The 115,343-nt window shown below is 33.2% G+C and carries 108 protein-coding genes, 3 tRNA genes, 1 other RNA gene, 1 pseudogene and 1 riboswitch (2 of these 114 running past the window's edge); of the genes and pseudogenes, 69 read left to right on the top strand and 44 right to left on the bottom strand.

What is annotated here, in order from left to right; genetic code table 11:
- Positions 1–375, top strand: partial view of a YiiX family permuted papain-like enzyme gene (locus DVK85_RS10125; protein WP_114678328.1) — the 3' portion only. 255 nt of this gene lie to the left of the window's left edge; the window shows 375 of its 630 coding nt (coding positions 256–630); its start codon lies beyond the left edge, outside the window; the stop codon is at positions 373–375.
- 17 nt (positions 376–392) lie between these two features.
- Here the strand turns inward: DVK85_RS10125 and DVK85_RS10120 are convergent, their stop codons facing one another.
- Positions 393–1,331 (bottom strand): NAD(P)H-dependent flavin oxidoreductase, encoded by a 939-nt coding sequence (locus tag DVK85_RS10120; protein ID WP_114678327.1) that lies wholly within the window; start codon positions 1,329–1,331, stop codon positions 393–395.
- A 22-nt stretch (positions 1,332–1,353) separates the two neighbouring features.
- Complete coding sequence (locus DVK85_RS10115) at positions 1,354–2,967, bottom strand: S8 family serine peptidase (protein WP_114678326.1); 1,614 nt, start codon at positions 2,965–2,967, stop codon at positions 1,354–1,356.
- Positions 2,968–3,226: 259 nt separating this feature from the next.
- On the opposite strand from DVK85_RS10115, the gene DVK85_RS10110 reads away from it, so the two are divergent.
- From DVK85_RS10110 to DVK85_RS10100, 3 genes are all read left to right on the top strand, one after another.
- Positions 3,227–4,081, top strand: a complete 855-nt coding sequence (locus DVK85_RS10110) for a DMT family transporter (protein WP_114678325.1) — start codon at positions 3,227–3,229, stop codon at positions 4,079–4,081.
- A 104-nt stretch (positions 4,082–4,185) separates the two neighbouring features.
- A riboswitch (SAM riboswitch) is annotated at positions 4,186–4,293 on the top strand.
- Positions 4,294–4,445: 152 nt separating this feature from the next.
- Entirely contained in the window at positions 4,446–5,618 is a 1,173-nt protein-coding gene (locus DVK85_RS10105; protein ID WP_114678324.1) for a trans-sulfuration enzyme family protein, read from the top strand.
- A 6-nt stretch (positions 5,619–5,624) separates the two neighbouring features.
- Positions 5,625–6,860 (top strand): homoserine dehydrogenase, encoded by a 1,236-nt coding sequence (locus DVK85_RS10100; protein WP_114678323.1) that lies wholly within the window; start codon positions 5,625–5,627, stop codon positions 6,858–6,860.
- A gap of 69 nt (positions 6,861–6,929) precedes the next feature.
- Here DVK85_RS10100 and DVK85_RS10095 read toward each other — a convergent pair.
- From DVK85_RS10095 to DVK85_RS10085, 3 genes and pseudogenes are all read right to left on the bottom strand, one after another.
- Positions 6,930–7,031: pseudogene (locus tag DVK85_RS10095) on the bottom strand (DUF1684 domain-containing protein); the annotation flags it as partial.
- A 189-nt stretch (positions 7,032–7,220) separates the two neighbouring features.
- On the bottom strand, positions 7,221–7,385 hold the full coding sequence (locus DVK85_RS13575; RefSeq protein WP_162845290.1) for a hypothetical protein: 165 nt from the start codon (positions 7,383–7,385) through the stop codon (positions 7,221–7,223).
- Positions 7,386–7,661: 276 nt separating this feature from the next.
- A complete protein-coding gene (locus DVK85_RS10085; protein WP_164834091.1) occupies positions 7,662–8,732 on the bottom strand; it encodes a helix-turn-helix domain-containing protein in 1,071 nt (356 codons plus the stop codon).
- Between the two features lie 437 nt (positions 8,733–9,169).
- On the opposite strand from DVK85_RS10085, the gene DVK85_RS10080 reads away from it, so the two are divergent.
- From DVK85_RS10080 to DVK85_RS10070, 3 genes are all read left to right on the top strand, one after another.
- Entirely contained in the window at positions 9,170–10,393 is a 1,224-nt protein-coding gene (locus tag DVK85_RS10080; RefSeq protein ID WP_114678320.1) for an MDR family MFS transporter, read from the top strand.
- Between the two features lie 112 nt (positions 10,394–10,505).
- Positions 10,506–10,865, top strand: a complete 360-nt coding sequence (locus DVK85_RS10075) for a BlaI/MecI/CopY family transcriptional regulator (protein WP_114678319.1) — start codon at positions 10,506–10,508, stop codon at positions 10,863–10,865.
- A gap of 1 nt (position 10,866) precedes the next feature.
- A complete protein-coding gene (locus DVK85_RS10070; RefSeq protein WP_114678318.1) occupies positions 10,867–12,894 on the top strand; it encodes a M56 family metallopeptidase in 2,028 nt (675 codons plus the stop codon).
- A gap of 94 nt (positions 12,895–12,988) precedes the next feature.
- Here DVK85_RS10070 and DVK85_RS10065 read toward each other — a convergent pair whose 3' ends face one another.
- A complete protein-coding gene (locus DVK85_RS10065) occupies positions 12,989–13,501 on the bottom strand; it encodes an adenine phosphoribosyltransferase (RefSeq protein ID WP_114678317.1) in 513 nt (170 codons plus the stop codon).
- 116 nt (positions 13,502–13,617) lie between these two features.
- Here DVK85_RS10065 and DVK85_RS10060 point away from each other — a divergent pair.
- The 3 genes from DVK85_RS10060 (at position 13,618) to DVK85_RS13725 (ending at position 14,420) form a co-directional block, all read left to right on the top strand.
- Positions 13,618–13,691 (top strand) — tRNA-Arg (locus tag DVK85_RS10060).
- 105 nt (positions 13,692–13,796) lie between these two features.
- On the top strand, positions 13,797–14,141 hold the full coding sequence (locus DVK85_RS10055) for an Arm DNA-binding domain-containing protein (protein ID WP_114678316.1): 345 nt from the start codon (positions 13,797–13,799) through the stop codon (positions 14,139–14,141).
- Between the two features lie 24 nt (positions 14,142–14,165).
- Entirely contained in the window at positions 14,166–14,420 is a 255-nt protein-coding gene (locus DVK85_RS13725; RefSeq protein ID WP_114678315.1) for a phage integrase SAM-like domain-containing protein, read from the top strand.
- Here the strand turns inward: DVK85_RS13725 and DVK85_RS10045 are convergent.
- Positions 14,379–14,873: a hypothetical protein gene (locus DVK85_RS10045; protein ID WP_127960582.1), complete on the bottom strand. Its 495-nt coding sequence runs from the start codon at positions 14,871–14,873 to the stop codon at positions 14,379–14,381. The two genes, DVK85_RS13725 and DVK85_RS10045, sit on opposite strands and share 42 nt — an antisense overlap.
- Positions 14,874–15,298: 425 nt before the next feature.
- Here DVK85_RS10045 and DVK85_RS13505 point away from each other — a divergent pair, with 425 nt between their 5' ends.
- Entirely contained in the window at positions 15,299–15,583 is a 285-nt protein-coding gene (locus DVK85_RS13505) for a hypothetical protein (protein WP_127960581.1), read from the top strand.
- A gap of 13 nt (positions 15,584–15,596) precedes the next feature.
- Here DVK85_RS13505 and DVK85_RS10030 read toward each other — a convergent pair whose 3' ends face one another.
- From DVK85_RS10030 to DVK85_RS10015, 4 genes are all read right to left on the bottom strand, one after another.
- On the bottom strand, positions 15,597–16,277 hold the full coding sequence (locus DVK85_RS10030) for a hypothetical protein (protein WP_127960580.1): 681 nt from the start codon (positions 16,275–16,277) through the stop codon (positions 15,597–15,599).
- A 195-nt stretch (positions 16,278–16,472) separates the two neighbouring features.
- Positions 16,473–16,547, bottom strand: a tRNA-Val gene (locus DVK85_RS10025).
- A gap of 95 nt (positions 16,548–16,642) precedes the next feature.
- A complete protein-coding gene (locus DVK85_RS10020; RefSeq protein WP_114678310.1) occupies positions 16,643–17,017 on the bottom strand; it encodes a DUF4258 domain-containing protein in 375 nt (124 codons plus the stop codon).
- 44 nt (positions 17,018–17,061) lie between these two features.
- On the bottom strand, positions 17,062–18,228 hold the full coding sequence (locus DVK85_RS10015) for a proline dehydrogenase family protein (protein WP_114678309.1): 1,167 nt from the start codon (positions 18,226–18,228) through the stop codon (positions 17,062–17,064).
- A 91-nt stretch (positions 18,229–18,319) separates the two neighbouring features.
- Between DVK85_RS10015 and aroB the strand changes: the two genes are divergently transcribed.
- From aroB to DVK85_RS09995, 4 genes are all read left to right on the top strand, one after another.
- The gene (aroB, locus tag DVK85_RS10010; RefSeq protein ID WP_114678308.1) at positions 18,320–19,387 is read left to right on the top strand and encodes a 3-dehydroquinate synthase; all 1,068 of its coding nucleotides are present in this window, start codon (positions 18,320–18,322) and stop codon (positions 19,385–19,387) included.
- 293 nt (positions 19,388–19,680) lie between these two features.
- Complete coding sequence (locus DVK85_RS10005) at positions 19,681–21,084, top strand: arginine decarboxylase (protein WP_114678307.1); 1,404 nt, start codon at positions 19,681–19,683, stop codon at positions 21,082–21,084.
- Positions 21,085–21,107: 23 nt separating this feature from the next.
- On the top strand, positions 21,108–22,079 hold the full coding sequence (locus tag DVK85_RS10000) for a deoxyhypusine synthase family protein (RefSeq protein WP_114679035.1): 972 nt from the start codon (positions 21,108–21,110) through the stop codon (positions 22,077–22,079).
- A 7-nt stretch (positions 22,080–22,086) separates the two neighbouring features.
- Complete coding sequence (locus DVK85_RS09995; protein WP_114678306.1) at positions 22,087–22,434, top strand: DNA primase; 348 nt, start codon at positions 22,087–22,089, stop codon at positions 22,432–22,434.
- Between the two features lie 58 nt (positions 22,435–22,492).
- On the opposite strand, the gene DVK85_RS09990 is transcribed toward DVK85_RS09995, so the two are convergent.
- The 4 genes from DVK85_RS09990 to DVK85_RS09975 form a co-directional block, all read right to left on the bottom strand.
- Entirely contained in the window at positions 22,493–23,038 is a 546-nt protein-coding gene (locus DVK85_RS09990; RefSeq protein WP_317048212.1) for a DinB family protein, read from the bottom strand.
- On the bottom strand, positions 23,016–25,598 hold the full coding sequence (locus DVK85_RS09985; protein ID WP_114678305.1) for a phosphoenolpyruvate carboxylase: 2,583 nt from the start codon (positions 25,596–25,598) through the stop codon (positions 23,016–23,018). Before DVK85_RS09985 ends, DVK85_RS09990 begins: the two co-directional genes overlap by 23 nt.
- 78 nt (positions 25,599–25,676) lie before the next feature.
- Positions 25,677–26,156: an Lrp/AsnC family transcriptional regulator gene (locus DVK85_RS09980; protein WP_114678304.1), complete on the bottom strand. Its 480-nt coding sequence runs from the start codon at positions 26,154–26,156 to the stop codon at positions 25,677–25,679.
- A gap of 70 nt (positions 26,157–26,226) precedes the next feature.
- Entirely contained in the window at positions 26,227–27,393 is a 1,167-nt protein-coding gene (locus tag DVK85_RS09975; RefSeq protein ID WP_317048211.1) for a M14 family metallopeptidase, read from the bottom strand.
- A gap of 268 nt (positions 27,394–27,661) precedes the next feature.
- Here DVK85_RS09975 and DVK85_RS09970 point away from each other — a divergent pair, with 268 nt between their 5' ends.
- Positions 27,662–28,114, top strand: a complete 453-nt coding sequence (locus tag DVK85_RS09970) for a helix-turn-helix domain-containing protein (protein ID WP_114678302.1) — start codon at positions 27,662–27,664, stop codon at positions 28,112–28,114.
- A gap of 73 nt (positions 28,115–28,187) precedes the next feature.
- On the opposite strand, the gene DVK85_RS09965 is transcribed toward DVK85_RS09970, so the two are convergent.
- Positions 28,188–28,736: a 1-acyl-sn-glycerol-3-phosphate acyltransferase gene (locus DVK85_RS09965; RefSeq protein ID WP_114678301.1), complete on the bottom strand. Its 549-nt coding sequence runs from the start codon at positions 28,734–28,736 to the stop codon at positions 28,188–28,190.
- 61 nt (positions 28,737–28,797) lie between these two features.
- Between DVK85_RS09965 and DVK85_RS09960 the strand changes: the two genes are divergently transcribed.
- Both DVK85_RS09960 and DVK85_RS09955 read left to right on the top strand, forming a co-directional pair.
- Positions 28,798–29,460 (top strand): spermidine synthase, encoded by a 663-nt coding sequence (locus DVK85_RS09960; RefSeq protein ID WP_114678300.1) that lies wholly within the window; start codon positions 28,798–28,800, stop codon positions 29,458–29,460.
- Positions 29,461–29,465: 5 nt separating this feature from the next.
- Positions 29,466–30,185: a phytanoyl-CoA dioxygenase family protein gene (locus DVK85_RS09955; protein WP_114678299.1), complete on the top strand. Its 720-nt coding sequence runs from the start codon at positions 29,466–29,468 to the stop codon at positions 30,183–30,185.
- Between the two features lie 2 nt (positions 30,186–30,187).
- Here the strand turns inward: DVK85_RS09955 and kdsB are convergent, their stop codons facing one another.
- Together kdsB and DVK85_RS09945 are read right to left on the bottom strand one after the other, a co-directional pair.
- Complete coding sequence (gene kdsB / locus DVK85_RS09950; protein WP_114678298.1) at positions 30,188–30,913, bottom strand: 3-deoxy-manno-octulosonate cytidylyltransferase; 726 nt, start codon at positions 30,911–30,913, stop codon at positions 30,188–30,190.
- 31 nt (positions 30,914–30,944) lie between these two features.
- A complete protein-coding gene (locus DVK85_RS09945; RefSeq protein WP_114678297.1) occupies positions 30,945–32,366 on the bottom strand; it encodes an ATP-dependent DNA helicase in 1,422 nt (473 codons plus the stop codon).
- A 111-nt stretch (positions 32,367–32,477) separates the two neighbouring features.
- On the opposite strand from DVK85_RS09945, the gene DVK85_RS09940 reads away from it, so the two are divergent.
- The 3 genes from DVK85_RS09940 to DVK85_RS09930 are packed head-to-tail and all read left to right on the top strand — an operon-like array spanning position 32,478 to position 35,029.
- Positions 32,478–33,281, top strand: coding sequence for a DUF3822 family protein (locus tag DVK85_RS09940; RefSeq protein WP_114678296.1), 804 nt, complete (start codon positions 32,478–32,480; stop codon positions 33,279–33,281).
- Complete coding sequence (gene rsmD / locus DVK85_RS09935) at positions 33,278–33,868, top strand: 16S rRNA (guanine(966)-N(2))-methyltransferase RsmD (RefSeq protein WP_114678295.1); 591 nt, start codon at positions 33,278–33,280, stop codon at positions 33,866–33,868. The genes DVK85_RS09940 and rsmD overlap by 4 nt, the downstream gene beginning before the upstream one ends.
- 27 nt (positions 33,869–33,895) lie before the next feature.
- The gene (locus DVK85_RS09930) at positions 33,896–35,029 is read left to right on the top strand and encodes a Shedu immune nuclease family protein (RefSeq protein WP_114678294.1); all 1,134 of its coding nucleotides are present in this window, start codon (positions 33,896–33,898) and stop codon (positions 35,027–35,029) included.
- Here the strand turns inward: DVK85_RS09930 and rnpB are convergent.
- Positions 35,030–35,341, bottom strand: an RNA gene (rnpB, locus tag DVK85_RS09925) — RNase P RNA component class A. It lies immediately after the preceding gene.
- A 212-nt stretch (positions 35,342–35,553) separates the two neighbouring features.
- Between rnpB and DVK85_RS09920 the strand changes: the two genes are divergently transcribed.
- The 4 genes from DVK85_RS09920 to DVK85_RS09905 all read left to right on the top strand — a co-directional run bounded on the left by DVK85_RS09920 (position 35,554) and on the right by DVK85_RS09905 (position 38,388).
- A complete protein-coding gene (locus tag DVK85_RS09920; RefSeq protein WP_114678293.1) occupies positions 35,554–35,856 on the top strand; it encodes a hypothetical protein in 303 nt (100 codons plus the stop codon).
- A gap of 141 nt (positions 35,857–35,997) precedes the next feature.
- Positions 35,998–37,083: a DNA polymerase III subunit gamma/tau gene (gene dnaX, locus DVK85_RS09915; protein WP_114678292.1), complete on the top strand. Its 1,086-nt coding sequence runs from the start codon at positions 35,998–36,000 to the stop codon at positions 37,081–37,083.
- A 299-nt stretch (positions 37,084–37,382) separates the two neighbouring features.
- Complete coding sequence (locus tag DVK85_RS09910; RefSeq protein ID WP_240339571.1) at positions 37,383–37,730, top strand: DNA polymerase III; 348 nt, start codon at positions 37,383–37,385, stop codon at positions 37,728–37,730.
- 49 nt (positions 37,731–37,779) lie between these two features.
- A complete protein-coding gene (locus DVK85_RS09905; RefSeq protein ID WP_114678290.1) occupies positions 37,780–38,388 on the top strand; it encodes a hypothetical protein in 609 nt (202 codons plus the stop codon).
- Between the two features lie 7 nt (positions 38,389–38,395).
- Here DVK85_RS09905 and DVK85_RS09900 read toward each other — a convergent pair whose 3' ends face one another.
- The 5 genes from DVK85_RS09900 to DVK85_RS09880 all read right to left on the bottom strand — a co-directional run bounded on the left by DVK85_RS09900 (position 38,396) and on the right by DVK85_RS09880 (position 42,774).
- Complete coding sequence (locus DVK85_RS09900) at positions 38,396–39,613, bottom strand: DUF2254 domain-containing protein (RefSeq protein ID WP_114678289.1); 1,218 nt, start codon at positions 39,611–39,613, stop codon at positions 38,396–38,398.
- A 95-nt stretch (positions 39,614–39,708) separates the two neighbouring features.
- A complete protein-coding gene (locus DVK85_RS09895) occupies positions 39,709–40,740 on the bottom strand; it encodes a TQO small subunit DoxD (RefSeq protein WP_114678288.1) in 1,032 nt (343 codons plus the stop codon).
- 77 nt (positions 40,741–40,817) lie between these two features.
- Complete coding sequence (locus DVK85_RS09890) at positions 40,818–41,201, bottom strand: hypothetical protein (RefSeq protein WP_114678287.1); 384 nt, start codon at positions 41,199–41,201, stop codon at positions 40,818–40,820.
- A 27-nt stretch (positions 41,202–41,228) separates the two neighbouring features.
- Entirely contained in the window at positions 41,229–42,284 is a 1,056-nt protein-coding gene (locus DVK85_RS09885) for a WD40/YVTN/BNR-like repeat-containing protein (RefSeq protein WP_114678286.1), read from the bottom strand.
- A 124-nt stretch (positions 42,285–42,408) separates the two neighbouring features.
- On the bottom strand, positions 42,409–42,774 hold the full coding sequence (locus DVK85_RS09880; RefSeq protein ID WP_114678285.1) for a DUF983 domain-containing protein: 366 nt from the start codon (positions 42,772–42,774) through the stop codon (positions 42,409–42,411).
- A gap of 95 nt (positions 42,775–42,869) precedes the next feature.
- Between DVK85_RS09880 and DVK85_RS09875 the strand changes: the two genes are divergently transcribed.
- The 4 genes from DVK85_RS09875 (at position 42,870) to DVK85_RS09860 (ending at position 47,778) form a co-directional block, all read left to right on the top strand.
- Complete coding sequence (locus DVK85_RS09875) at positions 42,870–43,751, top strand: AraC family transcriptional regulator (RefSeq protein ID WP_114678284.1); 882 nt, start codon at positions 42,870–42,872, stop codon at positions 43,749–43,751.
- 53 nt (positions 43,752–43,804) lie between these two features.
- A complete protein-coding gene (locus tag DVK85_RS09870; RefSeq protein WP_114678283.1) occupies positions 43,805–45,019 on the top strand; it encodes an RsmB/NOP family class I SAM-dependent RNA methyltransferase in 1,215 nt (404 codons plus the stop codon).
- A 75-nt stretch (positions 45,020–45,094) separates the two neighbouring features.
- Complete coding sequence (locus DVK85_RS09865) at positions 45,095–46,189, top strand: endonuclease (protein WP_114678282.1); 1,095 nt, start codon at positions 45,095–45,097, stop codon at positions 46,187–46,189.
- A 164-nt stretch (positions 46,190–46,353) separates the two neighbouring features.
- The gene (locus DVK85_RS09860; RefSeq protein ID WP_114678281.1) at positions 46,354–47,778 is read left to right on the top strand and encodes an L-serine ammonia-lyase; all 1,425 of its coding nucleotides are present in this window, start codon (positions 46,354–46,356) and stop codon (positions 47,776–47,778) included.
- Positions 47,779–47,783: 5 nt separating this feature from the next.
- Here DVK85_RS09860 and DVK85_RS09855 read toward each other — a convergent pair whose 3' ends face one another.
- Positions 47,784–48,224 carry a nuclear transport factor 2 family protein gene (locus DVK85_RS09855; protein ID WP_114678280.1) on the bottom strand — a complete coding sequence of 147 codons (441 nt, stop codon included), beginning with the start codon at positions 48,222–48,224 and terminating at the stop codon, positions 47,784–47,786.
- Between the two features lie 139 nt (positions 48,225–48,363).
- On the opposite strand from DVK85_RS09855, the gene panB reads away from it, so the two are divergent.
- The 3 genes from panB to DVK85_RS09840 all read left to right on the top strand — a co-directional run bounded on the left by panB (position 48,364) and on the right by DVK85_RS09840 (position 51,405).
- Positions 48,364–49,182, top strand: coding sequence for a 3-methyl-2-oxobutanoate hydroxymethyltransferase (panB, locus tag DVK85_RS09850; RefSeq protein ID WP_114678279.1), 819 nt, complete (start codon positions 48,364–48,366; stop codon positions 49,180–49,182).
- A 16-nt stretch (positions 49,183–49,198) separates the two neighbouring features.
- Complete coding sequence (locus DVK85_RS09845; RefSeq protein WP_114678278.1) at positions 49,199–49,888, top strand: RluA family pseudouridine synthase; 690 nt, start codon at positions 49,199–49,201, stop codon at positions 49,886–49,888.
- 173 nt (positions 49,889–50,061) lie between these two features.
- Complete coding sequence (locus DVK85_RS09840) at positions 50,062–51,405, top strand: hypothetical protein (protein WP_114678277.1); 1,344 nt, start codon at positions 50,062–50,064, stop codon at positions 51,403–51,405.
- 72 nt (positions 51,406–51,477) lie between these two features.
- Here DVK85_RS09840 and DVK85_RS09835 read toward each other — a convergent pair whose 3' ends face one another.
- Together DVK85_RS09835 and DVK85_RS09830 are read right to left on the bottom strand one after the other, a co-directional pair.
- On the bottom strand, positions 51,478–52,068 hold the full coding sequence (locus DVK85_RS09835; protein WP_114678276.1) for a hypothetical protein: 591 nt from the start codon (positions 52,066–52,068) through the stop codon (positions 51,478–51,480).
- Positions 52,069–52,128: 60 nt separating this feature from the next.
- Positions 52,129–52,359, bottom strand: coding sequence for a hypothetical protein (locus DVK85_RS09830; RefSeq protein ID WP_114678275.1), 231 nt, complete (start codon positions 52,357–52,359; stop codon positions 52,129–52,131).
- Positions 52,360–52,924: 565 nt separating this feature from the next.
- Here DVK85_RS09830 and DVK85_RS09825 point away from each other — a divergent pair.
- A complete protein-coding gene (locus tag DVK85_RS09825) occupies positions 52,925–57,829 on the top strand; it encodes a PKD domain-containing protein (RefSeq protein WP_114678274.1) in 4,905 nt (1,634 codons plus the stop codon).
- A 68-nt stretch (positions 57,830–57,897) separates the two neighbouring features.
- Entirely contained in the window at positions 57,898–59,874 is a 1,977-nt protein-coding gene (locus tag DVK85_RS09820) for a PKD domain-containing protein (protein ID WP_114678273.1), read from the top strand.
- Between the two features lie 106 nt (positions 59,875–59,980).
- Here DVK85_RS09820 and DVK85_RS09815 read toward each other — a convergent pair whose 3' ends face one another.
- The 6 genes from DVK85_RS09815 to DVK85_RS09790 form a co-directional block, all read right to left on the bottom strand.
- Positions 59,981–61,516: a YifB family Mg chelatase-like AAA ATPase gene (locus tag DVK85_RS09815; protein ID WP_114678272.1), complete on the bottom strand. Its 1,536-nt coding sequence runs from the start codon at positions 61,514–61,516 to the stop codon at positions 59,981–59,983.
- A gap of 77 nt (positions 61,517–61,593) precedes the next feature.
- Positions 61,594–63,564 (bottom strand): protein-disulfide reductase DsbD family protein, encoded by a 1,971-nt coding sequence (locus DVK85_RS09810; protein ID WP_114678271.1) that lies wholly within the window; start codon positions 63,562–63,564, stop codon positions 61,594–61,596.
- A gap of 2 nt (positions 63,565–63,566) precedes the next feature.
- Complete coding sequence (gene tilS / locus DVK85_RS09805; protein ID WP_114678270.1) at positions 63,567–64,877, bottom strand: tRNA lysidine(34) synthetase TilS; 1,311 nt, start codon at positions 64,875–64,877, stop codon at positions 63,567–63,569.
- Between the two features lie 43 nt (positions 64,878–64,920).
- A complete protein-coding gene (locus tag DVK85_RS09800; protein WP_114678269.1) occupies positions 64,921–66,210 on the bottom strand; it encodes an anthranilate synthase component I family protein in 1,290 nt (429 codons plus the stop codon).
- 97 nt (positions 66,211–66,307) lie between these two features.
- Positions 66,308–67,714 (bottom strand): dihydrolipoyl dehydrogenase, encoded by a 1,407-nt coding sequence (lpdA, locus tag DVK85_RS09795; RefSeq protein WP_114678268.1) that lies wholly within the window; start codon positions 67,712–67,714, stop codon positions 66,308–66,310.
- A gap of 102 nt (positions 67,715–67,816) precedes the next feature.
- A complete protein-coding gene (locus DVK85_RS09790) occupies positions 67,817–68,275 on the bottom strand; it encodes an Lrp/AsnC family transcriptional regulator (protein ID WP_114678267.1) in 459 nt (152 codons plus the stop codon).
- A gap of 177 nt (positions 68,276–68,452) precedes the next feature.
- Here DVK85_RS09790 and DVK85_RS09785 point away from each other — a divergent pair, with 177 nt between their 5' ends.
- The 6 genes from DVK85_RS09785 to DVK85_RS13570 all read left to right on the top strand — a co-directional run bounded on the left by DVK85_RS09785 (position 68,453) and on the right by DVK85_RS13570 (position 73,803).
- Positions 68,453–69,658, top strand: a complete 1,206-nt coding sequence (locus DVK85_RS09785) for an aminotransferase class I/II-fold pyridoxal phosphate-dependent enzyme (RefSeq protein ID WP_114678266.1) — start codon at positions 68,453–68,455, stop codon at positions 69,656–69,658.
- Between the two features lie 159 nt (positions 69,659–69,817).
- On the top strand, positions 69,818–71,995 hold the full coding sequence (locus DVK85_RS09780; protein WP_114678265.1) for a S9 family peptidase: 2,178 nt from the start codon (positions 69,818–69,820) through the stop codon (positions 71,993–71,995).
- Between the two features lie 41 nt (positions 71,996–72,036).
- A complete protein-coding gene (locus DVK85_RS09775; protein WP_114678264.1) occupies positions 72,037–72,561 on the top strand; it encodes a hypothetical protein in 525 nt (174 codons plus the stop codon).
- Positions 72,562–72,835: 274 nt separating this feature from the next.
- Positions 72,836–73,174 (top strand): PadR family transcriptional regulator, encoded by a 339-nt coding sequence (locus DVK85_RS09770; RefSeq protein ID WP_114679033.1) that lies wholly within the window; start codon positions 72,836–72,838, stop codon positions 73,172–73,174.
- Positions 73,171–73,602 (top strand): GldL-related protein, encoded by a 432-nt coding sequence (locus tag DVK85_RS09765; RefSeq protein WP_114678263.1) that lies wholly within the window; start codon positions 73,171–73,173, stop codon positions 73,600–73,602. Before DVK85_RS09770 ends, DVK85_RS09765 begins: the two co-directional genes overlap by 4 nt.
- A 24-nt stretch (positions 73,603–73,626) precedes the next feature.
- Positions 73,627–73,803 carry a hypothetical protein gene (locus DVK85_RS13570; RefSeq protein WP_162845293.1) on the top strand — a complete coding sequence of 59 codons (177 nt, stop codon included), beginning with the start codon at positions 73,627–73,629 and terminating at the stop codon, positions 73,801–73,803.
- 57 nt (positions 73,804–73,860) lie between these two features.
- Here DVK85_RS13570 and DVK85_RS09760 read toward each other — a convergent pair whose 3' ends face one another.
- Positions 73,861–74,094, bottom strand: coding sequence for a hypothetical protein (locus DVK85_RS09760; protein ID WP_114678262.1), 234 nt, complete (start codon positions 74,092–74,094; stop codon positions 73,861–73,863).
- Positions 74,095–74,136: 42 nt separating this feature from the next.
- The gene (locus tag DVK85_RS09755; protein WP_114678261.1) at positions 74,137–75,306 is read right to left on the bottom strand and encodes a THUMP domain-containing class I SAM-dependent RNA methyltransferase; all 1,170 of its coding nucleotides are present in this window, start codon (positions 75,304–75,306) and stop codon (positions 74,137–74,139) included.
- Between the two features lie 260 nt (positions 75,307–75,566).
- Here DVK85_RS09755 and DVK85_RS09750 point away from each other — a divergent pair, with 260 nt between their 5' ends.
- From DVK85_RS09750 to DVK85_RS09700, 11 genes are all read left to right on the top strand, one after another.
- A complete protein-coding gene (locus DVK85_RS09750) occupies positions 75,567–76,205 on the top strand; it encodes a peroxiredoxin (protein WP_114678260.1) in 639 nt (212 codons plus the stop codon).
- Between the two features lie 18 nt (positions 76,206–76,223).
- Positions 76,224–76,538 carry a thioredoxin family protein gene (locus DVK85_RS09745; protein ID WP_114678259.1) on the top strand — a complete coding sequence of 105 codons (315 nt, stop codon included), beginning with the start codon at positions 76,224–76,226 and terminating at the stop codon, positions 76,536–76,538.
- A complete protein-coding gene (locus tag DVK85_RS09740; RefSeq protein ID WP_114678258.1) occupies positions 76,519–76,779 on the top strand; it encodes a DUF6952 family protein in 261 nt (86 codons plus the stop codon). The genes DVK85_RS09745 and DVK85_RS09740 overlap by 20 nt, the downstream gene beginning before the upstream one ends.
- A 166-nt stretch (positions 76,780–76,945) precedes the next feature.
- On the top strand, positions 76,946–77,443 hold the full coding sequence (gene tpx / locus DVK85_RS09735; protein WP_114678257.1) for a thiol peroxidase: 498 nt from the start codon (positions 76,946–76,948) through the stop codon (positions 77,441–77,443).
- A gap of 3 nt (positions 77,444–77,446) precedes the next feature.
- Positions 77,447–77,830: a diacylglycerol kinase family protein gene (locus DVK85_RS09730; protein WP_114678256.1), complete on the top strand. Its 384-nt coding sequence runs from the start codon at positions 77,447–77,449 to the stop codon at positions 77,828–77,830.
- A 28-nt stretch (positions 77,831–77,858) separates the two neighbouring features.
- Positions 77,859–80,342, top strand: a complete 2,484-nt coding sequence (locus tag DVK85_RS09725) for a DNA translocase FtsK (RefSeq protein WP_114678255.1) — start codon at positions 77,859–77,861, stop codon at positions 80,340–80,342.
- Entirely contained in the window at positions 80,332–80,994 is a 663-nt protein-coding gene (locus DVK85_RS09720; protein WP_317048210.1) for a LolA family protein, read from the top strand. Before DVK85_RS09725 ends, DVK85_RS09720 begins: the two co-directional genes overlap by 11 nt.
- A 7-nt stretch (positions 80,995–81,001) precedes the next feature.
- Complete coding sequence (locus DVK85_RS09715) at positions 81,002–82,489, top strand: LptF/LptG family permease (RefSeq protein ID WP_114678253.1); 1,488 nt, start codon at positions 81,002–81,004, stop codon at positions 82,487–82,489.
- On the top strand, positions 82,489–83,628 hold the full coding sequence (gene ribB / locus DVK85_RS09710; RefSeq protein ID WP_114678252.1) for a 3,4-dihydroxy-2-butanone-4-phosphate synthase: 1,140 nt from the start codon (positions 82,489–82,491) through the stop codon (positions 83,626–83,628). Before DVK85_RS09715 ends, ribB begins: the two co-directional genes overlap by 1 nt.
- 148 nt (positions 83,629–83,776) lie before the next feature.
- Positions 83,777–83,861, top strand: a tRNA-Ser gene (locus DVK85_RS09705).
- A 183-nt stretch (positions 83,862–84,044) separates the two neighbouring features.
- Positions 84,045–84,602: an acetate uptake transporter gene (locus tag DVK85_RS09700; RefSeq protein WP_114678251.1), complete on the top strand. Its 558-nt coding sequence runs from the start codon at positions 84,045–84,047 to the stop codon at positions 84,600–84,602.
- Between the two features lie 23 nt (positions 84,603–84,625).
- Here DVK85_RS09700 and DVK85_RS09695 read toward each other — a convergent pair whose 3' ends face one another.
- Positions 84,626–85,630, bottom strand: a complete 1,005-nt coding sequence (locus DVK85_RS09695; RefSeq protein ID WP_114678250.1) for a hypothetical protein — start codon at positions 85,628–85,630, stop codon at positions 84,626–84,628.
- 124 nt (positions 85,631–85,754) lie between these two features.
- On the opposite strand from DVK85_RS09695, the gene uvrA reads away from it, so the two are divergent.
- The 4 genes from uvrA (at position 85,755) to DVK85_RS09675 (ending at position 94,909) form a co-directional block, all read left to right on the top strand.
- Positions 85,755–88,586, top strand: coding sequence for an excinuclease ABC subunit UvrA (gene uvrA / locus DVK85_RS09690; protein WP_114678249.1), 2,832 nt, complete (start codon positions 85,755–85,757; stop codon positions 88,584–88,586).
- Between the two features lie 28 nt (positions 88,587–88,614).
- The gene (locus DVK85_RS09685; RefSeq protein ID WP_114678248.1) at positions 88,615–89,340 is read left to right on the top strand and encodes an LOG family protein; all 726 of its coding nucleotides are present in this window, start codon (positions 88,615–88,617) and stop codon (positions 89,338–89,340) included.
- A gap of 223 nt (positions 89,341–89,563) precedes the next feature.
- Entirely contained in the window at positions 89,564–92,308 is a 2,745-nt protein-coding gene (locus DVK85_RS09680; RefSeq protein ID WP_317048209.1) for a gluzincin family metallopeptidase, read from the top strand.
- A gap of 195 nt (positions 92,309–92,503) precedes the next feature.
- Positions 92,504–94,909 (top strand): alpha-ketoacid dehydrogenase subunit alpha/beta, encoded by a 2,406-nt coding sequence (locus tag DVK85_RS09675; RefSeq protein ID WP_114678247.1) that lies wholly within the window; start codon positions 92,504–92,506, stop codon positions 94,907–94,909.
- 83 nt (positions 94,910–94,992) lie between these two features.
- Here DVK85_RS09675 and DVK85_RS09670 read toward each other — a convergent pair whose 3' ends face one another.
- Positions 94,993–96,345: an NAD-dependent succinate-semialdehyde dehydrogenase gene (locus DVK85_RS09670; protein WP_114678246.1), complete on the bottom strand. Its 1,353-nt coding sequence runs from the start codon at positions 96,343–96,345 to the stop codon at positions 94,993–94,995.
- Positions 96,346–96,453: 108 nt separating this feature from the next.
- Here DVK85_RS09670 and DVK85_RS09665 point away from each other — a divergent pair, with 108 nt between their 5' ends.
- Both DVK85_RS09665 and DVK85_RS09660 read left to right on the top strand, forming a co-directional pair.
- The gene (locus DVK85_RS09665; protein WP_240339574.1) at positions 96,454–97,740 is read left to right on the top strand and encodes an OmpA family protein; all 1,287 of its coding nucleotides are present in this window, start codon (positions 96,454–96,456) and stop codon (positions 97,738–97,740) included.
- Between the two features lie 76 nt (positions 97,741–97,816).
- Positions 97,817–98,215, top strand: coding sequence for a glyoxalase (locus DVK85_RS09660; protein WP_114678244.1), 399 nt, complete (start codon positions 97,817–97,819; stop codon positions 98,213–98,215).
- A 48-nt stretch (positions 98,216–98,263) separates the two neighbouring features.
- Here DVK85_RS09660 and DVK85_RS09655 read toward each other — a convergent pair whose 3' ends face one another.
- Genes DVK85_RS09655 through fabG form a run of 3 tightly spaced genes read right to left on the bottom strand, consistent with a single transcriptional unit; the run spans position 98,264 to position 101,504 of the window.
- On the bottom strand, positions 98,264–98,677 hold the full coding sequence (locus DVK85_RS09655; RefSeq protein ID WP_114678243.1) for an META domain-containing protein: 414 nt from the start codon (positions 98,675–98,677) through the stop codon (positions 98,264–98,266).
- Positions 98,678–98,689: 12 nt separating this feature from the next.
- On the bottom strand, positions 98,690–100,717 hold the full coding sequence (locus tag DVK85_RS09650; RefSeq protein ID WP_114678242.1) for a hypothetical protein: 2,028 nt from the start codon (positions 100,715–100,717) through the stop codon (positions 98,690–98,692).
- 40 nt (positions 100,718–100,757) lie between these two features.
- Positions 100,758–101,504 carry a 3-oxoacyl-[acyl-carrier-protein] reductase gene (fabG, locus tag DVK85_RS09645; protein ID WP_114678241.1) on the bottom strand — a complete coding sequence of 249 codons (747 nt, stop codon included), beginning with the start codon at positions 101,502–101,504 and terminating at the stop codon, positions 100,758–100,760.
- A 159-nt stretch (positions 101,505–101,663) separates the two neighbouring features.
- On the opposite strand from fabG, the gene DVK85_RS09640 reads away from it, so the two are divergent.
- The 3 genes from DVK85_RS09640 (at position 101,664) to DVK85_RS13565 (ending at position 102,891) form a co-directional block, all read left to right on the top strand.
- On the top strand, positions 101,664–102,206 hold the full coding sequence (locus tag DVK85_RS09640) for a GNAT family N-acetyltransferase (protein ID WP_114678240.1): 543 nt from the start codon (positions 101,664–101,666) through the stop codon (positions 102,204–102,206).
- Between the two features lie 5 nt (positions 102,207–102,211).
- The gene (gene crcB, locus DVK85_RS09635; protein ID WP_114678239.1) at positions 102,212–102,583 is read left to right on the top strand and encodes a fluoride efflux transporter CrcB; all 372 of its coding nucleotides are present in this window, start codon (positions 102,212–102,214) and stop codon (positions 102,581–102,583) included.
- Between the two features lie 161 nt (positions 102,584–102,744).
- Entirely contained in the window at positions 102,745–102,891 is a 147-nt protein-coding gene (locus DVK85_RS13565; RefSeq protein WP_162845294.1) for a hypothetical protein, read from the top strand.
- A 50-nt stretch (positions 102,892–102,941) separates the two neighbouring features.
- Here the strand turns inward: DVK85_RS13565 and DVK85_RS09630 are convergent, their stop codons facing one another.
- A complete protein-coding gene (locus DVK85_RS09630) occupies positions 102,942–103,835 on the bottom strand; it encodes an aldo/keto reductase (protein WP_114678238.1) in 894 nt (297 codons plus the stop codon).
- Positions 103,836–103,917: 82 nt separating this feature from the next.
- Here DVK85_RS09630 and trhA point away from each other — a divergent pair, with 82 nt between their 5' ends.
- The 3 genes from trhA to DVK85_RS09615 all read left to right on the top strand — a co-directional run bounded on the left by trhA (position 103,918) and on the right by DVK85_RS09615 (position 106,650).
- A complete protein-coding gene (gene trhA, locus DVK85_RS09625; protein WP_114678237.1) occupies positions 103,918–104,553 on the top strand; it encodes a PAQR family membrane homeostasis protein TrhA in 636 nt (211 codons plus the stop codon).
- Between the two features lie 99 nt (positions 104,554–104,652).
- A complete protein-coding gene (locus tag DVK85_RS09620) occupies positions 104,653–105,528 on the top strand; it encodes a carbon-nitrogen hydrolase (protein WP_114678236.1) in 876 nt (291 codons plus the stop codon).
- A 51-nt stretch (positions 105,529–105,579) separates the two neighbouring features.
- On the top strand, positions 105,580–106,650 hold the full coding sequence (locus DVK85_RS09615; protein ID WP_114678235.1) for an agmatine deiminase family protein: 1,071 nt from the start codon (positions 105,580–105,582) through the stop codon (positions 106,648–106,650).
- A gap of 54 nt (positions 106,651–106,704) precedes the next feature.
- Here the strand turns inward: DVK85_RS09615 and trxA are convergent, their stop codons facing one another.
- Together trxA and DVK85_RS09605 are read right to left on the bottom strand one after the other, a co-directional pair.
- On the bottom strand, positions 106,705–107,007 hold the full coding sequence (trxA, locus tag DVK85_RS09610; protein ID WP_114678234.1) for a thioredoxin: 303 nt from the start codon (positions 107,005–107,007) through the stop codon (positions 106,705–106,707).
- A gap of 87 nt (positions 107,008–107,094) precedes the next feature.
- On the bottom strand, positions 107,095–108,507 hold the full coding sequence (locus DVK85_RS09605) for an MBL fold metallo-hydrolase (RefSeq protein ID WP_114678233.1): 1,413 nt from the start codon (positions 108,505–108,507) through the stop codon (positions 107,095–107,097).
- Positions 108,508–108,766: 259 nt separating this feature from the next.
- Between DVK85_RS09605 and DVK85_RS09600 the strand changes: the two genes are divergently transcribed.
- From DVK85_RS09600 to DVK85_RS09580, 5 genes are all read left to right on the top strand, one after another.
- Positions 108,767–110,359, top strand: coding sequence for a L,D-transpeptidase family protein (locus DVK85_RS09600; RefSeq protein ID WP_240339575.1), 1,593 nt, complete (start codon positions 108,767–108,769; stop codon positions 110,357–110,359).
- Positions 110,360–110,506: 147 nt separating this feature from the next.
- Complete coding sequence (locus DVK85_RS09595; RefSeq protein ID WP_114678232.1) at positions 110,507–111,172, top strand: response regulator transcription factor; 666 nt, start codon at positions 110,507–110,509, stop codon at positions 111,170–111,172.
- Between the two features lie 69 nt (positions 111,173–111,241).
- Positions 111,242–112,618 (top strand): sensor histidine kinase, encoded by a 1,377-nt coding sequence (locus DVK85_RS09590; protein WP_114678231.1) that lies wholly within the window; start codon positions 111,242–111,244, stop codon positions 112,616–112,618.
- 80 nt (positions 112,619–112,698) lie between these two features.
- Positions 112,699–113,493: a HipA family kinase gene (locus tag DVK85_RS09585; RefSeq protein WP_114678230.1), complete on the top strand. Its 795-nt coding sequence runs from the start codon at positions 112,699–112,701 to the stop codon at positions 113,491–113,493.
- Positions 113,471–113,854 (top strand): DUF3037 domain-containing protein, encoded by a 384-nt coding sequence (locus tag DVK85_RS09580; protein ID WP_114678229.1) that lies wholly within the window; start codon positions 113,471–113,473, stop codon positions 113,852–113,854. Before DVK85_RS09585 ends, DVK85_RS09580 begins: the two co-directional genes overlap by 23 nt.
- Before the next feature lie 104 nt (positions 113,855–113,958).
- Here DVK85_RS09580 and DVK85_RS13560 read toward each other — a convergent pair whose 3' ends face one another.
- Complete coding sequence (locus DVK85_RS13560) at positions 113,959–114,117, bottom strand: hypothetical protein (RefSeq protein WP_162845295.1); 159 nt, start codon at positions 114,115–114,117, stop codon at positions 113,959–113,961.
- 212 nt (positions 114,118–114,329) lie between these two features.
- On the opposite strand from DVK85_RS13560, the gene fumC reads away from it, so the two are divergent.
- Positions 114,330–115,343, top strand: partial view of a class II fumarate hydratase gene (fumC, locus tag DVK85_RS09575; RefSeq protein ID WP_114678228.1) — the 5' portion only. The gene runs 384 nt beyond the window's last position; only the first 1,014 of its 1,398 coding nucleotides appear in the window; the start codon lies at positions 114,330–114,332; its stop codon lies off the right edge, out of view.

Raw genomic sequence — 115,343 nt, 5'->3', positions numbered from 1 at the left:
AAATGGATATCAAGAGGAGAAAATAACCATTATGTAGTAAAACGGTTAAAGGAAGCTAATGCAACCCTTACCCCTACTGCATTCCAAAAAATGAAAAAAGCAGGAAGTACATTTAATAATAAAAATTATGATTTGTATTTTGAATGGAGTAATGAACGTGTATATTGTTCTGAACTCGTTTGGAAGATTTACAAAGAAGGAACTGGTTTAGAAGTAGGTAAAACACAACAACTAAAAGAGTTTGATCTTTCACATCCTGCAGTGCAAGAAAAAATAAAAGAACGCTACGGGAATAACATACCTTTAAATGAAAAAGTAATATCTCCCGCAGCAATTTTTGAAAGCGATTTACTCTATACTGTTATTTCAGAATAAGTAATTATTTTTTGAACTTATAAACTAACTGCTTCTCGCTTTGCAGCCTCAAAATCAGTAATTATTTCTTTTACTATTTCAGCGGCAGGTTTAATATCGTGTATTAGTCCTGCTATTTGCCCTATTTCTAGCTCACCTTCTTCGAGATCGCCTTCAAACATTCCTTTTTTAGCACGTGCCCGTCCTAACAAGGTTTTTAAATCTTCTATTGTTGGTGATTCTTTATAAAGCTCCATTACATCATTAAAAAACTTGTTTTTTACAAGCCTTACGGGTGCAAGCTCTTTTAGTGTTAGTTGTGTGTCACCGTCTTTAGTTTCTATTACTGTTTTTTTGAAATTATCATGTGAAGATGATTCAACCGAAGCTACAAAGCGGCTTCCTACTTGTACACCATCAGCTCCTAATACCATAGCGGCTAGCATTCCGCGACCTGTAGCAATACCACCAGCTGCAATAAGTGGTATTTGTAGCTGTTCTTTTACCATTGGTATTAATGTAAAAGTAGTGGTCTCTTCCCTACCGTTATGACCACCAGCCTCAAAGCCTTCGGCAACTACAGCATCTACACCTGCCTCTTGTGCTTTTAGTGCAAACTTTACACTACTTACTACATGTACTACAGTGATGCCATGCTCTTTAAGAAATGGTGTCCAAGTTTTTGGGTTACCTGCCGATGTAAATACAATTTTCACCCCCTCCTCTACTATTATATCCATAATTTCTTCAATATTAGGATATAACATGGGTACATTTACCCCGAAAGGTTTATTAGTTGCTTTTTTGCATTTCTGTATATGTTCGCGAAGTACATCTGGGTACATAGAGCCTGCTCCTATAAGCCCAAGTCCTCCTGCATTACTCACGGCACTTGCTAGCTTGTAGCCACTAGCCCATATCATTCCTGCTTGTATTATAGGATATTCTATATTAAATAGTTGTGTAATTCTGTTCATTTAATTGTATAGTATGGATTTATTATTTTTTGATAAGTTTTCCTGACTGTATTTTATCTCCCGATTTTATTTGATAACTGTATAACCCAGAAGATAAATTACCTAAATAGATTGAAGAGTTGTTTACAGATAAATTATCCTGTAGTACTAATTGCCCAAGATTATTGAATATTGATAATTTAGCTGTTCTTCCATCTTCTATAGCGGTAACATTTATATTATTATCTGTAGGGTTTGGGTATACTGTAAACCTTATTGTATCAATATCATTAACTGATAAAGCAGTACTAAGAGCAAAAGCAAAATCGGGTATACCATAACCGTACTGTACATTAGGTTCGTTATAACGGTCAGATGATTCTTTGATAAGTTGTACTATTTCCGCATTAGTCATTTCGGGTAATGCTTGCCATAAACATGCAACCATACCTGTCATTACAGGACTAGAAAGCGAAGTGCCTGATATTCCAACAATGTTTCCTGAAGTGTCTGATGATATTGTGTTTACACCACGTGCCATAACATCGGGTTTTACACGCATATCATAGGTTGGTCCTATAGAGCTAAAACTCCCATATTCTTCATTTTCATCAACAGCACCTACAGTAAGTACATTAAAAGCATCGGCGGGCACACCTATATTTGGGTTAGCCGAATTTCCTGAATTTCCTCCAGAAGTAACACATATCATACCGCGAGAGAATGCAATATCTGAACCACGGGATATAAAGGATGTTTGTCCATCTATGTCTTCATAAGTATAACTGTAATTAGGATTATCATACAAAAAATAACCTAATGAGGTGTTTATAACATCTACACCAAGGCTGTCGGCGGCTTCGGCGGCTTCTACCCAATAAGATTCTTCTACAGGGTTTTCGCTAGTAGCATCTTCTGTTCTAAAAAGATAATAAAAAGCATCGGGTGCAGTACCTACAAGTTCACCTTCGGTATAACCTCCAATAGCCGAAAGTACTATTGTACCATGAGAATTGGCAGTATAAACATTCTCTGAATCGGTAACAAAATCGTAAGTACCTAATATAAGATTATTATCAAAAAGTCGCTGAAAAGGTTGCGCAGTATCAACTCCAGGAAACCCAGCATCAAGTACAGCTATAGTTATACCTGTACCTGTAAAATCTTGTTGGTGCAGTTGGTCGCCATTAAGCATTGTTATCTGATTAGATGATATCCCATATTCAAAATTTGCTAGAGTTTCTAATGTTTTATTTACAGTACTTGTTTGTGTAGGCTGTAATATTCTCCCTGATGTATTAAGCAATTTATTGGCAAAGTCTATATAATCTACAAATTCAAGATTGATAAGTACATTTATATCCTCTTCAGTACCACGAATGTGTAATGCATTCAGCCATTTAGATTTTGCCATTACAGTTATACCTTCTGCCTCTGTTATAGCAGTAATATATGGCTGATGAAGTGGTATGTCTATTTCATCGAGAACTATACCTTGATTAGTACGTCTGTCGAGTGCTTTTTGCGAAAGCATTTCAAGTGGGTTGGCAAGATAATATTCCGTGTCAGGTTTATCAGTAAAATATACCCAAGCATCTTCTTGAGCCAATATCATATTTGATGATATAAAAGCTAAGAATAGAAAAATATTTTTCATAATCAATCTAATTTTCACAGATTTTAGCAATCTAAAAGCTTTTTAACCTCAAAAATTAACTAAAAGTTATTATTTAATTAAAAATAAATTAAAATTATTATTTTAAATAAAAATTGCGACAAACCCAATTAATACTAGTGTTTTGAGCAATAATACTATTCTTTTTTGTCTTCGTTTTCAAAGATACAAAAAAGATACAACCCTATAATTCTTGTGTATATGCGAAAACATATTATTTTTGCGCGATAAATTTAAGTAAATGATATACCTGATTTTAAGCATTATATGTAGCGTAACTGTAGGAGTTCTTTTCAAAACTGTGAGAAGATACTCTGCATCAGTAATGCAGATTGTTATGTGGAATTATGTATTTGCATTATTACTTTGCTATTTTGTTTTTAACCCTGCACCTCTTTCTATAGATGATGATGCCCCCTGGACCATCTATATTACTTTATCTATACTACTACCTACTATATTTTTGTTTTTGGCAGCCTCTATAAGGCATATGGGCATTGTAAAAACCGATGCTGCTCAGCGACTTTCGCTCATTATACCCATATTAGCTGCATACTTTATATTTAGAGAAGGTTTTAATGTTTTAAAAATAATAGGACTCATTATAGCTTTTCCCGCTATTCTGCTAATATTAAATAAAAGTGACAAACAAGGTAATAAAAAGTGGATATTTCCTGCCGTTGTACTTATTGGTTTTGGTATAGTAGATATACTATTTAAACAAATAGCACTTTATACAAAAGTATCTTACACTACATCTTTATTCATCATTTTTTGCGGAGCACTTATAATATCTATATTATTGGTTATTAATGATGTAATGACATGCAAAACTAAAGTATTGACTAAAAATATATTATTTGGTGCTTTGATAGGGCTATTCAACTTTGGAAACATACTTTTTTACCTTAAAGCTCATCGTGTATTTGCTGAAAATCCATCAACTGTTTTTGCTAGTATGAACATTGGGGTAATTGTTTTAGGCAGTTTTGCCGGTGTATTTCTTTTTAAAGAAAAGATATCTATTTTAAATTATGCAGGTATATTTTTAGCTCTTGCAGCTATACTATTCATCACGCTATCACAAGTATATTAGATTTTAATGTGTTGAAAATCATTATTTTGTAATTTTATGTAAAATAATTTTGGAATTACAGATGTTTCTGCTTTACCTTTGCTGCAAGTTCTTTTAGAAAATTATTCTTATCCAGAAAGACCGAGGGAATTGACCCAATGAAGTCTTGGCAACCTGTTCAGAAATGAATAAGGTGCCACATTCAACCCAAGTATATTTGGGAAAGATAAGTTTAGAAATTAGTACATAATACTTCAAAAATATTATATGCCTTTCTGACTTATCGGGAAGGCATTTTTTATTATATGTACTTTCCGATAATGGATTTGGATAGTTTTTTATAAAACTAAACAATGTTTAATTAAATTTTCTAAATCAAAACAAAATGAAAGAACAAACTCAAATTTTGCACAGCATTCCCGTAGATGAATTAACCGGAAGTATCTCAGTGCCCATTTATCAAACATCAACATTTGTGCAAGAAGCACCAGGAGTGAATAAAGGCTACGATTATTCACGCAGTAACAACCCAACTCGTAAAGCTCTTGAAGACACTATAGCAAAACTTGAAAACGGTACTAGCGGTTATGCTTTTGCTAGTGGTCTTGCAGCTATTGATGCTGTAGTTAAACTACTAAAAACAGGTGACGAAATTATTGCAGTAGATGATATTTATGGTGGAGCATTCAGGCTATTTACCCATGTGTATGAAAAATTTGGTATCAGTATTAACTATGTCGATTCTACTAACTCTGATAATATTGCCAAGGTGGTTACATCAAAAACAAAATTGATATGGATAGAATCTCCCACTAACCCTACCCTTAAAATATCTGATATTATTGCCATTGCAGCTATTGCCAAAAAGAATGATATCCTGCTGTGTGTAGATAACACATTTGCATCACCTGTATCTCAAAAACCTATTGACCTAGGTGCTGATATTGTAATACATAGTGCTACAAAATATATTTCAGGGCATAGCGACCTTATAGCGGGGCTTGTAATTACTGCTACTCAAGAGCTAGGCGATAAAATAAAATTTATTCAAAATGCATCTGGTGCTATACTCGGTCCTTTTGATAGTTGGCTTGCCTTGCGAGGTATAGAAACACTTTCACTACGTATTAGACAACACGCTGAAAATGCTCAAAAAATCGCTGAATTTTTAATACAAGAAAAATTAATTAAGAATGTTTACTACCCAGGATTACCCTCTCACCACAACCACGATATCGCTAAAAAACAACAAAAATATTTTGGGGGTATTGTAACGTTCGATCTTGTTATAGACGATAAAGAATTGGCTACGGCAATAGTTACCAATACAAAGTTATTTAAACTAGCTGAGAGTTTAGGCGGTGTAAAAAGCTTGTGTTGCTTACCTTGCGAAATGACACATAAATCTATCCCTGCTGAAAAAAGATACAGATCAGGAGTTACCGATAGTCTTATCCGATTATCCGTAGGGCTTGAGGATGCTGATGATTTGATTGCTGATATCAAACAGGCTATTGAAATAGCCGTAAAACAAACCGCCGAAATAATTGCTAAATAAAAAGAAATGTCAGAAAAGAAATTAACAATAGGATTATTCGGTTTCGGATGCGTAGGGTTTGGTTTATATGAAGTATTACATAAAACAGCAGGTTTAAAAGCTAATATTAAGAAGATTTGTATAAAAAATAAAGACAAGAAAAGAGAAATAGAAGCACAACACTTTACATATGATAAAAACGACATTTTAAATGATGACGAAATAAATGTAGTAGTTGAATTGATTGACGATGCTGATGCGGCATTCGAAATTGTATCGGCTGCATTAAAAAAAGGTAAAGCAGTAGTATCGGCAAATAAAAAAATGATAGCCGAACACTTTACAGAGTTACTCGAACTACAAAAAGAATACGGTGCTCCGTTACTGTATGAGGCAGCAGCCTGTGCCAGTATGCCCATTATACGTAATTTGGAAGAGTATTATGATAACGACCTTTTGGAGTCGATAGAAGGTATTGTAAACGGCTCTACCAATTATATTCTTACCAAAACGCTGGAAGAAAACTTATCTTATGAAGAAGCTTTGAAACAGGCTCAAGAAAAAGGCTTTGCAGAAAGTAATCCGTTGCTTGATGTAGGCGGATTTGATGCCAAATACAAGCTACTCATTTTATTGGCTCATTCCTTTGGTTATATAGCACAACCAGATGATATTTTTAACATAGGTATTGACAATATTGGAGAACTAGAACTTAGATATGCCAAAGAAAAAGGACTGAAAATAAAGTTGGTTGCACACGCTTTTAAGGAAGAAGACGGAAGCTTATCGGCTTTTGTAATACCAAAGTTTGTAAGTACCGAAGACCGCTTGTATCATGTAGATGATGTATTTAATGGTATTATTACCAAAACTAGTTTTGCTGATACACATTTCTTTGTGGGGCGTGGTGCGGGAGCTTATCCTACAGCGTCGGCAGTACTTTCAGATATTTCGGCTTTGGGGTATGATTATAAATATGAGTACAAAAAAATATACCAAAAAGAGAATCTTGTTTTATTAGATGATGTATTACTAAAAGTATTGGTGCGTCATCAAAAAGAAGATACTCTGTTATTGAAAGAGCAATTTGTTTCTATAGAAGAAGCTTACACTAATAACGACTCAGGGTATATAACAGGAAATATATTTTTAAAAAATATAAAAGATTTATATATAGATTATAACAGTAGATTATCTTTTGTATTACTTGAAGTGTTATTTAATAAAGAAAAAGCTGTATTATACGATTTAGAAACAGCATAAAAGTTTAATAATTACCTGTTTTTGTTTGTGTGAAAGCCTGTTTAGTTTTAATAACTAAACAGGCTTTTTTTAATGTTTTGCAAACTCTTTTACCCCTGCTTTTATGGCAACTAGTAAATCATTTTGCAATGGCGGTATTGGACAAGAATAATCATGATTATAAGCACAATAACCCGTTGTGCATTATTATTTTTAAAAAACTACTACACCTCTGACTATCAGCAATATAATATTTTTATTTTAGACCAATTAAAACAAAGATAAAATCATGATGTTTAAATGTATAACTCAATTGGTCTAAAATCATAATGTACAACGGGTCACAATAGTTCTATTTATAATAAAAACCTCTATAAAGTATTAATCCTCTTCAACAGGACACCCAACAGCATCAACCTCCACTCCTTCCGGTGTATGCGCACATTCATCAATAACATTTATAACACCGTCTCCATCATCATCATTTCTTTCAACAATATTATTATCGTCGTCACCAAGACTACATGAACTCAATGCTAAAAGCATAGTAAAAACCGTAATAAATAAATAAAATTTCTTTGTTTTCATTTTTATATTTTTATTTGTTAGCGAATGAATTATTTCATTACGCATAATTTTATCACAAAGATGCACTGGTTTTTAATATCAAAAGGCTTAGTATTTAAGTAAAAAAATAAAAAGTACGTGCTTACATGTTCTTACTAAAGGACCATTGGTTTTCCTCTGTTTTATAGAGAGTTGCACTTATACTATAAGTAGTATGCTTTTACAAGGGGAACAAACTATTTATAAAAAAACAAGTTAAGAATTGAAAAATTCTGTTGGTGTTTTTCCTGTTTGCAGTTTAAAATTCTTATTAAATGTAGATTTTGTATTAAAACCACAATCATAAGCTAGAGAAATTACTGTGTATTTTTTATTATCTTTTATAGATGCCAACCTAATAAACTCTTTTATTCGAAGACCGTTAATGTAGTTGTGAAAATTTTTTCCTTCAACCTCGTTAATGACTTGCGATAAATAATTAGGGTGTACATTTAAAATTTTGGCTAATTCTACTAAAGTGAGTTCTGAATTTTTATAATATGACTTGTTATCCATCAACTCTTTGAGCGCAGTATAAATCTCTAAAACATTATTTTTAGTTAAACCAGACTTAGCATACTTTTTTTTTGAAATACTTTTTCTAAAAACTTCTTTCTTTTTTACTTTTTTATCTTCTATAAGTGGTTCTTTATCTAATGTTTCAACCACACTGGTATTAGAATAAAAAATATTTAATTGATTAATTCCAAAAAAACCGATAAACAGAACTAAGAACGCTATTGCTGTATAAGTGACATTTGTTTCAAAAAAAAGAGCTAATATGAATATAATACCATTACCTATGGATAAGATTTTTAACCACTGTAATTTCTTTTTTTCTGTATTCGAAAATATATTTTCTGTGTTTTTTTGATGTCTATTTATAATTATTAAAGACCAAATAGAATAAGTCAAACCAGATATAACAACTATTAATCCTTCTATTAATACAAACCATTCAAAACCTTCTCCATTATTTTGATAAACAAGTATTTTCTGTTCAGTCGTTAATTGAAAAAAAGGGGTTATTAATGCAACTAAAATGATAGAAGGAATAAAATGCAGAAATACAGTACTTTTTTTTCTAATGGTATTTCCAGTAATTTCAATAACATACATATATAACAAAACACTATGTAAAACTGGTAATACTAGCTCAACTCCAAGCCAATTCGGGTGTTTAAAAAAATAGCCAGACTCTAAAAAATATCGAAATGTTTGAAGTAAAGAAATTAAAATGAGCCAGACAAAAAGAATTTTATCTGCACGTGATTTTTTAGCTTTCATTAATAAAAGAAGTGAAAGGAAAATAGCTATAAAAATTCCAATAATAAAAAACATATGGTTGGTTATTTCAAAAAATCAAAGTAACAAAATAATTCTTAGACCTAATTCATTTATTGAGGTTAAGGCAAATCAGAAATTTCTGATTTTTACAGTCTAAATTAGCAATAACTGAAGCACAACAACACTATATCAATGAAGTCAACTTGACTTTTTAAATTTCTTAAGAGCGGTTGTATTTGATAGGGTTCGCAAAACAAATATCGACAACCTTTTTTATTTTTATACTTTTTTAAAAATCAAGATAACCTCAAGAAGTAAATAATGGTTTAACTATTTTTAGTGCTTTATTTTTTAAAAGAAAAAGAGTAATAATGCTTAGTATAAGTAGAAAGTTAGCCTTACTAAATTCTTATCTTTGCGGTTAAAATTTCTAACCAATGCTCAAAGCTGTTTTTACACGATATATTGACAATTTTAGAGGCTTTAGCCGAGAAATTTGGATACTTACCATTATTACTTTTATTAATCGTGCAGGCACTATGGTACTGCCATTCCTCTCTAAATACCTTAAAGAAGATTTAGGTTTTTCATATAATCAGGTAGGTACGGTAATGATGTGCTTTGGCTTTGGTTCTTTATTAGGATCATGGCTTGGCGGGAAATTATCTGATAAAATAGGATTTTATAAAATAATGGTTTTCAGCCTTTTTACAACTGGAATATTATTTTTTGTAATACAATATGTAACTACCTTTATGGGTATGTGTGCTGCAATGTTTGGTATTATGGTCATTGCCGATATGTTTCGACCTGCTATGTTTGTTTCACTTGGTGCATATGCAAAACCCGAAAACAGGACAAGAGCGCTTACATTAGTACGAATTGCAGTAAACTTAGGCTTTGCCGCTGGTCCTGCATTGGGAGGGCTTATTATAGTAGGCATTGGTTACAAGGGACTTTTTTGGGCAGATGCCATAACCTGTATTGTATCTATCTTGATATTTTGGGCTTTAATAAAAGAAAAGAAAAAAGAACCTATAGAAGAGCATAATGAAAATACCCAGAGTAATGTAAAAAAACATTCTGTTTTTTACGATGGTAGTTTCTGGCTTTTCCTTTTCAGTAGCTTTATTACCGCTGTTCTTTTTTTTCAATTATTTACTACTCTACCACTCTACCATAAGGAAGCATATAATCTTACTGAGTTTCATACAGGTTTACTCATGTCTTTTAACGGTTTAATGATATTTTTTATGGAGATGCCGTTTGTGGGCTATTTTGAACGAAAAGGCGTCCCTAAAATAAAAATTATTATTTGGGGGGCGTTACTTATGGCTATTAGTTTTTATATATTAATTATTCATATATGGCTTGGTATACTCTTAATTAGTTTGGTGTTTTTAACTTTTGGTGAAATGTTTTGCTTTCCTTTTTCTAACTCTTTTGCTATGGGACGTGCCCCAAAAGGACACGAAGGACGTTATATGGCATTCTACACTATGTCGTTTAGTGCAGCACATATAGTGAGTGCAAAAAGTGGTATGGAAATTATTTCGCGTTGGGGTTATACTACTAACTGGATAATAATGGGTACTGCCGGAATGCTAGCCGTAGGCTGTTTATTATTATTACAACGACTGTTACATAAAGAAAATACATAAAATTTTTGTTGCTTCTCACAATAATTAAACTGCTATTTTAGTTATTAAACTATAAAATTAGTTTTGTAACTAAAAAAATAGTTATATGTTTGTATCTATAATTTAAGAAGCTATGCAAAAATTAACCAACAAGGAAGAAGAAATAATGCACATATTATGGAAGCTAGAAAAAGCTTTTGTAAAAGATGTACTTACCGAAATAACAGAAGATAAACCGCATTATAACACCCTATCTACAATTATTCGTAATCTTGAAGAGAAAGGCTATGTGGGGCATACTGCATATGGTAACACCCATCAATACTACCCTATTGTCGAGAAAGAAGAATACCGAAAAGGGTTTATGAATAATGCTATTGAAAATTATTTTAATAACTCTTATAAGGGTATGATTTCTTTTTTTGCTAAAGAAGAAAAAATAAGTGCCGAGGAGCTTCGTGAAATTTTAGATATGATCGAAAAAAATAAATAATATGGAAAGCTTTATCATCTATCTTATTAAAGCATCGGGATTATTGGCTGTATTTTATATTACCTACTATACTTTACTAAGGAAAGAAACATTCTTTTACTCTAACCGTAAATTTTTAATTGCTGGGCTAATTACCTCGGTTATCTTTCCGCTACTAGTGCTTACCCGTACTGTATGGGTAGAAGCTGCTCCACAAGCAGCAATACAAGAGATGAGTATAACACAACTAATGGCAATCCAAGAACAAATGGAAGTCAATGCCAATGTTGCTAAAAGTATAGACTGGTACAGCATTGCTGGAGGTATTTATATTGCTGGAGTACTTTTTTTTCTGATTCGATTTTGTATAGATATTAAAGCCATAGTGAAAATGCTTCGTGGAAAAGCAATTGGCTATAAAAATGGCTTTAAATATATCGATTCAGAGGCAGTAAAATCGCCTTTCTCTTTCTTTAATTATATCGTTTATAACTCTAAAGTATTAAGTCCGCAAGAACTACAAAACATATTAAGTCATGAAAAAGTACACAGTGCACAAAAACACTCTTTCGATATGATTATCAGTCAGTTGTTTTGTATTGTCTTTTGGTTCAATCCTTTTGTATGGGCTTATAGAAAGGCTATATCGCAAAACCTTGAATTTATAGCCGATGCAGAAGCAACGAAAGAAATACAAGATATTAAAGCCTATCAAAAAACATTATTAAAAATAACAGTACAGCCCGAGTGTACTGCAATCATCAATCACTTTTATCAATCATTAATCAAAAAACGAATCGTTATGTTAAACAAAAAACAATCTAAAACCAGAAATTCTTGGAAGTATATTGTGGTAGTACCCGCGCTGGTTGCTTTTATGTTATGTTTTCAACTTGAAGTAAAAGCACAGGAAAAAGCTCTTAAAACGGAAACAGTAGAGCATACCTCTATAAAAGTAGCATTAGAAATAACTGAATACTCTAAAGATGAAGAACTGGAAGCAGAAAAAGACTTTTTCAAGCAAGAATTTGATACTGATATTACTTTCTCAGATATTACTCGAAATGAAAAAGGCAAAATAACAGGTATTAAAATAGTTGTAAAAGATGCTACTCAAAGTAGAGTATATAAATCTTCTGGAAAAGCACCTATTAAACCGTTTACTATAGAAATCGAAAAAGATAATAATGGTAATAAAGAAATATCATTCGGTATAGCTCCTACTATTAGAGCTACAGGAGATGTAAATCTTCATCGAAGTAATAATAATGTTAGCTACAAAAGTAATGGCAAAATAAGAGTCTCTGATACTTTGTTTTATAACCGAGAAGATGTAATAAAAAAACATAAAGTAACCTCTCCTCCAATACCATCACAAGAAGGCGGTTGGTCAGTAAATAATATTACCATTAATAATAAAGATATGCTGATTGTTATTAACGGTATAAAGCAAGAAAAAGGAGAAACTATAAAATTACCATTAGACACCAAAATAGATAAAATGAACGTTCTTGAAAAAAAGGAGGCCAAGAATAAATATGGTAAAGATGGCAAAAAAGGCGCTATAGAAATAACAACTAAAAAAGTTGTTTCTCGCTACTCTGTGCATACAATTGAGAGTAACGGGGCATGGAGAACATCAATAGGAGAAAGTAATATTGATTATTATGATGATATGCAAAAAGATATAACTGCTATGAGGAGATTTACCAATATTGATTTTGAAAATATTACATCAGATAATATAAGTCAATTCCCTATGTTACGCGGTACATCTGTCGAAGATTTAGCAGCATTAAAAGAGAGATTAGGCGATGCTCAAATTGAAATTCAAAAAATAAGAAACATAGATGATGATTCAGATGCGTTTAGATTTAACGAAGAACAATATGCTGAATCAAAACGCTACATAGAAGAAGTAAGACAGCAATTAGCTTCTACAAGAGAAGAACTAAAAGCCAAAAGAAAACAAATGAGCAAAGAAAGAGCTAAAGCAAGAGAGGTGAGAGAACTCGAAATACAAGAGTTTAATAAAATAAAAGAAGAATAAGGTGAGTTAGTTATACACCCAACTGTAATAAATTGATATTTATTATAAAAAAGACGGTATATACCGTCTTTTTGTGTTTTAGAATACTATTTTATTAATAAACCAGTGGTGAATATATATCATATTGATTTATTTTCTGGCGTCCGTTAAGAAAAGAAAGCTCCATAAGGAAATTACATTGTACAATTTCGCCACCTAGTTTTTCTACCAACTCACATACTGCTTTTGCTGTACCACCTGTTGCCAATACGTCATCATGTATTAATATGCGCTCCCCTTGCTGTATAGCATCTATATGCATTTCTAAGGTATCTGTACCATATTCTAAGGCGTAAGAAGAAGAAATCGTTTCATAAGGCAACTTATTAGGTTTACGTACAGGAATAAACCCTGCATTAAGACGATTTGCTAAAAGCATACCAAAAAAGAACCCTCTACTCTCTACCCCTACTACTTTATCTATTTTTTTGTTTTTAAGATTATCTATAAATAACTCCATGCATTTATTTACAGCTTCGGGATTAGATAGTAACGGAGTTATATCTTTAAAAATAATTCCTTGTTTCGGAAAATCCTGAATGTCACGTATATACTTATTTAATTCCATTTTTTTCTGTTTTTTATATCATTTACATTTGCAAGTTAAGCATTATTGTCTATATTTGCACCCGCAAACAAGTTATGTATACGGCTAATAAAAACGAGCTGTTTACTAACAAAAAAGGCCTCGTGGCGCAACTGAATAGCGCATCTGATTACGGCTCAGAAGGTTACTGGTTTGAATCCAGTCGAGGTCACAAATATTGAATTATAACCGCAACAAAGGCGAGTACTTTATACCTAAATTGGTATAAAGTACTCGCCTTTAGTCTTTTGTGGCTATTCCAAACAAAACTAGAAATATGCAGAATATAGTAATCTTGGACAATCACGTCCCTATCCACGCCCCTATGAAATTTACTGGGAAGTTAACAGCCAAAATAGTACTCAGAACCGACCATCAACGGGTCGATAATACATATGCACTTTACCTGCAATTATTCATTAATAAGCAGCGTAAATGCTTGCCTTGTAATATCTCTGTACACGAAAAAGACTTTGATAAGGATAAGCAACGCGTAAAACGAACGTGTAAAAATTATAAGGACTATAATTTGGTACTTGAGAAAATGCTCGCCGACATCAATAAGATAGAAGTTAGCTATCGTTTAAGCAATCAGGTACTCACTATGGATAAACTTATATAAGAGTATAAAAATCCAAATTCTAAAATAGATTTTATTACGTTTTGGGAAACTGAAATGCAACGTCAAAAAGAATTATTAAAGCCTGGTACTTATCGCCAACAAGTTACTATGCTAAATAAACTCAAAGCCTACCGTAAGACATGGTATTTTTATGAGATTACCGAAGATGCATTGCAAGACCTTACAGGCTATTTTAAAAACAAACTGAAGAATAAAGAGCAGAAATCCCAAATTAAATTAATTTTCATTTGTTATGAAACACCCCTCTGTTTCTATTGAGTATAGTTTCCCATTTACTCTCCACTCTACAATATCACAAATATCAGTTGTTCCAAACATATTTCTATATTCATTTATTCTAGTTTTAATATCTGATACTAAAATTTCAGAACTATCATTTAAAAAGAATTTCCAATCTGTAGCTGTTGATAAGGGTTTTTCTAACGAATACAAATTATAAGTTAGATGTTGATTTTTAGATTCATTGTAACCATCTAATAAAATAGTAGTTGAATCGACAATTTTTCCTGTTTTTCTTTCTAAAGCATAGACTTTTGCTCTGTTAACATCAGATGGGTTGTAACCATCTAGTTTCATGGATTGAATATATAATATGCCTGCCTCGCAATAGATTCGTTTTTCTTCTTTCCCAATTCTGTTATTTGAAACAAATAACCAAATAGAAATGAATGCAATCAAAATCAAAGCAATTATGATTTTTATTTTTTTCATTTTTTTACAAGTTTCAATTGAAACTACTTGTAGAAATTTTATGTAAGATATTTTACAAATACTACAAGTAGCTTAAATGTCTGGATAACATATATTTGCATATATATTTTGTTCTGTTTAATTATCTACCAAATAGTAAATAATTACATCCCCATCGTTAAAGCCCATAAAAAGCCTACCACTTTGATTAAAATGGCATTCAGAATTACAAACATAAGAACAAGTACAGCATTAATAAATTGCCGATTATATAGTAGTCTTATTAAAACAAACAGTAACCATAAAAAGTGTATTATAATTAATGCCACAATTACAGTGATAAACCTATGTGTCATCAAATCATAAGACTCAGATGGAATACCTGAAAAAAAGACCTTATAATAGTAATATAAAGATACTAATATAAATATAAAGATTAGTAAAATATGTACCCACCATTTAATTCGTGTTTTTTTCATTATCTAATAAATTACCAATTATTATTAAACCAATTTTCAATTTCTTTGAGATATTCTTCTGCCTTCTTTTTGGCTTTTTCTTTCGTTTCTTCTGCTTTTTGTGCTAAAACATATTTTTTAAACGGCTTACCAGCTGGAGTTGGAGTTGGACCGATTCCTGATGCAGAAAGAGGCTTTTCTGGAGAAGAACAAACTTTTAAAAAAGTATCTATAAAAATTTCTGTAATTTCTTTTGAATTACCAGTTAAATGACAAGATGCTATAATTACTTACAATCAAAATAATGATCATCAAAAACTCTATCAAAACGTATGGTGTCGATTTTAGAGTACTCGCCTAAAATAGTATCCATACAATATCCATTTAGGCTACGACCATAATTACTATAATCTAATACTTCTCGTGAGAACATTTTCCATTTATTATTATTGTAAATAAGGTTTATAGAAGTACAATTGAGATTATCATTCGAAGCTGCCATTATTTTAAGATATACTGGGGTTTCGTGTTGCATATCGCTTTTTGAAACAGTATCTAAATTTGTGAATTCCCCTTTTTTCAACACAGGATATTTTATCCAAGAAGGATTAAAAACTAGCTTAGAAAAATCATTAAAAGATTTACCATCATACATAGCTATTGTATAAATAAATAGTGGCTCACTATCAACTTTTTTACTGTAATTCCAAGATTTTTGCCAGTTTTCATAGGTATAAGCACCAAATAAAGAATCCTTAACTATGATTTTTTTTGTCATCAAAAAAAGTTCTTCATTATAATTACCTTTTACATCTATTTTATAATAAATAGAGTCGGATTCAAATTCAGAAAAAGAGGAATACCAATTATCATATATTGGATATTTTTGTTGTTTTGTTTCTTTATTGCCACAAGATGTCAATGCAAGAAATAGAATAATAACTAATTTACTTACAATTCTCATCATAAAAGATTATTTCAATTATATTATTATATTTTAAAGTTAGCTTAGTTATAACCCAAATATTTTTATAAAATTGTTTTGAAAAGGGAATAACTCCATTCTTCACTAAAAAGAAGTTGATTTACCTATTTTTATAGGATATAGTATATTCCTAAAATAAAAAAAGCTTCAGTTTTCACTGAAGCTTTAATTTTTTTGTGGGCAATGAGGGATTCGAACCCCCGACCCTCTCGGTGTAAACGAGATGCTCTGAACCAACTGAGCTAATTGCCCTTATAACGCTAAACATTCAAGAATGATCTTGTTTGTTATTGCGAGTGCAAATATACGCTAACCATTGATATTTGCAAGTAAAAAATGTGAAAAATTTATATTTTATTGATGTCTTTTAGCAATACTTTATTATCATAATTCACCACCTCTACTTCAATAAGCTCATTTTTAGTACTTTTACCTTCTATTATATATATAGTACCCCCTTTATATTTGTCTTTACTTTTCGAAAAAATAACGTCTCCATTTTCTGTACAAGCTTTAACATCATCTATAGTAACCCATCTTTCGTTCAATTTTTTTTGTGCTTCTGGAGAAATTGTCATCCCTTTACTCCTTATATTTTTTAACACACGACAGTTAGGCAAGTAACAAAATTCGGCTTTTTTATTATCTAAAAAAAATATAAGAAACATAACCCCTATTACAGCCCCAAAAAGATAGTATGCTAAACGATATTTAAACTTCATTGTTTTTTATTTACAACGGTACAAGCAGTACCTTATTAATATAATTATATTCTTCTTCTTTTTCTTTCTACGCTTATCAAGTTTAATTCCCTGCTGGTTTGTCCTGCAACAGAAGTGTTCTCCTCTGCCCTACGTATAAGGTATGGCATTACATCTCTTACAGGCCCAAAAGGAAGATACTTTGCTACATTATAGTTATTATCAGCAAGATTGAAACTAATATTGTCGCTCATACCATATAATTGACCAAACCAAATTCTTTCATCATTTTTATTGATACCCTTACTTAGCATCAATTGCATTAACTTGTATGAACTTTCTTCATTATGAGTTCCTGCAAAAATAGCCATTTGATTTATATGCTCTACCATATACGCTATAGCATTGTCATAATTTATATCTGTAGCCTGTTTAGAAGTACATATAGGTGAAACATAACCTTTTTCTTCGGCACGTTTGTTTTCTTTTTCCATATAGGCTCCTCTCACTATTTTCATACCAATGTAGAACCCTTCTTGTTTTGCTTGTTCATGTAGCTTTTTTAAGTAATCCATCCTATCCCAACGATACATTTGCAAAGTATTAAATACAATAATTTTATCCTTATTATATTTGCGCATTAAATTAGTAACAAGATCATCGGCAGCATCTTGCATCCAGCTTTCTTCTGCATCAATAAGTAATGATACATCATTATCATAAGCAGCAGTACATACTTTTTCAAAACGCACCAATACCCTATTCCACTCTTCTGTCTCTTTAGTAGTAAGGGCTTTTCCTTCTCCTATTTTTTCATACAATGCAAAACGCCCAAAACCTGTAGGCTTAAATACAGCGAAAGGTATTGCTTCTCTTTCTTTTGCAAAAACAATGGTTTTTAGTATTTTCTCGAAGGTTTTATCAAATTCCGATTCATCTTCTTTGCCTTCTACCGAATAGTCTAATACAGATGAGACTTTTTGGGTATACATTTTATCTATTACTGGTATGCAATCATCCTCTGTAGTACCTCCACAAAAATGATCGAATACAGTAGCTCTAATAAGCCACTGTATAGGTAAGCGTACTTTTAATGCAAAATTAGTAAGTGCTGTGCCAATACTAACAAATGTTGGAGAGGCTATCATTTTAAAAAGGAAGTATCCTCTTTTAAGCTCTGTATTACTTTTTATAGAAAAAGCAGTTTCTGTATTATTGAATATTTTTTCCATCGCCTTAAAAAAATTTGTGCAAATATAGATACTGTTAAAGAATTAATAATATAAAATACTTTATTTTGCTAAATATTTAAAACCATTAAAAATGGAACCTATACAAGCATCAGGATATACTGTTTATTTTAATAATGATTGTTACGTTTGGCTATATGAAAATGTGAAGCCTGAAATGTATTCTAAATTATTTATTATAGTAGATTCTAATACAGCGACACACTGTTTACCCTTGTTTCTTCAGCAACTTGAAACAGATGTGGTTATTGAGGTTATAGAGCTAGAGCCAGGAGAGATTAATAAAAATATAGATACTTGCATACAGGTATGGCATACACTGGCTGAGCTAGAGTGCGACCGTAAGGGCTTAATTATTAATTTAGGCGGAGGTGTAGTTACAGATCTTGGTGGGTTTGTAGCATCTACTTTTAAAAGAGGTATTGATTTTATTAATATACCTACCTCTCTATTAGCCATGGTAGATGCAGCCGTAGGTGGTAAAACAGGGGTTGATATTGGAGCGTTAAAAAATCAAGTAGGTCTTATTAGTAACCCAAAAACAGTATTAGTTGATACTACTTACTTGGGTACACTACCGTCCGAAGAGATACGCTCTGGCTTTGCAGAAATGTTAAAGCACGGATTAATTTTAGATGCTGAATATTGGAATACTGTTGTAGCTATAACTAACTTAATTAATGATGATTTAGATGGTGCAGTTAAACAATCTATTTATATAAAAAATGAAATTGTACTTAAAGATCCTACAGAGAAAAATATCCGAAAAAAATTAAATTTTGGGCATACTCTTGGACATGCAATAGAATCGTACTGCCTTGAAAATGATGATAAAAAAACCTTACTGCATGGCGAGGCTATAGCAATAGGTATGATACTAGAGTCGTATATATCTATGGAAAAAGGTATGCTTAGCGAAACTGAATATAATAGTATTAAAAAAGTTTTGATTGGGATTTATGAAAAAGTAATCTTTACTCCTAAAGATATAGAAGGTATACTCAAAATGCTTATACACGACAAAAAAAATGAATTTGGGAACATTCAGTTTGTATTATTAGAAAGCATAGGTAGTGCTGTTATAAATAAAAACATATCAAACGCATTGATACACAATGCTTTTAAAGATTATTTAAACTAATTTTTTTTTAATAAAATTGTTTTTAAATAAGAAGTATATTTTTTTACATTTGTCGCGATGAAAAAAATAAATAATACCTTATTCTGTCATTGCATTATCAGCAAATACAAGGCTTTAGCAAAGGCTAAACAACCTATATTATTGCTGTATATTACTATTGCTATAGGTATGCTTCTATGTTTTGAAAATCAGCATGAAGAGTTACAAATAATGTATGCTAATTTAAGGGTTTGAGTATAAAGATTATATACCATAATAGTAGTAACTTTATAATCTATCAAACTTTACAATAAATGAATACAAAATATTACGATTTAATAAACCAGACTTTTTATTTTCCACAAGAAGAATTTACCCTTAATAAAGATAACTTACAGTTTCATAATATCGATTTAATGAAACTAGTAGAGCAATATGGTACTCCGCTAAAATTTACCTACCTACCTCAAATCTCGAACAATATTAATAAAGCAAAAGAGTGGTTTAGGTCGGCAATGGAAAAAAATGATTACAAGGGGGAGTATTATTACTGCTATTGTACAAAAAGCTCTCATTTCGAATACATTATGAATGAAGCTTTTAAAAACAATATTCATATTGAAACCTCTTCTGCCTATGATATTAATATCGTAGAAAACTTATTAAAAAACGGTAAGATAAATAAGAACACCTATGTTGTTTGTAATGGTTTTAAAAGAGACGAATATGTTACTAACATAGCAAGACTTATTAATAATGGTCACAGCAGAACTATACCTGTTATTGATAATTATGAAGAGTTAAACTTATTACAAGAAGAAATTGAAGGTAAATTTAAAATAGGTATTCGTATCGCTGCCGAAGAAGAGCCTAAATTTGAGTTTTATACCTCTCGATTAGGTATTGGTTATCGCAATATTCTTCCTTTTTATAGAAAACAAATACACGAAAACAAAGATGTAGAGTTAAAAATGCTACACTTCTTTATAAATACGGGTATAAGAGATACTGCTTATTACTGGAATGAGTTGTTAAAATGTTTAAAAGTATATATAAGTCTTAAAAAAGAATGTCCTACGCTAGATAGTCTTAATATTGGTGGTGGTTTTCCTATAAAAAACTCACTTGCTTTTGAATATGACTATCAGTATATGATTGACGAAATCATAAACCAAATAAAAATTGCTTGTGAAGAGGCAGAAGTAGATGTGCCAAATATTTTTACTGAGTTCGGATCATTTACCGTTGGCGAAAGCGGAGGTGCTATATATAAAGTACTATACCAAAAGCAACAAAATGACAGAGAAAAATGGAATATGATAGACTCTTCTTTCATTACCACGCTTCCTGATACTTGGGCCATTAACAAGCGTTTTATAATGCTAGCCATAAATCGCTGGAATGACCCATACGAGAGAATATTATTAGGTGGACTGACCTGTGATAGTGATGATTATTATAACTCTGAACAAAACTTGAATGCCATATACTTACCAGAGTATAAAAAAGATAAACCTTTGTATATTGGTTTCTTTAATACAGGGGCATATCAGGAAACTATAGGGGGGTATGGCGGATTGCATCACTGTCTTATACCACAACCTAAACACATCCTTATAGATAGAGATAAAAATGGTATACTGGCTACAGAAGTATTCTCTGAACAGCAAAAAGCCGAAGATGTATTAAAAATATTGGGCTACTACAAACAACAATAAACTTGAACATAAACAATAACAAAATGAGCAAAGGACCAATTAGCCAGTTTATAGAAAAACACTACCTGCACTTTAACGCTGCAGCGCTAGTGGACGCCGCAAAAGGTTATGAAAAGCAGCTTGAAAACGGTGCCAAAATGATGGTAACACTTGCAGGTGCTATGAGTACTGCAGAACTTGGTAAAAGTTTTGCTGAAATGATTCGTAAAGACAAAGTACAGATTATTTCTTGTACAGGAGCTAACTTGGAAGAAGATATAATGAATCTTGTGGCTCATTCTCACTATGAGAGAGTACCTAACTATAGAGATTTAACTCCGCAGGAAGAATGGGATTTACTAGAGCGAGGGCTTAATCGTGTTACAGATACTTGTATTCCTGAGCATGAGGCTTTTCGTCGTTTGCAAAAGCATATTCATAAAATATGGAAAGAAGCTGAAGAGAAAGGCGAACGTTATTTTCCGCACGAGTTTATGTACAAAATGTTGCTTTCGGGCGTACTAGAAGAGTATTATGAAATAGACCTTAAAGATAGCTGGATGTATGCTGCTGCTGAGAAAAACCTACCGATAATTGTACCAGGATGGGAAGACAGCACTATGGGGAATATATTTGCATCCTATGTTATAAAAGGAGAACTAAAAGCTTCTACCGTAAAAAGTGGTATTGAGTATATGGCTTTTCTTGCTGACTGGTATGCAAAAAACAGTAGTAACGGTGTAGGTTTCTTTCAAATAGGTGGTGGTATTGCAGGAGATTTCCCAATATGTGTAGTACCTATGCTATATCAGGATATGGAAATGACCGATATTCCTTTTTGGAGTTATTTTTGTCAAATATCCGACTCTACAACCAGTTACGGGTCATACTCTGGTGCAGTACCTAATGAAAAAATAACATGGGGTAAACTAGATATAAATACCCCTAAATTTATAATTGAATCTGATGCAACAATAGTTGCCCCACTTATATTTGCTTACCTCCTAGATTTATAATATTACTATGAAAAGAGTTATTGTTGATTACGCTAAATTGACTAACGAAATTTTAACCTTATTGGTTGAAAAATTCCCAGAAGGATATGATGATTCTGACATCATTCGCTTTAAAAATGCTAAAAATGAAACTATTGAAGCTGTAGAAGTGCGTACTGAAGATACCATATACTTGGTAAAAGTAAGCACTAAACTTGCCGACAGAATAGAAAATTTTGAAGATGATGATGAGATTGTCGAAGAACCTAATATAGATGCTATAAAAGGCTTAGAAATAGAAAGTGATGACGACGACGATGATATAGATAATAATGATATTCTTGATACCGAGGACGAAGATGAAGAAGAAGATTAATTTTATTATCTAAAAAATACATAAAAAAAGAACCTCAATAACTGAGGTTCTTTTTTGTTTATAAATAACGTTCCTGAAAAATCTTGGTATGATGTTTTTGATGCGCTATAATTAAAAAGCCTAACGCTCGTACCGTTACAATATGTCCTGATGCTACTCCTCTTTTTACTAAATCATCTTGAGTAAATGATTTGAAAAGTAATAGTGTGGCATGGCGTAATGCCGACATCTCGGTAAGCAATGATTGTAGGCTTCTGTCATTAGCATGAGCATTATCGACATAACTATTTTCATCAAACCCTACTAATTCAGTACTATCACCACGTGAAAAGCGCATGGCACGATAGCTAAATACTCTTTCGACATCTATCAGGTGTTGTATTATTTCTTTTATAGTCCATTTACCCTCGGCATATCGATAATCGTGCTTGCCCATGGGTATATCTTGTACAAATTTTATAAATTCATGCACACTTACTTCAAGTCCTTCAACAAGTGTCCAGGTATCATCTACATTTGGTAAATAGGCATTATAATAAGGTGCATACTCGTCTATTTGCAATTGGCTTACTCTCATAAATTTAAGCAGAATTTCTGCTGGCATTAATATTCCCGAAAAGGGAACGTGTTACTATTTTTTCATATACTTCTAGTAATGTATCGGGTTCATTACCATTTTTCATTTCTCTAATTTTATTTAAGGCATATTGCTGAATAGTAAGTAATGGTCGTACTATTTGCTCTCTTATTTTTACTGAGGCTCTACCATCAGGGTAGTTTTCCATAAGTTTTTTATAGCCTGAAATTTTTAGCAATAAACGATTTGTTTCTTTAAATTCCTCATAAATAATTTGCCAGAATTCGCCAAACTCTTTATCGTCGCGCATATAGGCGGTAAGCGGAAAAAATGATTTAGTTAAGGACATCATACTATTTTCTACTAAAGTTCTAAAAAATAGTGAGTCTTCATACAAATCAGCTACTTTATCCCATTCATCATTTTCTTCAAAGTGTTTTAAAGCATGACCAAGTCCATAAAAACCTGGTACATTTTGTTTGAGCTGGCTCCATGAGCCTACAAAAGGTATGGCACGCAAGTCGTTAAAATCCAATTCTGCCGATTTACTTCGTTTTGAAGGACGGCTACCTATATTTGTTTTAGCATAATAATTTAGCGTACTCATGTGCTCTAAATAAGGCAAAAACTTAGGGTGTGCTTTAAAAGCAGCATATTTCTCATAGCTCAATTTTGCCAATTCATCAAATACATCTCTTTGTGGCTGTGTAAGCTGTTTTTTATCTTTATTAAATACTCCATTAGTAATACCCGCACTCAATAAGTTTTCTAAGTTATAACGGCACGAATCGAGCGTACCAAAATTAGAACTAATAGTTTGCCCCTGTATAGTTATTTGTATTTCGTTATTTTCTATAGTTTGTCCTTGTGATGCATAAAACTTATGTGTTTTACCCCCGCCACGTGCTGGAGGTCCGCCCCTACCATCAAAAAATATTACTTTAATGCCATACTCGCGTGCCATAAGGGTTAAGCTCTCTTTAGCTTTATATATACTCCAGTTTGCCATAAGGTAGCCACCATCTTTTGTACCATCACTAAAACCAAGCATTATGGTTTGCTTGTTACCACGTGCTTTTAGGTGTGTGGCATATTTTTTATTTTCATATAGCGACTGCATCACTTTGTGTGCATCTTTAAGATCATCAACCGTTTCAAAAAGCGGTACAATATCAGCTGTAGGATTTTGCCAGCCTAATAGCTCAAACATCGCTAGTACTTCTAGTACATTATGTGCACTTTCGTTATTACTTATTATATATCTATTACAACCATTTTCGCCATTTTTTTCTTGTATGGTTTTCATTGCGGTAATAGACTCTAATGTAAAGCGAGTATTATTATTTTCAAACCATGAGGCTTCTATACTATTATTCTTTATTTTTTCGAGTGCTTGTAATTTTTCTTCTTCGTTAAAAGTTGCGTAATCTTTTAAAGTAGCATCTCCTCTACTTATAAGTTTTGTTATAATATCATTAAAAACAGTATCGTGTATATGACTGTTCTGTCGTATATCTAGCGAAGCGAAGTAATAACCAAAAACAAGTGTTTTGTTTATAAGTGTATCTATTTCATCTAAATATAAAGACTGATGATGGTCGATTATAATTTTTCGTATTGCTGCCAGTCCTGACTGGAACTCTTGTAATGATATATAAATATCTCCATCAGAATAAAATACAGAGCGATACAATCTTTGTTCAATATCAGTTACTAAAGGTTCTACTCCTGTAAAAGTAAGTTTACGCTTTAGTTTTTTAACATCTGTATAATAACATTTTAATATTGATGTTCTTAGTCGGTCGGCTACTTTTAGTGTAATATCAGTAGTTACAAAAGGGTTACCATCTCTATCTCCTCCAGGCCAAAACCCAAATGATAATGCACCATGATTTATGGGGTCTCCCTTATATATAGTGTCTTGTATGTACGATAACATATCGCCTGCTGTTGGGTAAAAAACATTTTCTAGATACCATACTAAGCTAACGGCTTCGTCATAAGGTGTTGGTTTTTCTTGCTTTATAAAAGGGGTTTTACCCAGTTGTGCCAATAATGTTTTTATCTGAGATAAGTTATTATCGCGTATAGCTGCAGTAAGATCGGTAATTATACCCAATACAGCCCCAGGGTAAAACTGTGTGGGGTGTGCGGTAAGTACCGTTCTTACTTGATATTCCTGTAAAAATGTTTTTAGTTCTTCAGTAAGCCCTTGGCTTTCGGCTTTTTCTCTGCTCTCTCTTAATGACCCTCTCCCCTCTAAATTATTGAGTGTATCAAAAGCCGCATCCTCTATAGCATCAAAAAGTACTACTTGTCGTTCTACATACTGTATAAAACGAAACATTAAGTCTATTTTTTGGGATTCAGGATAACCCTGTAAGTATTTTTCTGAAAAATCATCAAATATTTGTTGAGGACTTTTATTGTTTTCGTACCCATCGTCGCATATTTCCGAAAATAAAGGCAATAATACTCCTGTATTACCTATGGCATCAAAAGGTAGTGTCATGAATATACTGTTAAACAACTGATATTTAAGCTGTACATTCTCATTAAAGCGTTCTATTCGGGTTGCGGGATACATAATTTATATTTTTGATTAAATTAATAAAAAAACCCTCATGTTATTAGCATGAGGGTATTAAATTTTTGATAAAAACGATTACATATCTTTAAATATAGTATGCATTAAACGTTTTTTATCGTTAATGCTTTCTTCAAGAGATATCATTGTTTCTGTTCTGTAAACACCATCAATATCATCTACCATAAAGATAACTTCTTTTGCATGTTTAGTGTCTCGCGCTCTTATTTTACAAAAAACATTAAACTTTCCTGTAGTAACATGGGCTACGGTAACAAATGGTATTTCATTTATACGCTCTAACACAAATTTAGTTTGTGATGTGTTATGAAGAAATACACCTACATAAGCAATAAAAGAATATCCTAATTTTTCATAGTCAAGCGTTAATGATGACCCCATGATAATACCGGCATCTTCCATTTTTTTAACCCTAACATGCACAGTACCCGCAGATATTAGCAATCTTTTTGCTATATCAGTAAACGGAACTCTAGTGTTGTCAATCAGCATATCTAATATCTGGTGATCAACTTCATCTAAACGAAACTTACTCATAAATGTGTTTTTATTTGTGTAATTATATTCAGTTCAATACTAATTTTTATTATACAATATTAAAAAAGCACTATTCTACTTCTACTCCATTTATAAATTTCCTGTCAGATCCGATAAAAAAGTTAGCTTCTGTGTCAAAATCAGGAAAATTTTCACCGTTTTTTCCTACATACCTATCTCCTTTACAATCATATTCTGCGTGTCCGACGGCAATATCTAGATTATTTATTTCTTTGATAAAAGCCTGAAACATTACATAATTCTCAAATAGAACTTCTTTGTATTGAGATGCAAAAATCGCTATTTTTTCTTTATTTTCATAATTTATGTTGACATTTTTGTATATGATATCATAAAATACATTCTTATTTTGAGGAATATTGAAATATTCATCGTTTTTGCTAACTACTATAACGTTTTCGTTAATTGAATGAAATCCCGATAATAATGCAAAAAATATAAATTTCCTTGTAACCTCTCTTTCATAGTCTTGCTGATAATGTCCTGCCTCAAATAAAACTGTAGGCACACCTGCTGCTTGAAAATAATCTCCTACACAGTTTATATTAAATGAATCATCAAAACGCCCTACCTGTTCTGGTATATAATTCTGTAAGGTATCATTCATGGCTACAATAAGATTTATAGCTTTTTGTCTATGGTTATTTATAGCTCTTTCTTCATTATAAGCAGGCGCAAGAAAAGAAACTGTAGCAGGTTTTGGTCTTCCATCTGTTTCTAAACCAAATATAGTGCGCTGATCGTGCATATTATAGCAGAAATCAGGTTTAAAAGTATTAAATACCTCTCGTAACACTTTGCTTTCAGGTTGAGATTGAGCAACTGCATCACGATTAAGATCTATTTTATTTGCATTCTCGCGAGTATATAACTTGGCACCATCAGGATTAAGTATAGGTAATATGCATAAAGTAAAATGATCTCTTATTGCTTTAGCTTCTTTAGTATCACTCTGTAACCAGTTGAGCATATCGAATAGCGCCTTGGTGGTTGTCGATTCGTTGCCATGCATTTGTGACCACAGTAATATTTTTGTTTTCCCTTTACCAGCAATTATACTATATATAGGTTTACCTAAAACAGATTTACCCACAACATTTATCTCAAATGAAGATTTTAATTTATCTAATATAGGCTCTATATGAGCGTTGGTTATATATCTTTTTTCAAGTGATTTCTCTTTGTGTTCTAAGTGTAATAATTCTAAATTCATCATACTATTAATTAGTTTACAAAAGTAAACAACATATGTTTTACAATTGTAAACAATAAAGATAAGCTTTTAAATTACAATTGTAAACCTATTATTACTGCATGATTAAACTAATCAATTAATCTAGTTATATTACATATAAAACTATAATAATCAATGATTTAATGCTTTTTAGTTAATGTTGTAGTTTATGTTTATAGGTTGATTATTATTGTTTATTTGCTATCTAACATATTATTGTTTACATTTGTAATGTAATTATATATTTACAATGGTAAACACAGACGATTTTATAAAGCGACTAGAAACTATACTCGATTATTATACTATGTCGGCATCAGTATTTGCTGATAAATTAGGTGTACAACGTTCTGGGCTATCGCATTTATTATCTGGTAGAAATAAACCAAGCTTAGACTTTGTTTTAAAATTAGTAGATAGTTTTCCTGAGGTAGATTTATATTGGCTTCTAAATGGTACAGGTAGTTTTCCTAAACAGGAAATAGAAAAAATATCTGCTAGCACTCCCCCTGCTCCATCATTTACTATTGAGAAGGATACTGTTTTAAATGATCTTTTTTCATCTAATAACGAAAGTGAAAAAATGAAGGCTAATGAGAAGTTTGAAAAAAATGAAAAATCTTTAACAGACGATAGTAATGCAATAGAACGAATAGTAGTTTTTTACAATAACGGTACTTTTAAAAATTATAGACCGCAATAAAAACCCTGAAAATATTTTAATAAATATTTTCAGGGTTCATTATAATAAAGCAAATACAAATTGATTTTGTTAATTATGACTCATAACTATATTCCTTTACATAACCTGTGACTCCTTTATATTGTTTTTCTAAAGTGGCAAAATCAATATCTTTATTACCTGTTAAGTAATATGGCTCTGCTAGCATTACTTCTTTCTTCCCATAATTAAAAGCAACAGGAATAATAGGCACATCTGCTTTTAAAGCTATATAATAAAAACCTGTTTTCCATTCTGTTACTTTTTTACGAGTACCTTCTGGAGCTATTGCCAAACGAAACACCTCTTTCTCTTTAAAAATTGCAGCAATAGCATCTACTTTATTTTCATTTTTGTTTCGGTTTAGTGGTGTTCCGCCCATCCATTTAAAATATGCCCCAAAAGGAAACTTAAAAAGCTCTTTCTTAGCCACAAAATTCATTTCCATACCTAGAATACCACGTGTCATTACTCCAATAAAAAAATCTACCCAACTGGTATGTGGAACTACTATAATAACACACTTTTTAATATCTGTACTAATAGAACCTTTTATACGCCAGCCCATTACTGTAAATAGTATAAATTGATATATTTTTTTCATATATTGTATAAAAAATTAGGCGTAAAAATAGCATATATTTACGATTAGAAAACATTTCTCGATGCTTAAACGAATACTTAGTTACTTTATCCCCATAAATATATACAAGAAAAAATCGAGCATTAGCAAAAATCTTGAAGTTACCTGGAATAATGGAGAACTAGTACTTGACTCTAAAAGTACTAATTATTCGTATGGAAGTCTACAGCGTATACTTAGAAAAGGGTTAAACTATATAGGTTATGAAAGAATCAGGAAATTTAGCAATGTACTAGTACTAGGTGTTGCTGGAGGAAGTGTCATAAAAACACTAGTTGATGAAATACAGTATGAAGGTAATATTACTGGTGTAGAAATAGACCCTAAAACTATTGAAATTGCTAATGAATATTTTGGCTTAAACGAAATTAAAAATCTTAATATTGTTATTGATGATGCTTTTGAGTTTGTATTAAAAACCAAAGAAAGGTATGATCTTATAATTATTGATATTTTTCAAGACACAGTAATGCCTAATTTCTTATTTGAAGATTTTTTCATTAATAGAGTCAACTTATTATTAAATGTAAATGGTTTTATACTGTTTAATACCATGACACTAATTAAAAAAGACAAAGAGCGTAACTTGTACTATCGCGCTCGTTTTAACGAAAACTATTCAGTAAGGATGTACCCAAAAATAGAAGACCATAACGAATTGTTTACCATTAAGAAATTAAAATAGTAAAAATGGATTTTTCAACGTATAAAACTGAAATAGAAAAAGATGGTTTTACTATAATCCCAAATGTATTCTCAGAGAATGATGTAAATACTATAGTTTCATATATAAATGAAGTTAATACTTCATCGGAAACTTTCCGTAAATCAGCAAATCTATTTGCTATTCGACAGTTTTTAAAGGAAGTGCCTAAAGTAAAAAGGGAGTTATTTAATAATAATCTCAAATCGATTGTAAGTTCTATTTTTGGAGAGGATTATTTTGTAGTAAAATCTATTTATTTTGATAAGCCCGAAGAATCGAACTGGTTTGTATCCTACCATCAAGACTTAACTATATCTGTCAACACAAAATCAGATATTGAGGGTTACAGTTCTTGGACAGTTAAACAAGGACAGTTTGCCGTACAACCTCCAATAAATGTATTAGAAAACATATATACTATTCGTATTCATTTAGATAACACTACTGAAGAAAATGGTGTATTAAAAGTAGTACCACAATCTCATAACAAAGAAATTTATAGACCTGAAACCATAGATTGGAATACAGAAACAGAAACCATATGTAATGTAGATAAAGGTGGTATCATGATTATGAAGCCTTTATTATTACACAGTTCAAGCAGAACAACCAATAATAAAAGACGTAGAGTAATACATATTGAATTCTCTAATAAAGAATTGCCACAAGAAATACACTGGGCAGAAAAATTAAGTATAAACTAATATTACAACATCTTTCTTGCCTTCTCTAAATCGTCGGGAGTATCAATACCAATACCGGCATGGCTGGTTTCTACCATTTTTATTCTTTTACCATACTCTAGGTAGCGTAACTGCTCCAGCTTTTCGGAAGCTTCGAGTGACTGCATAGGCAGGTTGTAAAAATCAAGTAATGCGTGTTTTCTAAAAGCATAAATACCAATGTGTTTAAAGTACTTCACTCCTACCCCTTTTTCTCTTGGGTAAGGTATTACGGAACGTGAAAAATAAAGTGCAAAATTTTTCTGATCGACTACTACCTTTACATTATTCGGGTTGTCTATATCCTCTTCGTCAGTAATATACATCATAAGAGAAGCTAAGTCAATTTCGTGTGCTGTATCATTTTTAAATACTTCAAGTACCTCTTCAAGCGGTTCTTTATTAATAAAAGGTTCATCGCCTTGCACGTTTACCACAATATCTACATCCATGCGCTCTACGGCTTCGGCAATACGGTCACTACCACTTTCGTGCTCTTTTATGCTCATTATGGCTTTACCTCCATTGGTTATTACCTCTTTAAAAATAATATCCGAATCAGTCACTACAAAAACATCATCAAAAAGCTCCGTTTTTACAGCAGCTTCATAAGTACGGGTTATTATGGTTTTACCGCCCAAGTCCTGCATTAACTTAGCAGGAAAACGGGTACTGGCATATCGTGCGGGTATAACGGCTATAATTTTCATAAACTTTTTATTATTCTTACAATTTTATAAGCTACTCTTCAAAATTTTCATCTTTAAACCCTATTAGGTACAGTTTATCTTTAGCACGGGTTACAGCGGTATATAACCACCTAATATAATCGGTAGTAATACCTTCGGGCAAATAAGGCTGCTCTACAAAAACAGTATTCCATTGCCCACCCTGCGATTTATGACACGTCATGGCATAAGAAAACTTAACCTGTAAGGCATTAAAGTGCGGATTATTTTTTGTTTTTAAAAACTTTTTATACTTCGTTTCGCCTTCATAATCCTTTTGTACTTCTTCATACAGTCGGTTAGATTCTTCATAGGTAAGCGAAGCCGATTCACTGGTTATAGTATCTAGTAATAGTACTGTTTCAAATGGTATTTGGTCAGGATAATCAACCATGCGTATTTTTACACGGGCAAATTTAAACCCATATAGCTCCTCTATCCTGAAAATTTCCAGTACTTCAATAATATCGCCATTGGCTATAAAACCTGCTTCGGATTTTTCGTTAAGCCAAAAATAATTATTTTTTACCACCATCAGGAAATCCCCTGCCGATAGTTCGCTCTCCCTGCCTAATATTTTGTAGCGTATTTGCTCATTATACTGGTTAGCACGCTTGTTAGAGCGCACTATAAAAGCCGTATCCTCTATACTGTAGTTATAATAGGCTTGGTTTATGGCATCTTCAATATCATAACCGTCAACAAGGCGTATAATGTCTTTAAAGCTCTTTATGCGAAACTGAAAGGTATCTACAAAAGCCGATTTTAATATCTCGCGCAGTTCGGTAGCATTATATAGTATGCCCGAGTTACTTTCTTGTCGCATTACCTCGTCAAGCTCTATTTGCTGTACATCTTTTTGATAATGAAGTCCTAAAGTGTCGATATTTAAGGCAGGACTCATATCTGAGTTTACGGGTGGTAACTGTGCAGTATCGCCAATAAAAATCATTTTGCAATTTTGTCCCGAATACACATATTGCATTAGGTCGTCTAGCAGCGAACCGTTTGCATACATTTTAGATTCTGATGCCGTATCAGATATCATGGAGGCTTCATCTACTAAAAAAATGGTATTTTTAAACTTATTAGGCTGCATGGTAAAGCCTACCGTGCCACCACTCCCCTTTTTTGGGAAATAAATACGCTTATGTATTGTAAATGCTGGCTTTTGCGAATAGCCCGATATTACTTTTGCTGCCCTACCTGTAGGCGCAAGCAGCACATATTTTTTATCGGCATCGCGCAGATGGTTAACAATAGTTGAAATAATTGTTGTTTTTCCTGTTCCGGCATAGCCTTTTAAAACAAAAAGCTCATCTTTGTTAGTATTGGTAATAAAAACGGATATCTTCTGTAAAAAAATATCCTGTTTCAGCGTAGGTTCAAACGGGAATTTTTGGCGCAGTATTTTATAAAATAAGCCTGAATTCATGAAGTGATGTAAATGCTGTTGTGATTAAAAAATCAAAGATAAGATGATTTTAAAGAGTATCCTGCCTTATCCTAAAAAAGATGTAAATTTGCTACCGTAACCGCATACTATATGAATACTGCCATTACCACAAAAAATTATAAAAAACTCATACTACAAGTAGGTCTTGGGGGTATGTCGTTTTGTGTTCTTGATACACTAAACACTGCCGTATCAAACATTAATAGTACTACGTTTTCTAAATTTCAGCCTATAGAAGATGCGCTGTGGAAGTTGTTTGTAGAACATCCTGAGTTAAAAATGGACTATGACGAGGTGGTAGTACTGCATGATAACTGCCTTAATACCTTTGTACCTAAAGCCTTGTTCGACGAAAACTTTTTGGGCAGTTACCTGCAATACAACACTAAAGTATTTGAAACCGATTTTTTTACTTTTGATGCTATTGATAACTACGAGCTGCATAATGTATATGTACCACAGGTAAATATAAATAACTATCTTATAGATCGCTTTGGAAGTTTTGAATATAAAAACACCAATAGTATATTGGTTTCAAAACTACTAGAAGCTTCTAAAAATATCGACGAAAAGCAGGTTTTTATACATATACAAGATTCTCATTTTGAAATAGTTGTAGCATATAACCAAAAGTTATTGTTATACAACTCATTTGAGTACAACACACCCGAAGATTTTTTATATTACCTGTTGTTTACGTTAGAGCAATTATCGCTAAACCCCGAAACGGTAAAAGTGATATTATTAGGAACCATAAACAAAACTAATCCGTGTTACACACTTGCTTATACCTACATTAGGAATATTTCGTTTCATGATACAGAAGCATTACAGGAAAAATACAAAATTAACAGCAACCAAGCTACACAACATTTTATACTACTTAACGCATGAGAATAATATCTGGTAAATATAAAGGTCGCAGAATAAGCCCACCAAAAAACCTACCTGTACGCCCCACTACCGATATGAGTAAGGAGTCGTTGTTTAATATCCTTAACAATCGTTTTGATTTTGAAGGGCTTAAAGTAATGGACTTGTTTGCAGGAACGGGTAACCTGAGCTATGAGTTTGGTTCGCGTGGTGCAGAGAGTATAACATCGGTAGATGGTGATTTTGGATGTATAAAATACATAAAGCAAACCGCTACAGAATTTGATTTTAATATCTCGGCTATAAAAAGCGATGTATATAAGTTTTTGGCAGGGCATAAATCGTCTTACGATATTATTGTAGCCGACCCACCGTATAACTCTGCACAAAAAGAGTTTGAGGCTGTAGTATCACTTGTTTTTGATAACGACTTGTTGCAAGAAGACGGTATGATGATTATAGAACACTCAAAACATACCACGCTAGAACACATGATGAACTGGTCGTTTAGTAAAAAATATGGCGGTTCTATATTCTCTTTCTTTGAGTTTGATAAAGATGAAAGCGAAGAAAACATTAATGAAAATACTGATGTAGAGGAGTTGTAGAAATTATGTAATTAAATATAATTAGAAATGGAAGCAGAATCAAATAAAGTTGAAGATGACGTAATAAACAATTCTAAAATAGAACATCTTTACAATCACGATTTTGGAGGTGGAAGATTTTTTCAAGTAGTTTTTTCTGACAATAACGAAACACATATAAAACTTGCATCAAAAACTTTAATGAAAATTACCTATTTAAAGGAGAGTGATGATATAGAAGGTATTGAAATTGTCAAAGCAATTAGTGGTAATGAAAAAGAAAGAATTAAATTTAGTAAATTCAACTTACAACAACTAACATGCTTCCTTGATTTTATAAAAAATATCGATTTAAAATCAATTTCTGATAGAAGAATCACTCTAGCAGATGATTCACTAAACAATATTGATTCAAAAACAAAAAAACAAATAACAACTTTACTTTCTGGAACTGAAGGCTTAGATGTTATTAAAGACTCTCTTGATAGTGGCTTAATTACTTCCCAAGATCTAGTAAATACAGGTTATCGAAAACAACAACTTAAAATATTTGAAAAGCTTTTAAACAACAAAGAATATATAGTAATCTACAAAACGGAATTTTGTAATCCAAAGACTAAAGACGAAACTGCTTGGCAACATTTTTTTAATAAAAATCAGTGGATTTTTGGATATGGCTTAGATTATAGATTTCAAGGAATTCTACAAAAAGAATTCCATGCCTCAGGTACAACTGCTAGTGGAAGTAATGGAGTAATTGGTGATTTTTTAACAGGTGATAATAATTTTACATCATTTGTTGAATTAAAACTTCCTACAACTCAATTATTTGGTAAAGATAAAAATCGTGCTAACGTATGGAAATTATCAAACGATTTATTAGAGGCTTTTTCACAAATTTTAGAACAGAAAGCTAGTGGTCAGCTTAAAATTGAAACCTCCAAAGAGCTTAATAACGATAAATCTACTCCTATAACGCAAAGAGCCTACGATTCTAAAACAATCTTAATAATTGGAAACTGGTCAGAAATAAATAAATCACCCGAACCCGAAGGCATAAAAAGTATTAAGAAAAAAACTTTTGAACTGTTTAGAAGAGATTCCCGTAATATTGAAATACTGACTTATGATGAATTATATGATAGAGCTAAATTTATTGTTGAAAATAAGAACAATGAATAAAAATAAAGCAGGTCTGTAAGCCGGATTCTGTATTTCTAAGAAAAGAAACCCTTATCATTTATCTAGGCATAACATTGCTGTTATGCTCTATCTGTCTACCCTCCAGCATTGGGCGAGCAGCCCTTAATTGCTGGTATACTTGACATTGCACCGCATAGAGTTTACCTGGTTTCACTACAGCATTACCTGTACATACTTTCTGCTGCACTTGTCCTCCCGTGTTAGCACGGTGACGGGCGTTACCCGCTATGCTGCCCTATGGTGTCCGGACTTTCCTCCCCGTAAAAACGGAGCGATAAGGCGACCTGCGGGACAAAGATAGGTTTTTAGTCCTAAAGTTAGAAAGTCTTAAAGTCAAAAGAAATAATAAACACCTTTCTTGTGCTTCTTTAACTTTTAGACTTTATAAGCTTTAAGACCTTTTAATTTTATAACTAACTTATGTTTAACACTTCATTGGCAGCCATTATAGTTTTGAATGCGTAAATTTATTTTTATAAAACACTCACTAAAAAACTATAATCATGGACAGACAAATGTATCATTATGCCACAGTATCTAAAGCCTTAGAAGAGTTAAAGCAAAAAGGATATACTACCGATTTTAACCTTGAAGAAGAGCGTATTATAAGTCATTATCAAGATTTTACTATAGAAGAAGTATACCGTTATGAAGGAGAAACTGATCCTGCAGATGAAGTTACAGTATATGGTATAAAAGCTACTGATGGCGAAAAAGGTGTTTTTGTAGCTAGTTATGGTGCTTATACCGAAAAAAGTGCCGCTATGGTACTGCATGAAATGACTATAAAAAACAGAGAACAATAATTTACTGATTATAACATAATAGATAGTAATTAACTGATTATTAAACTAATTCACTTTTAGTTGATAAGTTTTAAATATTTTGAAAGTTAATTACATTGCTATTGCCTTTGCAATTATTATATTTGTTGTTCACTTTACCCTATGGAACAATTTATTGTATCAGCCCGAAAATACCGCCCGCAAACCTTTAAGGATGTTGTAGGGCAACAGGCTATTACTAATACTTTGCTCAATGCCATAGCAAACAATCACTTAGCACAGGCTTTACTGTTTACAGGACCTCGTGGAGTGGGAAAAACCACTTGTGCGCGTATTCTTGCCCGAAAAATAAATCAGGAAGGGTATGATGACCCTAACGAAGATTTTGCTTTTAATGTATTTGAGCTAGATGCAGCATCAAATAACTCGGTAGATGATATTCGTAATCTTATCGACCAAGTGCGTATACCGCCACAAACAGGTAAGTATAAAGTATATATTATAGATGAAGTACACATGCTATCTCAGGCAGCATTTAATGCTTTCCTGAAAACGCTTGAAGAGCCACCAAGACACGCTATATTTATACTTGCCACTACTGAGAAGCATAAAATAATACCTACTATACTATCGCGTTGCCAAATATTCGACTTTAAGCGAATAACGGTAAAAGACGCTAAAGAATATCTTGCAGAAGTAGCTAATAATCAAAACATTACTTTTGAAGATGATGCGTTGCATATTATAGCCCAAAAGGCAGACGGTGCTATGCGCGATGCGCTATCGATATTTGACAGGGTGGTGAGCTATTGCGGTACAAACCTTACACGACAAGCCGTAACAGAAAACCTTAATGTACTTGATTTTGAATATTACATTAATGTGACTGATTTGTTGTTAGAAAATAAAATACCCGAACTATTATTGGCATTTAATGATATACTTGCTAAAGGTTTCGACGGGCATCATTTTGTAGCAGGGCTTGCCTCGCATTTTAGAGATTTATTAGTATGTAAAAACCCTGCAACATTAGTACTACTAGAAGCAGGAGAAACAGCTCGCAACTTATATGACGCTCAAGCAAAAAAAACCAGTCAGGAATTTTTACTAGAGGGTATAAATATTGCCAATGATTGTGACCTGAAATATAAAAATAGTCAAAATCAACGACTACTAGTCGAACTTTGCCTTATGCAGCTTGCCTCTATCACCTTTGATGGAGAAAAAAAAAAGCTGAACAATTTATAATTCCCCCTGATTTTTTTAAAAACACTACTCCCCAAAAAGTTGCCAACCCAACTAATGAGGTAAAAGCTAATAATACTACAACACAAGAAAAACCTGTAGTAGTAACTCCCCCACCTGCCTCACAACAACCAGAGCATGTAAAACAACCCGTTACGCCAAAACAGGCAGATAATGGTGCGCCAAAAGTTTCGGCATTTTCGCTATCAAGTATTAAAAAGAAACGAGAACTAGCTGAGAGCCAAAAAGCAGTTCAAAAAAATCAGGATGATTTACCAAAAGAAGCTTTTAGCGAGACGGATATGCTATTGACATGGAATAAATTTGCACAACGCCTTAGCGATAGTGGTCAAAAAATTATGGCTACTTATATGCAAATAAATGATCCTGTTCTTGAAAAAGATGGTTTTACCATAAAATTAGAGTTACCAAACGAAGGTTCTAAAATAGATTTTGATAATGGTAAGCATGACTTATTAGGCTATATGCGTGGTAAGTTGCATAATCATGATATTGTTATAGAAACTCATGTAAATGAAACAGTTTCTAAAAAACATGCCTTTACTCCACTAGAAAAATTTGAGAAACTAAAAGAGATTAATCCTTTAATGGAAAAATTACGCCAAACTTTTGATTTGGATATAGGGTAAAAAAATTAGTGTTGTGCGATAACTTCTTTTAAAATAAATTATATCTATTATGAAAACATATACTTTTTTATCGCTCTTACTTTTTATAACATGTAATCTTTTAGGACAACAAATTTCAAAGAAAGAATATTTGTTAGATGAAAATGGAAACTCTATTTCATTAGAAGATTTTAAAGCAAAGTTATCTCTTACATACACATACGGAATTATAGAAAATGATACGGCTGCAATCGCAAAAATTGTTTTAAGAGAAGAGAAAGGTAAATTAAATCAGGAACAGCTTAAAGAAATAAAATCAACTTTAAAGGCTTTAACTAACCGCTCTTTTGAAGATGACCAAACCTTAGTAATTCACTTCTTTTACAAACCTGATAAAAACCCAAATGGTTCTTGTATTGATAATTATACCTCAGACAATAAATACCACCGATTTTTTAAAAGAAATCCTGAATACATACGATTTAATATTACCGAAAAAGATTATAAATTTAAAAGCAAAAATGTATCTGAAGACACTACTAACACCCTATATAAATACTTCTTATATGGCGGTAAGTGCGGTAATTACATGATTATAAAACCCGACGGTAGTTATTTAAAACATATAGGAGAATATATCCAGAAAGAAATTCCTAAGAAACTTGCTGAAGACTGGTAATCTATTTTTAATTAGAACCTTTACTAATTTCTTTAAAAAAGAATTCCATTTCAGTATTAGGATGTAAGGATAAAAATTGCTCTAGTAGCCCATGCATTTCATTTTGTATTATTCTGTCATTTTTACCATAATCCCATATAGGTAAAACTGTCATATTAAATATTGTTTCAAAATCAGGTTGTTTTACATATATACATGCTTTGTCGTTTTTGTCTTTAATTGTGTTTTCAGGAAAATAAACTACACGATATATAAACAATTCAAAAAGTGCTCGCAAAGCTAATGATGCTGTACCAGGATCGTTAATACCAGGACTTAGTGCCTTAATGGCTATTTCTGTAAGTTGACGAAAACCATAAAAGAAATTACCTACAATAGTTTCATCCTGACTTAGGTACAATGTCTTCTGTATTTTTTTTAGAGCTTCATCAGAAATTTTCTTGTTTACTTTTATTACAGCTAATTCTTTAAATACAAATGTACCAGGAGAGTATAGTATACTAACTTTACAATCATTTTTATTGCAAATATCAATAAGTGTATCTTTATCAAAACCTTCATAAACACCTGTTTTGGGTGTTTTTATTTCATAATTAAAATCTATTTGAGTTATTGCCTCTGGTTCTTTTTTAAGATAACAAGAACCTTTCATATTATGTAAGGTTACAGTTAATATACGTTTAATAATAATCTCATATTTAACTGATTGTGTTATATAATGAAGAAAGTATATAAATATAAATATATCTATTATAGCAATAATGATTAATATATAAGTGCTAATTGCAGGTATAAAAATACCCGAATTTATATCACGAACAGCAGTAAGAAGGAAGAGTGCAAACACTATAGTACCAATATATATACCTAATACAATTTGCTGAAATCGGTTACCTATAAGTTTATTTAATACTCTGTTAGACATTTGTGACGCTGCCTGATTGAGAACTATCATAACCATTGAAAAACTGAAAACCGTTAACGATAGTATTCCTCCTGCAACAACCGCAATAATATTTCGTGCTGTAGAAGCATCACGTAAGTTTAACCATTCAAATTCCTCCTTTAATGTCTGTCCAGTTTCTGAAAAATCGAAACGAATAAAAAGTATAGAGGCTATTAGAAATGCAAAAGCGATAAATGCAGGGTAAAAAGCGATACTATTTACAATGCGGTTATAGCGATGCTTTATCCAGAATTTTATTATACCTATTAGATTATTCATTTAAAGTAAATTAAAGACTACTAATTTAATTCAAATAAAATAAAAGAACCTTAAACTAATACTAAAAAGAAAGCCACTTTTAGTGGCTTTCTTTTTTATTTTACCTGAACTTTATCTCTCCACACAATGCCACTCACATCTGTAAGTTTAAGTATGTACACTGAGGATTTTAAATGTATCAGTTTTTCATGTTTTAAATTAATATTTGCTTTAGCTCCTAACGGAATTATAAGACTATGCTTGCCTGGTTTTACTTTAGCAACATATATATTTTTTATGACATTCGGCGATAAATTTGCTAGCTCATCTGCTTCCATCTTTAATACAATATTACCTTCTGCGTCCTCTAAGGCTATTGCTATTAAAAAAGAACCATATACATCTACACCCTCTGTTCTATAAACATTGAAAGACAATGTATTATTGTCTATTACTGCATCTGATAGTTCAATAACAGGTTTTGCAGATTTGTTATGCAGTTTTCCCCATAACCCACCATGAAAATATTGATTGGTAAACAATGTGAGAGATAAGATTAATAAAGCCCCTATTAAAGAAATTGTCTTGAAAGAATTGCTTTTTAAAGATAAGTTACCCGACCCTAACCAACGAAACCATTTATTATTAGTAAACCTATATTCTTTATTCAATAAAAAGTTATCCATTGAAAAATAGCTACTACCTGAAAGGAATAATATAAAACCTCCCGCAATACCTAATACACCTATTTGCCATTCGTCAAGACAAGTAGTGCCTATCCATCCAGAGCCTAAAAGTATACCCATTGCCAAAGCAATTACCCCAATACTCATAAGACGAGTAAACAACCCGAACATGATAAATAATCCAACTATAGCTTCTATTATAGTAAAAACAACCATAGCAATCCAGAGTTTATCAGGATTCAGTACCAAATGTTCTATAATAGGCTTTATACCTAAAGCGTTGGGTAAAAAGTGATTGAATTTCTGACCTATATAACCCGCAGTATCAGGGTCAAGTTTGTTTTCTAATATTAATCTTCTCCAGAAGGCAGAGAAATACGTCCACCCTATTACTAATCGTAGGGCAAGAGTTATAGTACCAGCCATTTTATAGTGCTGATTTTCAGTATGTATGTTTTGCATATGTATTGTAAAAAGTTAAAAAAATAAAATTCTTTGCCTAATATGGGCATAACCTAAACTTGTAAAGTGCATTTAGGCTAAGAGGTTAATTTCATCTTTTTATAAAGAATATATAATGGTGCTTTGGCCGTTATGTTTATTCTTTGAGCATTATGTAACTTTTTATGTCGCTGATGCAAATCAAAAGCAGTAAAAAATACCTGATGATGATTTACTAAAGGAAATAATAATTGTTTGGTTAATGAAGTATTACTTTTTGCAACAATTTTAAAATCAGAGTAATTACACGCGTTACTTACAGAAGAAACCGTTGTTTTAGATATATTTAAAGGCTTTTCATAACCTATTCCTACAGCATCGGCTACAACCTTTTTAACCGTACAAGGAGATAGTAGCACTAGCAAAGTGCTAAATACTACCCATAGGTATATGTTGTTTTTTATGCCTTTATAGTGCATCATATTTCTTTAACTCGAAATTATCATTAGTTATTGTAATCTCAATCGTATTATCTTGTTCTGCCCCGCAGCTACTACTGTTTTATTATCAATAAAACACAAAGTGTGTAATGAGGTATCATGGTGTATTTTCTTCCAATTTTCTCCTCTGTTATAAGAATAATAAATACCCGACGGTCCACAGGTTATTAATTCATTACCATAACTATTGGGTATAAACTGAACACATGAGGCATAACCAAAACCACTACCATCGCCTGCTAATTTCCAAGTTTTACCTCCATCAGTAGTCAATATTTTATTACCTGAGTTATTATCTAAATGCTCATAATCTCCCCCTACTGCAAAACCAATTTTATTATTATAAAAATCAGCCGAGAAAATGCCTGTCATTTCACTACCTTGTACTATAGGGGTGTTATATACTTCCCAAGTTTTACCCTTATCTCCAGAATAAAACACTCTAGATTTTTTACCTCCAGAAACTATCCAAGTATCATTCCCTCTTATTATTAAATTGGTATTACTCGCAGCAAAAGCGGCTTCGCCATCAGCTACTTTTGGTAAAATATCACAAGATAATTTTGTCCATATTTCGCCACCATCAGTAGTTTTTAGTACCGAGAGGCAATCATCTGTAGGGTCGCCCATAGCCATTCCTTCATTATCATTGTAAAACTGCATACTGTCATAAAAAACTTTCTCACCCGTTTCTGTATATACATTATGTACTGTTTTACCATCTTTAGTTATTTTATATAACATAGCGGGCGACCCCACGTTGAGTATAAATATATAATTCTTAGTTTGAGCAATAGCCCTAAATTCAGGCAGTGTAGAATCTTTACCAATTACCCCATTAAAGTCTTTATCATTAGTAAGCGAAACCCATCCATATTTGCCACTACTTCCTGCATACCATACTTTATTATCATCTATAGTTAGGGCACGTATGCTAATATTATCTTCTAATAATGTATCAATAACAACATTCTCAAACGATGGTTGTAACACTATTTTTTCTTCTTTCTTTTTACAAGAAATAATAAAGATCAATACTAGTATAACTAAAGTACATTTTCTCATATTCAGGTTATTTTGTATGCTAAGATAATGTATAAAAGGAAAAAATCTGACTAATTATATTCTTATAAAATACAATCAGTCAGATTTAAAGTTGGGGGCTTTATTTTAAAATAGCATTAAAAAATCAATTCTGTACCTGGCGTTTTCCGCCATCAAACATATACATCCATATCATTCGCGAAAGCCTAAAGTTAAACGTACTTAATAAAAAAGCAGATAGTCCTATTATAGCTATTGTGGCATTATAACTATCTACAAAAATTCTTGATATCAAGAAAATAGGTGCCATTTCTAGTATTGTAAGCCCATAGCTCACATACATCGCTCCGTAAAAAAAACCTGGTTCTTTTTCAAACTTATGATGACACACCAAACATTCTTTATTCATTTTCGGCATTTTAAATAATAAAGGATTTCCTTTTTTAGTAAACACATGCCCTTCACCACATATAGGGCATTTTTCTGTAATTATATCTGTAAACTGTGACATACCTAAAAGTTTTGTACAAAGTTACGTCACATTGTTAGTATAAGGCAATAGCTTATATACTCAATAATTTGTACTTTTAGGACATATTTTAATATATGAAAAAAGTAGCCATACTAAATATAGAACAATTTTTAAAGCAACATAATGTAGAGGAGTTTTATGCCAATACACTCGAAGACCATTTAATTACCAGTCATAAAGATATTGCTCTACCCCATTCGCATAACTTTTATCTTGCTATCTTGTTTACACATGGAAGTGGTATACATGAAGTAGATTTCACTGTATATAGCGTAGTGCCAGGTAGTCTGTTTTTTTTAAATCCTGGGCAAACACATCATTGGGAACTATCTAAAGATATAAAAGGTTATGTGTTTTTTCATACACAAGACTTTTATGATATGCAATATACACAAGCTACTATTAATAGATTCCCCTTCTTTTATAGCATGCACAATTTACCCGTTATATATTTAAAAGAAAATGAGCTTAGTATAATACAAGACCTCTTTAAACAGGTATATGAAGAAAATAATACCAACTTGTTTCTAAAAAGACAAAGAATACTAAGTCTTATTAATCTAATATATGTAGAGAGTACTCGAATTTACTTAACATTAAACCCTGTAGATACCAAAAATAAAAATACCTATTATATTAAGTTCCGTCAATTAGAGCAATTTATAGAAAAGCATTATAAAACTAAAAAATCACCATCGGTATATGCCACTATGCTCAATGTTAGCTCTAAACATCTAAACCGTATTACTCAAGAAGTAGCAGGTAAAACAGTAACCGATGTTATATTAGGAAGAGTATTACTCGAAGCCAAAAAAGAACTTGTATTGCAACAACATAACTTTAACGAAATCGCATATGCTTTAGGCTATGAAGATTACGCCTATTTTTCGCGATTATTTAAAAAGAAAACAGGCGAAACACCTTCTTCATTTTTAAAGGGTTACGGTAAAGGATAGTACAATATTATATCTGCGTAAATTTCAGTACCTTTGCCCCTCAATTTTTCACAATGAGATTACACAGAAATTTAGTTTTTACGGTTATAGACTCACTAGGATTTATATTTAATGACGGGGAGTATGCCGATAAAGTAGTTGCGCGCGCACTAAAAAAAGATAAACGTTGGGGCAGTGCCGACAGAAAGTTTGTTGCCGAAACCATATACGAAATAGTACGCTGGAAGCGTCTTTATACCGAAATAGCAGAGGTTAAAGAACCGTATAACCGCGATAATTTATGGCGTGTTTTTGCCGTATGGGCTGTATTGCGTGGATATAACCTACCCGATTGGAAATATTTTGAAGAAACTCCACTTCGTCGTATTAAAGGGCGTTTTGATGAACTTTCTAAAATAAGAAAATTCAAAGAGTCTATTCCTGACTGGATGGACGAACTGGCTGTTAAAGAGCTTGGAGAAGAAAAATGGGAAAAAGAACTGGCAGCACAAAATGAGCAAGCACGGGTTATACTTAGAGTAAATACCCTAAAAACTACCCGAGAAAAACTAAGATCCATTCTTATGGACTTAGATATTGATACAGAGATGCCTAAAGATTACCCTGATGCACTTGTATTAAAAGAGCGTGCCAATGTATTTATGACCCAAGCTTTTAAAGATGGACTGTTTGAAGTACAAGATGGCTCTTCGCAACTTGTAGCTCGTTTCCTTGAGGTAGAACCAGGTATGCGCGTGGTAGATACCTGTGCAGGCGCAGGTGGTAAAACACTACACATGGCATCGCTTATGGAAAATAAAGGTCAGCTTATAGCTATGGATCTTTATGAAAGTAAGCTAAAACAACTAAAATTACGCGCTAAAAGAAATGGTGCTTTTAATATTGAGTACCGTATTATAGATAATACTAAGGTTATAAAAAGACTACACGAAAAAGCAGATAGAGTGCTGATAGATGCACCTTGTAGCGGACTGGGCGTACTAAAACGTAACCCTGATAGTAAGTGGAAATTACAGCCTGAATTTATTGATAATATTAAAAAAGTACAAGCCGAAGTACTCGAAAACTATTCTAAAATAGTAAAGCCAGGAGGAAAACTAGTATATGCTACTTGCTCAATATTGCCGTCAGAAAACCAAGAACAAGTAGAGCGTTTTCTTGCAACTGAAATAGGACAGCAATTTAGTTTTATAAAAGACAGTAAAATACTAGCATCAGAATCAGGTTTTGATGGCTTTTATATGGCACAACTCGAAAGAAAAAAATAACATTAACCCACATTGGTGTTAAATTTAGGGTGATTCAAAATAATCACCCTAAATTTATAGCCCAATTTTTTTTATATGAAACAGTTTTATACACTAACATTATCATTATTAGCATTAGCAACATTTGCACAAGATGGTGCCCCTGCATCTCCGTATTATGACGGGTTTAATTTTGAGCAAACAGGAACATCTCTTAAAAATGCACTAGCTAGTAAAATAACTACTACACACGTTAACAATTTAACTTATCAAGAGTTAGAAAATGCTTTAATGATAGTAGATCTTGATCCTGAAGATAACTCTAACACTAACTTACTTTTAGTATATGGTTTCAGTGACAATATGTGTCCTGCATCTACTAGTGATGATGAAGATCATAGAAGAAGAAATAAAAATTTTGATGACAACGGTACAGCCGATCCTTGTCTTTGGAATAGAGAGCACACCTACCCTAAAGCACTTGGTAATCCAGATTTAGGCACAAGTGGTCCTGGTGCTGATGCTCATCATGTAAGAGCTAGCGATAAAAAGCGTAATGCTGACAGAAACAATGATAAGTATTTTGATGGTACAGGAAATTCATTTGAAAGTGGACAATCTTGGTACCCAGGAGATGAATGGAAAGGTGACGTTGCTCGTATGATGATGTATATGTATCTTCGTTATGGTTCTCAGTGTTTACCAACTAATGTAGGAGTGGGTACACCTGTAGCTTCTGATGCTAACATGATCGATTTATTTTTAGAATGGAATGCCGAAGATCCTGTATCTGAGTATGAAGATAACAGAAATACTTATCTAGGTAATGCAAATAATGCTTATGGGCAGGGTAACCGTAATCCTTTTATAGATAACCCATATCTTGCTACACAAATTTGGGGGGGTCCTGTTGCCGAAGACCGATGGGCTACCGCTGCAACTGATAATTTTTTCGCTACACACCTTTCGGTATATCCTAACCCTGCTATAGACCATGAGGTTAATATATACAGCGAAACAGTACTTGAAGAAATTCAACTAATAAACCTTAACGGTCAGCTTATACAATACATAGAGCAGCCAAAAGCTGAAAATAACACCTATACAGTAGATAATTTACCACAAGGGTTTTATATCCTGAGAGTAACATCGGGTAACCAATCGGCTACTAAAAAAGTGATTGTAAATTAATCTTTTACTATAATAAATATACTGAGCCTCCTCTTTGGGAGGCTTTTTAATTAAATTAAAATATCATATCAATAATTTTTACACTAAATCGTTGTAGTAATAGCAATTTATTTACCTTTGCCGACTGTAAATAAAGTAACTTTACAAAAATAGTCGGTATTGCTATGAACGAATGTATTTCTGTTTTCGATATGCTTAAAATTGGTGTAGGACCATCAAGTTCTCACACATTAGGTCCTTGGCGTGGAGCCGAACGCTTGCTTGAAGAGCTTCGTGAGGAAGGTATTTTTAATACGGTAAATCGTATAAAAGTAGATTTATATGGTTCATTATCACTTACAGGTAAAGGTCATGCTACTGACTTGGCTGTTATGCTTGGTTTAACTGGTGCAGATCCTGAATATATACCTGTCGAGGATATAGATGGCATTATCAAAACTATTAGCAGCACCAATATATTACTATTAGGGAACGAAAAAGAAATTACCTTTAATCCTGACACAGATATTGTTTTTAATAAAGATTTCCTTGAATTCCACTCTAATGGGTTTAGGTTTACAGCCTATACTACTGATTCAGAATATGTTTCCACATTCTACTCTATAGGAGGTGGTTTTGTAGTTAAAGAAGAACGTACGGTTGCTAAAGAGAAAAAAGAAATAAGACGCTCTTTTCCTTATCCTATGGATAAAGCAAGTGAGTTATTAACCTATACACAAACGCTAAATAAAAGTATTTCGGAAGTTGTTTACGAAAATGAAAAATCTATTCGTAGTGAAGATGAAATACACCATGAATTAATGCGAGTATGGGATACTATGCTAGAGTGTATGTACACAGGCTGTCATACCGAAGGAACACTACCTGGTGGTCTAAATGTGCGAAGACGTGCTTATGACATGCACCAAAAAATGATTGGCGATATACCTTATAACTCTCCGCAAGAATGGCTACAAGTAATACGTAAAACAGAAGTAAAGTTTAGACAAATATTAAAATGGGTTTCTTGTTTTGCCCTATCGGTAAATGAAGTTAATGCCGCTTTAGGACGTGTAGTAACTGCTCCTACTAATGGTAGTGCAGGCGTAATACCATCGGTACTAATGTACTATATGGTTATTGAAAACCACGATGCTAATGAAGAGCATATAAAACAATTCTTATTAGTCGCTGGTAAAATTGGTACTATCTTTAAAAAAGGAGCTACCATATCAGCAGCTATGGGCGGATGTCAGGCAGAAATTGGCGTTTCATCAGCTATGGCAGCCGCAGCATTATGTGAAGTAATGGGAGGAACTCCAGAACAAGCGCTTATAGCAGCCGAAATTGCTATGGAACATCACTTAGGGCTCACCTGCGACCCTATTGCAGGACTAGTACAAGTACCTTGTATAGAACGTAATACTATGGGGGCTATTAAAGCTATTAACGCAGCTGAACTAGCACTAGAAACTGACCCTAAAAATGTAAAAGTACCATTAGATAAAGTAGTAAACACAATGTGGGAGACAGCAAAAGATATGAATAATAAATACAAAGAAACATCCGAAGGAGGGCTTGCCATAACTGTTAATCTTGCTGACTGTTAATTAGATTACTCTTGTTTTTTACGTCTTGTATCTATTATACTAACAATTTTCCAAGTACCATTATCTTTAAATAATGTAAAAGAGTTTACCCCAGTGTGGCTTAATTTATCATTTATATAAAATTCATAAGGAGTCCATACATGTGCCATAGCGCCATCTATTTGTATATCATAGCGCAATAACCTCTCCTCTATCTTAATATTTTGAGGAATTGTGGCAATTGAATTATAAAACTCCTCGGCGGTATTTGTAGTAAGATTACCTTCTCCATTCATTTCAGATATTGATTGTAATATTATTGTATTACTACAAACCGATTTTATTTTTAAAGTATCGGCAGTATGCATACCTTTAAAAAAAGTAACAATTGTACTTTTTATATCGTTCTTCTGAGCACTAACTATTATAGTTACAAAAAGTGCTAATAACAGTACTATTCTTTTCATGTTTATATTATAAATTAGTATCAAAAAACAAGTTAATACCAATTACATTACTCTTATCATAAACATAGAGCAATAAAACAAGTACATACCCTTTATTCTTATCGCAATTTAGTATTTTTACAGCTTTAATATATCAATTATGTCAACTGCAAAGAAGGATTATAAAAGAGTTACTACAAAGTCGTTAATTGAAATGAAAGCCAACGGCGAAAAAATATCGATGCTTACGGCTTATGATTATACTATGGCAAAAATAGTAGATACTGCCGGAATAGATGTTATACTAGTGGGCGACTCTGCATCTAATGTAATGGCAGGGCACGAAACTACACTACCCATAACGTTAGACCAAATGATATATCATGCCTCATCAGTAGTAAGAGCAACACAAAGAGCACTTGTAGTAGTCGATCTTCCTTTTGGTAGTTATCAATCAGATCCTAAAGAAGCACTTCGTTCTTCTATACGAATCATGAAAGAAAGTGGTGGGCATGCTGTAAAAATGGAAGGCGGAAGCGAAATAAAAGACTCTATTAAGAAGATACTTCATGCAGGTATACCTGTTATGGGGCATTTGGGGTTAACCCCACAATCTATCTATAAATTTGGTACTTATACTGTAAGAGCTAAAGAAAATGCTGAAGCCGAAAAACTTATAGAAGATGCTAAAATGCTAGAAAGAATAGGTTGCTTTGCTGTAGTGTTAGAAAAAATACCAGCACAACTGGCTCAAAAGGTTGCCGAAAGTATTTCTATCCCTGTAATAGGTATTGGTGCAGGTGGCGGTGTAGACGGTCAGGTACTTGTTATACATGATATGCTGGGTATGAATAATGAGTTTAATCCACGTTTCTTACGTAGATATATGAATTTATTTGAAGGCATGACAACAGCTATATCTCAATATGTTACTGATGTAAAATCGAAAGATTTTCCTAACGAAACAGAGCAGTACTAATTGACATAATAGATTAATGAAAATTATTTCTGATAAAAATAACCTACAAGTATTATATGAAGATAATCATATCATTGCTGTAAACAAGCGTGTAGGCGACATAGTACAAGGCGATAAAACTGGCGACAAACCACTTAGCGATGTAGTTAAGGAATATATTAAAGATAAATATAATAAGCCTGGAGATGTTTTCTTAGGAGTTGTGCATCGGTTAGATAGACCCACTACAGGTATCATAGTTTTTGCACGTACATCAAAAGCCCTTACAAGACTTAACGACTTATTTAAAAACCGTGAAACCCAAAAAACCTATTGGGCTGCCGTTAAGAAAAAACCAGATACCGAAAAGGGAACGCTGATTCATTACCTTGTTCGTAATGAAAAGAATAATACATCAAAAGCACATACTAAAGAAGTGCCCAATAGTAAAACTGCAAGCCTTGATTTTACTATAATACGAGTACTAAAAACCTTTAGTATTTTAGAGATAAATTTACACACAGGGCGACATCATCAAATAAGGGCGCAGCTTTCGGCTATTGGTTCACCCATAAAAGGTGATCTTAAATATGGTTTTGACAGGAGTAACCCTAATGGAGGTATTCACTTACATGCACGCAAATTATTTTTTATACACCCTGTATCAAAAGAAGAACTAACAATTACTGCTCCACTACCTGATGATGCAGTATGGAATGCTGTATAAATACTCAGTAATAGGTATTTCTATATTTATTTATTAAATTTAAATTTGTAACGTATCTCTTATAATAAGAAATACTGTATGAAAATGCAATGATTATTTTTTACTAAATTTATAATACATGTATTTTTTCAACCTCAAAATCAATTTAACATCTATTTAAATACTATCTGAATATGAAAAAAACTTTACTCTTTATTTTCTCTATCTTAGGGACAGCTACATTTGCTCAAGAACATTTCTCGGGCATTAGTACTTCACGAAGGGTGGGATTATTAAATGCGGGTATTAATCCTGCCGAACTTGCTAATCTTAAGGGCAAATATGAAGTTAATGTTTTTAACTTTAGTGCCAATGTAGCTAATAATAAAATGACATTTGGCGACCTTTTGGGGGGCAACGATAATTTTGAAGAGATGCTTTTTGCAGGAAGCGAGCCTCTTAATATGCGTGCTGATGTAGAAATACTAGGACCTGCTTTTGCTTTTAAAGTAGAAAAATGGGCATTTGGTATATCTTCTTCTGCTAAAATTAAAGCATCATTAGTAGACGTTAATACTACACTAGGTAATGCTGTAACTAATGGTGGTATTGATAACGTTAGTGAAGTATATGATATATTGGCTAGTGAAAACCAAAGAGTCACAGGAACATCATGGGGAGAAATAGGGTTATCTATAGCTCGAGAAGTGTATAATACCGAAGAACACCGTATTACTGCGGGAGCTACTTTTAATTTTCTTTTCCCGGGTACTTATGCAAATATGGGAGTTAGCAAATTTGAAGGTACTATAGAAAATAATTTTGGCGATGTAACACTTACAGATGCACATGCCGAACTTAATTTTGCTTATTCTGGTTCTTTAGCAGGAGATTTTTCTGAGAGTGATAATTTTACAGAATTTTTTGCAGGCGGACTTAATGGTTTTTCTACTGATATTGGAGTTAATTACCAATGGAAAGCTGTAGACTCTACTAAATACAGAATTAATGCAGGACTAGCAATACGAAACCTTGGTAGTATGACTTTTAAAGATGATAATAATGAGTCCACTAATTATGAGTTAGATATACAAGGTAATGATGCATTAAATCTTAACCAGTTTGAAGATGCCGAAAGTATACAAGATGTAGAAGACGTATTGTTAACAAGTGGCTATTTAAATATTTCTCCTAGCGAAAAAGATTTTAGAGTAAAACTCCCAGCTATATTATCTGGCTATGCCGATGTTAATGTGTATGGTAATTGGTATGCAACAGCCTATATACAGCAACGAATGAATGAAGATAATGATAACGACCAGATAGCAGTACAAAACATTATAAGCCTTACTCCTCGCTTCTCTACAGGTTTTTTTGAAGCTTATACACCGCTTGCAAATAATGAAGTTTCAGGTTTTACAGCAGGTATAGGTTTCAGGCTAGGTGGTTTCTTTTTAGGTTCAGGTTCTGCATTATCAGCAATGATTGGCGATACTAATCAAGCAGATGCCTATATGGGTTTCCGTATTGGTTTTTAAGAACAATAAAATAACATCTAAGCAAAAGAGCCATTATATAATGGCTCTTTTGTTTTCTAAAATATTTATTAATTACTTAGTTGCAAATACTTTCATTGAATAAATATCGGCAATTACTTCAAACTGCTTATATACAAAAAGGTTTGGATCATTCGTATCAATAATAGACCAACCTACAGCATTTCTTTTAAGGTTTATTTGGTCTATAGTATTAAGAGTATCAATTTCTATTAGGTTATTATTTCCATCATTAATAATTGATTTTATTACTTTATTATTTTCGGTATTTATATAATAATATTCCGATAGTCGTCCTACACCATTATCTAAACTAAACCGAAAAACTACAGCATTACTCTCAGGATAATCGCTAATATCCCATTCAATATCTTCTTTTATACTTTCTAAAGTTTTCTGAATCTCTTTAGTAGCTTCTTCATCTGAATTGTAAGTAAACAACTTTGTAAAATCAATATTAAGGCTAAAGCCCTTCAAAAGCTCTACAGTAGCATTTGTCAAAGCATTTTTATCTAAGTTTTTTGCAACAAACTCTTGTTCATTAACAACTGCTTCAGTTTCTGTTTTAGATACAGTATCTTCTGTACTACAGGAGTATGTAAAAACAACTATAATAGCAAGTGGTAAGTAAAATACTTTTTTCATAATAGTAATTATTTCAGTTAGTTAAATGTAATAAAATAATACTTAGACAATACTATTGTTTTAGCTATTTTTTCTAGAATTTATAATCTTCCACTGATCATTAAGATATTTTACTTTATGTACATCTTTCATTATAAGCTCTCGTTCTTCTTCATAATATTCAGGGTCTTCACTATTATATTTATCATACTCCTCTGCCCTCTCTAAAATATTTTCTATTACAGGTTGCAATTTATCTTGTACCAGTTGTGGCATACTATTAAATAGTAGTTCTAATTCTTTTTTAAGCATTTTTGTTATTCTAATTATAGATAATAATCTCCTCTAACAATCCTTCATGTAAACTATAATATTACATCGTTAGTAAGTATCTATATTAATTTATTAAGTGTAAAGATAACATATACTATTAGAGTTTTTCGAAGTTGTTATTTGATACTATTTACTTGTACATTTTTTTTATCTAAACGATGTCTCCACTTTAAAAGTATAATTGAGAGCTAATAATTTAAAAATTTAGTACTCATAAAGGTGTTTTGTTTACTAGATGTTAAATTATAATATATAATTACAAAATTTAGCTTTTTGACAATGAATATTAAAACGCTTTGGCAATTAGATGATTACAGCGTGATCATCTAATTATTAAATAATTATTATAAAAATATAACAAATTAGATACAAAATGTTATTAACCTTGAAAACCCACGCTATTGTTAAGGATATCAAAATTGTAATCATAAATATTTAAGGTTTTGTTAAATTTTATGATTTGTTTAACGTTTAAGCTGAGCTTATTATATCTAATTTTATAAAAGTTAAAATATTGTTTAACATTCAACTAAAATTATTATTTATGAAGCAAAAAGATGCTCCTACGCAAAAGCGGCAGGCTCTGCTGTATTTGTGCGCCCTTGTATTTGGGCTTTTAACTTTCACGGGCAAGACCTATGCCCAAGCAATCTCAATCACTTGGAACTCAGAAACCGGATGCCTCGTTTACGATGATAAACGAGAAAAGTACACAGAGGAAATTGAAGATGGCCCCTGTGTTCGTGTATGCGAACAGAGTACAGTTACTTATTCGCTTACAGGAAACAGCGCGAACTGGGTGTCCTCTGACTGGAATGCCGCAGGCGGTACAATTGTAAGTTCGTCACTTACGCAATGTGTTGTTAACTGGGGGAATGCCGGATGGGGTTCTGTCTCAGTTGAAGTTACTAAAAACGATGAAACGGTATATGAAGAAGAAATTTGTGTAGAGGTAATTATATCTCCCACAGCACTCTTTGGATTAATGCCAGACATATCGGCAGATACTGTTGAGGTCTGCTTAAAAGAAACTCACCAGTTTATAAACCTATCAGAAACCAATGGTGGAACGGGGCTAATATCCTATTATTGGGATTTTGGAGACAATACCACTTCTTCTGAGTTTGAACCTGCACATCAATATTCTAACCCTGGAGTATATCATGTGACTCTTACTGTTACTAATGCTTGTAATTGTACAGACACTTATGAGATGAAACTTAAGGTTAAAGAAGGTGGTTTTGAAATTGCATGTGCTAGTGTAGTATGTGATGGAGAACAAGCTACTTACAGTATACCTCAAGAGGTTCTAGAAGCATGTGGAGGACACAACAATTGGAGTGTTATAGGCGGAACCATTGCATCACAACAGCCTTATGGTAATTCTATAGAAGTTAACTGGGATAATGTAGGACCTGATGGATTTGGTTATGTAACTTATGATGCTTCGCACTGCGATTTAGAGTGTGTAGGAATTGTAACTATACAAATACCTGTTATACAGTCTCAAGGAACTATTGAAGGTGAAAATGTAATTTGTGTTAACGAACAAAATATTTATAAATTACCACAATGGCCATCAACAGTTTTTGACTGGACGCTGAATAGTAATGGTACAGGTGCTACACTTGTAGAGTCTCAAAATGCTAATGAAGTTATAATTCAAACCTATAATAATTCAGGACATATAACACTTAATGCAACATACCATAATACCTTACTTAACTGTAGTGGTGTAGCTACATTATATATTAATATAAGACCAAAAGCTATTATAGATGGTGACTTTAACCTTTGTAACTTTAGTACAGGTAATTACCAAATACAAGGTGGTTATAGCGGTAACTGGGAACTTAGTGGTCCAAATGGAGAAACTGCAGGAAGCGGTAATACCTTTAGTTATAACTTTACAGAAGCAGGTAACTATACCCTTACTGTTACTGGAAATAGTTTTTGTAAATCAGGAGTAGTTACTATTGTAGTAAGAGATCAAGAAGATGCTCCTACTGCGATTATTGGTCCAGATGAATCTTGTCCAGATGTGCCTGTAACATATAGTGTTGTAAATAACATTACAGGAACACAAATAGGCTGGGAAGTAGTTGGAGGAACTATAGATGGTAATAATTATGGTAACGATGTATCTATAACTTTTACTGGAGCAGGCCCTTACATTGTTAAAGCATGGCGCGAAAATGTAACCGAACCAAATTGTGTATCTGATACTATTACTAAAACAGTAACATTGCCTGTACTAAACATGGCAGTTACAGGAGACCAAATTGTATGTTCAAGTACCTATGGTGATTATCAAATAGATTATAACGATGGTGAAACATACTCATGGTCAATAACCCCTGCAACAGCAGGTAGTGTTAGCTCTGGTAATGGAACTACAAATATAGAAGTACTATGGAATGAATTCACTGGTACTAATCCTGTTTTTGTAGTAGCATCGGTAACTAAGTGTGGTATAGTACAGCCAGATGTGGTTTTACCAGTACAAATTATAACATCTCCAACGGTGTCATTAGGTAATATTCCTAACCAAATATGTCAAGGAACTCCATTAACATTAAACCTTACTTCTACTCCGGCATTAACGTCAGGAACTATAACATGGGACTTTGGAGATGGTACTACTATTATAACCGACGATAGTATGCCAAATTGGCTAACAGCAACCCATACTTATGCTGGTGGTGGTAGCCAAATTAATTATGATATACAAGTAACTGTAGCAGGTGCAAATGGATGTGTTAATGATGCCATTGCAAATGATCAAATAGAAGTATTGCCTTCTCCTGTAGCAAGTATAAGCCCTGCGGGTGTTTATGCAATATGCCCTAGTATGTCTCCACAAGTATTAACGGTAAACATACAAGGAGGATTATCGGGTGTAACAAATATAGAGTGGTTTAAAACTACTAGTATGACTCCTGTTCTTTCAGGACCTACAGCATCAAGCTATACAGCAACTACTTACGGATCTTACTATGCTGTAGTTGAAGGAACTAACGGATGTACCACAACAACTAATACAGTAGCGTTTAACGGTAACTGTACCGATCCACCTCCATGTACAACAGGTGAAACTGTAACAATAACTTCGGCTGTAAATAATTGCGGTACTATTACAGTAAATGCAACATATACGGGAAGTCCAAGTGGTATACAATGGGTAACCAATACACCACCAGTATCACAAAGTACAACAAATAATACTGGTCAGTTTACTTTTGCAGAATCTGGAAGTTATACCATTTTCTACAAAGTTACTTATGGTAATTGTGTTGTAACTAGGAGTACATCGGTTATAGTTTCTTATATGCCAGATCTTAAATATACTATTACATGTGGACCTAATAACAATTATGAAGTAACGTTATTAGACAACTCTAACCACTACCCTAATCATAATATAACAAGTCACATTTTTAGTGCTGATGGTACTAATTATTCTCAAGGTCTACTTACATCAAAAACGGTTTATCTTTCCCCTGGTGTTCATACACTTGGTTTAACTATAGATGGACCTAATAGTACACCATGTAGCGTGTCGCCATTAACAATAGATCTACCTACACTACCAGTAGCTACATTTACACATAATGGTCCACGATGCCAAGATGCTGTTTTTGTTTTTGAACCAGATGATACACAACCAGGACTTAGCTATCTTTGGGAGTTTGGAGATAGCTCTTCAAACCGTCAAGAAGAACCTGAAAAAGTTTATGAAACCCCTTCATCTTATAATGTTACACTAACGGTTACTAATCAATATGGTTGTAGCGCAGTTTATAATGAAAATGTAACTGTAACTACCAATACTTTAGATGGTGAATTAACTGCTAGTGCTGAAACAGCATGCGACGGTTCATCAATTACATTAGGGTATACTAATCTAGGACTTACGCCTCAAACGTATCACTGGATGAATGGTAGTACCGAAATTGGCACTACTACACACCCTAATAATACATTTGATGTTACAACATCTGGTACATACTGGATAAGTGTAGAAAGCGCTAATGGTTGTACCAAAGACTTTAATGAAAGTGGTGATAAAGTTACAGTAACATTCATCATACCTCCTACTGCTAATATTGGTGGGCAAGATGAAGTTTGTGTAGGTAAGAATTTTACACTTACTACAGCCTCAGGATCTAATGATGTTGATTATGCATGGACATTAGATGGCAACCCACTTACTCAGTTTAATGGGCAAAACAGTATAAGCCAAACGCTAAATACAGTAGGCACTTATGAGTATGAAGTAACTGTAAGTATACCAGATGGTAATGGTGGTTTTTGTACAAATACGGATAGCCATATTGTAATAGTAAACCCACTACCAGCAGTACCTCAAATAAATATAATAAATGTAGATTGTGAGACATATACCTTTACACTTGAAGCAAGTGCACCAGGTACTGGTACATTCACTTGGAGTAATGGTCAAACAGGACCAGTAATCGATGTAAATCAAGGAGGTGCTATACAAGTAAGGTATACAAACACTTCTGGATGTTCTACAACAAGAACAATAGTACTTCCAAAAGATCCTTCAATACACTTATGGACAGTACCAACAGGGTGTTATACTATATGTAAAGAATTACTTAGTTTAAGCTCTTTAACAGGTCCAAGTTCTGTTATGACTTTCCCATATTGGGAATGGTTGCAAAATGGTGATGTAAAAGACTCTGGTACTTACTCATCTGTTACTCCTCTAGATTTAGCGCCATTAGGCAATGGAGTTTATCAGCTTATGTTAGATAATGGATATTGTAAGCGTGTTAGTGATGAAGTAAATATAGATCTTACCGAATGTCCTAAGTGTGAGATTGAAGCTAAGGTAAAAGAGGTTAAGGTAAGTAATAAAGAAGGTTTCTGTTCTTATAGGATATATTTTGATATATACAATCCTCAAGGTATTCCTGTACAACTAACCCTTACAGAGCTAAACGGTTTTGGAGTATTCCAACCAACAAGTATAACTGTTAATCCTGGTAATGCGATATATGCTGTAGACATGATACCAATTAATGGGTATACAGGTGGTACTGTAGTTATTGCTTTTGAAGGTACAATAGAGGGCAAACCATGTTTAACAGTACTTAAATTTGAACTACCAGAGTGTAGAGGTGATGAAAAACGTATGGCAACGGCAGATGATAATGAAAAACAAGGTATAAGCCTTTTATTATCTCCAAACCCTGCACAAGATAATGTACAACTGCAATATGATTTTGGTAATAGTGTTGACGGCGATAGCCGACGCTTAGAAGTGTATAGCCTAATGGGTGTACTCATGGAAAGCCATAATCCTAAAGATGCAAAAGGAACATGGAGTTCTAATCTTGCACGTTTCTCTGCAGGTCAATACATTGTAGTAATGAAACTTAACGGAACAGTACTTAGCCAACAGGCACTTATAGTAAAATAAGTAATTTCCGAAAACTATTAATAACAGCCGGGATGCATTGCATCCCGGCTTATTAACTTTTTTTAACTATGAAAAAAAAATACTTTATAAAACTAGCTTTTAGTTTATGCCTTATAACCACTATAAGTAATGCCCAGTCTTGGCAATGGGGTGTTAGCGGAGGAAGTTTTGATTCAGATACTGCTAACGATGAAACCGTTAAATGCATAACTACAGATAATGATGGTAATGTATACAGCCTTTCTAATGTGGGAGTAAATGGTTTGCAGGTAGCTGGTGTGAATAAAGAAGGTTTTAACGGTATTGACTATATGATATCAAGCTTTAGTTGTAGTGGCGAGTACCGATGGTCACGGGTTATAGGCGGACCTGGAACTGATGAAATACAACGTATACAAACTGATGCTCAAGGTAATATTTATGCAGTAGGAAAAATTAAAAGAAATGGAGAGGCTTATTTTGGAGGAGAAACAGGGTATGACATTATCCTTCCTACTTCTTCTTCTTCAGTTAACCTAAACAAGCAAAACCTTTTTATTGTAAAATACAGCTCTGAAGGAGAATTATTATGGATGGAAATGCCACAACCTGAAGACATAAGTTATACAGATGCTTTAATAAACAGCAAATCTCTAGATTTTCAAGTAGATGATGCTGGCAATAGCTATTGGCTTTGTTTTATACCACCAGGTACTTATGCTGATGGAGCTTTTGTAAATACATTAGAGGGGAATAATCTTTTTATTTTTAAATATGACGCAGATGGTAATTTTATAACAGCATCCGAATCAGAAATGCAACCTATAGAAAATTCTTCTATGAATTCAATTCCAAATATGCAACTGGTTTTAGATCATAATAATAACAATTTCTATATCTCATGTAATAAAATAAATACAGATATAGTAGATATGGATATTAATGGTGAGACAATAAGTAACAACTCTTTTTTGGCAGCTTTTAATGAAGATGGTAACTTTTTATGGAAAATAGTTTCTACTATAGAACAAGGTTCGGCAGATATCTTGGATATGTTTATAGATAGTGATAATATGCTGTACTTATCTGGAAGTACCTTTGACGGAAATACTTTAGGAGAAACAACCTTTACATCTCCAACAAACGGAGGATTTCCATACATTATTAAATTAAATGCCGAAGGTGAGGTTATATGGGCCACTAATGGCTCGACTATAAATAGCTCAACATCTGCATATAGTATTACCGTACAAGGCAATGAAGTCGCCGTAACTGGAGGCTTTGGTATACTAAATTGGGATGGATTAGAATTATCACAAGAAACAAACGAAGGGTATGATATTTATTTAGCACGTTTTAACAAACAAGACGGTAGTATTATAGGACTTACAGATATTGAAGGTAACTCTGGTTATTGGGATTATGGTAATGCTATAACTGCCGATATTTACGGAAGTTATTATGTAGGTGGAAGATTTGATAACCTCTTGTATATAGGCGATACTACTCTAGCAGATGGAGCACAAGGAAGGGATTTTTTCATAGCAAAATATGGTACAGAGAATTGTGATTGTAGCATACCACAACCCTCTTTTGGAGTAGTTCCTGACGAGCAAAACGGAAGTAATTTTTCTTTTAACTATACAGGAACAACACCTTATAATACCATTTTATGGAGCTTTGGTGATGGGCAAACATCTGATGTAGAAAGCCCAGAATACTCATATAGTACCCTTGGTACTTATAACGTTTGTGTAACCGTAACTAATGACTGTGGCGATGAAGAATATTGTACTGAAGTAGAAGCTACAACCCTAGGCACTGCTGTATTTAAAAACACGTTAGCAACTGTATATCCTAATCCTGTTGACGAAGTTCTGAATGTTAGAACAGAAAAAGCTTTATCCTATAAAGTTTATTCTATTTTAGGTAGTGAAATAGCTATGGGTAATCTTGATGCTGGCAGTACAATATTATATTTTGATAGTCTTGAATCTGGTGTTTATTTTTTACACTTATCAGATAAAAACAATACTTCAGAAGTAATAAAGTTATTTAAAAAGTAGCCTATTTTATATACTAAAACATAAATAAGCCTCTGATACTACTATCAGAGGCTTATTTATTATATTACGATTATAATTTATGTAAGACATAAAAAGAAAGTATAAACTATCCGAGCCACCCTTCTCTATCAAGACTTCTATACTGTATTGCTTCAGATATATGGTGCGAAGCTATATTTTGAGTCCCTTCAAGATCGGCAATAGTACGGCTCACTTTCAATATCCTGTCATATGCCCGTGCCGAAAGGTTTAATCGCTCCATAGCTGTTTTAAGTAATTGAAGCGAAGCGGTATCGAGCTGGCAATACTCATGTATTTGTTTAGTATTCATTTGTGCATTATAATGTACATTTTCAAATTGTTCAAAACGCTGTGTTTGTACCTCTCTTGCCTTAGTTACACGTTTACGTATTTCTACACTACTCTCTGCTTTATGGTTATCGCTTAGTTTTTCAAAAGGTACAGGAGTAACCTCAATATGAATATCTATCCTATCTAATAATGGTCCTGATATTTTACTCAAATAACGTTGCATTTCGTGTGGTGATGAGCTAACGGGAGCATCTGGGTCATTAAAATATCCTCCAGGGCTAGGGTTCATACTCGCTACCAACATAAAAGACGATGGGTAGGTTATGGTAAATTTAGCCCGACTTATAGTTACTTCTCTATCTTCGAGTGGTTGTCGCATAACCTCTAATACTTCCCGTTTAAACTCAGGTAGCTCATCTAGAAAAAGTACACCATTGTGTGACATAGAAATTTCGCCTGGTTGCGGATAGCTACCACCACCTACAAGTGCTACATTACTAATAGTATGATGCGGACTCCTGAAAGGGCGCTGATTCATAAGCCCCACATTTTTGAGTTTACCTGCTACACTATGTATTTTTGTAGTTTCGAGTGCTTCACGCAATGTCATTGGGGGTAGTATACTAGGCAATCGTTTTGCTAACATTGTTTTACCTGAGCCTGGTGGTCCTATTAGTATAATATTATGCCCGCCCGAGGCAGCTATCTCCATACATCGTTTTATACTCTCTTGTCCTTTTACATCACTAAAATCAAATTCAGGAAAATCAAGGGTTTTATAAAATTCTTCTCGAGTATTTATAGTAGTAGGTTCTAGAGTTCCCCTACCCTCAAAAAAGTCAATAACTTCAGTTACATTTTCTACTCCATATACATCAAGTCCCGCTACAATTGCAGCTTCTTTTACATTTTGTTTTGGCAGAAAAAAACCTTTAAAACCATCTTCTTTTGCTTTTATGGCAATAGGCAATACTCCTTTTATAGGTTGTAGGCTACCGTCTAGCGAAAGCTCCCCCATTATAATATATTTCCCTACTTCGTCGGCTTTTATTTGTCCGCTTGCAGCAAGTATACCTATAGCAAGTGTCAAATCATAAGCAGAGCCTTCTTTTCGCAAGTCGGCAGGAGCCATATTTATCGTAATCTTTTTTCCTGGAAGTTGATAACTGTTATTTTTTAAAGCAGCAGCAATACGGTAGCTACTCTCTTTTATAGCATTATCTGGTAATCCTACTAAGTGATAACCAATACCTTTATCAATATTTACTTCTACAGTAATAGTAGTGGCTTCTACACCAAATACCGCACTCCCGAAAACTTTTATAAGCATATAGCAATTTTTTAGATAGCCGAAAATAATCTAAAAAAATAAATCCTCCCAAAATTAGGGAGGATTTTATTATTTATTTAAAAATTTGCTATTCCAGATTTTAACCAATTTTCATACTCTTCTATATCGGGAGTATACCCTACAGGGTCATTAAGGTTTTCTTCATCAAGATTTATCAGTACATAATAAGGTTGTGCATTAGCTTTATAGCGACTTATCTGAAAGTCACTCCATTTATTACCTACTGTTACTATCTTTTTACCTGTAGTTTCAGATACATATTGCTCGCTTTCAGGTAGCTCTTTTTTATAATCAACATATAATGAAATTAGTACTACATCATTTTTAAGTATAGAAAGAATTCTTTCGTCAGACCATACGTAATCTTCCATTTTACGACAGTTTACACAAGCATAGCCTGTAAAATCTATAAGTACAGGTTTATTTACCTCTTTAGCATAAGCCAATCCTTCTTCATAATCTTCAAAACCGATAATACCGTGTGCTGCTAATTTAGCGCCATCAGGTAACTCTTGGTCATTGCTTACACCTGTTGAACCTCCGAATCCAAATGGCGATTCGCTATAACTCGATGGTGGCGGAAAACCACTTATAAGTTTTAAAGGTGCTCCCCATAATCCTGGTATAAGATATACTGTAAATGTAAGTACAAAAAGTCCCATTAATAACCTACCTACAGAAATTGAAGGTAAAGGACTATCGTGAGGTAATGTAATTTTTCCAAAAAGATATAAAGCTAATACTCCAAAAACAGCTATCCATATTGCTAAAAATGTTTCTCTTTCTAATAAATGCATTTGTAGTACTAAATCGGCATTCGATAGAAATTTGAATGCTAACGCTAATTCTAAGAAACCTAAAACAACTTTAACGGTATTAAGCCATCCACCTGATTTTGGTAAACTGTTAAGCCACCCCGGAAACATTGCAAAAAGCATAAAGGGTAATGCTATAGCTGTAGAGAAACCAAGCATACCAACTATAGGTGCTATACCTCCTTTTGAAGCAGCCTGAACAAGTAATGTGCCTACAATAGGACCTGTACATGAAAACGAAACAATAGCCAATGCTAAAGCCATAAATAAAATACCTATAAAACCTCCTCTATCAGCTTGTTTATCTACTTTATTTGCCCACGAATTGGGTAACATTATCTCGAATGCTCCTAAAAAAGACATTGCAAAAACTATAAGTAGTATAAAAAAGATAATGTTAAACCATACATTGGTAGAAAGAGCATTTAAAGAGTCGGCACCAAAAATTGCTGTTACTAATGAGCCTAATATTACATATATTATTATAATAGATACTCCATAAATAATAGCATTCTTTATACCAGCGGCTTTTGTTTTACTTTGTTTGGTAAAAAAGCTCACCGTCATGGGTATCATTGGGAATACACAAGGGGTAAGTAATGCAGCAAAACCTGATATAAATGCTATAAAAAATATTGCTATTAATCCTTTTTGTTCTTCCTCTTTCTCAGGTTTATCTATACTAGTAGCTTTTTTTTCACTACCCTTATCATTGTTAGGTGTAGTAGCTGCTGCTTCAAAAAATTGTACTTCTTTAGCACTAAGTGATTTTAAATCAAATTCAAAAAACTTATTTTGCTGAATGCAGGACTCTTTACATGCCTGATAAAAAAGCTCTACTTGAACAATACTATTATCAGGGTTTAATAATTTTATAGATTGTTTAATTTGTGCATCTTCTTCAAAAAAAGTCTCATCTACTCCAAAAATATCGTTGAATGCAGTAACTGTTTCACTTTCTTCTGTTTTTCCAGCAGCTTCATAGTTACCTTCGGCATTATTAAATATAACCTCCATGGGTAAACCTCCACCATCTGGAGTAAACTGTGAATATACATGCCAATGATCTTCTATAACAGCATCAAATATAAGTAAGTATTCTGTATCTGATTTTTTCTCAACTTTAGATGTCCATTTTACTGGGTCTAATATCTGTGCATTTGCTGTTATAAATGCAAACAGCATAAAAACAAAATATGTTAATTTTCTCATTATTATATAACCTCTATTTTTAAAATTTGTGTTGTGTTATCTGTTACTTTAAATCGGTCATCAGCACGCCTGCCAATAATCCATATAATTTTATCTTCAGAGCATAAAAGCCATGTATCTTCTTTTTCGGACAAAGACATTTTTTCATCTTTAAAAAACTTAGAAAGTTTTTTTCTTTGTCCATTCATTCCTAAAGGGTAAAAATAATCACCCTCTTGCCATTTTCGCACAAATAAAGGGAATTTTATTAATTGATTATTGATATGTATATGTTTTTTAACTATTTCTTTAGAAAATTGGGTTACATTTTGAAATTTTAGTTTTACAGGGGAGTTTATTTCTTCCTCTTTAGCAGTTATTTTATAAATATTTCTCTCTTGATTTTTTTTAGGTTCTAGTAACAACGTTTCCCTATCTTTTAAAAGTCTATATCCATTAGTCAATACCTGCTTGCCTGACTGTGCTGTTACTAAAGCGTAAATATCATCCCATGCTGTAAACCCAAACGGTTGTAACCATTGGTACAAGTAAGCTCTATAATTGGGTAGTTTTTTAAGTTTATTAATATCAAAAGACTTTTTGTCTTCACCCTCTGTAACTACTTGTTTATAAACTAAAACTGAAGCGTCATCGACCATCGATTTTGCTTGCTGTATATGGTTAAGTGTGTCCTGAAATGATATAGACAATGAAGGGTTTAATGACCTTAATACAGGAATTACATCGTGCCTTAATTTATTACGTAAATATTTATCGGATGCATTACTACTATCTTCTCGCCAATTGATAGTATTAGCTTTAGCATAAGCCACAATTTCCTCTCTTGAAAAAGGTAATAGAGGACGAATTATTTTGTCATTCTGCTCTGGTATTCCTGTGAGTCCATCAATACCTGTACCTCGTATGAAATTAATTAAAAAAGTCTCAATATTATCATCTAGATGATGTCCTGTAAGTAAATAATCAAAATGATTCTTTTCTAATAATTCATAAAACCAAGCATACCGCAACTGTCTTGCTCCTACTTGAATAGATACTTTATTATCATTAGCAAAACTTACTGTATCAAAATGAGTTACAAATATTTTAACTTCATTTTTTTCAGCATACTGCCTGATAAATTCCTCATCGCCATCGCTCTCTTCTCCTCTCAGGTTAAAGTTGCAATGTGCTACAGTAATATCATAATTTAATACTTTAAAAAGGTGTGTTAAAATTATACTATCTACCCCTCCACTAACAGCGAGCAATAGTTTTTTACCTTTAAGAAAAGGCATATTCTCATTAAGATGGTTTCGGAGTTTTGTAAGCATTTTCAAAAGTAAGAAATAATAGAGAATAAAAGAATCAAGCTACTTATACTTCGAGTGTCTTTAACATTGCTTTTGCTTTTAATAAACATTCTTCATATTCTTTTTCAGGGTCAGATTTTGATGTTATGGCGCTCCCTACAGAGAACGACACATATTTATTACTGCTATTGTACAAAATGCTACGAATAACCACATTAAAATCAAAGTCACCATTAGGTGTAAAATAGCCAACAGCGCCACTATAAAGCCCGCGCTTGGTTTCTTCTAGTTTTTCTATAATCTCCATAGCCGATATTTTCGGCGCACCCGTCATACTACCCATTGGAAAGGTACTTTTTATAACATCTACAGGGGTATGCCCTTCTGCTACCTGTGATGTTATTGTAGAAATTAAATGGTGTACCTGTTTAAAGCTATAAACTGCGCATAACTCCTCAACATTTACCGAACCTTTAGCTGCGGTACGCGATAGATCATTACGCACTAAATCGACAATCATTATGTTTTCTGAGCGTTCTTTTTCATTAATTACCAATTCTTGCTTAATAGCTTCATCTTCTATCACATCAGCACTTCTACGGGCTGTACCTTTTATAGGCTGTGATATTATTTTACTCCCCTCTTTTTTAATATACCGCTCTGGGGATGCAGACAGCAAGTAGTGTTGATGATTTTTAAAATAAGTTGCAAATGGTGGTTCGGAAATAGTGTTTAACTTTTCATAGGTTTCTAGCGGATTGACAATAGCTTCTTCTGCATAAAACTCCATACAAAAATTAGCTTCATAGATATCCCCTCTATGAATATGTGCTAGCATATCGCCTACTTTATCAATATAGCTTTCTTTACTAATTCTTTGATTAATAACTACCTGTTGAGTATCATTCGTAATTATTAATTCTAAATTCTCAATTTCCTTCAGGTCTATGTCAATCTCATCATCACACATATTCAAGTAAGCAATTTCTAATTGATTATCTTTAATCAAAAATAGCTTTTTAGGCTGAAAGAAAAACAAATCAGGAAAATCTAATCCATCAAAATTATTAGATTCTAATTTCTCCGTATCATTTTTAAGATCATAGGATAAATAACCAAAAATCCAATCTTTTGTTATTTGCTGGTAGGTATTTAAGTCTTCAAATACATTATTATAATCGGTCTGAATTGCTGTAAGGGCATCTACTGCAAGCACGGCATCATAAGTATTATATTCCCGATGATAATCATTACTGTCTAAAAATACAACTTCGCGAAATTGTTGTGCCCATTGCAATAGTTGTTTTTTAAACTCTTTCGGGTTTTGTATAGTTTGGGATATGGAAGTTCTCACATTTTAGGTTTAAAGCTATCAAAAATACAATAAATACAGGGTACTAAAAAACCCACTCTTTATTAAGAGTGGGTTTATATATAGTATATATAATAAATTACATATGTAATGGTCTGTTATCTGTAGCAGCAAGCGCAGCTTCTTTAACAGCCTCAGCATAGGTTGGGTGGGCATGGCTCATTCTAGAGATATCCTCTGCAGATGCTTTAAATTCCATAGCAGTAACTGCTTCAGCAATAAGATCGGCAGTACGAGCACCTATCATGTGTACCCCTAATACTTCATCTGTTTTTGCATCAGCAAGTATTTTCACAAAACCGTCAGTATCCATACTAGCACGCGAGCGCCCTAATGCTTTGAAAGGGAAACTACCTGATTTATATTGTACTCCTGCTTCTTTCAGTTGCTCTTCAGTTTTACCTACAGCAGCAACCTCCGGCCATGTATATACTACACCTGGTACAAGATTATAATCTATATGCGGTTTTTGCCCTGCAATAGTTTCAGCTACAAATACCCCTTCTTCTTCCGCTTTGTGTGCTAGCATTGCGCCACGCACTACATCGCCTATAGCATATATAGTAGACACATTAGTTTGTAAATGCTCATTTACTTCTACTTGCCCTCTATCTGTAAGTTTTACCCCTGCTTTATCTGCGTTAAGCCCATCTGTAAAAGGACGACGACCTACAGATACTAGTGCATAATCTCCATCAAGTGTTATTGTTTCGCCTTTTTTATTTTCAGCTTCCACTTTTACATCAGCACCGTTTCTTTCTACCGATTTCACTTTATGCGAAGTGTAGAATTTCATACCCTGCTTTTTAAGCACTTTGGTAAGTTCTTTAGATAATGAAGCGTCCATAGTAGGGATTATTCTATCCATGTACTCTACTACCGATACTTGTGCACCAAGACGAAGATATACTTGCCCAAGCTCAAGACCAATAACCCCACCACCTATAATAACAAGATGCTTAGGTACTTCTTTTAGTTTTAAAGCCTCTGTAGAAGTTATTATTTTTTCTTTATCAATTTTTATAAATGGTAACGATGATGGTTTAGAACCTGTAGCAATAATAACATTTTTTGCTTCTATAGTTTCGGATGAACCATCGTTTTTAGTAACTTTTACATGAGTAGCGTCTTCAAAAGAACCAACACCTTCTAGAACAGTAATTTTATTTTTGTCCATTAGGTATTTAATACCACTAACGTTTTGGTCAACAACCCCTTGCTTACGGGCTATCATTTGCTCAAAGTTCACTTTTATTTCTCCGGCAATATCAATACCGTGTTCTTTAAAGTGTGAAGTCGCATCGTGGTAATGGTGCGAAGAATCTAACAATGCTTTAGATGGAATACAACCTACATTAAGGCAAGTACCTCCTAGTGTTGGGTATTTTTCTATTATTGCGGTATTAAAACCTAGTTGTGCACATCGTATAGCTGATACATAACCACCAGGACCAGAACCTATAACGACTACGTCGAATGAACTCATAATATAGTTTTTTGTGTATATTTTATTTTTCGTAGAGCAAATTTAGCGAAGTTTTTTTGTTTAGGCTATTCTAACCGAAAACTAATAACAAAAATTTAGTTTTTATACCTCTATTACATTGGTATTCTTTACTTCATTTATCATAAATATACTGTGAGTACTACCTATGTGTTGTATAGTAGTGAGTTTTGTAACCATAAACTCCCTATAAGCTTCCATATCATCTACATATATTTTCAAAATATAATCATAATCACCACTCACATGGAAACACTCGAGTACTTCATCAAGTTTTTTAACTTCTTGCTCAAATTTTGTTAGATATTCTTTAGTGTGCTGTACTAACTTAATATGGCAAAATACCCCGAAAGCACGCTGTACTTTTTTATGATTTAATAATGCTACATAATTACTAATAATACCTTCGCGTTCTAGTTTTTTTACACGCTCATAAACAGCAGTAACCGAAAGATTTAATTTTAAAGATAATTCTTTAGTAGTACGTCTGCTATCTTGCTGTAACAGCATAAGGAGTTTTTTATCGGTAATATCTAAATTCATACTGAAAATTTTTCGGCAGTTATATAACAACTATTACTTTTATAAATTATTTATCTAATATAATTCAAATTTATAGAATTTTAATCTAAGTAAACCCATATCTATTGATTATTTACTCAGTTTTCATTCTCTTTGGTTAATTAAAATAGTAACTACTAACTCAAAACTTTTTATACTATGGCATTTAATCCTGCAGACAAAATTCAAGATTTACAATATTTCGGTGAATTTGGTGGTGTAAACCCATCTGTTTCTGATTCTTCTACTTATACATTCCTTTCGGCAAAAAGTATGTTTGATACTTTTGAAGGTAACGCTGAGGGTTGTTATCTTTACTCACGCCACACATCACCAAGTAACCTTTATTTAAGTCAAGCTCTTGCTGCTATGGAGGGTACTGAGACAGCTAATGTAGCTGCATCGGGTATGGGAGCTATTACTCCCGTATTATTACAACTTTGTGGCGCAGGCGATCATATTGTATCGAGCCGTACTATATATGGAGGTACATATGCCTTTATGAAAAACTTTTTGCCACGACTAAACATCAACACAGCATTTGTAGATATTACAAAACTAGATGTGGTAGAGGCTGCTATTACTCCTACTACTAAAGTTTTGTATTGCGAAACAGTAAGTAATCCACTACTAGAGGTTGCCGATATAGAAGGTTTATCTAAAATAGCAAAGAAACACAACCTAAAACTTATTGTAGATAATACATTCTCTCCATTATCAGTATCTCCTGTAACAATGGGTGCCGATGTAGTAATACATAGCCTTACTAAATTTATAAACGGAAGTAGTGATACTGTGGGCGGTGTTGTTTGTGCTTCAACAGAGTTTATAAATTCGCTTAAAAGTGTAAATGATGGTGCTAGTATGCTACTTGGTTCTACAATGGATAGCCTTCGTGCATCGAGTATATTAAAAAACTTACGCACACTACATATCAGAATAAAGCAACATAGCCATAACGCATTATACCTTGCTGAGCATTTTGAAAAAGATGGACTTAAAACTGTATATCCTGGTCTTGCAAGTCACCCAAGCCATGAATTGTATAAAGGTATGATTAACCCAGAGTATGGTTTTGGAGGCATGCTTACCATAGACGCAGGTTCTCTGGAAAAAGCTAACGAATTGATGGAGTTAATGCAAGAACGTAACTTAGGCTACCTTGCTGTAAGTCTTGGTTTCTATAAAACATTATTCAGTGCACCGGGTTCTTCTACATCTAGTGAAATACCAGAAGATGAGCAAAAAGATATGGGACTTACTGATGGTCTTATCCGTTTCTCTATAGGTCTTGATAATGATATAGAACGTACCTATAACATGATGAAAGCCTGTATGGTAGAACTTGGAATTCTTTCTGCATAAAAAATAATAAGATTACTTTAAAAAATCCGTTTCGTTAATGAAACGGATTTTTTTGTAACTAATTTGCGCTTATTATTACTAATAATGCAAATTACATCTCGGCGTATTACGTAGTTTTCGTTAAATTCGCTTTTCTAATCGAACAACAAACAAATTAAAATGAGAAAATTATTATTCCTATTCTTATTGACAGGTTTTGTAGCAACTGCACAACGTAACCTAAACATACAAGAAGCTACTTATGGACAATATCAGGCATTTGCTGTTAAAAGTCTTGTATCGCCGCAATGGCGACCAGAAACTAATACCGTTACACATCTTAACGCCTCATACTCGGCACTAGTAGCACGTAGCGAGGGTAATAAATGGAGTGAAAATACTTTACTTACTAAAGAAGATATAATTACCGCCTTAAAAAATAAATTTCCAGAGGAACAATTTACAATACAAATTTTCCCATATAGCTATACTTGGAAAGATAAAAATACCATTTCTTTTGAGGTTACAGGAAAGGATGCTAACTATATAGTACTTTTTAATGTTGATAAAAAAGAAGTAAGTAATGCCATTACTATAAATACCGAAGCTACACAACAAGCACTTTCTCCTAATAATAAGTATGCAGCTTCTTTAAACGATAATAATATTGTTATTACAGCTGCAAATGGTAAAAATACTGTTGTTACTAATGATGTTGCGGGCATTGTAAACGGTAGCGACTACACCCACCGTCAGGAATTTGGTATTGATAGAGGTATGTGGTGGAGTCCTAACAGCGATAAACTACTTTATTACCGCAAAGACGAAACAATGGTAGGTAACTACCCTTTAGTAGATTTTGGTGCTCGTACAGCATCAGAAAAAGATGTTAAATACCCAATGGCAGGATTAAAAAGTGAAGAGGTTACTCTTGTAGTATATGATATTGCATCAGCTAAAAAAATTACTTTAAAAACTGATGGTCCTAAAGAGCAATTTTTAACTACAATAACATGGTCTCCTGATGGTAAATATATATTTGTAGGTGTATTAAACAGGGAACAAAATGATTTAAAATTAAATAAATATGATGCCACTACAGGTAATTTTATAAACACACTTTTTGAAGAAACAGCTACTACTTATGTAGAGCCTTTGCACCCACTTACTTTTGTGCCTGGTAAAAACGACGAGTTTATATACCGTACAGAAAAAGACGGTTATGAGCAATTATACCTTTATAATACTAATGGAAAATTATTAAAAAAACTAGGCTATAATGATGTTGTTATTACTGACCTATTAGAATTTGATGCTAAAGCCAAGAATGTATTTTATGTAGGTACTGCTAACAATGGTCTTGACAGACAATTGTATAAAGTAAACTTAAAATCAGGTAAAACTACACCCGTTACTACTGCATCTGGTGTACATAATATTGTACTAAATAGTGATGCTACTTATGCACTCGATAGCTTTAGTAATACTACTACACCTAATGATGTAAGTATTATTAACCTAAAAAATAATAAGACTACTACCCTATTTAATGCTGAGAACCCTTATACAGGAAAAACGGTATTACCTAAAATGGAACTGGTTACTATAACGGCTGCTGATGGCAAAACACCGCTAAACGGTAGATTGATTTACCCTGCTAATTTTGATGCTTCTAAAAAATATCCTGTTATGGTATATGTTTACGGAGGTCCTCATGCGCAGCTTATAACCAATAGTTGGTTAGGCGGGGCTTCATTATTTGATTACTATATGGCACAAAAAGAGTATGTAGTATTTACTTTAGATAATAGAGGTAGCGATGCACGCGGGCGTGATTTTGAACACGTAATACATCGTCAGTTAGGTCAAAATGAAATGGCTGACCAAATGAAAGGTATTGATTTTCTTAAATCGAAGTCTTTTGTAAATCAAGATAAAATAGGTGTTTATGGCTGGAGCTTTGGTGGTTTTATGACTACGTCATTAATGACAAGCCATCCTGAAACTTTTAAAGTAGGTGTTGCCGGTGGCCCTGTTATTGACTGGAAATTTTACGAAATAATGTATGGTGAGCGTTATATGGATATGCCGCAGGAAAACCCTGAAGGCTATGCTAAAACTAGCCTTATAGACAAAGCTAAAAATCTACAAGGTAGATTACTTATGATACACGGTGCGCAAGATAATGTAGTAGTGCAACAGCACAGTATGGAGTTTATACAGGCTTGTATAGAAGCTAACAAACAAATAGACTACTTCCTGTACCCTACTCATGAGCATAACGTGCGTGGTAAAGATCGTTTTCACCTAAATCAGAAAATTGCTGATTATTTTGATACCTATTTGAAAAAAGATTAATTAAAACGGAGACTTAGGTCTCCGTTTATTATATATAATATATGAATAATCACATTGTGCTAATTTATAGCAATGACTTATCTGTAATTAAAGAAGCAATTAGGGAATGGATATATCTTTATAAAAATAAATTAGAGCCTAGTACAACATTTAATATATATCAGATTGAAGAACATGGGTATTTAATAGAATTATCTAAAATTATTAATAATGATCTATTTGCCTTTTTCGTGAATTATCTTACATATTCTAAGAAAGATGTTTGGGTACATGTTGAAGGTTTTACTACTGCATACAACACGGGTTTTGATAAATCAGTTCGCGGTAAAAACATCATTATGTTTATTCCTGAAACGGATGATGAGTATGATGTTGTATATGTAGTTACTGAAGACAACAAAAGCTATAAATACGATTTTGGAGGAGGTATTAGTAAAACAACTATCGATAAAGTATATTCTTTTCCTCATATAAACCTAAAAGAATTAAAAGAACCTGAGATTATAGTTACTACTGATTTTATGAATGATAAAGAAACTGAATTCAGTTTAACAAAATGGTTTTAGAAGTTTTTTAATCTAAAGTCATAGAATAATCGGCATTTATCATTAAAAATACCCATTATTGGGTATTTCCAATATGTATTAATAAAATAACTTTGCAGTAGAGATGGTCGAATTACAGTAAACCAACTATTCTTTTTTAGGATTTAAAATTTCTGTCAAGAGTTAGGGGTGATTTTTTGACAGAGCAACAGGGACTTCACAGTCCCTGTTTTTTTATTTTAAAAATATAATACATTTTAATAAAATGTATTATATAAAAATGTATATTTGTACTATGTATAATAAAGAACTAACAAAAGGAACGCTACAACCTATAATTTTAAAGCTCATTAGCGAGAGCGATAAAATGTATGGTTATGAAATTACCCAAAAGGTAAAAGAACTCACTAAAGGAAAAATTGATATATCCGAAGGTGCACTTTATCCTATACTTCATAAAATGGAAGCTGATAAAGTACTTGATACAGAGAAAATTTATATAGGTAAAAGGGTACGCAAATATTATAAAATTACAGAGTCTGGCAAAAAGGTAGCAATGGAGATTACCAATGAACTGAATGATTTTATAGCGACTCTTTCGCTAATTTTTAACGAAAAAAAACTAGTCAGATGATAGTAAGTGAAGAACAAATTGAATATATAGCTACCAATCTTGAATTTTATGGAATAACTTCTGGTGAGCTTAAAGAGGACTTACTAGATCATATATGCACTCAAATAGAAACGGGTAATTATACAGATTTTGAAACTGCTTATCAAAATAGTTTACAAACATTTGGCGGTCATCATGCCATACATACCATACAGCGTGAAACTTATACTTTAACTACTATGCAAAAAAGTAAAAGAAGACAAAAGCTGGTTTACATTAGTGCTTATATTTCGGCTACATTAATAGCTTTGGGATCACTCTTTAAGATCATGCATTGGCCAATGGCTAGTATTCTTCTAGCTCTCGGTTTTATTGTACTAATCTTATTATTTTTTCCTGCTTTCTTTTACCATCGTTATAAATCATCAGAAATAAAACTATACGAATAATCATTAATTAAAATCAATCATATCATGAAACGAACAGTTTATTTATTAGGATTCATTACCTTCTTTACACTAAGTACAGGTATTATGTTTAAAATTATGCATTGGCCAATGGCAAGCTTATTAATGGTAATAGGCTTTATGCTATTAAACTTCGGTTATCTTCCTATTTACTTTTATCAAAAGTACAAAATGGCAGCATAACCATTTTTTTCGAGTTAGTTAAAAATAAAAGAGGGAATTATAGTAATTCCCTCTTTTTTATTTAACCTCTTTTACTCCTTTAGTAAAAAGCCATTTCATAAATATTTTATCTTCTCCTTGAAATTTCACTACCTGAAATTTTGGTGCAAGTATAGTAGCAACTACAGCAGCAGTTACAGGAACCATAATCCCTGTTAACTCTGTATACTGAGCAGTTAAAAGATATACTATAATAAAGAAAGGAGCATAACCCGCAAGGTTATATAAAATTGATTTTACTTTTTTATTCATAATGCATATTTTGTAATATAGGTAACTACCTATATTTATTTATTAATCTTGTTCCTGTTGTTGTTGAAACTTTGTTCGCTTACTACCTTCATACATTTCATATTTAACCAATCTGGCTTCTAGCTTACCGTTAAATAGCTTTATTTTTCGCGAAGGTCGTAACCCTACATATTTTAGGGCTTCTAGATTAGCGGTTATAAACCATGCATTAGTACCTGGGTAACCTTGCTTTAATGTATCGCCTATTTCACGATAAAAACGTTCCATATCTACATCAAGCCTTTCACCGTATGGGGGGTTAAAAACCATATGCAATGGTCCTTGACTTTCTTTATCTGTTTCAAAAAAGTTCTCACGACTTATAGTAACATACTCATCTAGATTGGCATTTTTAATATTATCTTTTGCTTTCTCTACTGCCGATGGTGCTTTATCATAGCCTTTAATGGTATAATGAAACTCACGCACTTTTTTCATTAACGAGTCGATAATATCATCAAAAAGATCGTTATCCCAATCGCTCCATTTTTCAAAAGCAAATTCTTTACGATTTAAGTTTGGAGGTATATTACAAGCTATCATAGCCGCTTCGGCAAGTATCGTTCCACTACCACACATTGGGTCTAGGAAATCGCCTTGTCCATCCCAACCACTTAGTAATAGCATACCTGCAGCAAGCACTTCATTAATAGGAGCTATATTAGTAGCTGTACGATATCCTCTTTGGTGTAGCGAGTTACCAGAGGTATCTAGCGCTACAGAGCATTGATCATTATAAATATGTACATTGATTCGTAAGTCTGGAAAATCTTTATCAATATCTGGGCGTTTTCCAAATTTATCTCTAAACTGGTCTACAATAGCATCTTTAGTTTTTAAAGCTACAAATTGCGAATGGTTAAAATGGTCAGAATGTAAGGTAACATCTACCACAAATGACTGATTTTCATTTATATATTCAGACCAGTCTATACCTTGTATACCTTTATATAAGCTACTTTCGTTATACGCTCTAAAAAAATAGATAGGTTTTAATATTTTTAGTGCAGTACGCAATGCAAGATTAGCTTTATACATAAAGCCTTTATCGCCTTTAAAGCTTACCATTCTTACCCCCTGCTCTATATCCTGTGCGCCTAGTATTTGTAATTCTTTTGCAAGTATTTCTTCAAAACCAAATAAGGTTTTGGCTACCATTTTAAAATTTTCCATTCTGTCTTTTCAAGATTCTCTGCAAAAATAAGGTAAATAATTAGCATTTATTTATTATATCTCATTATTACCTATATACAGCACCTTCATTAAAAAATTTCAGAAAAATATTATATTTCTAAAATTTATTGTTTAACTTAATTAGTATAGAGTATCTCTATAGATAGATAGGTAAATGTGATAAAAATCATTTACATATAGTAATCATTGTTACTATATTTGTCATGTAGAAAAAATCAATAATCTTAAAAATTATACACATGTCATTAGTAGGAAAAAAATTCCCAAACATTGCCGTAGACGCTATCTCTGAAATGGGAGATAATCTTTCAATTAACATTTTTGAAGAAGCTGTAAACAATAACAAGAAAGTATTATTATTTTGGTATCCTAAAGATTTTACTTTTGTATGCCCTACAGAATTACATGCTTTTCAAGCTGCTTTAGGTGAGTTTGAAAAAAGAAATACTATGGTAGTTGGTGCATCTTGCGATACTAACGAAGTGCACTTTGCATGGTTAAACACTGCAAAAGATAACGGTGGTATAGAAGGTGTTACTTATCCTATACTAGCAGATACTACAAGAAACTTATCTAATATTTTGGGTATTCTTGACATCGAATCATCTAGCTATGATGAAGATAATGATTCTGTTATCATTTCAGGTTCTAATGTTACTTATCGTGCTACTTATCTTGTAGATGAAACAGGTAAAATTTTCCACGAAAGTGTAAACGATATGCCACTTGGTAGAAATGTAAATGAATACCTACGCCTTATAGATGCTTATACTCACGTACAAGAAAAAGGTGAAGTATGCCCTGCAAACTGGGAAGAAGGTAAAGATGCTATGACTGCCGACAGAAAAGGTGTTGCTTCTTACCTAAGCCAAAACTAATAACTAAAAATAAATACTATGTTACAGGAACTTGATAAAGACAATCTTGCAGATATCGTTGCCGGAGAAGATGTGGTAGTAGTACAATACTCTGCCGGATGGTGTGGTAACTGTAGGATAATGAAACCAAAATTTAAAAGAATAGCAGGAGAGAATGAAAATGTAACATTTGTTATCGCTGATGCTGAAAATTTTCCAGAGTCTAGAAAATTAGCTAATGTAGATAACCTACCTACTTTTGCTACTTTTAAAAATGGTAGCTTGGTAAACCAAGTACAAACAAACAAACTTGAAATTTTAACCGATTTAGTCAATGAAGTTACCAGTAATTAAGCACTTAAACGAGTTTATAGAGCAAAACGACCAAGACTATATAGTAGAAACCTTGGAAGTACTAGAAGCACTTACAGAAGTTCCATCTTTAAAAGATGAAGAATTAGATGTTATTGGAGAATTAATATCTAATATGTATGGTGCACTCGAGGTAAATAAGATGATTAAAGACGGTATGAGCAAAAAGGACGCAGTAAATAGTTTTATGCAGCGTGTACTTGGCGCAATAGACAAAAATTAGATTTTTCATAATTAGGTTAAAAAAGGTGCTTTCGATAACGGGAGCACCTTTTTTTTATAAATATAATAGAGTTTACCTCTAGAAATGATACAACTATAAAAGTAAATGAGATACTCTACAGCATACAATATAATTTGTTACTTTTGTTTACTTAAAAATATACAAAATGGCAGATATCAATTTAGGAGGAAACCCTGTAAAAACATCGGGCAACTTACCCCAAAAAAATACTAAAGCACCGAATTTTAATCTTGTAAAAGGCGACCTTAGCAATGCAACGCTTGCAGATTTTGAAGGTAGCAAAGTAGTACTTAACATATTTCCTAGTGTAGATACAGGAACATGTGCTGCATCGGTAAGAAAATTTAATGAAGAAGCATCTAAATTAGAAAATACAAAAGTATTATGTATATCGCGCGATTTACCTTTTGCTCAGGCACGTTTTTGTGGAGCTGAAGGATTAGAAAATGTAATTTCGCTTTCTGATTTTAAAGATGGTAGTTTTGGAGATAGCTACGGACTCACTGTTATAACAGGACCACTAGCAGGACTACACTCTAGAGCTGTAGTAGTTATAAACGAAGAGGGTAATATTATTTATACAGAACAGGTTGCAGATATAAAAGACGAACCTAACTATGAAAGTGCCTTAGCAGTTTTATAATATATGAAAGACAACAGGTTTGTAAAAGGTAGATTAAAAAGTGTAGTATATGCTGCTAAAGGTGCATATAAATTAGTTACTACAGAGCATAGTATTATGGTACAGTTTGCAGTAGGCATACTGGTAACTATGGCTGGCTTTTTTTTTAAGATATCGCATACAGAGTGGCTTATACAAACCTTAGCCATAGGCTTAGTATTAGGTATAGAAGGTGTAAATACCGCTATCGAAAAAATTGCTGATTTTATACATCCGCAGTACCATGAACGAATAGGTTTTATAAAAGATATTGCTGCGGGTGCTGTTTTTTTTGCAGCACTCACAGCGTTAACCATAGGTGCTATTATTTATTACCCTAAAGTTTACCTACTTTTTCAACTAAATTGATATTTTATATTTAAAGACAGTTCCCTAAATGGCAAAAAAGAAACAAGATACTTCTAAAAAAGAGGCTAAACCCATTAATGATAAGAAGAAATGGACCTTATCGCGTAGAAATAAGGTATTAACAGGTGTCCTATTTTTCTTATTCGCTATAGCACTACTTCTATCATTTGTATCTTATTTCCTGTATGGTGAATATGACCAAAGTGCACTTTATAAGTTTGGAGAACGTAGTGAAGCTGTACACAACTGGCTAGGAAAATTTGGGGCTTATCTTGCCTATGTATTTTTATATAATGGTTTTGGTATAGCATCATTTATAATAATACGCTTTTTTTTCTTGTTAGGAGCATATCTCGTTATAGACTTGCCTACTAGTAAACTTAAAAAAACACTTTTTTGGGATCTTTTCCTTACTATTATAGTATCGGTGCTATTCGGTTTTTTCAATCAGTATCTTCCTGAATTAGGAGGTATTATTGGTTATGAAATAAACCTTTTTATGCAAGATTATCTTGGTAAAACAGGTACTATATTAGTACTTATTTTTGGACTGTTTGTTTTCTTATTATTCAGAGTGAAGATTTCACCCGATGTAATAAAATCACTTTTTGAAAGAAAACAACGCGAAGTACAAGAAGCTACTATAAAAGATACCGATGATATAGTTGCTGATAATAATACTGTGCCTGTGAACGAAACACCTATCTCATCAAATGAAAGTGAATCAACAACTCCTACATCTAATATTGAAGATAATGAGGAGGATGGGTTTGAAAAAATGGAACTTACTATAAAACCATCGCAGTTTGAAATAAATAAAGAGGATTTAAAACCTACTATATCACATTCATCTGAAATTACACTAGATACAAAACCTAAAGAAACTGAATTAAATACAGAAACTGAAGAACCTATTACTGAAGATTTTGTAATAGAAAAATCGACAGAAGAAGAAACTGTAAAAGAAAATCTTTCTGATAAACTGGTTAAAGACTTTGGAGAGTTTGACCCTACGCTAGATCTTTCTAATTACCAATTTCCGTCTATAGAATTATTAAAAGACTACTCATCAGGCGGTATAACCATTAACCAAGAAGAGCTTGAAGAAAATAAAAACCGTATTGTAGAAACATTACGCAATTATAAAATTGATATTGCTCAAATAAAAGCTACCGTAGGTCCTACTGTAACACTATATGAAATAGTACCCGAAGCTGGTATAAGAATATCAAAAATTAAAAACCTAGAAGATGATATTGCCTTGTCATTATCGGCACTGGGTATTCGTATTATTGCACCTATTCCTGGAAAAGGAACTATTGGTATAGAAGTACCAAACAAGAAGCCAACTATGGTTTCTATGAGAAGCGTTATTGCTTCGCCAAAATTCCAGAATGCCGAAATGGAACTACCTATTGCATTAGGTAAAACCATATCTAACGAAACCTTTGTGGTTGACCTTGCCAAAATGCCTCACTTGTTAATGGCAGGTGCTACGGGGCAAGGTAAATCGGTAGGACTAAATGCTGTACTTACATCATTACTATACAAAAAACATCCTGCCGAAGTAAAATTTGTATTAGTTGACCCTAAGAAGGTAGAGCTAACACTATTTAATAAAATAGAGAGACACTACTTAGCAAAATTACCTGATGATGGCGATGCTATTATAACAGATAACACTAAAGTTATTAATACATTAAACTCTCTTTGTATTGAAATGGATAACCGTTATAACCTACTAAAGGATGCAATGGTGCGAAATATTAAAGAATATAATGATAAATTTAGACAACGTAAATTAAACCCAGAAAATGGGCATCGTTTTCTACCCTATATTGTACTAGTAGTAGATGAGTTTGCCGATTTAATAATGACCGCAGGAAAAGAGGTAGAAATGCCAATAGCAAGACTAGCACAGCTTGCAAGAGCTATAGGCATACACCTTATCATTGCTACACAGCGTCCGTCGGTTAATGTTATTACGGGTATGATTAAAGCTAATTTCCCAGCACGTTTAGCATTTAGAGTAATGTCTAAAATAGATTCTAGAACCATTTTAGATGCTGGTGGAGCAGATCAGTTAATAGGTCGTGGAGATTTATTATATACTAACGGAAATGACATGGTACGTGTTCAATGTGCCTTTGTAGATACTCCTGAGGTTGAAAGAATAACCGAATTTATCGGATCTCAAAAAGCATATCCTGACGCTTACCTCCTACCTGAATATTCTGGTGAAGAAAGTGGCACTAATCTTGATAATGATATCTCCGAAAGAGATTCTATGTTTAGAGAAGCTGCCGAGGTTATTGTTATAGCACAACAAGGTTCGGCTTCGCTACTACAACGTAAGCTAAAACTTGGTTACAACCGCGCAGGTAGAATTATAGACCAGCTAGAAGCTGCTGGTATAGTAGGACCGTTTGAAGGTAGTAAAGCAAGAGGCGTACTTATACCTGATATGGCATCTCTTGAGTTATTTTTTAAAAATGAAGGAAATGATGTTTAACATGCAAAAGAGTATAAAACTTATAGTACTTTTTATACTTACATTTTGTTTTTCTGCCAATGCACAAGATTCGCTAAAGGCTAAAAACCTGCTCGACCAAGTATCTTTAAAAGTAAGGAGTTACAATAACATTGTACTCGATTTTAAATATACCGTTGTAAATGCAGACCAAAACCTCCATCAGGAAAGTAAAGGCAATGTAGCCCTTAAAGGTGACCAGTATGTACTAAACATAATGGGTATTACCCGAATATATGATGGAAGCAAAGTGTATAATATTGTACCAGAAGACGAAGAAATATCTATTTCTACTTTTGATGACCAAAAGACCGATGAGCTTACACCTGCTAAAATGTTTACTTTTTTTAATGTAGGTTATAAGTACACGTGGGATATTACCCAAAACATAAAAGGCAGAAAAATTCAGTACATAAAATTAAAGCCACTTGATAAAAACAATACTACTAAAGAGGTATTAATAGGTATAGATTTGCAAACAAAACATATTTACAACCTTTTAAAAATAGACAAAGATGGTACTAAAACCACGTTTACTATAAATTCTTTTAAAACGAACCAGCCTTTGTCAAAAAATCATTTTACCTTTACAGAGGGTAAATACCCCAATTACTACATCAATAGATTAGACTAATTTTCTGGTGAAAATATTAGACCGTTACATCCTTACTTCGTTTCTTAAAACATTTGCAACTGTATTTGTTATCCTGTTCTTTATATTTATTTTACAGGGCATATGGCTATTTATTGCAGAGCTTGCAGGTAAAGACCTAGATGCTTGGCTTGTTGTAAAGTTTCTGCTTTTCTACTCCCCTACTATTGTACCATTAGTACTACCACTATCTATACTGTTAGCATCTATAATGACTTTTGGTAACTTTGCCGAAAATTATGAGTTTGCTGCCATGAAGTCATCTGGTATATCGCTAAAAAGAGCGATGCGAGTACTTATGATATTTATTTTCGGCTTGAGTATTGTCGCATTTTTCTTTGCTAATAATGTTATACCCAACGCACAGTACGAATTTATTAACCTTCGAAAAAATATTGCAAAGCGAAAACCCGCTATGGCTATCATAGAAGGACAGTTTAATGCCATTGGACCATTTAATATTAAAGTAGAAAAAAAATCAGGCGAAAACGGAGAGAAACTAAAAGGAGTAACAATACATAAACGTATGCCAAATGCTCCATATGCAACAGTTATACGAGCTAAAACAGGATTACTTCACAGTAGTGAAAATGATAACTTACTTCAGTTAGAACTGTTTGATGGTTATTATTATGAAGAGGTTAATGCTAAAAAACCATCAGAACGCAAAAAACTACCATTTGCAAAAAGTAGTTTTTCAAAGCAAGTAATGAATATAGACCTTACTAAGCTAAACACAAACGATACAGATAATAATCAGGGAGTACATACTAACAATATGCTTAATGTAACAGAGCTTAATTATACACTAGACTCTTTACAATCTAACTATAAAAAAGAAAGAAAAAGTATAACCGATAATATTACAAACCGAGTAAACATTCATCTTACAAGTTTACCTGTTATAAATACGATAGTAGATAAAAAACCTATCGATACCCTAAATACAACAGTAGTGAGAGATAGTGTTCCTGAAAATGTATTATCTCTTTTTGAAAAAGATAGTGATAAAAAAAGAATATTAGAAATTGCCTCCAATAATCTAAATAGTTCTCAATTTGTTATTAAATCAGGACAAAACGAAGTAAGAGAAAAAATAAAAAACATCAATGGGCACTGGCATGCACTTTATGAAAAATTTGTAATAGCATTTGCCTGTATACTCATGTTTTTCATTGGCGCGCCATTAGGAGCTATTATACGAAAAGGAGGGCTAGGACTACCTATTGTTTTTGCTGTACTTATATTTATTATATTTCATTTTATAAATACATTTGGTAAAAAATTAGCTCAAGAAAATGGAATACCACCATTTTTAGGAGCATGGATGTCATCTTTTGTATTAAGTCCACTTGCTGTACTACTTACCTACAGAGCCACCAACGATATAGGACTAATTAATATGGATAACATATTACTACCATTGCAAAAACTAGTTCAAAAACTATTTAAATTGAAACCTAAAGAAAAGGAATAATGATAACTACAGAACAAAATATACAACTCAACACAATAGAAGAAGCCATTGAAGATATTAGAAACGGAAAAATAATTATCGTAGTAGATGATGAAGATCGTGAAAATGAAGGCGATTTCCTTGCTGCTGCCGATAAAGTAACTCCCGAAATGATAAACTTTATGGCAACACACGGTAAAGGGCTTATATGTACTCCTCTTACCGAAAAAAGATGCAAGGAACTGGAGCTTAATGTAATGGTTACTAATAATACCGATGCTATGGAAACAGCTTTTACTGTATCGGTAGATCTTAGAGGTAAAGGCGTTACAACAGGTATATCGGCACATGATAGAGCCAAAACAGTAGAAGCTCTGGTAGATAAAAATACAAAACCATATGAATTAGGACGTCCAGGGCACATATTTCCGCTCATAGCTAAAGAAGGTGGTGTATTACGCAGAACAGGGCATACAGAGGCTGCTATAGACTTTGCAAGGCTTGCTGGCTTTCAGCCTGCAGGTGTTATTTGTGAGGTAATGAATGATAACGGTACCATGGCACGCTTACCAGAATTATATGAAGTAGCTAAGAAATTTGATCTTAAACTCGTTTCTATAGAAAGCCTTGTTGCCTACAGAATGCAGCACGATAGCCTAATACATAAAGAGGATGATTTTGAGATTAACACACGTTTTGGTACATTTCGCTTAAGAGCTTATGTACAAACTACCAATAACCAAGTGCATATAGCACTAACCAAAGGTAGTTGGAATGCAGGCGAGCCTGTATTAACCCGTATTAATGCTACTCAGGTAAATAACGATATATTAGGCACACTTACAAAAGATGCCGACAGAAAGCTAGAAAGCATCTTTAAAAGAATAAATAAAGAAGAGAATGCTGCGGTACTATTTATAAACCAAGAAATACGCCCTTCTCAGTTATTAACACGACTTAAAGAATTAAAAACATTACAGTCAACAGGTGTTAATGAAGCGCCACAAATTAAAATGGATGCCAAAGATTTTGGTATAGGTGCACAAATATTACATGATATTGATATTTCAAAAATAAGATTACTTACCAACTCAGGACAAACGAAACGTGTAGGAATGATAGGGTACGGACTTGAAATAACAGAATATGTAGAATTTTAAAAAAAATATTATTTCATTAAATAACAGTTAATGAAACACTTAAAAAACGTAAAGAAATATTTTTGAAATTTTTTAAAAAATGTATTTGGAAAACTGTAAAAGGTTAGTATATTTGCAACCGCAATCAGCAAATGATTGTGGTCTTACTGGAGGAATGGCAGAGCGGTCGAATGCGGCAGTCTTGAAAACTGTTGACTGTAACAGGTCCGGGGGTTCGAATCCCTCTTCCTCCGCTGAATAAAAAAAGCGTAAACTATATAGTTTACGCTTTTTTATTTTCTATAATCACCTAACTTTTTATTATTCTCTTTTTTTAAGGTCAATTCAAATTATTATACAAAAAGACAATATAATATTAACACCTATACTAACAAAAAACTATTTTTGATGTATTAAAGATATATAATTCATAAAAAATGGAAACAAAAATAGCCAATCCGGCACCTTTAGGACTTATGGGCTTTGCCATGACCACTATTTTACTAAACATTCACAATATGGGGTTCTTCCCCGTTAGTTCGGTTATACTTGCTATGGGCATTTGCTATGGCGGACTGGCGCAGATAATAGCTGGTATTATGTGTTTTAAAAAAGGAAACACTTTTGCTGCAACGGCATTTACGTCTTACGGGTTCTTTTGGTTATCGTTAGTATGTGTATGGATGTTGCCCGCTACAGGCATAAAGGAAGCTGCTGCAACCCCACCGGCATTCTTAGGTTGGTACTTAGCACTGTGGGGAATTTTTACAGGCTTTATGTGGGTTGGCACTTGGGGTAACAGCAAAGTACAGCAATTTGTTTTCCTGTCGTTAACGATACTGTTTTTTATGCTGGCAACCGCCCTATGGACAGGCAATGCCATGATACACCACTTTGCAGGTGTTGTAGGGGTTATATGCGGTAGTAGCGCTTTTTATCTTGCTATGGCAGAGCTACTTGAAGAAGCAAAAGAAAAAAGAGTGTTGCCTTATTAATAACTGGTATAAAGGTTTAGTTATTAAATAGAATATACTTCTTCAACATTTAACTCAGATTTTATTGACTGATAGGTAATAATTATTAAATCTATTGTGTTAGATATAAAAAGTGTGAGTAAAAAAAGAGTAGCTATATATTCAAACTTCTCACTTCCTTGGACAACATATACAAACACTGACAATATTAATACAATTAAGAATATAAGCATATTGTAAAAGCTATATCTAAAAAGATTAAAATACCTGTTCTTATTTAAGCTATTGAGATATAAATGTTTTTTAAAAACGTCTTCTGTAAAATGGTTAAATAATTCTTTTATTTCTGTTCTATATTCATTATCATTTATGGGTTTATTCATTATCTTAAAATAAAGTTCTTTAACAAATTCTAAACTATAAGAATTTACTCTATTAAAATCATACATACTTTGATTGGGTTTATCTAAAAAATACCAAACAGAACTAACATATTCATCATAACGCTGAATATCTTCTATAGAATAATTTTTGGGGTTAAACTCCGTAAACATTTCAAATGAATTTCTTGTATCTTGTAACCCTTTTAGTGCTAAATAAGCTTGACCACTCATTGAAATATCGTTATCTACCTGATCTCTTTCTTCTTGGGATATTTTATTACGATTTTCTTCATCATCTCCCCTATATATTTCATATGTGAGTTCAGGGTATTTACTATCAATTTTAGATTTGATACTTACTGATTCAAGTCTCCAAAAATCATGAAAGCCTACAATATGATATGCAATCCTTCTTAAATATGTGATTTTTTTTGATATTTTATCTATTTCCTTTTTACGCTCAATCATAATGGCTTTCTCAAAAAAAAGCTTAGAAAATAAATATGTAATTATAATTGCAATAATTATAGAAACTACGGAAATCATTATACCCAATAGATTCTCCTTGTCAAAATCTTTCCAATTTGTAAAAGAAGTAAATATAAATGTTGTTGCAAACATACCAACCTCAAATATAAAAAGTCTCCAAAATAATTTTTTAGTCATACATAATATATTTTTATACAATATAGTAATTTTAGGACTACTTTCTTTAACAATTTCTTACCTATTCGCTACCCACAAAAATACCTCAAAAATCAGTACCTTTGCGCTTTGCACAAAAGTTACTATGCTAGATACTACAGATGTTATAGAGGTACTGGGTGCGCGCGCGCGCAACCTTAAAAATATAGATGTTACCATACCCCGCGAAAAACTTGTAGTTATTACAGGGCTTTCGGGTTCAGGGAAATCATCACTCGCTTTTGATACCATTTATGCCGAGGGGCAACGCCGTTATATAGAAACATTTTCGGCGTATGCACGTCAGTTTTTGGGTGGTTTAGAACGCCCCGATGTCGATAAAATAGACGGGTTATCGCCTGTTATTGCCATAGAGCAAAAAACAACAAGTAAAAGTCCGCGATCTACCGTAGGGACTATTACCGAGATATACGACTTTTTACGACTGTTCTACGCACGTGCTGCCGATGCCTACAGCTATGAAACGGGCGAAAAAATGGTAAGCTATAGTGACGACCAAATTCGGGAGTTAATCATCGAAAAATTTGATGGCAAGCGTATTACTATACTTGCTCCTGTAATTCGTTCCCGTAAAGGACACTATCGTGAATTGTTTGAGCAAGTATCAAAACAAGGTTTCCTAAAAGTACGTGTCGATGGCGAAATACGCGATATAGAAAACGGTATGAAACTCGACCGTTATAAAACCCACGATATCGAGACGGTTATAGACCGCCTTGCGGTTGACACTACCGAAGATACCGACAAACGCCTTGCTGATAGTATTAAAACAGCGATGTATCATGGCGATGATGTTATGATGGTTATAGAGCAGGAAAGTGGCGAAGCACGCTACTACAGCCGTAACTTGATGTGCCCAACATCGGGTATCTCCTACCCTAACCCTGAACCGAACAACTTCTCGTTTAACTCCCCAAAAGGAGCTTGTGATAATTGTAACGGATTGGGTAAGGTAAACGAGATTAACCTGAACAAAATAATACCCAACCCTAAACTAACCATTAAAAAAGGTGGCTTTGCACCATTGGGCGAATATAAAAACTCTTGGATATTTAAGCAGATTGAGGTAATAGGCGAAAAATTTGATTTTAAGCTCACCGACCCTGTAGAAAAAATCCCTGCTGAGGCAATGGATATGATATTGAATGGTGGTAAAGAAAAATTCACGGTATCGTCTAAAACATTGGGTGTAAACCGCGAATATAAGATAGACTTTGAAGGTATCTCCAGTTTCATCAAAAATCAGTATGACGAGAGCGGTTCGACTTCTATAAAACGATGGGCAAAGGAATACATGGACGAGGTACAATGCCCCGTATGCAAAGGTTCAAGGCTTAAAAAGGAATCGTTATACTTTAAAGTTAATGGTCTTAATATTGCCGAACTGGCACACATGGATATATCCGATCTTGCCGATTGGTTTGAAAACCTTGAAGAGGAACTTTCGGAAAAACAAAAGGCTATAGCCCACGAAATTGTAAAAGAAATAAAAACACGCCTTAGCTTTTTGGTTAATGTAGGGCTTAATTACCTTGCGTTAGACAGAAGCTCAAAATCATTATCCGGTGGCGAGGCACAGCGTATAAGGCTTGCCACACAAATAGGCTCGCAACTTGTGGGTGTACTCTATATTCTTGATGAGCCGAGTATTGGGCTGCATCAACGTGATAATGAAAAACTGATACACTCATTAGAACAACTGCGTGATATTGGTAACTCGGTTATTGTGGTTGAGCATGATAAAGATATGATAGAGCGTGCCGACTATGTTATTGATATAGGTCCTGCTGCGGGGCGTTTTGGCGGACAAATAGTAAGTAAGGGCACACCTGCCGAGCTATTGAAAGAGCATACACTTACGGCTTCTTACCTAAATGGAGAAAGAACAATAGCTATCCCCGAAAAAAGACGTGAGGGTAACGGCAACAAACTAAGGCTTACAGGAGCAACGGGTAATAACCTAAAAAATGTTAGTATCGATTTACCTTTAGGTAAACTAATATGCGTTACAGGTGTATCGGGTAGTGGCAAGAGCACATTGATAAATGAAACGCTATACCCTATTTTAAATGCTCACTTTTTTAACGGAGTAAAGAAACCTGCTCCTTACAAAAAAATTGAAGGATTAGAACATATTGATAAAGTTATTGATATCGACCAATCGCCTATTGGTCGTACGCCACGCTCTAACCCTGCTACTTATACTGATGTGTTTAGCGAAATACGGTCTTTATATACTAAAACACCTGAAGCGATGATACGAGGTTATAAACCAGGTAGATTTAGCTTTAATGTAAAAGGCGGACGCTGCGAAACCTGCGAAGGTTCGGGACTGCGCGTTATAGAGATGAGTTTCTTACCCGATGTATATGTAGAGTGTGAAACGTGCCAAGGAAAGCGTTTTAACCTCGAAACATTAGAAATTAGATATAAAGGAAAATCTATATCAGATGTGTTGAATATGACGGTTGACGAGGCTGTACCTTTTTTTGAAAACATCCCGAAAATATATCGTAAGATAAAAACCATACAGGATGTAGGACTGGGCTACATTACGCTTGGGCAACAAAGCACTACATTATCGGGTGGCGAAGCACAACGTATAAAACTAGCATCAGAGCTTTCTAAGAAGGATACAGGTAATACTTTTTACATCTTAGATGAACCTACTACAGGACTTCATTTTGAAGACATACGTGTATTAATGGAAGTTATCAATAAGCTAGTTAATAAAGGTAATACCGTGCTTATTATAGAACATAACATGGATGTGATAAAACTTGCCGATTATATTATTGACATTGGTTATGAAGGTGGTAAAGGTGGCGGACAACTTGTAGCCAAGGGGACACCCGAAGAAGTTGTGAAAAACAAAAAAAGTTATACGGCGCAGTTCCTTAAAAAAGAATTATTTTAGCGCGTTTGTTTAATTATAAAAAAATTATATGTTACAAGAACCCTACGAAAATGATGAGCAGCGCATTCAGGAAAAGCTACAACAAAAAAATTGGAGTGAGATAAGGAGTAACGACTCTTGGGCTATATTTAAAATAATGTCGGAATTTGTAAACGGTTTCGAGAGTATGGCACGTATAGGGCCTAGTGTTTCAATATTTGGATCAGCACGTACTAAAGTCAACGATAAATATTACCTACTTGCAGAGAAAATTGCAGAGAAAATATCAAAAGCTGGTTATGGAGTTATAACAGGTGGTGGTCCTGGTATTATGGAAGCTGGTAATAAAGGTGCTCATGCTGGTGGTGGTCCATCAATAGGTTTAAATATCGATTTGCCTTTTGAGCAGCATTTTAACCCGTATATAGACCGTGATAAAAACCTAAACTTTGATTACTTTTTTGTTCGCAAAGTAATGTTTGTAAAGTATTCACAGGGGTTTGTAGTTATGCCTGGAGGCTTTGGTACACTAGACGAAATGTTTGAAGCCATAACGCTTATACAAACTAAAAAAATAGCTAAGTTCCCTATTATATTAGTAGGTCGCGAATTTTGGACAGGCTTGATGGATTGGATAAAAAGTGTAATGATTGAAAAATATCATAATGCTAGTCCTGATGATCTTAACCTAATACAAATTGTAGATACTGAAGACGAAGTACTAGAAGTTATAGAGAACTTCTATAAGAAATATAATCTTAGTCCTAATTTCTAAAAATTGGGGTTACTTAAAAAAACAATTTTTATACTTAATATGTTAATAATAAAAAATGCCTATGTTGTATACATAATTGGTATAAAAATTGTTTTATAATAATTAAACCATCCATCAATCTAGATTTTTATTATTTAAAGCATTGAAATTACTTAATTGGCTCTTTTTTGTTTTACTGATATATTCAGTTAACCTACAGGCACAGCATCTTAATAAGTTGTTTGTGGATGTAGACTATGATGCCAAAGTACTAAAAGTAAAACAAGAAATTATTTTTCATAACCAGTCGCAAGATACGCTGAATAGTTTTGTGCTTAACGATTGGAATAATGCCTATTCAGATAAAAACACACCGCTTGCCAAGCGTTTTTCTGATGAGTATATCCGTGCTTTTCATCTCGCAAAAAATGAAGAACGTGGTAGTACAAATATTCTTTCGATAACAGACCAAAACAGGCGTTCGCTAAACTGGACTAGACCAGAAAAACACCCTGATATTGTAACCGTACAGCTTAAAAATCCTATTTATCCCAATCATAAATTTAGTTTTTTTATTCGCTATACAGTAAAAATACCCAATGCCAAGTTTACAAGATTTGGTTATGATGATAAGGGTAACTTTAATCTAAAAGACTGGTACTTGTCTCCTACCCGATTGGAAAAGGGTAAATTTATACTATACAGTAACGAAAATCTTGATGATATTGCCAATGCTATAAGCGACTATGAGTTAACACTTACTGTACCGCAAGACGTAGCTGTAACATCTGACCTTTATATAGGTAATAAGACAGATAAAGGCGAAAAAACAGAGTATTTCCTTATTGGACAACAGTTTAATAACTTTAATCTGGTACTCGAAAAACAAAAGAGTTTTGAAGTATATCGTAATTCGGTTGCCGAAATAAGTACTAATTTTAAAGACCATAGAGTTACCGATATTCAAAAAACATTACTGATAGATAACATTACTCGTTATACAGCAGATAAGCTAGGGCATTATCCTAATGGTAAAATTATGGTAACACAGGTAGATTATGATCGTAATCCTGTATATGGGCTAAATCAATTACCATCGTTTTTAAGACCGTTCCCAGATAGTTTTCTGTTCGAAATGCGTTTTTTAAAAACCTACTTATATGCCAACTTAAAAAACACATTAAAACTCGATCCTCGTAAAGATGCATGGATATATGATGCTATACAAATGCATATAATGATGCAATATGTAAAAGAATTTCACCTAGACAAAAAGATGATGGGAGACTTATCTAATTGGGGCATACTAAAAGGACATCATCTTTTTCAGCTTGACTTTAATGATAAATACAATTATTTGTATTTATTAATGGCACGTAAAAATTTGGATCAGCCTATTGGAAATCCAAAAGATGAAATGATAAAATTTAATGAGCAAATAGCAGGAAAATATCGTGCAGGACTTAGTATTGCTTATCTTGAAGATTATCTTAACGATGATATATTAAACCAATCAATTACAGAGTTTTATCAGCTAAATACCAAACAACAAACAAATAGAAATGATTTTGAAACGCTTTTAAAAGCTAAGACAGATAAAGATATTAGTTGGTTTTTTGATACTGTAGTAGATACTCGTGATATTATTGATTATAAATTTGGTAGTGTTAAACAAGAAAATGATTCGATACAAATAAAAGTAAAAAACCGCACAGGTACTACTGTACCTATAGCTGTATATGGACTTAATAATAATGAAGTTATTTTTAAAAAATGGCTCGAAAACGTAAAGGTAGACACTACATTTACTATAGCAACGGGTAATGCAGAGCGACTTGCTCTCAACTATAATAATGAAACCCCCGAATATAACCTGCGTAATAACTGGAAAAAAATTAATGGGTGGCTACCCAATCAAAAGCCTTTTAAGTTTACTTTTTTTCAGGATATAGAAAACCCAAAGTACAATCAGGTTTTTTATGTGCCCAGTTTTGTTTTTAATCTTTATGATGGTTTTTCACCTGGGTTGCGTTTTCATAATAAATCATTACTCGAAAAGCCGCTTATTTTTGATGTATCCCCTACCTATTCTGTAAAAACAGGAACTTTAATAGGTTCTTTCTCGTTGGCTTACAATAACTATATAAGAGACCAAGACCTATATAATGTTAGGTATTTTCTTAGTGGTTCTACTTATCATTATGCTCCTGATGCCCGATACATTAAGTTTGTTCCTTCTGTACAATTTAGAATACGAGATGAAAATTTAAGAAAAAACAAAAAACAATTCATTACACTCCGTCAAGTTATGGTAAAGAGAGAGCAATCTTCATATGTTATAACTGACGAACAAAATGAAAACTACTCTGTATTTAACGCTCGTTATACAAAATATGAAGCAGAAATTACAAAACACTATAGTTTTAATACAGATATACAAATAGCCAACTCTTTTGGTAAAGTATCAGGCGAAGTACAGTTTAGAAGACTCTTTAATAATAATAGGCGTATAAACTTACGTCTATTTGCAGGTGCTTTTATGTACCGAGGTACAAAATCAGAGTTCTTTAGTTTTGGATTAGACCGCCCTACTGATTATTTATTTGATCATAATTTTTATGGACGTTCAGAAAACAGCGGACTGTTTAGTCAACAATATATCATGGCAGAGGGAGGTTTTAAGTCAATATTCGAGACACGTTATGCTAACCAATGGATGACTACCATTAATGGTAGTTTTAATATATGGAACTGGGTAGAGGTATATGGTGATGCTGGGTTATTTAAAAACCAATATAAAAATACCCGATTTGTTTATGATAGTGGTATAAAACTAAATTTATTACCTGATTATTTTGAGCTCTATTTCCCTGTGTACTCTAGTAATGGTCTTGAATTTGAAAATGGAAATTATAGCGAAAAAATACGTTTTGTAGTAACTATAAGTCCTGGTACACTTATTAACCTTTTTACTCGAAAATGGTTTTAAAACAATCGTATTACATCTAGCTTTAAAACCTCAAAAAATATATTATATCTATTTTTTTACTCACTTTGTTACATTTTATATATCAAAATAGTATAATAAAGTTGGTTTATTAATAAAAATGAAATCATTTTTTAACGCTAAGCTATTAATATTTAATTCTTTTATTTAAATTTGTAGCTATACAACCCGTTTTTTATGACAGAGACAGAAACAAAAAAATCACTTTCTTTTGACGATTTTAAAGCCCAAGTGCTTAATGACTATAAAATTGCTGTAACCAGTAGAGAATGTAGCCTTTTGGGGCGCAAAGAAGTACTGACTGGAAAAGCCAAGTTTGGTATTTTTGGTGATGGTAAAGAAGTGCCACAGCTTGCTATGGCTAAAGCTTTTAAAAATGGTGATTTCAGGTCGGGTTACTACCGTGACCAAACCTTTATGATGGCTATAGGACAACTTACAGTAGAACAATTTTTTGCAGGACTGTATGGACATAGCGATTTAGAGCACGACCCAATGTCGGCAGGAAGACAAATGGGCGGACACTTTGCTACACACAGCCTTGATGAAAACGGAAATTGGAAAAACTTAACTACACAAAAAAATTCGAGTGCCGATATATCGCCTACTGCTGGGCAAATGCCGCGACTATTAGGATTAGCACAAGCATCAAAAATATATAGAAACGTACCAAGTGTAAAGAATAATACTAATTTCTCTATAAATGGTAACGAAATAGCTTGGGGTACTATTGGTAATGCTAGTACATCTGAAGGATTATTTTTCGAAACTATAAATGCCGCAGGCGTACTGCAAGTACCTATGGTAATAAGCGTTTGGGATGATGAGTACGGTATCTCGGTACACGCACGTTACCAAACTACTAAAGAAAATATCTCTGAAATATTAAAAGGATTTCAGCGTGATGAAGACACAAAAGGATACGAAATAATAAAAGTAAAAGGTTGGGATTATGCTGAGCTAATCTCGGCTTATGAGAAAGCAGCAACTATTGCTCGTGAGGAACATGTACCTGTACTTATGCACATACATGAATTGACTCAACCACAGGGACACTCTACATCTGGCTCTCATGAACGTTATAAAGATGCTGACCGTTTATCATGGGAAAGCGAATATGACTGTATAGCACAGATGAAAAAATGGATGCTAGAAAATAACATTATCAGTGTAGAAGAAGCCGAAACTATAGAAAAAGAAGCTAAGAAAGAAGTGTTAGCGGGTAAAAAAGCTGCATGGGCTGCCTTTACCACTCCTGCTAAAGAGGAGCAAAAAGAGCTTGTTGCTGTACTTAATGCTATTGCTCAAAATAGTGAAAACAAAGTTTTTATAGAAAAGTATGCTAATGAGCTTGCTGCTATTAAAGAACCTATTAGAAAAGAACTACTTGTAACAGCACGAAAAGTGCTTAGGCTTATAGCTAAAGAAAACGGTAGAGCTACAATAGCACAATGGATTAAAGACTATACCGAAAAAATACAACCAAAGTTTAGCTCTCATTTATTTTCACAATCAGATAAAAATGTATTTAACGTAAGTGAAATACAAGCAGAATATAAAGAAGGTGCAGAAGAAGTTGACGGACGTGTTATAATGCGCGACAACTTTGATGCTATATTTACTAAACATCCTGAAGCACTCGTGTTTGGTGAAGACTGTGGTAACATAGGCGATGTAAACCAAGGACTAGAAGGTATGCAAGAAAAATATGGCGACTTTAGGGTTTGCGATGCGGGTATACGTGAGGCAACTATATTAGGTCAGGGAATTGGTATGGCAATGCGAGGCTTACGCCCTATTGCCGAAATACAATATCTTGATTACTTATTGTATGCTATACAAATTATGAGCGATGACCTTGCTACATTACAATACCGTACGGCAGGTAGACAAAAAGCACCTTTAATAATACGTACACGAGGACACAGACTAGAAGGTATATGGCACTCAGGTTCGCCAATGGGTATGATTATTAATGCGCTTAGAGGTATACATGTACTAGTCCCTAGAAATATGACTAAGGCTGCTGGTTTTTATAACACCCTTTTAGATACCGATGAGCCTGCACTTGTAGTAGAGTGCCTTAACGGGTATCGTCTTAAAGAAAAAATGCCTGTAAACATGGGCGAGTTTAAAACCCCTATCGGTGTTGTAGAAACTATTAAAGAAGGTACAGATATTACATTAGTTTCTTATGGTTCTACACTACGTCTTGTAGAGCAAGCTGCAAAAGAATTAATGGAGATTGGTATAGATGCTGAGATTATAGATGTACAATCATTATTACCATTTGATATCAATCATGATATTATAAAAAGTGTAGCGAAAACAAACAGACTATTAGTTATAGACGAAGATGTACCGGGTGGAGCTTCGGCATACATTATGCAACAGGTACTTGATGTACAAAATGCTTATCGCTATTTAGACAGTAAACCACAAACACTTACTGCGAAAGCACATAGACCGGCTTATGGCACAGATGGCGATTACTTCTCAAAACCATCTACAGAAGATATTTATGAAACAATATATGCTATTATGCATGAGGCAAAACCTAACGAGTATCCTGCTTTATATTAATCAATAGCAATATATATAATACAAAACACAAAACTCCAGCTAGTAGCTGGAGTTTTTATTTATATGTAAATCAGAAAAATAGTCTATTTTATATAAACAGTTTTTACATTTACAAACTCTTTAATTCCGTTTTCAGCCAGCTCACGACCGTACCCAGATTTTTTCACGCCACCAAAAGGCAATGCAGGGTCTGATTTCACTAGTGCATTTATAAATACTGCACCTTCTTCAAAAAGGTGTATTTTTTGTTTAATGCTTTCTATATCTTCGGTAAAAATACTCACACCTAACCCAAACTCTGAACTATTACTCAATGCTACAGCTTCTTCAAAAGTATCAAAAGGCATAACAGGTGCTACAGGTCCAAACACTTCTTCTTTAAACACAGGCATATCAGTAGTAATATTCGTCATTATAGTTGGAGTATAAAAAGCTTTATCTCTTTTACCCCCTACAACAATTTTAGCTCCCATCTCTACCGATTTTACCACCTGCTTTTCTATCTCTTCGGCTAAATCAACTCTAGCTAATGGCCCTATATCGGTATCCTCATCCATCGGGTTACCTGTTTTTAATGCCTTTATAGCTATCTTAAATTTTTCAAGAAATGTATCGTATATAGATTGGTGTACTAAAAATCGTTTAGCAGCAATACAACTCTGCCCAGTATTTTGCATTCGTGCAGTTACGGCTGTGGCAACTGCTTTTTCTATATTCGCATCTTCAAGTAATATAAAAGCGTTACTACCGCCAAGTTCTAAAACTGATTTTTTAATAGTACTAGCAGCTTTAGTAGCTACAGCAACCCCTGCTTTTTCACTTCCTGTTAACGATACTCCTTTTATATAAGGTAAGTCTATTATATTGGTAACTTGTTCTCCAGATATGAGAAGGTTTTTATATATTCCTTCAGGAAAACCTGCTTTTATAAAAATTTCTTCAAGCAATATGGCACATCCAGCTACATTTGAAGCATGCTTAAGCACTACGGTATTACCTGCTATTATAGCTGGAATAGCAAAACGAAAGACTTGCCAGTAAGGGTAGTTCCATGGCATAACACCTAAAATAACACCTAGAGGTTCATATGTTACAAAACTCTCTGTTCCATCTGTAGTAATAGTACGTGGTGACAAAAAATTTAATGCATTATTTAAATAATATTCACATAATAAAATACACTTCTCTACTTCAGCAACAGACTGTCGTATAGGTTTTCCCATCTCTAAAGTACACTGTTTTGCTAAGTTTTGTTTATCTTTATATAATATAAATATTAAATTTTCGATAATTTTTAACCTTTCATCTAAGGTATTTGTTCTCCATATAACAAAGCTTTTCTTACACAAATTACAGTCATAAAAAGCCTGATTATCAGTAATATATTGATATTCAGATAAAAAAGTTGCATCGAAAGGATTTACAATTGAAAACATTTTTTTACATTTTTTTAAATAAGTTATAAATATAACATATATTACTTAATATAAAATTATTACTTTTACACCTGAATTCAACATACCGATAACAATCAAACAATTATTATGAAGAAAATTGTACTATCCTTATTATTAATCAGCCTTGCATCTATAGAAATGAATGCACAAGATGGCGGTGCTAACGATTTTAACAAATGGTCTATTGATATTAATGGAGGTGTAAACAAAGCAGCTAATCCTTTTACACCAGGTTATCACATGAATGCTGATAATTTATTTCATGCTGATCTTGGATTTAGGTATATGTTTAACACCAAATTTGGTTTGAAAATACAAGGTGGTTATGACGTTTTGAATGACGATGGTGACACAAGTGCTGAATTTCAAACTGAAGTAATGGCTTTAAACTTACAAGGATATGTAAATTTTGGTCGTATCATGGAGTTTGAAACTTGGACTGACAGGATAAATGTACTAGGACATATGGGTGTAGGTATAGCTCATGCTACTAACGACTTATATGAAGGTTCTGACCGCTTAGGTAACTTTGTAATTGGTTTGGGTATGCAATATAGAATATCTAATAGAATTGCGTTGAATGCCGATTTCACAATGTATAATAACTTCTCTCAAAACAAAACTTGGGATGGTAGAACTTATGATAGACAAGGACGTCAAGGTTTTGATAGTACATTATATAATGCAACCCTTGGTCTTTCTATATACTTAGGTAAACATGAAAAACATGCTGACTGGTACATTGATGAAAAATCAGATGAACTTGAAGATTTAGAAAGCAGACTTGGTGAAATGGAAACAATGTTAGATGACTCTGACAAAGATGGTATTCCTGATTATCTTGACTCTGAACCTAATACTATTACAGGTGTTGCAGTTGATAGTAAAGGAAGAACAATTGATAGAAATAACAATGGTGTTCCTGATGAATTAGAGTCATATATAGATAATAAAAACTCTGAAATAAGAAATGAAGTTAAAAGTGGATCTCTTGCTGTTAATGGCGCAGGAGGTAGCGGTAGTGGCTATATTAAAGAGCTTATTAATGGTGGTTATGTAAATGTATATTTCGACTTTAACAAAGCTACTCCTAATCAAGAGTCTGTAAATGGTATTAACTTCCTTATAAGATACTTAAACGAAAATCCTAATGCTAAAGCTGACGTTATTGGTTATGCTGATGAGGTTGGAGATAGTGCTTATAACCAAGAGCTATCTAATAGAAGAGCTGAGAATGTTAAGAAAATATTAGTTGATGCTGGTATAGATGCTTCAAGACTTAGTATTGTTGCTAACGGTGAAGATACTACTGGTGGTTCAGGTTCTAAATATGGACGTAAAGTGGTAAGAAGAGTAACATTTATTCTTAAATAAGACATACTTTTTAATAAAATTAAAAAAACCTCTGCTTTAAGCAGAGGTTTTTTTTATACCTTTAAAATAAAAACAAATGGACGCAAGAGATAAGAGTATTCTTGATTTGAGAGGTGAAGCACTGGGAGCGATTCATGAACAATCATTAGAAGAAGAAACTTTTCAGAATCGAACATTACGACCTATATTGAAATTTCAGAACAATTTGTTTATTGCCTCTTTTCTAAACTATGCTAATAAGCATAAAAATGACTTTCATAAACTAAGTATAGAAAAGAAATTACTATATATAGAAAATGCTATACAAAAAGACATCAAGTTTAGAAATGCTCTAAAAGGTATGGTAATAGCCATGTTTACTATTGAAGAATTTAATCAATATATTAAAAACTCGTCAAAACTAAATAAACGAATGATGAGCTTACTTATTGAAAGACTAAAAGATCAAGTGCTTTTATTAGAGCAAACAACATAAAAAGAAAAAGGGGAGCATTTGCTCCCCTTTTTCTTTTTATTATTTTAATTATTCTTTAGGTACAAATACCATTATAGTTTTATCATTATCCAAAAAAATCAACTCATCTTTACTCTTTTTTATAGTATTTACCTGATTTAAAGCACCTAAAAATTCACTTTCAGGAACACCATCACAGTACATTTTTGTACTGACCATTCTACTGAAAACTATAGTCCCTTTATTGGTTGAATTACTATATGCCCCATTAAAACTATTACAGCCTGTATTACCCGAAACTCTATCATCTTCAGTAAAATTTATATGGGGTATTTTTTTGCTAAAACCTGATAACTCAGCATCGCCATTCAGCGATTTTAATTGCCATGTTGTTTCGGTTAAAATAGCTTTAGACATCTCTTTTGTTCCACTACAGGAAATCAGGAAAGTAATAATCAATATAAAAAATGCTAATCGTTTCATGTCTTTCTGTTTTTATAATAATCCATTATACTTACGCACAAACCATTCAGTAGCAAGTGTTATTACTAATATGATTAACAACCAAACCCAGTCGATAAATGGTGATTTTTGTGTTATCGCTTTTTGTAATGGTTTATAACTTTCATTATTCACTAAAAAATCAATCAATTCCTCCACTTGGTCAGGATAATATACTACTCCGTTAGTACCCGCTGCAACTTGCTTTAATCTAGTAAGATCAGGATTTACAAATTGCTTTTCAATTTCAAAATCAAGCACTTCAAACGAGCCATTATAAGTTGTGTTAGTATTACTTTCTTTTACTATAAAACTATACTTACCAGCATCTAAACCTTCTAAATTAACTTTATACTCATTACTACCTTTCAGGAAATCGTAATTCTTAGCTTGATTAGTTGTGTTGTTTTTCAATTGTACATTGAGTCTTGCATTCTCATCAAACTCATAATTTTTATTAAAAAACTGAGCTGTTACACTAATATCTTCACCCGAATTATAAAAAGTCTCATGATTAACCACAAGCGACTTTCTTTTAGAATTAGATGCTAAAAACTGTATCGTTTTGTCAATAAAAATATCAAAATCTGCAAATGATTTATTTTGTAGGTGACTTTCTATACGCCACTTCCATATATTTTCGCCTAACAAAAACGCACTACGCGATGCGCCTTTTTCTGAAAAAACCAATAACGGATTTTCTGTTTCTATATTTCTTATTCGTGCTTTCAGTAAAGTTGCAACATTCGATTTTGAAGTAACAGTACCAAAAGGATGCTCTAAAGGCGGGAACTGTTCGAAACCAATATCATCTAACGAAAATAGATTAAACAACGGATTGAAACTTGTAGAATAATTTTCGCGCTGCGATGTCATCTTAAAACTCAATTCATCCTGATAGCGATTAAGCAAATTAAAATCAGTAGTAAGTCCTGTAATTATAAACGTATTAACACCTACTGTTTTATTTTGTTCTAAAAGTGATTTAAACGACGTGTCAGGTTGGTATAATATCAACACATTATAATCCTGTAACGATTTAATTTCGTTTGGTTTTATAATAGTGACATTACGCTGCTTATTCGTTTCTATAGCGCGCTTTAATGCACCAAGATCAGGATGTGTAATGGACGATACTATTGCTACTTCTGATCTTTGGTCAATAACCTCTACCGCAAAATTTTTGGTGTTATTATATCTATTTTTTTCCTGCTCGGCAGATATTATAGTGGCTTTATACGTTTGTACTCCTACCCTTTCGGCATTAAGTAAAACAGTTACAGCCTGTGCTTTGTTTTGATTCGTAAATGAAATGTTTTCTTTATGCAACACCGAGTTACCCTGTGTAATGCTAAAAACTGCATCTACAGGCTTAGTACCATTATATTGTACAAAAACCTCTACAGGAAATTTATTTTTAAGCAGTGCATACTTATTTACATTAACCTGATTAATTTTCAAATCAGTATAAACCGTAGTGTCTCCTAAAACTAAAGGATATACAGTCATGTTTTGAGAAAAACTATACACATAATCATTACCCAATGTTTGATTACCATCAGTAAGCATCACTACAGGATAATTATTATTTCGATATAGCTGTCTCAGGTTACGTACCGCTAGGTCAATATGAGTTTGCTTTCCTGTAAAATCTAGAATTTTACTAGACTCAAATCCATCGGCAAAGCTAAAGAGCTGTACGTCATACTTTTCTTTTAGCTTTTTATTATCTAGCAGCTGTGTATATAATTCTGTCGTAAGAGCATCTTGCCCTAGCTCTTTTATAGATAACGAATTATCTACCAGTATAGGTAATGGTGTTTTTACTGTTTCATACTCTTTATGGGTTATAATAGGATTTATAAGCAGTAAAAAGATAGAAAAATAGGTTGTAAAGCGTAAAAAAGCTAAAAAGAATTGCAACTTGCCCTTCTTTTTAGCTTTAAATAAATATTGATAAAATGATAGTGCAAAGGCTACAAATGCAGCTACTATAAGTAAAAAAACTGTAGTTGTAGTCATTTCAGGTATCAGTATAAATTTTTAAATAGTAAATTCTCAATTATGTAAGCATCCCGCCATCTACGTTAAGGGTTTGCCCTGTAACATAAGCCGACATATCTGATGCTAGGAATACACAAGCATTGGCTACATCTTCTGGAGATCCTCCTCGTTTTAACGGAATATTCTCTGTCCAACCTTTCACTACATCTGCACCTAGTTTTTCAGTCATTTCTGTTTGAATAAATCCAGGAGCAATAGCATTACAACGAATGTTTCTTGAACCAAGCTCTAACGCTACTGATTTTGTAAAACCTATAACTCCAGCCTTAGAAGCTGCATAGTTAGTTTGTCCTGCATTACCTTTAACACCTACTACAGAGCTCATGTTTATTATAGAACCATGACGTTGTTTTAGCATCGTTCTTTGAACGGCTTTAGTCATATTAAATACCGATTTTAGGTTTACTTCTATAACCTTATCAAAATCTTCTTCAGAGATGCGCATTAACAGGTTATCTTTGGTAATACCTGCATTGTTTATCAAAATATCCAATGCGCCAAAATCAGCAACTACATCATCAACTAGTTTTTGAGCTTCATTAAAATCGGCTGCATTACTTTGGTAGCCTTTAGCTTTTATACCCATAGCATTCAATTCGTCTTCCAGTGCTTTTGCTGCTTCGGCAGATGCACTGTATGTAAAAGCCACATTAGCACCATGTTTAGCAAAAACTTGTGCTATACCACGACCTATCCCCCTGCTTGCGCCGGTGATTATTGCCGTTTTTCCTTCTAATAATTTCATAGATATCGTTTAGTTTGTTTTTCTTTACAAGAGAACAAATATAATAAAATGTTTGCGGTATTATTCCCCGATGTTTTTTAGTTTTGAGCAATAGCATGTATAAAGTTGTTAAATTTGCAGGTATAATTATGCTATAGCTAATAATAGCACTTCTTTTTAATGAAAACGACACAAGAAACATATACCAGTAAAAATGATAAAAACATAATAGTACGCAATGCTACTGAGTGTGATGCTGCTACTTTAGTGGCATTAAAAAAAGGGTATATTAGAGGAACAACGACCATTCCGCTTTATGAGCATGAATATAAGAATACTACTGAACAAGAAGCCAAACTTATAACAAAATATAATACTGAAGCTAATAGTATTCTATTGGTTGCCGAGTGCGACGGAGAGCTAATTGGAAATATTGACATAACTGGAAACCAAAGGCAAAAATTGCAACATACTGCTATGCTGGGCATGGGGGTAGCCAATAATTGGCAAAATACAGGTGTAGGTAGTTGTCTAATGAATAGTGCCCTGAAAACCATTGCACAAACAGTAGTTAGTATTGTATGGCTGGAGGTATATGCCAGTAACATAGCTGGACTAAAGCTATATGAAAAATTCAGGTTTGAAAAATGTGGCGCAATAAAAAACTTTTTTAACGAAACAGCACCCATAGATAAAATTACTATGGTAAAGTATATAAAATAGAATATATGTTTAAATCGATATTATTAGTAGGACTTGGCGGAGCAATAGGGAGTATCCTTAGATACTTATCTTCGTTATTTATTACCCGCTATTTTAACTCAGTATTTCCGCTTGCTACTTTTACAGTAAACATTATAGGTTGTTTTATAATAGGACTTATTTTTGGTTATATGGAGAAGGAACAGATAACTAACGATAACATCAAATTTCTATTTATTACAGGCTTTTGCGGTGGCTATACCACCTTTTCTACTTTCGCAATAGAAAATGTGGGTTTAATACAAAGCGAACATACGCTTAGTGCTTTTGCCTACATTGCTGCAAGTATTATTACAGGACTCTTTGCTGTATGGCTTGGGCTAATTGTGTTCAAGTAATATTAGTATTAACAAATTACAAGATAATCATTAAATAAGCCTAATAAGTATTAAAGTTTTACTAATAAGCTTTATTGTACATATGATAATAGGTAGTTTTGTAGTGTTATTATACGAATAGCAAAATAAAGTAACAAAACAACCATTAAAATTGCATGAAGATGAAAATGATAACCGAATTTTTAACAGCTATACTTGTAAAGCCTGGCTTTATAAAAAATCATGGTTTTGCCACAGAGGCAGAATGGAATGAACATGAAGAAGAACAAGAAACATATAACGAAGAGGAATATCCACTATTTGTGTAAACGATAAAAAGCCGACAGTATGTCGGCTTTTTTTATGCACTATCGTTATTTTATCTATGGTCGTTATATATATTTCCTGACCATATTTCTTGTAATATTTCTCTTTCTTCAGTAGTAAGCAGACTACTATTAGCGGCTCTAATAGCTTCCGTTAGCTGCTCTATAGTACGAATACCAACCACAGCAGTAGTTATCGCAGGATTGTCTATTACATAGCGTAATGCTTTTTCGCCTAAATCTCTTTCTAGCAATACATCTTTTACTTTATTTAAAATAATAGCTATTTTGGTTATATCTATTCCTAAATAATCTTTTGCAGGTTTACCAGCAAGTAACCCTCCACCCACTGTACCTCTTGCTAATATACCAATGTTATTTTCTCTCAATAAACCCAGAGTTTCTTCTTCGGGTCGTCTATCCAGCAGACTATATTGTGTCATTACCGCTGTAATATCAGAGCGTTTTACAAACTCCCGTATCACATTGGGACGTATCGATGAAAGCCCGTAACTAAGTATTTTGCCCTGTTCCTGTAAACGTTCAAAAGCTTCTATAGTTTCATCAATAGGGTCATCTATAGTACCACCATGCAGCAGGTATAAATCTATATAATCGGTTTGTAAACGTTTTAGGCTTTCATCTACTGCCTTAAGTATATGTTTTTTGGTAGGACACCAGTCCCAACCACTACCATCTTCGCGCCAACGGTTACCCACTTTGGTAGATAATACGATATCCTTTCGTCTACCTTTTAAGGCAGTACCCAGTAACTTTTCGTTTTCCCCTTTTTCATAAAGGTCAGCAGTGTCAAATAAAGTAATCCCTTTATCAATAGCTTTATTAATCAGGGTATCGTTATCCTTACTATCGCTTTGTAAAGACATACACCCAAAAGATACTTCACTAATTTTCTGGTTTATTTTATTAAGTTTCTTATACTGCATATTATCCTTTTTTTCACAAATTTAAGTATTCCTTATAACATACCTAAACAGGTGTTTTGTAACTTTGTAAAAAGAAAAAATAATGTATAAAAAGAACCGAAAACGCGAAGAATTTTGGAACACCCTTACACATGGTTTGGGTGCTGTACTTGCTGTTGTTGCACTAGTTCTTCTTATTATTTTTTCGGCATATAACGGCTCAGCAATGCATCTTGCTGTTTCGCTTGTATTTGGTATTAGCTTAGTATTACTATACTCGGCATCAACAATATACCATGCCGTAGTTAAACTAAAATGGAAACGTTTTTTTAGGCTTATAGATCACCTTAGTATTTATGTACTTATTGCAGGGACTTATACTCCTTTTGCATTACTTGGCTTAAAAGGCACTTGGGGCTGGACAATATTTGGGCTAATATGGGCTTTTGCTATAGTAGGTTTTATATTTAAGTTCTCGCCACTTCGTCGCTCAGAAAAATTATCACTTTCACTATATGCACTCATGGGATGGCTTATTATTATAGCCATAAAACCTTTATTGGCAAACGTGCCCTCTCCTGCCCTTTGGTACTTACTGGGTGGCGGGCTGTGCTATACTTTTGGTATTTATTTTTATGCCAAAGAAAAAATTCCTTATAATCATGCTATTTGGCACGTTTTTGTATTAGGAGGTAGTACGCTACACTTTTTGGGAATATTCCTGTACCTTATTCCTTAAAAATAGTAATTAGGCTTTTAAAAAAAGCCTAATGGCACAACCTTATAAAAGTAAAAGTTTTTACTTAATTTTGAATCTTTAAATTTTTAGATATCTGCTATGGCAAAAGTAAAAGTAGGTTTAGTACAAATGTCCTGTATGAAAGACAAACAGGGAAACCTTGAAAAAGCAATTATAGAAATACGTAACGCAGCAGAAAAGGGCGCGCAAATAGTATGTTTGCAAGAACTTTTTACATCGCTGTACTTTTGTGATGTGGAAGATTATGATAATTTTAATCTTGCCGAGGCAATTCCGGGTCCTTCTACCAATGCACTAACAGAAGTAGCAAAAGAACTTAATGTTGTTATTATTGCTTCTCTTTTCGAAAAACGTGCCGAAGGATTATACCACAACACTACTGCTGTAATTGATGCAGATGGAACATATTTAGGTAAATATCGTAAAATGCACATTCCTGATGATCCTGCATTTTATGAAAAATTCTACTTTACACCTGGCGATTTAGGATATAAAGTATTTCAAACTAAGTATGCCAAAATTGGTGTGCTCATCTGTTGGGATCAATGGTATCCTGAAGCAAGCCGTATCACAGCACTTATGGGCGCCGAGATTATGTTCTACCCTACTGCTATCGGTTGGGCAACATCGCAAGATGAAGATACTAACAAAGAGCAATATGATGCTTGGCAAACTATACAACGTTCGCATGCCGTTGCTAACGGTGTACACGTAGTGAGTGTAAACCGTGTAGGCTTTGAGCAAGATGGTGCAATGAAATTTTGGGGTGGTAGTTTTGTAGCTAATCCACATGGTAAACTTATGTACCTTGCTTCTCACGACAATGAAGAAACGACAGTTGTTGAAGTAGATACAAAAGCTACCGACCATTACCGTACACACTGGCCTTTCCTTCGCGACAGAAGAATTGACAGCTACCAACCTATAACCAAACGTTATATAGACGGAGATTAAATATCGAACATTTGATACTCGATATTTAATATTACTATTATATTTTATTTAATGACACAAGACCAAAATAAATCAACCCCTAAGCAACTGGGATTTACTTTTCCTGCTGAGTTTGCACCACAACGTGCACTTTGGCTGTCATGGCCTCATAAAGAAGAATCTTGGCCTGGTAAACTGGAAACAATATACAAACCCTATTGTGAATTCATTTTATATGTTTCACGTCATCAGCAAGTATGTATTAATGTAGCAGATGATGCTATGAAGCAATTTGCTAAAGGTCAGATTGAGCAATATACCCGTTATATTGCTGATAGCAAGCTTGAAAATATTACTTTTTACTTTCACCCTACTAACGATGCATGGTGTCGTGATCATGGTCCTGCATTTGTAGTAAATAACGAAACAGGAGAAAAAGCTATAGTTGACTGGGGTTATAACGCATGGGGCGATAAATACCCTCCGTATGACCTTGATGATGTTGTACCTACCAAAATAGGCGAAGCATTAGGTTTAAAAGTATTCCATCCCGGTATTGTTATGGAAGGTGGTAGTGTAGAGTTTAACGGTAAAGGAACGTTAATGACTACTACGGCTTGCTTGCTTAACGAAAACCGAAATCCGCATTTAAGTAAAGAGCAAATAGAGGAATATCTTAAAGAATATTATGGTGCTGAGTATATACTATGGCTTGGCGATGGTATAATTGGTGATGATACCGATGGGCATATTGATGATATTACCCGTTTTGTAAACGAGGATACCGTAGTAACTGTAGTAGAAGATAACAAGGAAGATGAAAACTACGAGATATTACAGGAGAACCTGAAACTATTACAAGACATGAAGTTACAGGATGGCAGTCCGCTAAAAATAGTGGAATTACCTATGCCAAAGCCTGTAGAGTATGAAGACCAGAGATTACCTGCATCCTACGCTAATTTTTATATTGCTAATAAGTGTGTGATAGTACCTACCTTTAGAGATGCCATAAACGACAAAAAAGCGATAGAAATACTGCAATCCTGCTTTAAAGATCGCGAAGTAATTGGTATTGATTCTACTGATATTATATGGGGACTTGGTAGCTTTCACTGCCTTAGCCAGCAAGAACCTTTATAACTATATCTCCTATACTATAAAAGAAAAGCACTCTATATAGAGTGCTTTTTTTTGTTAGATAGAACTTAAAATTTTATCTATAATTTCATCTTTAGGTACAACACCTGATTGTTTCCAGAGAACCTTACCATTTTGAAACAGCATTAATGTAGGTACTCCCTTAACCTGATAGTCAGGGTGTGCCATAAGTTGTTGGTTTTTATCTACATCAACTTTAATTATAGTTATCCTTTCTCCAAGGTTATGTTTTACCTCTTCGAGTATAGGGCTCATCATTTTACAAGGACCGCACCACGTAGCAAAAAAATCTACCAATACGGGTTTGTCTCCATTTATTAATTTATTAAAACGTTCCATAGTCAAACAATTTGTTATAAAAATACAAAAGAAAAAGCCCTTTCCATAAATAAGAGAAGGACTTTTTTCTAAAGGAATTGTTAATTATTACAATAACGTAGTCGGGCAAACATAATCTGTTTTCGGTACTTTAGTGAGGGCTATTTCCTTAAATCCACCTTCTACATCTGAAAAATTCTCGTATCCCAGTTGTTTTAGTATAGATGATGCTATCATGCTTCTATACCCTCCTGCACAATGCAATACAAAGGGTTTATCTTTTGGTATCTCAGACAAATGACTGTAAATACTATTCAGAGGAATATTAACTGCATCTACAACACGCTCTGAGTCAAATTCGCTTTTCTTTCTTACATCAATTACCAAAGTATCTTTAGTATATTTATCTGCAAACTCCTGTGCGCTTACTCTTGCTGTAGTATCAATTTCTTTTCCTGCTGCTTTCCATGCATCAAAACCACCTTTCAGGTAACCTATAGTATGATCATACCCTACTCGTGACAGACGAATCATAGCTTCTTCTTCCTTATCCGCATAAGTAACCAGTAGTATTTCCTGATTAATATCTTTTATCATTTCGCCTATCCACATAGCAAAACTGCCATTTAGCCCAATATTGATACTATTTGGAATAAATCCTTTGGCAAAATCCTCTGGATTACGAGTATCTAATACTAAAGCTCGTGTAGCATTTGCAGTCATTTCAAACTCTTCAGGAGATAAAGGCGTTTGTGCTTTTTCCATAACATTATCAAGGCTCTCATACCCTTTTATGTTCATCAACACATTTTTAGGAAAATATCCTGGAGGTGTGGTAAGCCCTGTCAGTAATTCTTTTACAAACTCTTCCTCTGTCATATCTGCACGTAGGGCATAGTTTGTTTTCTTTTGATTACCTAGTGTATCCGTCGTTTCTTTACTCATCATTTTACCACAAGCACTACCTGCCCCGTGATTAGGATATACTATTAAATCATCTGCCAATGGCATTATTTTGTTTCGTAATGAATAGAATAAATGACTTGCCAGTTTTTCCTCTGTCAAATCGGCAACTACATGCTGTGCAAGGTCAGGTCGTCCTACGTCACCTATAAATAAAGTATCTCCTGTAATAATACCATGTTCTTTATCATTTTCATCTATTAGCAAATACGTAGTACTCTCCATAGTATGCCCAGGTGTGTGTAATACTTTTACTTTATAATTCCCCACCTCAAAAACCTGACCATCTTCGGCTACAATAGCATCATATCCAGGTTTTGCAGTAGGACCAAAAACAATTTGCGCACCTGTCTTAGCTTTCAGGTCAAGATGACCACTAACAAAGTCAGCGTGAAAATGGGTTTCAAATACATATTTAATTTTAGCTTTGTCTTTATTTGCTCTATCTATATAAGGCTGTACTTCACGAAGTGGGTCAAATACCGCTGCCTCTCCGTTACTCTCAATATAATATGCCGCATGGGCAAGACATCCTGTATAAATTTGTTCTACTTTCATGATTATTTAATTTTTGTGATTATGGTGTAAAATTATAACTACCTGTAGTAATTGACAGTAACAAATGTTACACTAGCAATAATTATGTAAAATAATTAAAACGGGAGAGATAAAAGAATGATAAATATCATACAGTCATAATTATAAGAACTATTAAATTTACAGCTATATTTTATATTTATTAAGAATATATGATAAATAAAACCTAAAAATTTATTTGATATAAATAGTCATTAAAAAAAATCGTAGATTTAAAAATATGAACAAAATAATAGCTATGATTAAATTGCAAAAAATATTTCCTTTGATAATTTTAAGTGTTTTTTTTATAATAACTTCTTGTAAAAAAAATGAAAATAAAAATAATCTAGCCGATGTAGAAGTACATGAAGAGGATAAGGTTATACCTATTGATACTACAAAGTTTGATGTTTTTTTTAAAACATACCCTCTATTTAAAGCGTATGAAAAAGAGATAAAAGAACTATATAAAAAACACGATCATTTTATTTGGCAAGATAAAGATGGGTTTATAGAATTTGCGCAGGTATTATATAACCAAACCCATCAACTAGATGAAGAAGGGGTTAAAATGGATATGCCTTATAATGATGTTATCAGTAATATATTTTATAGTGATACAAAAAAAGAGCCAGAACTTGATACCGAACTTTTAATAAGTTCTATGTATTTTTATTATACTTCAAAAGTATATGCAGGTCTTGATGAAGAAGCTAGTAAGGAAACGGGGTGGTACTTACCAAGAGAGCGAACATCTTATATTGCATACTTAGATACATTAATGATTGATCCTCAATTAATAAAAGAAGATAAATCTGAATTTTTTAAGCAGTATTACAACCTAAAAAAAGGACTTAAAAAATATCGAAATATAGAAGAGAAAGGTGGATGGGGTACTATTACACTAGAAAAAGGCGTAGTTATTAAACCTGGCGATTCAGCAACAGCAGTAGCACAACTTAGAGAACGTCTTTATAAAGAAGGTTATCTAAAAGACAATAATGAAAATAATATTTATGACGAAGAGCTTGTTAGTGCAGTAAGTAATTATAATACTAAACATAATAGAGAAGGAGAAAACAATATTACATCATCATTAGTTAAAGAACTTAATATATCTGTAGAAGAACGTATTAAAACCATATCTGTCAATATGGAGCGTTGCCGATGGATAACTCCTAAAATTAATACTGCAAAAGAATATATAGCGGTAAACATTCCTTCTTATAGGTTACATTATTTTCAAGATGGTAAGCCAGAACTTATATCGAGAGTAGTAGTAGGTAAGGAACTTAATAAAACAGTCGTATTTAGCGGAGAGATGAGCTATATTGCTTTTAGCCCTTACTGGAATATACCTAAAAGTATTTTAGAAAATGAAATTAAACCTAAAATAGCAAAAGATGATAATTACCTTGCAAAGCATAATATGGAATGGGTAGGTAATAGAGTAAGACAAAAACCCGGAGGCAACAACTCTTTAGGGTTAGTAAAGTTTATGTTTCCTAACTCTAACAATATTTACCTGCATGACACACCTGCCAAAAGCCTATTTAACAAAGATGAAAGAGCATTTAGTCATGGTTGTGTACGTGTAGAAAAAGCACGTGAACTAGCTATAGCAATTACTAAAAAGCATGGCGACTGGAACGAAGACAAAGTTGATAAAGCAATGCATGCAAGCAAAGAAAATATATTTAATATTAAAGATAAAATACCTGTATATATCGCCTATTTTACCGCATGGGCAGATAAGGATGGTAATGTAGCTTTTTATGACGATATATATAACCGTGATGAAAGACTTGCTCATCTACTATATAAATCCTAAATATATTTATATAAATTCCTAAGATTTACTTAATGTAACAAGGTTACTATAAATAAAATTGCTTTTATGTATTAACTTTGAATAACAATACATTCCAGTTTCAAGTGCCTCGAAACTTGTGTAGAAATTGTATTAGGGTAAAAAACAATGAAAATTCTAATTGCAGAAGACGAAAAAGGGATAGCTGGCTTTTTAAAACAAGGGCTGGAGGAAGAAGGCTATGATGTATTGATAGCAGACAATGGTAAAATAGCATGTGAAATAGCATTAAAACAAAAGCCCGACCTTATATTACTAGATTGGACAATGCCACAAATGACAGGGCTTGAAGCCTGCCGTACCATACGTAAAAAAGACACTACTACACCAATACTTTTTGTTACTGCAAAAGACACCGTACAAGAAACGATAGAAGGACTTAAGGCTGGAGCTAACGATTATATTAAAAAGCCTTTTAGCTTTGAAGAACTATTACAGCGAATAAAAATTCACTTTCGTTATAAAAGTGAATCTGAAGAGCTTGTTATAGATAAAACCGTAATTGTATTACCGCGTCATGAAGTTTATCAGGATGGTATGGAAGTAGCCCTAACCCAAAAAGAGTATGACCTCTTAGTATACTTAGTAAAAAATAAAGGCAAGGTGTGCAGCAGACAACAAATTATAGAAGATGTATGGAATATACATTTTGATTATGATACTGGTGTTATAGATGTTTTTATAAATGCATTGCGCAAAAAACTACAGCTTACTAAAGAAGATGACTTTATAAAAGCCGTAAGAGGTGTAGGTTATATTGCAAACGATACATAAAATAAATTTTAACTATTGATTAAAATCAGGGATATAAATACTATTCCTGATTTTTTAATTTAAAACTATATGTATAGACTTTCGTACAAAAACAGAATTGCTTTTTATTACATTATAAGCACAGCACTGCTCATTTTTGCTGTATTCTTAGTATTGTATAGTAGTGCAAAAGCTAGAGTCTATAATGATCTAGAAAATGATATTAGTGCCGAAGTAGGCGATTTATATGATGAAATAAAAACAAGCCCTGCTGGTTTTATTCTGATAGATGAGCATGAATGGAAAGAAAAAGAACATAATACACTAGACCTTAATCCTATATTTATTCAGTTTGTAGATCTACAGGGTAATTTTATTGATAAATCACCCAATCTAAAACAAGAACAGTTAAAAGTTATACTCCCTCCTACTAAAGAAAAATTTTATAACACTAATATAAATACAGCCGCGATAAGGCAAACGCAAGTAGCCATATATCATAATACAAAAATAGTGGGTTATATACTGGTTGCTATGTCATTAGAAGATGCAAATAATGTACTAAAAAGTCTCTTTAATATTATGATGGTCGCCTACCCACTTATTTTAATAGTACTATTTGGTATAGCACGTTTTCTAGCAGGAAGAAGCATAAGTCCCGTAAAAGATATAATAAGAACATCTGATAAAATATCGCGAGATAATCTTGTTGCGCGCATTCCCCTACCCGCAAATAAAGATGAGCTTTATGTACTGTCAGAAACTATAAATAACCTATTAGACAGGATAGAAAATGCTATAGAGCGGGAAAAACAGTTTACATCAGATGCTTCTCACGAATTACGAACACCATTATCTGTAATAAAAGGAACACTTGAAGTATTAATACGTAAGCCCCGTGAGCGTAATGAATATGAAGAAAAAATAAATTACTGTATTAACGAGGTAAACCGTATTAACTATTTGGTAGATCAGCTACTCTTATTAGCGAGATTTGAAAACCAAAAGAAAAGCATTCAAATGGAGCAGGTGTATCTTAACCCTATTATTCACGAGGCGCTATTACGGCAATCAGGAAATATACAAGTTCAGAACATGAAAATTGTTCCTATACAAAATCAAGATTATTATGCCAATACTGATAGTTATCTATTATCAATAATAATTGATAATTTAATTTCTAATGCTGTAAAATACTCTGGAATGGGTAGTACACTATCTATTACAGTGAGTGGAAATGAAAGTACAACCAAAATACAAATAGCCGATAACGGTAGCGGTATAAGTAAAGAAGATTTAAAACGTATTTATGATCGTTTTTATCGTGCTAAAAGCGAAAATAATAATGATGGTAAAGGCATAGGGCTAGGACTCTCTATAGTAAAACGTTTATGTAGCTTACTAGATATAACCATAACAATAGAGAGTGAAGAAAACAAAGGCACAACAGTAACATTACAATTTTAATCTCATTTACATTTCAAGGCACTACAAGTCCTAATGCTAAATTAATTTCATTATTTTTACAGCTATAAAGCCTATATTTAATGGTACAAATACCCAATTTACGGACTGTAAATGTTACGCGCTATATTACAGCCTTACGCGAAGGCGGATCGTTACCCGCTATTGCCGAGGCGGACGATAACTTTAACTATGTACTGAAATTTAAAGGAGCAGGACATGGTACTAAAGCCCTTATTTCAGAACTCATTGGTGGCGAAATTGCCCGATTGCTAGGGTTACCCGTACCAGAGCTAGTATATGCTAATCTTGATGAAGCTTTTGGTCGGACTGAGGCTGACGAAGAAATACAAGATTTATTACAAAGCAGCCAAGGGTTAAACTTAGCATTACATTACTTATCAGGAGCTATAAACTTTGACCCTGTGGTAACTACTGTACCAGCTAAATTGGCTTCGCAAATAGTATGGCTAGATGCTTATATTACTAATGTTGATAGAACTTTTAGAAATACAAATATGCTAATTTGGCATAAAGAGCTATGGCTTATAGACCATGGAGCAAGTTTCTATTTTCATCATTCGTTTTCAAATCCTGAGCAACAGGCTAAAACTCCTTTTGCCCTTATAAAAGACCATGTACTGTTACCACAAGCAGCATTACTTGAAGAAACCAATGCAGAATATAAAGCTTTGCTTACCGAAGATAAAATTAAGGCTGTTATAGCTCTCATTCCTGACGAATGGTTGCAATGGGAAGGTATAGAGATGACTCCTGAGCAAATACGAGAAGTATATGTAACATTCTTGGTAACCCGATTAGCTAATACTGAACTATTTATAAAACAAGCGCAAGATGCAAGACAAGCACTTATATGAGTACGCCGTTATTCGTGTTGTGCCAAGGGTAGAGCGCGAAGAATTTATTAATGTAGGTATAATACTATTTTGTAAAAGACAGAAGTTTATAAAAATGCTTTATACTATTAACAAAGCAAAACTAACTATGTTAAATACCGAACTTGATACAGAGCAGTTACGGAAAAACTTAGATTCGTTCGAAAAAATAGCACATGGCAATAAAGATGGTGGACCTATAGGACAAATGGAAACACCCGAAAGGTTTAGGTGGCTTACTGCGGTAAGAAGCTCTGTAATACAAACCTCTCGCCCTCACCCTGGTTTTTGCGACCATCCTGAAGAAAAAGCAAATAAACTATTTACTGATTTAGTACTATAAAAATGACGATTAGCATTATATAAATAATGCTAATCGTCATTTTTATTTAATATCCGTAAGGATATAGATAATTTTACAAAAAACTACCAATAGGTAGTTTTGTATTATTCTGTTTCTCTATTGTTTCTTTTTTCTTTTATAAGTTCGATGGTTGCACCACCAAGCCAATAAAACACAAAACTTACAAGGAACATCATTAACCAGAAGCCTATAGTAAGTACTGTCAAGAAAGCTATAAATCCTAAATATTGTCCGAATTCCATCTTTTGCTGAATTTTATTACGGCTCAAAGATAAGCGGAAAATTTATTTTAACCAATATAGTACACTAAAAAACCTTAAAATTATTTAACAAAATCATTTTTTAAACGGGGCTATAATGCTTAATTTTGACAGGCTTCTATACATTTGACATATTGTCGTATGATTAGCCATTACTTTAATTAAAACATATACAACAAATAACAACCTAAACAATGGATTACAGGATTGAAAAAGACACCATGGGTGAAGTAAAAGTACCCGCAGATAAATACTGGGGTGCACAAACAGAACGTTCTAGAAACAACTTTAAAATAGGTGCATCGGCATCTATGCCAAAAGAAATTGTAGAAGGTTTTGCTTATCTAAAAAAAGCTGCTGCTTATGCTAATCATGACTTAGGCGTGCTTCCCGTAGAAAAACGTGATGCTATAGCCCAAGTATGTGACGAAATACTTGCAGGTAAACTTACCGACCAATTTCCGCTAGTAATATGGCAAACAGGTTCTGGTACGCAAAGTAACATGAACGTTAACGAAGTAGTTGCTAATAGAGCACAGGTTTTGGCTGGTCATAAAATTGGCGAAGGCGAACCTGTACTAAAAGCTAATGATGATGTAAACAAATCGCAATCATCTAATGATACCTTCCCTACAGGAATGCACATTGCTGCCTATAAAATGGTTATAGAAACTACAATACCGGGTGTAGAGCAACTTCGTGATACGCTAAAAGCAAAATCGGAAGCTTTTATGAATGTGGTAAAAATAGGTAGAACTCATCTTATGGATGCCACTCCCCTAACACTTGGACAAGAATTTTCAGGCTATGTAGCACAACTTAACTACGGGCTTAAAGCACTTAAAAATACACTTGCTCACCTTTCTGAAGTTGCCCTTGGTGGTACAGCGGTAGGAACAGGACTTAATACTCCTGATGGGTATGATGTAAAAGTTGCCGAATATATTGCCAAGTTTACAGGCTTACCATTTGTAACTGCCGAAAATAAATTTGAAGCACTTGCTGCACACGATGCTATTGTAGAAAGTCATGGCGCACTGAAACAACTTGCAGTATCGCTTAACAAGATAGCGAATGATGTTCGTATGTTAGCTTCAGGACCACGCTCTAGTATTGGTGAAATTATAATTCCTGAAAATGAGCCAGGTTCTTCTATTATGCCTGGTAAAGTAAACCCTACGCAGTGCGAAGCACTTACTATGGTATGT

It is taken from the genome of Flavobacterium arcticum, from assembly GCF_003344925.1.
Classification (GTDB): domain Bacteria; phylum Bacteroidota; class Bacteroidia; order Flavobacteriales; family Flavobacteriaceae; genus Flavobacterium; species Flavobacterium arcticum.
Note: the sequence above shows the minus strand (reverse complement) of the source record. Positions and strands in the feature narration are given on the sequence as shown.

What these genes read in the sequence shown, in the direction of transcription:
- DVK85_RS10120 (WP_114678327.1), bottom strand. Translation starts at nt 1,331, where the DNA reads ATGAACAGAATTACACAACTATTTAATATAGAATATCCTATAATACAA.
- DVK85_RS10115 (WP_114678326.1), bottom strand. Translation starts at nt 2,967, where the DNA reads ATGAAAAATATTTTTCTATTCTTAGCTTTTATATCATCAAATATGATA.
- DVK85_RS10110 (WP_114678325.1), top strand. Translation starts at nt 3,227, where the DNA reads ATGATATACCTGATTTTAAGCATTATATGTAGCGTAACTGTAGGAGTT.
- DVK85_RS10105 (WP_114678324.1), top strand. Translation starts at nt 4,446, where the DNA reads ATGAAAGAACAAACTCAAATTTTGCACAGCATTCCCGTAGATGAATTA.
- DVK85_RS10100 (WP_114678323.1), top strand. Translation starts at nt 5,625, where the DNA reads ATGTCAGAAAAGAAATTAACAATAGGATTATTCGGTTTCGGATGCGTA.
- DVK85_RS13575 (WP_162845290.1), bottom strand. Translation starts at nt 7,385, where the DNA reads ATGCTTTTAGCATTGAGTTCATGTAGTCTTGGTGACGACGATAATAAT.
- DVK85_RS10085 (WP_164834091.1), bottom strand. Translation starts at nt 8,732, where the DNA reads ATGAAAGCTAAAAAATCACGTGCAGATAAAATTCTTTTTGTCTGGCTC.
- DVK85_RS10080 (WP_114678320.1), top strand. Translation starts at nt 9,170, where the DNA reads ATGCTCAAAGCTGTTTTTACACGATATATTGACAATTTTAGAGGCTTT.
- DVK85_RS10075 (WP_114678319.1), top strand. Translation starts at nt 10,506, where the DNA reads ATGCAAAAATTAACCAACAAGGAAGAAGAAATAATGCACATATTATGG.
- DVK85_RS10070 (WP_114678318.1), top strand. Translation starts at nt 10,867, where the DNA reads ATGGAAAGCTTTATCATCTATCTTATTAAAGCATCGGGATTATTGGCT.
- DVK85_RS10065 (WP_114678317.1), bottom strand. Translation starts at nt 13,501, where the DNA reads ATGGAATTAAATAAGTATATACGTGACATTCAGGATTTTCCGAAACAA.
- DVK85_RS10055 (WP_114678316.1), top strand. Translation starts at nt 13,797, where the DNA reads ATGCAGAATATAGTAATCTTGGACAATCACGTCCCTATCCACGCCCCT.
- DVK85_RS10045 (WP_127960582.1), bottom strand. Translation starts at nt 14,873, where the DNA reads ATGAAAAAAATAAAAATCATAATTGCTTTGATTTTGATTGCATTCATT.
- DVK85_RS13505 (WP_127960581.1), top strand. Translation starts at nt 15,299, where the DNA reads ATGTACCCACCATTTAATTCGTGTTTTTTTCATTATCTAATAAATTAC.
- DVK85_RS10030 (WP_127960580.1), bottom strand. Translation starts at nt 16,277, where the DNA reads ATGATGAGAATTGTAAGTAAATTAGTTATTATTCTATTTCTTGCATTG.
- DVK85_RS10020 (WP_114678310.1), bottom strand. Translation starts at nt 17,017, where the DNA reads ATGAAGTTTAAATATCGTTTAGCATACTATCTTTTTGGGGCTGTAATA.
- DVK85_RS10015 (WP_114678309.1), bottom strand. Translation starts at nt 18,228, where the DNA reads ATGGAAAAAATATTCAATAATACAGAAACTGCTTTTTCTATAAAAAGT.
- aroB (WP_114678308.1), top strand. Translation starts at nt 18,320, where the DNA reads ATGGAACCTATACAAGCATCAGGATATACTGTTTATTTTAATAATGAT.
- DVK85_RS10005 (WP_114678307.1), top strand. Translation starts at nt 19,681, where the DNA reads ATGAATACAAAATATTACGATTTAATAAACCAGACTTTTTATTTTCCA.
- DVK85_RS10000 (WP_114679035.1), top strand. Translation starts at nt 21,108, where the DNA reads ATGAGCAAAGGACCAATTAGCCAGTTTATAGAAAAACACTACCTGCAC.
- DVK85_RS09995 (WP_114678306.1), top strand. Translation starts at nt 22,087, where the DNA reads ATGAAAAGAGTTATTGTTGATTACGCTAAATTGACTAACGAAATTTTA.
- DVK85_RS09990 (WP_317048212.1), bottom strand. Translation starts at nt 23,038, where the DNA reads ATGCCAGCAGAAATTCTGCTTAAATTTATGAGAGTAAGCCAATTGCAA.
- DVK85_RS09985 (WP_114678305.1), bottom strand. Translation starts at nt 25,598, where the DNA reads ATGTATCCCGCAACCCGAATAGAACGCTTTAATGAGAATGTACAGCTT.
- DVK85_RS09980 (WP_114678304.1), bottom strand. Translation starts at nt 26,156, where the DNA reads ATGAGTAAGTTTCGTTTAGATGAAGTTGATCACCAGATATTAGATATG.
- DVK85_RS09975 (WP_317048211.1), bottom strand. Translation starts at nt 27,393, where the DNA reads ATGATGAATTTAGAATTATTACACTTAGAACACAAAGAGAAATCACTT.
- DVK85_RS09970 (WP_114678302.1), top strand. Translation starts at nt 27,662, where the DNA reads ATGGTAAACACAGACGATTTTATAAAGCGACTAGAAACTATACTCGAT.
- DVK85_RS09965 (WP_114678301.1), bottom strand. Translation starts at nt 28,736, where the DNA reads ATGAAAAAAATATATCAATTTATACTATTTACAGTAATGGGCTGGCGT.
- DVK85_RS09960 (WP_114678300.1), top strand. Translation starts at nt 28,798, where the DNA reads ATGCTTAAACGAATACTTAGTTACTTTATCCCCATAAATATATACAAG.
- DVK85_RS09955 (WP_114678299.1), top strand. Translation starts at nt 29,466, where the DNA reads ATGGATTTTTCAACGTATAAAACTGAAATAGAAAAAGATGGTTTTACT.
- kdsB (WP_114678298.1), bottom strand. Translation starts at nt 30,913, where the DNA reads ATGAAAATTATAGCCGTTATACCCGCACGATATGCCAGTACCCGTTTT.
- DVK85_RS09945 (WP_114678297.1), bottom strand. Translation starts at nt 32,366, where the DNA reads ATGAATTCAGGCTTATTTTATAAAATACTGCGCCAAAAATTCCCGTTT.
- DVK85_RS09940 (WP_114678296.1), top strand. Translation starts at nt 32,478, where the DNA reads ATGAATACTGCCATTACCACAAAAAATTATAAAAAACTCATACTACAA.
- rsmD (WP_114678295.1), top strand. Translation starts at nt 33,278, where the DNA reads ATGAGAATAATATCTGGTAAATATAAAGGTCGCAGAATAAGCCCACCA.
- DVK85_RS09930 (WP_114678294.1), top strand. Translation starts at nt 33,896, where the DNA reads ATGGAAGCAGAATCAAATAAAGTTGAAGATGACGTAATAAACAATTCT.
- DVK85_RS09920 (WP_114678293.1), top strand. Translation starts at nt 35,554, where the DNA reads ATGGACAGACAAATGTATCATTATGCCACAGTATCTAAAGCCTTAGAA.
- dnaX (WP_114678292.1), top strand. Translation starts at nt 35,998, where the DNA reads ATGGAACAATTTATTGTATCAGCCCGAAAATACCGCCCGCAAACCTTT.
- DVK85_RS09910 (WP_240339571.1), top strand. Translation starts at nt 37,383, where the DNA reads ATGCTATTGACATGGAATAAATTTGCACAACGCCTTAGCGATAGTGGT.
- DVK85_RS09905 (WP_114678290.1), top strand. Translation starts at nt 37,780, where the DNA reads ATGAAAACATATACTTTTTTATCGCTCTTACTTTTTATAACATGTAAT.
- DVK85_RS09900 (WP_114678289.1), bottom strand. Translation starts at nt 39,613, where the DNA reads ATGAATAATCTAATAGGTATAATAAAATTCTGGATAAAGCATCGCTAT.
- DVK85_RS09895 (WP_114678288.1), bottom strand. Translation starts at nt 40,740, where the DNA reads ATGCAAAACATACATACTGAAAATCAGCACTATAAAATGGCTGGTACT.
- DVK85_RS09890 (WP_114678287.1), bottom strand. Translation starts at nt 41,201, where the DNA reads ATGATGCACTATAAAGGCATAAAAAACAACATATACCTATGGGTAGTA.
- DVK85_RS09885 (WP_114678286.1), bottom strand. Translation starts at nt 42,284, where the DNA reads ATGAGAAAATGTACTTTAGTTATACTAGTATTGATCTTTATTATTTCT.
- DVK85_RS09880 (WP_114678285.1), bottom strand. Translation starts at nt 42,774, where the DNA reads ATGTCACAGTTTACAGATATAATTACAGAAAAATGCCCTATATGTGGT.
- DVK85_RS09875 (WP_114678284.1), top strand. Translation starts at nt 42,870, where the DNA reads ATGAAAAAAGTAGCCATACTAAATATAGAACAATTTTTAAAGCAACAT.
- DVK85_RS09870 (WP_114678283.1), top strand. Translation starts at nt 43,805, where the DNA reads ATGAGATTACACAGAAATTTAGTTTTTACGGTTATAGACTCACTAGGA.
- DVK85_RS09865 (WP_114678282.1), top strand. Translation starts at nt 45,095, where the DNA reads ATGAAACAGTTTTATACACTAACATTATCATTATTAGCATTAGCAACA.
- DVK85_RS09860 (WP_114678281.1), top strand. Translation starts at nt 46,354, where the DNA reads ATGAACGAATGTATTTCTGTTTTCGATATGCTTAAAATTGGTGTAGGA.
- DVK85_RS09855 (WP_114678280.1), bottom strand. Translation starts at nt 48,224, where the DNA reads ATGAAAAGAATAGTACTGTTATTAGCACTTTTTGTAACTATAATAGTT.
- panB (WP_114678279.1), top strand. Translation starts at nt 48,364, where the DNA reads ATGTCAACTGCAAAGAAGGATTATAAAAGAGTTACTACAAAGTCGTTA.
- DVK85_RS09845 (WP_114678278.1), top strand. Translation starts at nt 49,199, where the DNA reads ATGAAAATTATTTCTGATAAAAATAACCTACAAGTATTATATGAAGAT.
- DVK85_RS09840 (WP_114678277.1), top strand. Translation starts at nt 50,062, where the DNA reads ATGAAAAAAACTTTACTCTTTATTTTCTCTATCTTAGGGACAGCTACA.
- DVK85_RS09835 (WP_114678276.1), bottom strand. Translation starts at nt 52,068, where the DNA reads ATGAAAAAAGTATTTTACTTACCACTTGCTATTATAGTTGTTTTTACA.
- DVK85_RS09830 (WP_114678275.1), bottom strand. Translation starts at nt 52,359, where the DNA reads ATGCTTAAAAAAGAATTAGAACTACTATTTAATAGTATGCCACAACTG.
- DVK85_RS09825 (WP_114678274.1), top strand. Translation starts at nt 52,925, where the DNA reads ATGAAGCAAAAAGATGCTCCTACGCAAAAGCGGCAGGCTCTGCTGTAT.
- DVK85_RS09820 (WP_114678273.1), top strand. Translation starts at nt 57,898, where the DNA reads ATGAAAAAAAAATACTTTATAAAACTAGCTTTTAGTTTATGCCTTATA.
- DVK85_RS09815 (WP_114678272.1), bottom strand. Translation starts at nt 61,516, where the DNA reads ATGCTTATAAAAGTTTTCGGGAGTGCGGTATTTGGTGTAGAAGCCACT.
- DVK85_RS09810 (WP_114678271.1), bottom strand. Translation starts at nt 63,564, where the DNA reads ATGAGAAAATTAACATATTTTGTTTTTATGCTGTTTGCATTTATAACA.
- tilS (WP_114678270.1), bottom strand. Translation starts at nt 64,877, where the DNA reads ATGCTTACAAAACTCCGAAACCATCTTAATGAGAATATGCCTTTTCTT.
- lpdA (WP_114678268.1), bottom strand. Translation starts at nt 67,714, where the DNA reads ATGAGTTCATTCGACGTAGTCGTTATAGGTTCTGGTCCTGGTGGTTAT.
- DVK85_RS09790 (WP_114678267.1), bottom strand. Translation starts at nt 68,275, where the DNA reads ATGAATTTAGATATTACCGATAAAAAACTCCTTATGCTGTTACAGCAA.
- DVK85_RS09785 (WP_114678266.1), top strand. Translation starts at nt 68,453, where the DNA reads ATGGCATTTAATCCTGCAGACAAAATTCAAGATTTACAATATTTCGGT.
- DVK85_RS09780 (WP_114678265.1), top strand. Translation starts at nt 69,818, where the DNA reads ATGAGAAAATTATTATTCCTATTCTTATTGACAGGTTTTGTAGCAACT.
- DVK85_RS09775 (WP_114678264.1), top strand. Translation starts at nt 72,037, where the DNA reads ATGAATAATCACATTGTGCTAATTTATAGCAATGACTTATCTGTAATT.
- DVK85_RS09770 (WP_114679033.1), top strand. Translation starts at nt 72,836, where the DNA reads ATGTATAATAAAGAACTAACAAAAGGAACGCTACAACCTATAATTTTA.
- DVK85_RS09765 (WP_114678263.1), top strand. Translation starts at nt 73,171, where the DNA reads ATGATAGTAAGTGAAGAACAAATTGAATATATAGCTACCAATCTTGAA.
- DVK85_RS13570 (WP_162845293.1), top strand. Translation starts at nt 73,627, where the DNA reads ATGAAACGAACAGTTTATTTATTAGGATTCATTACCTTCTTTACACTA.
- DVK85_RS09760 (WP_114678262.1), bottom strand. Translation starts at nt 74,094, where the DNA reads ATGAATAAAAAAGTAAAATCAATTTTATATAACCTTGCGGGTTATGCT.
- DVK85_RS09755 (WP_114678261.1), bottom strand. Translation starts at nt 75,306, where the DNA reads ATGGAAAATTTTAAAATGGTAGCCAAAACCTTATTTGGTTTTGAAGAA.
- DVK85_RS09750 (WP_114678260.1), top strand. Translation starts at nt 75,567, where the DNA reads ATGTCATTAGTAGGAAAAAAATTCCCAAACATTGCCGTAGACGCTATC.
- DVK85_RS09745 (WP_114678259.1), top strand. Translation starts at nt 76,224, where the DNA reads ATGTTACAGGAACTTGATAAAGACAATCTTGCAGATATCGTTGCCGGA.
- DVK85_RS09740 (WP_114678258.1), top strand. Translation starts at nt 76,519, where the DNA reads ATGAAGTTACCAGTAATTAAGCACTTAAACGAGTTTATAGAGCAAAAC.
- tpx (WP_114678257.1), top strand. Translation starts at nt 76,946, where the DNA reads ATGGCAGATATCAATTTAGGAGGAAACCCTGTAAAAACATCGGGCAAC.
- DVK85_RS09730 (WP_114678256.1), top strand. Translation starts at nt 77,447, where the DNA reads ATGAAAGACAACAGGTTTGTAAAAGGTAGATTAAAAAGTGTAGTATAT.
- DVK85_RS09725 (WP_114678255.1), top strand. Translation starts at nt 77,859, where the DNA reads ATGGCAAAAAAGAAACAAGATACTTCTAAAAAAGAGGCTAAACCCATT.
- DVK85_RS09720 (WP_317048210.1), top strand. Translation starts at nt 80,332, where the DNA reads ATGATGTTTAACATGCAAAAGAGTATAAAACTTATAGTACTTTTTATA.
- ribB (WP_114678252.1), top strand. Translation starts at nt 82,489, where the DNA reads ATGATAACTACAGAACAAAATATACAACTCAACACAATAGAAGAAGCC.
- DVK85_RS09700 (WP_114678251.1), top strand. Translation starts at nt 84,045, where the DNA reads ATGGAAACAAAAATAGCCAATCCGGCACCTTTAGGACTTATGGGCTTT.
- DVK85_RS09695 (WP_114678250.1), bottom strand. Translation starts at nt 85,630, where the DNA reads ATGACTAAAAAATTATTTTGGAGACTTTTTATATTTGAGGTTGGTATG.
- uvrA (WP_114678249.1), top strand. Translation starts at nt 85,755, where the DNA reads ATGCTAGATACTACAGATGTTATAGAGGTACTGGGTGCGCGCGCGCGC.
- DVK85_RS09685 (WP_114678248.1), top strand. Translation starts at nt 88,615, where the DNA reads ATGTTACAAGAACCCTACGAAAATGATGAGCAGCGCATTCAGGAAAAG.
- DVK85_RS09675 (WP_114678247.1), top strand. Translation starts at nt 92,504, where the DNA reads ATGACAGAGACAGAAACAAAAAAATCACTTTCTTTTGACGATTTTAAA.
- DVK85_RS09670 (WP_114678246.1), bottom strand. Translation starts at nt 96,345, where the DNA reads ATGTTTTCAATTGTAAATCCTTTCGATGCAACTTTTTTATCTGAATAT.
- DVK85_RS09665 (WP_240339574.1), top strand. Translation starts at nt 96,454, where the DNA reads ATGAAGAAAATTGTACTATCCTTATTATTAATCAGCCTTGCATCTATA.
- DVK85_RS09660 (WP_114678244.1), top strand. Translation starts at nt 97,817, where the DNA reads ATGGACGCAAGAGATAAGAGTATTCTTGATTTGAGAGGTGAAGCACTG.
- DVK85_RS09655 (WP_114678243.1), bottom strand. Translation starts at nt 98,677, where the DNA reads ATGAAACGATTAGCATTTTTTATATTGATTATTACTTTCCTGATTTCC.
- DVK85_RS09650 (WP_114678242.1), bottom strand. Translation starts at nt 100,717, where the DNA reads ATGACTACAACTACAGTTTTTTTACTTATAGTAGCTGCATTTGTAGCC.
- fabG (WP_114678241.1), bottom strand. Translation starts at nt 101,504, where the DNA reads ATGAAATTATTAGAAGGAAAAACGGCAATAATCACCGGCGCAAGCAGG.
- DVK85_RS09640 (WP_114678240.1), top strand. Translation starts at nt 101,664, where the DNA reads ATGAAAACGACACAAGAAACATATACCAGTAAAAATGATAAAAACATA.
- crcB (WP_114678239.1), top strand. Translation starts at nt 102,212, where the DNA reads ATGTTTAAATCGATATTATTAGTAGGACTTGGCGGAGCAATAGGGAGT.
- DVK85_RS13565 (WP_162845294.1), top strand. Translation starts at nt 102,745, where the DNA reads ATGAAAATGATAACCGAATTTTTAACAGCTATACTTGTAAAGCCTGGC.
- DVK85_RS09630 (WP_114678238.1), bottom strand. Translation starts at nt 103,835, where the DNA reads ATGCAGTATAAGAAACTTAATAAAATAAACCAGAAAATTAGTGAAGTA.
- trhA (WP_114678237.1), top strand. Translation starts at nt 103,918, where the DNA reads ATGTATAAAAAGAACCGAAAACGCGAAGAATTTTGGAACACCCTTACA.
- DVK85_RS09620 (WP_114678236.1), top strand. Translation starts at nt 104,653, where the DNA reads ATGGCAAAAGTAAAAGTAGGTTTAGTACAAATGTCCTGTATGAAAGAC.
- DVK85_RS09615 (WP_114678235.1), top strand. Translation starts at nt 105,580, where the DNA reads ATGACACAAGACCAAAATAAATCAACCCCTAAGCAACTGGGATTTACT.
- trxA (WP_114678234.1), bottom strand. Translation starts at nt 107,007, where the DNA reads ATGGAACGTTTTAATAAATTAATAAATGGAGACAAACCCGTATTGGTA.
- DVK85_RS09605 (WP_114678233.1), bottom strand. Translation starts at nt 108,507, where the DNA reads ATGAAAGTAGAACAAATTTATACAGGATGTCTTGCCCATGCGGCATAT.
- DVK85_RS09600 (WP_240339575.1), top strand. Translation starts at nt 108,767, where the DNA reads ATGAACAAAATAATAGCTATGATTAAATTGCAAAAAATATTTCCTTTG.
- DVK85_RS09595 (WP_114678232.1), top strand. Translation starts at nt 110,507, where the DNA reads ATGAAAATTCTAATTGCAGAAGACGAAAAAGGGATAGCTGGCTTTTTA.
- DVK85_RS09590 (WP_114678231.1), top strand. Translation starts at nt 111,242, where the DNA reads ATGTATAGACTTTCGTACAAAAACAGAATTGCTTTTTATTACATTATA.
- DVK85_RS09585 (WP_114678230.1), top strand. Translation starts at nt 112,699, where the DNA reads ATGGTACAAATACCCAATTTACGGACTGTAAATGTTACGCGCTATATT.
- DVK85_RS09580 (WP_114678229.1), top strand. Translation starts at nt 113,471, where the DNA reads ATGCAAGACAAGCACTTATATGAGTACGCCGTTATTCGTGTTGTGCCA.
- DVK85_RS13560 (WP_162845295.1), bottom strand. Translation starts at nt 114,117, where the DNA reads ATGGAATTCGGACAATATTTAGGATTTATAGCTTTCTTGACAGTACTT.